This window comes from Segatella cerevisiae (genome assembly GCF_024054555.1).
In the GTDB taxonomy this organism is placed as follows: domain Bacteria; phylum Bacteroidota; class Bacteroidia; order Bacteroidales; family Bacteroidaceae; genus Prevotella; species Prevotella cerevisiae.
Window position 1 is genome coordinate 1 of sequence record NZ_JAMXLY010000009.1, and the last position, 84,132, is coordinate 84,132.

The window sequence follows — 84,132 nt, forward strand, 5'->3', positions numbered from 1 at the left end:
CAAACGGCTTGTTTGCCAGAATAATTGGCAAAATCAGTGCGCTAACCGTTTCTCAATATATGAATTACATTAATGGCAAGCCCATCGGTAGAATTAAATACGCACTAAATTAATTCCGCCAACGGGTATAATTAATCTGTTGTAATTCTTTCTATTGTCATCTTCTGTGGAATATTTCCCGTGTTTATGGGAAATTTCCATAGGGGAGACAATTTTTTCCGTTTGAAGGTTCAAGCGTTATCACGGAACTTCAAACTCATTCCTATTATTCATCACCATTCTATCTTATTATTATAAAGGTCGCTTTGACCTTGACTGAAAAGGCATGGTCTTACGGTTTGAACTGCCATTGTATTAGAGATAGCGGATGAATCAGGTTTCCATCGTCTATCGGCATTCAGGATGAAGTCCGGCAGGAGAATGGGGCTTATTTAGGAAATGATTTGTTTGATAAAAAAGACTTCATTAGGTTATTAATCCAAAAAATATTGCTACATTTGTCTAGTAGTAATAAGAAACAGAATGAAGTCCAGTGAATTTGTAACCATGTTCCGTGCAGCATTTGGAAATGCACCATCTTTACCGATGGCTTTTTATTATAGTGATCAACCTATCGCAGAGACGCTGAAGAAGAGCGGTTGCATGTTTAAGTTTTTTCCTCAGGTTTTTCTGGGGCATGCTGTCAGTTTGAGTGCCGATACCATCGGGTGCGGGAGTGCCAGGTTTTATTTGGGGTTTACTGACCAGCACGAACAGATTCCTGATTTTATGTCATTGAAGCGAAAGTATAAGTCGACCCCGGAGAAGGCCTGTCACTTTATCAATCAGGTCAAAGTGAAGGGTGTTCATGCCAAATACTTGAATTTCCAACGTGTAGACAGAATGGAAGACCTTGACCTGATCGAAGGACTGATCTTTTTCGCTACGCCTGATGAATTATCAGGATTGTGCAGTTGGGCCTTTTTTGACCGGAATGAGCCTGACACTGTTTCTACGCTTTTCGGCTCAGGTTGCAGCAGCATCATCAGTACCATTGTGAACGAGAACCGCGATAAGGGTTACCGGTGTTTCTTGGGTTTGCTGGACCCGTCTGTGCGGCCTTGGGTAGATGAAGATATTCTGAGTTTTTCCATTCCCAAATGCAGATTGGATGTGATGATGAAAACCTTGGCTCACACTTGCCTGAGCGGGACGCCGGCCTGGAATAAAGTCCATAAGAGGATCAACGGAGAGATGTGACTTTCCCGAGATTCTTCAGGAAAGTCCTTCAATCTGGCCGTTGATGATCCTGATACGTTCTGCTTGCGGGCTTTTCGGTAGTCCCGGCATCCGTAATATATCCCCTGCAATGGCAATAATCATTTCTGATCCGGCATCTACAGTCAGATTCCGTATGGTAAGCGTAAAGTCTTGAGGTAATCCGTAGGCCTTTTTGTCTTCAGAAAAAGAATACTGGGTTTTTGCAATGCAAACGGGGAAGTGTCCATAACCTGACTCCTGAATATGATTCAATTGTTTTAATGCAGCCGGTTTGAAAATCACTTTTGCAGCGCCATAGATACCTTTGGCGACTTTCTCTATTTTTGTCTGAACGCTGTCCGAAACTTGATAGGCAAATCTCAGGTCTCCCGACGGTTTCTCTTCTATCATTTTTACTACCAGACGGGCCAACTCTTCAGCTCCTTTTCCACCTTCCGTGAAAGCCCGGTTCTCGGCAAATCCCACGCCCAGTGCTTCACAGTGTTGCCGGACCATTTCTATTTCATCGTCCAAGTCAGCAGCGAAACGGTTCAGGCAAACGACAACCGTTTGACCGAAACTTTGCATGTTCCGGATATGCTTGTCCATATTGGCAAATCCGGCTTGTATACCTTTGGCATTGGGTTTTGTGATAGCAGCCACATCGACGTGACCATGAAGTTTTAAGGCTTGTGTTGTCACGACGATCATCGTCAGTTTGGGGCAGATGCCGGCGAGACGGCATTTGATGTCAAAAAACTTCTCCGCTCCTAAATCTGAACCGAAGCCTGCTTCTGTGATGGCGTAGTCCCCGAAGGTCATTGCCATCTTCGTAGCGATGATGCTGTTGCATCCGTGCGCAATATTGGCAAATGGTCCACCATGGATGAAGGCAGGGGTCTGCTCTGTGGTCTGCACCAAGTTCGGATGAATGGCGTCCAACAAGATGGCGGTGATAGCCTCGGTCACGCCCAGGTCCCGGACGGTAAAAGGTTTCCCTTCTGTCGTGATGCCGAGCAGGATATTAGAGATGCGGCGCTGCAGATCCTTCAAGTCAGTTGCCAGGCACAATATCGCCATGATTTCCGATGCCGGCGTGATGTCGAATCCGCTTTCCGCCACCAGTCCGTTGGAAGGTCCGCCAAGTCCTGTCACGATGTCCCGTAAACTGCGGTCATTCACATCAAGGACTCTTTTCCAAAAAACTTTTCTCAACCGGAATCCTTCATCTTGATGTTGGTAGATATAGTTGTCCAGGAGTGCTGCAATCATATTATTGGCTGCCGTCACCGCATGGAAATCCCCTGTCAGGTGAAGGTTGATCTTTTCTGAAGGTAAGACCTGAGCATAGCCGCCCCCTGTGGCGCCTCCCTTCATGCCGAAGCAGGGGCCGAGGCTGGGTTCACGTAACGCCAGTACGGCGTTTTTCCCAATTCGGTTCATGCCAAGAGCTAATCCGATGCTCATGGTCGTCTTGCCATTACCTGACTTCGTGGGGGTGATGGACGTTACTAAAATGAGATTTGATTTCTTTACTTTTTCCTCGTCAATGAGCGTGTAGGGAACCTTGGTCACATACTTTCCATAAGGTTCCAGACTTTCTTGGGGAATATGGATCTTCTCTGCTATTGTCGTGATCGGAACAAGTTTTATCCCGTGTGCGATCTCGTAATCTGTCTTCATGAGATAACAATCTTTTTACGAATTTTATTCATCTGTAATAGGATTGCAAAAATACTGCAAAAACAAGTAACTCGCAAATGTTTCTATAGGATTATTTTTCACTTTTTACTCAATAGACAAAAAGAATCGAGCATTCCTATTTTTTCACGGATGAGTTCTGAATGGCCATATTTTGGTTGGGAATCTTTGTCATGCCCGGTCTCTATCGTATGGCCTGTTCCTACCCGTTGGCGGACATCTTCGCATCTGGAGATGCACGTCCATACATTTATTGATACTTATCCATACCTTTCGTTGGCGCACGACTATATGTTCTGTTCACCGCTTCATGGGAATAATCAATGAGTTGTATGAGATTCTGTTCACGTGCTTTATGAGGTTCTGTTCACGTACGTTCTTATACTGTAAGGACGTACGTCATGAGACCTTAAGGACGTACGTCATGAGACCTTAAGGACGTACGACATGAGCACCTAAGGACGTACGTCATTACACCTGGTCTCCCAAGTCAACGGATTTTGTTCCCTGAGTGTCGCATAAAATCTCCCTCTCCCTTACTGTAATTGAGGTAGGAGGATCTCTTGAAAGTATGATGTGGGGTACTGCCAAAACTGTAACGGCAGGAGTCTCTTTATTCGTCCTGGACCATAAGAAGTTCAAGTTACGCAAAAAACTTATGGAGGGTGTCATCAGTGATTTGTGTACTGTATTTTAGGATTGAGATACCTAAAATAAGGCAACGATAAATAGGCTTGTTCGTATTGTGACCTCGGTGGGATTCAAACCCACGACCTTCAGAACCGGAATCTGACGCTCTATTCAGCTAAGCTACGAGGCCATGATTTATTGCGAATGCAAAGATACTAAATAAGTTTGATTATACCAAGTTTTTTCTTTTTTTAATCTTTCCACACAAATGATGGATATTTCCAGATCCCTAAACAAATAGTAATTAAAATAAAAATAATTCTTTCGATTTGGTAAATCTTCCTAAAATATGATTGCAAGTTAATAATAATATGTATCTTTGCAAGAAGATTTGATATATAAGATAAATTTAGAATAATGAGTAGATTGATTAAGCCGGTGGCGTATAAAGCGCTTCTGGACATGCAGCAAACTGAGTTGGGAATCAAGTTGATCAAAGATTTTTTCCAGCAGGATTTGTCTGCAGAACTGAGGTTACGTCGGGTCACAGCACCCTTGTTTGTCCTTAAAGGACTTGGTATCAATGATGATTTGAATGGCGTGGAGCGCCCTGTCTCTTTTCCGATCAAGGATTTTGGAGATCAGGTAGCCGAAGTGGTGCACTCTCTGGCAAAGTGGAAGCGCCTTGCGTTGGCTGAATATCATATCCCTGCAGGATACGGTATTTATACTGACATGAATGCCATCCGCCCTGATGAGGAACTTGATAATCTGCATTCTTTGTATGTGGATCAATGGGATTGGGAAGCTGTGATCACACGCCCGGACCGAACCATCGCTTTCTTGGAAAATACGGTCCGTCGGATTTACAGTGCTATCCTGCGTGCCGAATATCTGACCTGTGAAAATTATCCACAGATCAAACCTTTCCTGCCTAAGGAAATACATTTCATTCATAGTCAGGACTTGTTGGATAAGTATCCCGGCAAGTCCCCGAAAGAGCGTGAAGATGCGATCTGCAAGGAATATGGAGCGGTATTTGTAGAAGGAATTGGCGGTAAACTCTCTGATGGCAAGAAGCACGATGGCCGCGCTCCGGATTATGATGACTGGAGTACTGTGGCTGAGAATGGAAAGGTTGGCTTGAACGGTGACATTCTGGTTTGGTACCCTGTCCTGGGACGAAGCTTCGAACTGAGTTCTATGGGAATCCGTGTAGACAAGCAAGCTTTGCTGCGTCAATTGAAGTCAGAAGGAAAAGAGGAGCGCGAAAAACTCTATTTCCATCAGCGCCTGCTGAATGGTGCCCTGCCTTTGAGCATCGGTGGTGGTATCGGCCAAAGCCGGTTGTGCATGCTCTTGCTTCACAAGGGACATATCGGAGAAATCCAGGCTAGTATATGGCCGGAAGAGATGCGCAAGGAGTGCGAAAAATATGGGATGAAGTTAATCTGAAAAATGAAAAGTTCCGCAAGACAATCGCTTTGCGGAACTTTATGTTTTAATGTGAATCTGATCTGATAAATAGGAGTGTTTGCAGATCGAATAGCGAAAGGGTATCGGCAAGCATTGCGAATGTTTTGCCTCAATACTTATCCATGTAGAAAACGTCAAACTTACAACTTGTTGACCTTAAATGTCCTGAACTTTGAACTACTTATTGTCAGTTCAAGTCCAAGTCAAGGAGATCGCGGAGTTTTTCCACACCGGGATTATTCTTCCTCATTTCATCGAAAAGTTCTCTTTTCGTCAGGATTTTTCCCACCTCTTCTTTCTTTGCAAGTCTGATATCTATTGATATCTCCTGATTGTGGAGGTCTTTCCGGAGCGTTGTCTTGATCCTGTTCTGGATCTTCTTGACATCTTCGAGGAATATCTCGTTGTCTACAATGAGTTCAATATTGGGAAACTGGGTGATTCTAGGACTAATGTGTTTCAAGCGTTGGGCTAGACCGACCATCTTCTGAGGCATACGGTTGCACATCTTCAGCCATGCCGTCTGCAACTGCTCCTGATTGAAAACGTCTTTTTCTTCAGTGCCTGAGGAAGCGGGCGTGTCTTCCATTTTCGCCGTATTGTCAGGTTGGTTGGGGTGAAGGAAAGACTGGAATGACATGCCGATATTTCCGGGTTTGAAAGAAGCGTTGTCTGCATGTACTGTCGTTTTCCCCGTATCCTGAGTCGTTTCCTCTTTTGCCGTTTCCATCGGTTCTTTTGGAGGAACGGGTGAGGCTGTCGGTGCTGGTTGTGCTGACGGTGCAGCGGTCTTTTCTTCTGAGACTTTTGCAGCGGTTTCTGCAGGTGGGGTAGGCGGCGTCTGAGGGGTGGGTGGCACTGCTTGTTGCGAATGAACCACCTGACTTTCAGTTTGCCGGGGTTGAGGCCGTGGCGAACCGGTCGGGGCTGCTGCCGAAGCAGGGGAATTGAACATCGGCTTCAGCGTTTGAGGCTTTTGTTCATCAGTTGGCTGACTGCCCCCACCGTTCAATTGGGCTATTTCAATCAGAGTCAATTCCACCAAAAGCCTTTTATTGCTGCTTTGGCGGTACTGCACGTCGCAGTCGTTCATGACTTTCAAAGCCCCATAGAGGAAAGGCAAGGGACAGCGCCCGGCCTGTTCACTGTATTTCTTTTTCTGGTCGTCGCTGGCATCCAACAAGATGATGGTCTGCTGGTCTTTTGCCATCATCACATTACGTACATGTTCGCTGAGGCCGTCGATGAAGTCACCGCCGTCAAAACCTTTTGAAAGCACCTCGTTGAGCAGTAACATCATGTCACATACTTTGTTCTGGAGAGCCAGATCAATGATCTTGAAATAGTAATCCTCATCGAGGACGTTCAGGTCTTCGATGACTTTTCGGTACGTAATATCACCTTGGCAGAAACTCGCAGCCTGATCAAAGATGGACAAGGCGTCACGCATGCCGCCGTCAGCCTTCTCGGCAATGAGCGTGAGGGCCTGGTCTTCGTATTTGATGCCCTCCTTGGAAGCGACCATCTTCAGTTGTCTGACCGTATCCGGCACCGTCATCCTCTCGAAGTCATAGACCTGGCAACGGCTGATGATCGTCGGGAGGATCTTGTGCTTTTCTGTAGTGGCGAGGATGAAGATGACATGCTTTGGCGGTTCCTCAAGTGTCTTGAGAAACGCGTTGAAAGCTTGCGGTGACAGCATGTGGACCTCATCGATGATAAATACTTTGTACTTACCGATCTGGGGCGGCACACGCGTCTGTTCCATGAGTTTCTTGATGTCTTCTACCGAATTGTTGCTCGCGGCATCGAGTTCGAAAATATTATAAGACCGCCTCTCGTTGAAAGCTTTACAACTCTCACATTCATTGCAGGCCTCCCCGTTTTCGTCCAGGTGTTCACAATTGATCGTCTTGGCAAATATCCTGGCACAAGTGGTCTTTCCCACACCACGAGGACCGCAAAAGAGGTATGCATGAGCCAGTTTCCCGCTCTTGATCGCATTCTTCAGCGTAGTGGTAAGGGTGGTCTGTCCGATCACCTGATCGAAAGTCATCGGGCGGTATTTTCGTGCGGAAACAATATAATCTGCCATTGTGTCTCGTCTTTCTGTTATTGTCTTGTTTGCAAAGATACTATAAAAATGTGAGGATAAACAGAAAATCCGGACATATTTGATTCCCTGTCAAGGGCTGGAAAAGTACCGTATCATCTTGTAAAGCACTCTCTTGCACTTGAGAAACGGATTTGCAATGAAACTTAAAATTCTTCTTTTTTCGCATTCTTTCTCGATTTAATTTCTTACTTTTGCAAAAGCAAAAATACGTTATGGCAAATCAGTTGAATGAACTGTTTAGTTTCCTTTCCCATTACAAGTATTTGATTACCATTGTGGCAGGAGTTCTCATCGTCGGAATCGTCGATGACAACAGTTTCCGTATGCGTATCAAATATGAGTTGCAGATCGGGGAGTTGAAGGATCAGATCCAAAAGTACGAGACGCAGAATCGCGTGGATACACGCAAACTCCGCGAGTTGGACCGGAATCCGAGATCCATTGAGAAGATTGCCCGCGAAGAGTATTTTATGAAAGCCAATGACGAGGATATTTTCGTGTTGAGTACCGATGAAGCCTCCAATCAAAATAATGACAATGATCAAGTTCAAAAAGATGGAACATCAGAATAGGTTAAAAGATATAGTTTTCCTCTGTGGGGGAATATTGATGGTGATCGGTGCCGGCTGTTTTGCTTTTGGCTTTTTCCATCCTTCCTTATTGAAAGTGATGTGCTGGATCTTTCTGGTAGGATCACTCATGTTTTCCATCTCTCAAATGATGCAGACGATAGAAAGCATGGATCTCACGCTACGGCGCTTGAAGAAACTGCAGTGCTTCAGTGACATCTGCTTTGTACTGGCCGGTATCTCGATGGTAGATACCGCCTATCAATTCTTGGAACCTCTTTTTGTCAATTATGAAACCTATATTACCTTAGTCTATAACAAATGGGTTGCGATCCTGCTCATAGCCGCATTGATAGAACTCTATACGACACATCGAATCAGTCGCGAACTGGCAAAGGGAAATCCTACACAATAATACCAATCAATGGTTTGTTTGTACGAATAATACGAGTATAGGTACAAAACTGCCCGAAAGTATTGAGGGGTTTGGTATGCGAAAAAAATATAAAAGATATAGAGAATCAATTAAATTGGATAAAAATATTTCCTTGGATTGAATATACATTGTACCTTTGTTAAAAGTAAAAGATTCGCCACTTATGAATAAAATGATTTGCGCATTGGCTACGTTGCTGGCATTCACTTCTTGTGCTAACAGTTATCATATTACAGGCACGAGTAATGTCTCGACTCTTGATGGGCGGATGCTCTATCTGAAAGTCTTGAAGGATAATGATTTTAAGAAGTTGGATTCCTGTGATGTCGTACACGGTCAGTTCCAGTTTGCCGGAACAGTCGATACGACACGTATGGCCAGTATTTTCATGGATAGTGAAAGTGTTCTGCCCCTTGTTCTGGAATGTGGTGACATTACTGTGAAGATTGACAATACGCAACAACTGGTCAGTGGAACGCCGCTTAATGATAAACTCTTCAAATTCTTCACCCGTTATAATCAGTTGAAGAACGAGGAAGCTGAACTTGTGCATCGGCAGGATGAAGGCATCATGAATGGCCGGAATATGGCAGTGGTCAATGCTCATCTGAATGCGGAGGCAGCCCGCCTTTCCGAGGAAGAAGACCGGTTCATTACGAGTTTTGTCTGCAATAATTTCGATAATGTCTTAGGCCCCGGCATCTTTTTCATGGTGACCGCAGGGAATGAATATCCCATGCTCACACCTTGGATAGAAGATGTCATGAGCAGAGCGACGGAAAAATTCAAGAATGATCCTTATGTGAAGGATTATTATGAGAAAGCCCAGGAGAACGAGCAAATCATGAATGGTATGAAGCAGCCTCAATCACCTTCGGCCCATCGCCCTCCGGTGAGCGATCCGAATGATCCTAATGCGGCTCCTGCTCCTACGCCTGCTGCTTTGGCTCAACCGGCTTCTGTTCAGGAGTGAACAATGATTTGAACAGGGTAGTAGCGGAAGACTCGGGTACACTTGAAGCGTTGCGATCTTTTGTCCAGTAGTAGTGTTCTGTCGCTATCTTACGTTGAGCGCAGGTATCCGAGTTGAGATGAGAAGAATTTCTGTGGAGAACAGTGAGATGTCTCCATCCAAATATAACTGATGATCAATGAGAATAGGTATCAAAGGCGGTACGATTGTTAATGAAGGACATTCCTTCAGAGGTGACCTGGTGGTCAAAGATGATCGTATCGATGAGATCATCCCGGAAAACAGAGCATCCCGCAGCAGCTATGATCAGGAAATAGATGCTACGGGGTGCTTCGTTTTACCTGGAATCATCGACGAGCATGTCCATTTCAGAGACCCTGGGATGACTCAGAAAGCTGATGTCGAAAGCGAGAGTCGGGCTGCGGCTTATGGGGGCGTGACCTCCTATTTCGAAATGCCGAATACCACTCCTCCTACAGTCACGCTGGAGAATCTTTCGAACAAGTTTGAGCGGGCGTCTCATGAGAGTCATGTCAATTACAGTTTCTTCTTCGGTGCAACTAACAGTAATGCAGGACTGTTCTCCCAACTCGACCGTACTCGGATACCGGGAATAAAGATATTTATGGGCGCAAGTACAGGCAACCTGCTCGTCGATCGGTTGGGGGCCCTTGAGAACGCCTTCCGTTCTGCTGCTTCTGCAGGATTACCGGTCATGACCCATTGCGAAGATATGGGGATCATCAATGAGAATATGAAGCAGGCTAAACTGACGTATGGCGAAGACCCTCCGGTAGCCATGCATCCGCTTATCCGAAGTGCGGAAGCCTGTCTTAAATGCAGCCAACTGGCTGTCTCTCTGGCAAAGAAAACAGGTGCCAGACTCCATATCGCTCACATCACGACGGCTCGTGAACTGGCATTGGCTTCCCAAAGTCTTTCCGGTCCATTGAATCTGCCGCAGATTACACTGGAGGCGTGTGTGCCTCACCTCTTCTTCTCGGCTGATGACTATGCCGTCAAGGGTGCTCTCATTAAATGCAATCCTGCCGTCAAAGGAAAAACCGAACAGGCAGCTTTGCGCAAGGCACTTGTAGATGGAAGGATCTTCTGTATCGGGACAGACCATGCGCCTCATCTCTTGAAAGACAAACAGGGGGGATGCGTCAAGGCTGCCTCTGGCATGCCCATGGTGCAGTTCTCTCTGGTAACGATGCTGGAATTGGTTGACAAAGGTGTCCTCACAATAGAAAAAATGGTGGAACTGATGTGTCATCATCCGGCGCTCCTCTTTGAAGTGAAAGACCGGGGGTTCTTGCGTGAAGGATACAAGGCTGACATTACAGTGGTCAAACCCCATGAGCCTTGGAAGGTGACTGAGGCTGGCATCCAAAGTAAATGCAAATGGAGTCCTGTGGAGGGACATGAATATCATTGGAAGGTGGTGGATACCATCTGCAATGGGCATGTCCTCTATCATGACGGTCAGTTTGATCCGGATTACAGGGGCGAGGAAATCGCTTTCCGACAGCACTGAGACAGGTCCGGATCACCTGAGAACAAAGAACTTCCGTGATGAATAGGACCTATAAAAAAAAGGTTTGAATGCGAAAGATACTCACTTATCCGGTCAGTGAGATAGAACCTTATATCAACTGGATCTATTTCTACCATGCCTGGAGTCTGGACGGCAAACCGCGGGAGGAGAAGGCTCTCCTTCGGAAAGAAGCGGAGAATGTGCTGCACTCCTGGGAAGGGAAAGTGGTCCTGCGCGCTGTCTTCGGTTTGTATGATGCCAATAGCGACGGAGACGATCTTTTAGTCGGCGGCGTTCGCATTCCGATGCTCCGTCAGCAGAAAGCAGATGCGCAAGGTGCACCGAATCTCTGTCTGGCTGATTTTGTACGTCCGCTCTCCTCCGGCATCAAGGATCGGGCAGGTGCTTTTGCGACGACTGTAGATCTCGTAAAGGTGGAGAGTCTTCAGGATGATCCTTATCGGAAGATGCTCCTGCAGACTTTGTCAGACCGTCTCGCAGAAGGTACGGCTGAGAAGATGCATGAGGACGTCAGGCGCCGATATTGGGGGTATGCGCCTCATGAGCATCTCACGATTCAGGAGACGCATCTCGAGAAGTACCAGGGCATCCGGCCTGCAGTAGGTTATCCTTCGCTTCCCGATGCCAGTGTGAACTTTATACTGGGCGACTTGCTGGGAATCAAGGAGATAGGAATCCGACTCACTGAGAGCGGAATGATGGTTCCCCATGCTTCGGTGAGTGGTCTGATGTTCTCTCACCCCAAGAGCCGTTATTTTGACGTGGGGAAAATAGGTGAGGACCAGTTGCGGGATTATGCCCGCAGACGGGGATTGCCCATAGAACTGATGCGGCATTTCCTACAGTCGAGTTTGCTCCGGAAATGAACCGGTTGCAGGTGCTAATGGAAATAACGGGGAGATCATTGGTGTGGTCAATCCTTATAATATAGATATTGAGGGAGTCTGCAGAAAGAACGTGAAAGAGCAGAAAACTGCAAGACAACCTTAGAATAAGAAGAAAGCGTGTGATAGCAAGAATATTCATATGGGTTATCCTCCTGATAACATTGCCCGATCTGTATCTCTATTTCCGATATGTCCGGCATCGTACTCAACCTATACGGTGGTGGATCATTTGGCCGTGGGGGATCGTTTCAGTCGGGATGATAGTCTATACGGTCTGCCTGGCAAGCGTGAAAAACTTTATCCCGAATAATTTTGCGTGGATAGAGTTGTACCTTTTTCTGATAGGAGTCCTATTTAATCCCAAAGCCATTTTCTCTGTTTGCTCATTTCTGGGCACATTGTGGTGTCGTCTGCGGCATACCCGTATTAATCAGGGCAATCGGGTAGGTGCAGTCCTGGCAGGCCTGTCTATCTTTGTATTTATCTATGGGTTGACGATAGGACCGAGAAAACTGAAGGTCACCCATGTCAACCTTTATTTTGATGACCTGCCTGCAAGTTTTGACGGTTTTAAACTGGTTCAGTTCAGTGATGCTCATGTCGGGACTTTCAATCGCTTTATGGATCACGCCTTGAAGCGGGATATGGACAGTATTATGGCACAGAAAGCGGATATGATCTGCTTCACGGGAGATCTGGTGAACACGCGTGCCGCGGAGATCTATCTTTGTCAGACGGTCTTGGCACAATTGGCTCGGAAGAGCGGGGCACCGGTCTACAGTATATTGGGTAATCACGATTACAGTGTCTACCTGGCTGCCACTCCTGCGGAAAGGAAAAGAAATGAATTGGAAATACAACATCTGGAACGGCAGATGGGGTGGAAACTCCTGAAGAATGATCATGCGGTCATTCGGAGGGGGGATGATTCGATCGTCATCGCCGGTGAGGAAAACGGGGGCTCGAGGAAGTTTCCCCGGAAATCCAATCTTCGCAGAACGCTGAAAGGGGTTGGGAAGAAGGCTTTCATCGTCATGCTCCAGCATGATCCGACAGCCTGGGACGACAGTATCCGGCCCTATTCACATACCCAACTCACCCTGTGCGGGCATACGCATGCCGGGCAAGTGGAAATATTCGGGTTAAGGCCTACACAACTGGTCTATCGGGAAGACTACGGCCTTTATGAGAAAGCCGGCCGGTACCTGTATGTGTCTTCGGGATTGGGAGGACTGATTCCATTCCGTTTCGGGGCTACACCTGAAATCGTGGTGGTGACCTTGCATCGGAAATAATAAGGGAATATAAATATAAAATCATGAAAGAGTGTCGTTACAATTTTGGAATAAAGTATATAGCGAGAATGAGGGGAATGAATAAAGTACCTTCCCAACATGTTGAACTTGTATGAATCTTATCAAGAAATCAAAATAACTAGTCTTAATAAACTATGAAATGGTTAGTGATTTTTTTCTACCGTCTTTATCAATTGGTGATTTTTTTGCCTCTTTTTATCCTGTGTACTATCGTCTGTGCGCTGATGGCCATTATTGGTTGTGTGGTGGGCAATGAGCATTTCTGGAGTTATTACTCAGGTAAACTGTGGTCGATGTGGACGGTCTTTCTGCTTTTCCTTCCTGTGAAGATTGAAGGGAGAGAGAATCTGGATGAAAAGCAAAGTTATGTCTTTGTTGCCAATCATCAGGGCACTTTTGACATCTTCCTCATCTATGGCTTTCTCAACAGGAACTTCAAATGGATGATGAAGCGTGAACTTGAACATATTCCTTTTGTCGGCCCGGCGTGTAAGGCGTGCCATCATATCTTCGTCGATAAACGTTCGCCTTCCGGCATCCGCAGGACAATCGGAGAGGCACAGAATACATTGAAACAGGGAATGTCCCTGGTCGTCTTCCCCGAGGGAGCTCGTACGTGGACAGGACACATGGGCGTCTTCAGACGAGGCCCTTTTCTGCTCGCAGATGAACTCCAGTTGCCTGTCTGTCCGCTTACGATCAACGGCAGTTTTGAGGTAAAGCCCCGGATGAAAGATATCTGGTGGGTCTATTGGCACCCCCTGAAATTGACGATCCATCAACCGATATTCCCTCAAGGTAAAGGCCGTAAAAATGAGAAATATCTGATGGAGAAGAGTTATGAGGCCATCATGTCATCCTTGGAACCCGATTATCAGGGGTTTGTGGAAAATACAGACCAATGAAAGGGATTTACAAAAATTTTTCTTATTTTTGCAGGTGGAAGTTGTTTTGGTGCCGGCAAACCCTGTTTCTTGGTTTGAGGTAACAGGGACTTAAATTTAAAATATATGAGTGATTCGGTTGTCATAATTCCGACTTATAATGAGAAGGAAAATGTGGAGAATATTATCCGGGCTGTCATCGGACAGAAGAAGCCTTTTGATATTCTTGTCATTGATGATGGTAGTCCTGACGGGACGGGAGATATTGTCCGCAGATTGATGGCCGGAGAGTTTGCCGGTCGTCTGTTCCTGGTCGAACGCCAAGGAAAACAGGGACTGGGCACTGCATATATTATGGGTTTCAAGTGGGCCTTGGCACACCATTACGATTATATCTTTGAGATGGATGCCGATTTCAGCCACAATCCGAATGATCTGCCGCGCTTGTATGCTGCTGTCCATGACGAAGGGTATGATGTGGCCATCGGTTCCCGCTATGTCAGTGGGGTGAACGTCGTCAACTGGCCCATAGGGCGGGTGCTGATGAGTTATTTCGCGTCAGACTATGTCCGTCTGATCACGGGGCTCAAGATTCACGACACGACGGCCGGATATGTGTGTTACAGACGGAAAGTGCTGGAGACCATTCCTTTGGACCAGATTCATTTCAAAGGTTATGCCTTTCAGATCGAGATGAAATATACTGCATATAAAATAGGTTTTAAGATTAAGGAAGTGCCGGTGGTATTCATCAACCGTCGTGAAGGGACGAGTAAGATGAGCGGCGGCATTTTCAGCGAAGCTTTCTTCGGGGTGATTCGCCTTCGCCTGAACAGTTGGTTTCGCAAGTACCCGAAGCTTCCTGAATAAGCATGACTATAGAAGAACTTTGCGCTTTGTATGGCAGATTGCCCCAGGCAGCTGCCCTTGTCAAGTCTCTGGAGGAAAAGTCCAAGAAAACGCTCTTCCTCAAGGGACTTGTTGCGTCAGCCACACCCTTGCTCTTTGCATCGGTCTACAACCGCCTTCATCGTACGCTTGTCTTTATTCTTGACGATGACGATGACGCGGGATATTTTTATCATGACCTGACCCAGATCCTTGGTCAGGACCGTGTACTTTTCTTTCCGAGTAGTTTCAAGCGGGCTGTGAAATACGGTCAGCGTGATCCCGCCAATGAGATCCTGCGCACCGAGGTCCTCACCAGATTGACCGGTGTGGACCCTGCGACCGGCTCTCAACTGCCACAGGCAAAGGCTGATCCGGAGATGGAGACGTATATCGTCACCTATCCGATGGCTCTGTCGGAACTGGTGATCTCACGGACCAAACTCAACCGGCAGGTCGTCAGACTGAAGGTGGGGGACAAACTCGAGATCTCGGACTTGGCCAATCAACTCCGCACCTTGGGTTTCAAGGAACAGGATTATGTCTATGAGCCGGGGCAGTTTGCTTTGCGTGGGAGTATTCTGGATGTCTATTCCTTCAGTTGTGAATATCCTTACCGTATAGACTTCTTCGGAGACGAGGTCGATACGATCCGCACTTTCGAAGTGGAGGACCAGTTGAGCAAGGACAAGAAGACCGATATAGAGATTGTCCCCGAGTTGGCGCAGCATGAGAGTGAGAAAATGCCTTTCCTGCAATTCCTGCCTGAGGACAGTGTACTGTTGTCGAAGGATTTCACCTTCGTCCGTGACCGGATAGACCAGATCTATAATGAAGGTTTTTCCACTCAGGCTTTGACGGAACGGTTGGAGGGTGTCCCTGAACAGGACCAGAAGCAGATCATGCTCCAGATGAAAAGAGAGAACATGCTCTGCATGGCATCCCAGTTTGTCGCTGACTCCGCGAAACTCCAGTGCGTGGAATTCGGGTCGGAGGCCAACAGGCAGAATACGGTCCTCTCGTTCAATATAGAGCCGCAGCCGCTCTATCATAAGAATTTCCAACTCCTCTCCCAGAGTCTGGAGGACTACCTCTTGAAGGGCTACCAACTCTATATCCTGGCGGATAGCGAGAAGCAGAACCAGCGCTTGAAGGAGATCTTTGCAGGGGATGAACTGGCATCTTATCATATCCGGTTTACACCTGTCGACCATACGTTGCATGAGGGGTTTGTAGACAATGATCTCAAACTCTGTCTTTTTACTGATCACCAGATATTTGACCGTTTCCATAAGTACAGTCTCCGCTCTGACAGTGCCCGTCTCGGCAAGATGGCTCTGACGATGAAGGAACTGCAGGAGATGGATATCGGCGACTATATCATCCATGTCGATTTCGGAATCGGCAAGTTCGGTGGTTTGGTCAGGGTTCCTCTGCCCCCTGATCCCCGGCATCCTGAAAGGAATGGCAAACAGGGGTATCAGGAGATGATCCGCATCATCTACAGGAACAATGACAAGGTGGATGTATCCATTCATAGCTTGTATAAGATTTCCAAGTACAGGAGCAATGATACAGATCAGCCGCCACAGTTGTCTACCCTCGGTACAGGCGCGTGGAACCGCCTGAAGGAAAAGGCGAAGAAGAAGATCAAGGACATTGCCCGTGACCTCATCAAACTGTATGCCGAGCGGCGGCGGGAAAAGGGTTTCGCCTTCAGCCCCGATACCTATATGCAGCATGAGTTGGAGGCGAGTTTCATGTATGAAGATACCCCTGACCAGTATAAGGCAACTCAGGATGTCAAGCGTGATATGGAGTCGCCTCGCCCGATGGACCGCCTCGTATGCGGGGATGTCGGTTTCGGAAAAACGGAAGTGGCCATCAGGGCTTCCTTCAAGGCCGTCTGCGACTCCAAGCAGGTCGCTGTACTGGTGCCGACAACGATTCTGGCCTATCAGCATTATCAAACGTTCATGCAACGGTTGAAGGAGATGCCGGTGCGTGTGGAATATCTTTCCAGGGCACGGTCAGGGAAAAAGACGAAAGAGATATTGGAGGATCTGGCCTCCGGCAAGATCGATATTCTGATTGGTACGCAGAAATTACTGGGCAAATCTGTGAAATGGCACGACCTCGGGCTTCTCGTCATTGACGAAGAGCAGAAATTCGGGGTTTCTACAAAGGAGAAACTCCGGAAGTTGAAGGTCAATGTCGATACCCTCACGATGTCGGCAACGCCTATCCCCCGGACTCTGCAGTTCTCTCTGATGGGTGCCCGGGATATGAGTATTATCCGTACGCCGCCACCTAACAGGTATCCTATTCATACGGAAGTGGATAACTTCGGTCACGAGGTTATTGCCGATGCCATCAATTTTGAGATGAGCCGCAATGGTCAGGTGTTCTTTGTCAGCAACCGTATCTCCAGCCTTCCTGAACTGGCGAATTTGATCCATAAGTATGTCCCTGACTGTAGGGTGGCCATCGGCCATGGTCAGATGCCTCCGGAACAGTTGGAGAAGATTCTCATGGGGTTCTATCAGTATGATTACGATGTTCTTCTCTCTACGACAATCGTCGAGAACGGTATAGATATCCCGAATGCCAATACGATCATCATCAATGATGCGCACCGGTTCGGACTTGCTGACTTGCATCAGATGAGAGGGCGTGTAGGACGTTCCAACAAAAAGGCGTTTTGTTATCTCTTGGCTCCACCGAAAAGCAGTTTGACAACTGAGGCACGACGCAGACTGGATGCCCTTGAGAACTTTTCCGAACTCGGGAGTGGCATCAACCTGGCCATGCAGGATCTGGATATCCGTGGTGCCGGTAATCTTCTCGGAGCTGAACAAAGCGGCTTTATGGAAGACCTCGGTTATGAGACGTACCAGAAGATCCTCACTCAGGCGGTTACGGAACTGAAGAACGACGAGTTCCAGGATCTCTATTCTGAGGAAATGCAACAGGGTCAGGTGGTGACTGGTGATGATTTCGTGGATGACTGTGCCGTGGAGAGTGATCTCGAAATGTACTTCCCGGACAATTATGTACCCGGAAGCAGCGAGAGAATGTTGCTCTACCGTGAACTTGACCAGATAGAAGATGATCAGGCTCTTGAGGCCTATCGGAAACGACTGGTCGACCGTTTTGGCCCGATTCCTCACGAAGGTGAGGAGTTGATGAGAGTGGTTCGACTACGCTGGTTGGGCAAGCATCTCGGTTGTGAAAAGATCATCCTCAAACAGGGGAATATGCAACTCCAGTTTGTCAGCAATGAGAAGAGTCCTTTCTTCCAGAGCCAGACTTTCGCTGCAGTCATCAAGTATGCGACAACTGATGTGAAACGGGTGAAGATGAAAGAGAAGAACGGACGTCGCCTGATGATCATCAGTAATGTGCCTTCCGTTGAGGCAGCCTGCAGTTTGTTGGAAAAGATAGGAAACTTGAAATGAGATTTTCCACTTTTAGGAAAACCTCATTTCAGGTACTTCAATCAATGTATTGTTTTCAATTTTTCTTGACATGATCGGCGCTGACTTCAGGAACATCTTTCAGGTCTTCCTGAATTTCTTCATCGCTGATATGATAGTTTTGGAGGTCGCCGTTGATATAATTCTCGTAGGCCGTCATGTCTAAAAGTCCATGTCCGCTAAGGCAGAAGAGTATCACTTTTTCCTGACCTGCCTCACGGGCTTTCTTCGCCTCTCGTATCACGGCTGCAATGGCATGGCAACTTTCAGGTGCAGGTATGATGCCTTCTGTCCGGGCAAAAAGCATACCGGCTTTAAAACTCTCTAGTTGTGGAATGTCTACTCCGTGCATGAAATGGTCCTTCACAAGTTGGGAAATGATCATGCCGGCTCCATGGTAGCGCAGGCCGCCTGCATGGATATTTGCGGGTTTGAAATTGTGTCCGAGCGTGAACATAGGAAGTAAAGGCGTATAACCTGCCTCATCCCCGAAATCATATTCGAATTTTCCACGTGTCAGTTTCGGACAACTGTCAGGTTCGGCCGCAATAAATTCCGTATGCTTACCGTCTTTGAAATTATGGCGCATGAACGGGAAAGCGATTCCTCCGAAATTACTTCCTCCACCGAAACAAGCGATGATTTGGTCAGGATATTCACCGGCCATCTCCATCTGTTTTTCAGCTTCGAGACCGATTACGGTCTGATGGAGTGCGACATGGTTGAGGACACTGCCCAGAGTGTATTTACAGTGGGGAGTGGTGGTGGCCAGTTCGATGGCCTCACTGATGGCAGTTCCCAAAGAACCCGGATGATTGGGGTCATGGGTGATGATATTTTTGCCTGCCCTCGTAGACATTGACGGTGAACCTTCTACCGTCGCTCCAAATGTCCTCATGATGGCGGAACGGTAAGGTTTTTGCAACATGGATATCTTTACTTGGTAGACGGCAGCTTCGAGTCCATAGAGGCGTGCTGCATAACTCAAGGCTGCTCCCCATTGACCTGCCCCTGTTTCCGTAGTGACATTGGTATCGCCCTCTTGCTTGCAATAGTAGCATTGAGGCAGGGCGGAATTGATCTTGTGAGATCCCAAAGGATTGGTCGATTCATTCTTAAAGTATATATGTGCCGGTGTGTCCAAGGCTTTTTCGAAGGCGTAGGCACGTACGAGTGGCGTTGACCGGTAGTACGTGTATTTCTCACGTACTTCATCAGGAATATCAATCCATGGATGTTCTGAATCCAGTTCTTGTTTAGAACATTCAGCATTGAAAATATGACTGAGATCCTCTGCCGTCAACGGTTTCAGAGTTGAAGGATTGAGAGGCGGTAAAGGTTTATTGGGCATTTCTGCCTGAATGTTATACCATTGATAGGGGATGTCCTTTTCTTCAAGAATAAATTTTTTCTGTCTCATCTTCTTAGTGTTTTATTGGTCATTATATACTGCAAATATAATGTAAAACTAGGACTAAATGAATTTTTCTGATAGATTTGTTGATATTGAGAGGATAAGAATTTTTTTTGCCACCTTTGTGTATGTACCCATACCATAAGTATAGTATTTTATTTAAAAAACAGAGAGAAATGTTTTCTAAACCATAATTTTATTTAAAAAACAGAGAGAAATGTTTTCTAAACCATAAATAATTTATAACTTTGTTCCCAATGAAACGATTTTTCACATTCCTGTTGATTGCACTTATGATGGTGGGTACCGTCGGTGTAAATCAGACGCTCCATTATTGTGATGGGGAGTTGATTGGTTTTGTGATGAATGGTTTCCAATACCAGAACCAGAAAGGCGACAGTATGGCGAAGGCGATGTGCATGGATATGGATTCCCATTGCAGCCATTGCCATTTTGTCCACTATGTTTATCACGTATCTTCTTTTGTGCAAGGGGCACAAACTGCAGTTCAACCATTAGTGGTCTTGAAGGTTTGGCTCCATGGATTTTCAGGAGTTCTACCTGATCCGCTGTGTATGATTTTAGGGGGCAGAGAGAAAGTTTTCGGACTTTACCAGTCTCCTTTTCATTCTTTGAAGATACCGTTAGGGAGAGGACTACGGGCTCCTCCTGCAACCGTATAATTTATTTTATCAACTTTCTTGAAGGGATTTCTGTCTTTACAGAAATCTGATTTCAATGTGTGTCCAAGTGTCTGTTTATTTGGGAGAATATCACTGTCCGGTGAATTCTTCCAGAGCAACTATGCACACAAGCACAGTCCGAAAGGTACAGAAGGTTGATTTTCCGATTTTATCCATTTTGGAGCACGGCGTGCTATACGATGGTAAAGTCGACAGATTTAAAATATAAATTATAGGTTGTTGAAATGCTTAATCGAATTATAAAGTATTTTTTGCATAACCGGATTATTTCAGCACTGATTTTGATTGCTGTTATTATCGGGGGTGTTGCTACGGCACCGTTTGACTGGCATACCGGAATTATTCCCAGGGATCCGGTATCAGTAGATGCAATTCCGGATATAGGTGATAATCAGCAAATTGTGGCGACAGAATGGATGGGGCGCTCTCCAAAGGATGTGGAACAGCAAATCACCTATCCGCTGACCACTGCATTGTTGGGCATACCAGGTGTCAAGTCGATCCGATCTACATCCATGTTCGGTATGTCTTTCGTGTATATTATCTTCAAGGATAATGTGGATTTCTATTGGAGTCGTTCTAGGATTCTGGAAAAATTGAATGCTTTGCCTTCAGGTTTGCTTCCCGAAGGCGTAAAACCGAGTTTGGGTCCTGATGCAACGGCTTTGGGACAAGTGTTCTGGTATACGCTTGAAGGGCGTAACCCGAAAACTGGGCAGCCTGCAGGAGGTTGGAGTCCTGAAGAACTGCGTACAATCCAGGACTATCAGGTCAAATATGCGCTGAATTCTGTCGATGGCGTCTCTGAAGTCGCTTCTATCGGGGGCTATGTCAAAGAATATCAGGTCGATCTTGATCCTGATGCTATGCGGTCATTTGGCGTCAATATAGATCAGGTCATGCAAGCAGTGAAAAATTCAAATATTGATGTGGGGGCAGGAACTCTTGAACTTAATAAGGTGGAGTATCAGATCCGTGGGCTGGGTTATATCAAGAATTTACAGGATCTGGAAAATGCAGCAATTACTTCTCGTGACGGTCAACCCGTGAGGGTCAAAGATGTCGCACATGTCAGTTTTGGACCTGCAGAACGACGTGGGGGACTGGACAAGGAGGGTCAGGAGGCTGTTGGCGGTGTAGTCGTAGCACGTTACGGTTCTAATCCCATGGATGTTATCACCCAGATTAAGGATAAAATCAAACAGATCGGGAATAGCCTGCCACAAAAGACTTTGAGTGATGGTACGGTCTCCAAGGTATCTGTCGTTCCATTCTATGACCGGACACAATTGATCAAGGAAACGATCGGGACGTTGGACAGCGCCTTGAATCATGAGGTGCTGATTTGTATCATCGTCGTACTTGTTCTGGTTTTCAATCTCCGTACTTCGGTGGTCGTGGCGAGTCTCCTGCCTTTGTCGGTGCTCCTGACATTTATAGTAATGAAGTTGACGGGCATAGAAGCGAATGTCGTCGCTCTTTCGGGGATAGCCATAGCCATTGGCGTGATGGTCGATGTTGGCGTAGTCTTTATGGAAAACACGCTGCGAAGGTTGTATGAGTTGCATGATGAAGACGGTCATGTCAGAGGGGTGGAGTTGGAAGATGTCATCTATCGTTCCGTGACGGAAGTGTCCTCGGCCATTATGACGGCAATGGTTACGACGATCGTAAGTTTTATGCCGGTATTTGCCATGCAGGCACAGGAAGGTAAGATGTTCCACCCATTGGCTTATACGAAAACATTTGCCTTGGCATCAGCTTTGGTTCTTGGAATAGTTTTATTGCCGACACTGGCTTATTGGATCTTTTCTTTACGCGTTCCTATTGTTAAATGGACGTCTCCGGTCATCAACCGGATTGAACCTTTGCGACTGTGGGTTGCTGCAAGAAAAAATTCCGGCTATCGGAAATATCTGAATCAACTGTCTATCGGGATCGTTGTCTTACTGGCAGTGTATGTACTTGCTTCCACATGGCTGCCTTTGGGCCCTGATAATGGAATCATACTGAATACACTGTTTGTGGCAGCGATCGTGGCTGTTATTCTGACCGCTTTGTGGCTATTGGTCATTTACTATGAGACGATCCTCCGCTGGTGTCTGACCCACCGCTGGCAGTTTATGCTTATTCCTGGCGTGACACTCGTCTTGGGACTTATGATTTGGGCGCATACCGGCAAAGAGTTTATGCCAAATCTAGATGAAGGTTCTTATTTGTTGATGCCTTCGAGTATGCCTAACTCTGGCGTAGAAGCAAATATCAATGACGTCAAACTTTTGGATCAGCGTATTAAGACGATTCCTGAGGTGGAATCTGCTGTGGGGAAATGGGGGCGAGCCAATTCCGCACTTGATCCTGCCCCGATCTCCATGTTTGAAGTGACAGTTAGTTATTATCCGGAATACAAGATAGGAGAGGATGGCAAACGCGCTCGTTTCAAGACTGATCATAAGGGGCGTTTTCTACTTGTAGGCGGAGGGGTATATGATCCTTCTGAAAGTTTCAGGGTTGTGCCGGATGACAGTTTGATTCCAAGTGCCCATGGTCAGTATTATCGCCAATGGCGTCCGGAGATTCGGACAAAAGATGATATATGGGCTAAAATATCGGAAGTCGCAGCACTTCCCGGACTTACGGGATACCCCAAACTACAGCCTATAGCGACACGAGAAGTGATGCTTTCCACGGGTCTGCGGTCTCCTATGGGATTGAAGATCTTCGGCCCAGACTTGAACGCTATCGAAATTGCAGGTATGCAGTTGGAAAAGGCCTTAAAGCACGTTCCTCTTGTAGAGAAATCGTCGGTTTACTACGACCGTTCTACAGGGGCTCCATATATAGAAATCCATCCGGACCGTGAGAAAATGGCACGTTATGGCATTCAGGTCAATGATTTGCAGAATGTGATATCTACAGCTATAGGAGGCATGGAAGAAAGTGTAGCTGTTGACGGACGTGCCCGTTTCCCGATTCGTGTACGTTATGCCCGTGAACTTAGAAATGCTCCTGATGCGCTGGGGCATATTCTGATACCTACTTCTGACGGCAGCCAAATTCCTTTGAGTGAAGTAGCCAGCCTGCAGTTTGCTGACGGTGCTACAATGATCAAGAGTGAGAATGCTTTTCCTGTCGGCTATGTGACTTTCGACAAGGTGGGGAATACTGCAGAGGTAACTGTCGTGAATAAGGCAAAGCGTTATCTTGACGGTCAGGTGAAATCTGGTAAAATCGTTCTTCCCAAAGGCGTTTACTACCAGTTTACCGGCAGTTATGAGCAGGAGATTCATGCCACTAAGCGGTTGGCTTTGATTATCCCTGTGGCCCTGTTGTGTATTCTGATGATACTTTATTTCCAGTTTAAGTCGGTTACAGCTTCTCTGATCCATTTTTCAGGGGTGTTCGTGGCTTTTGCAGGCGGATTTATTCTGATTTGGCTTTACGGTCAACCTTGGTTTATGAATTTCAGTATAGCAGGTGAGAACATGAGAACTCTTTTTGGAATGCATACGATCAATTTGAGCGTAGCGGTCTGGGTCGGGTTTATCGCCCTGTTTGGGATAGCTACTGATGACGGTGTCTTGATGGGAACCTATATCCATCAAGTCTTCCTGCATGATCATCCGGATACGAAAGAGGGTATAGTAGAAGCTGTGGTTCATGCGGGGCTGAAGCGTGTCAGACCTGCATCGATGACTACGGCAGCAACACTGATCGCTTTGTTGCCAGTGCTGTCGTCTACAGGGAAGGGTTCGGATATTATGGTTCCTATGGCAATACCCACCTTTGGAGGTATGTTGATTCAAACCATGACGATGTTTGTGGTCCCTGTCCTGCAGTGCTCTTGGCGGGAAAATGTGTTGAAGAATAAAATAAGACGTGAAAAAAGGAAGTTAACGGTATGAAAAAAATATACTTTATAGCACTTATTGTCGTTCTGATAAACACGGCAAAAGGTTTTGCCCAAACAGATAGTTTGAAGAATTACATGGTCATGGCCGTGCAGAACAGTCCGTCAGCGCAGGCGGCTTACCGCAGTTATGAAGCTGCCCTGCAACGTATAATCCCTGCCGGATCTCTAGATGACCCACAGATCTCAGCAGACTTTTATCCTAAGCCTATGGCTCTTGTGGACGGAAAGAACATTGCGAATATCAATGTGATGCAGATGTTCCCTTGGTTTGGGACACTCAAGGCTTCCAAACAGGAAAAGTCCTGGCTCGCAGAGGCCGCTTATCAGCAATACCGAAAGGTGGGGCTGAGTTTGGCTCTGGATGTTCAGAAATCTTGGTACAAGATGTTGTCTCTTCATGAACAGAGTTATACACTAGGGGACAATATCCGTTTGTTGGAGAATATCAAAAAGATGGCTTTGTTCAAATATAAGACTCCGGATGTCATGTATGGTATGGGAAAAGGCAGTGGAGGCAATGCGAAGATGAGTGATCAGTTGAGAATTCAGGTTGAGATAGAGAAACTTCAGGAGCAGAAAGAAGACGTTGAATCCCAGTTGGCAACTTTGATGAGACAATTTAATATTCTGCTGCACCGTAATGAGAATATTCCAGTGGTTCTTCCTGATACTCTTATAGAAACATTGATGCCTGTTGTCAATGTTGAAGACATTGAACAAAGAGATCCTCAACTTTTCCAGTTGAAAGCCCAGGGGAATTCATATTTGGCTCAGAAAGAGAAGGCTGAAAAGATGGGGTTGCCGATGTTGGGTGTCGGAGTAGGCTGGATGTTTAACGAGAAGCGGAATGTGGGTCATTCAACTAGTGACATGGGTGACAATATGAATCACATGAATGGTATGGATATGCCGATGCTGATGCTGAAAGTTTCTTTGCCTATCTATCGCAAGAAAGTGAAGGCCCAGGAACGGGCTGCCGCTTTGATGAAGGCCAGTTCGGATGAGAGTTATGCGGCCCAAGTGGATGTGCTCAGGGGCAGGTATGAAGAAATCATTCGAGAGGGCAAAGAAGAAAGGCGGAGAATTCAACTTTGTGACAAGGAAGGTACAATCCTTGATCATACTATTTCTTTGATGAGTTCTGAATATGCTAATGGGACTTCTTCAATCACAGATATTTTGCAGACACAACGAACGTTGATTGATTTTAAGTTGAAGAGATATGATGCAGTTGCAGCCTACGACATGGCAGTAGCGGAGATGGAGAATATAGATGCCGTAAATGATTTCAGTACGCATAAGGAAAGATGATGAAACATAAAATTTTAACAATATGGAAGTCCAATAGGTGGATCAGATACGTTCTGATATTATTGGCGGGATTGTTCTTCGGATGGTTGTTCTTCCATTCCTCTTCCGGTGAGTCTAGACCGACCGTGGACCGTCAGAGTCATAGAAAACAGATTTGGACATGCTCTATGCATCCCCAAATCAGATTGGACCATCCGGGTAAATGCCCGATATGTGGAATGGATCTGGTCCCGGTGAAGAATACCTCTTCGTCAGGGATGAGTATGGCTTCCGATGCTGTTCAGATGAGCAGCGAGGCGATGGCTCTTGCCAATGTGGAAACAGCTGTTGTGGGGGAAGGTTCGCTTAATCGGCAAATCCGCCTTTTCGGTAAGATAGCACCTGATCAGCGGACGCAGCAGTCTCAGACATCATACGTCGCAGGACGTATCGAACGTCTTTTCGTGAATGCTGTCGGTGATCACATCTCCAGAGGCCAAACGATAGCTGTCATCTATTCTCCGGAGTTGTATACCGCTGAACAGGAATTGGTTGAGGCCCTGCAGTTTGATGACAGTAGACAGAGGAAAGTTCTGGTAGAGGCAGCAGTGGAGAAACTCCGGTTGTTGAATGTGGACAATGGGCAGATCAGGAGAGTGCTGAAAAGTAGAAAACCTTCTCCTTTCGCAGAGTTGAAAGCAAATACGACAGGGACGGTGATAGCCAAGAGTGTCAACCAGGGAGATTATGTGAATCAAGGAGCTGTGCTGATGCAGATTGCCAATCTCTCTACTGTTTGGGCAATGTTCCAGGCTTATGAGAATGATCTGCCGTTCATCCACGTGGGTGAACGGATACAGTTCACGGCTGAGGCTATTCCTGGGAAGGTGTTTATAGGCACAGTCTCATTCGTAGATCCCATTATTGATGACAAGTCTCGGACGGCAGGGGTCAGGATAGTTCTGGCTAATCGTGGAGGACTTTTCAAACCGGAAATGCTTGTTTCCGGATATCTATCAGTGTCGCCGGGGCGTTACCGGAATGATCTCGTTGTCCCTAAGTCAGCGGTGTTGTGGACGGGGAAACGTTCAGTTGTCTATGTTAAGGAGCCAATGAAAGGCATGACTGCTTTTTCTATGCGTCAGGTTACTCTTGGTCCTTCTCTTCAAAATGGCTATGTGGTCCTTAGCGGACTGTCAAGGGGCGAACAGATTGTAGTTAATGGTACTTTTGCAGTAGATGCAAGTGCCCAATTGGAAGGCAAGCCTTCGATGATGGATCATTGATGATCTTCCGAGTGATTTTATAACATAATGAAAAAGAGGGGCTGCCAATAGTGGAAGTCCAAATATAAATAATAACTTTTAAAACAAACAGAAATGAAAAAAATGATGGTATTAATGATGTCTGCACTCTTATTGAGTGGCGTAGCATCGGCAAAGGTCGTAAAGACGACATTCAAAGTAGGCGGCGTATGCAATTCCTGCAAAGCAAGAATAGAGAAAGCCGCACAATCTGTAAAAGGCGTGAAAACGGCTTCTTGGAATGTGGAGAGCAAGCAATTGAATTTGGCTTATGACAACCAACTGACTACTCCTTTGAAAGTGGAGACTGCCATTGCCAAAGTTGGTCATGATGCCGGTTCCGTGAAGGCCAGTACTGCAGCTTACAATAAATTACCGGGATGCTGCAAGTATCGTAAGTAATGGTGTAACAGAAATTTTAAAGTAATGTGAATGGTTCTCCTTGGGGTCGTAGAGATCTCTCGGAGAACCATTTTTTGTTATATAAGAGGGGGAGCATAAATAAAGGGCATGCCAATTTAGTTCATTGACACACCCTTCCTAAAACCATTTATAAAATAATAGATAGAAATCGTTTTATTCCTTCAGGAGTTTTGCAACTTCAGCATCGATGTGTTCGATTTTCTCAGTCGGTTCAAACCGTTCTACTACCTGTCCTTTTTTGTTGATCAGAAACTTGGTGAAGTTCCACTTGATGTCAGGTTTGCTCTCGTAGTCAGGATCCTTTTCAGAGAGCATCTTGTTGAGATTGGGGTAGATGGGGTTGGTTATATCCCATCCTGCAAAACCCTTCTGGGATTTGAGGAATTTATAGAGTGGTTCGGCATCGTCGCCGTTGACCTTTATCTTCTGGAACTGAGGAAATTTGATACCGTAATTGAGTTGGCAGAACTGATGGATGCTTTCGATTGTACCGGGTGCCTGCTGGGCAAACTGGTTGCAGGGGAAGTCGAGGATCTCGAAACCTTGGGAATGATACTTCTCATAGAGGTTCTCCAGATCCGTGTAAGTTGGAGTGAAGCCACACTTTGTGGCGGTATTGACGATCAAGATCACCTTATTCGCATATTTCTTCAGGGAGACAGGTTTGCCATTCATGTCCTTGACCGTGAATTGGTAAACTGTCTTTGCGTTTTTTGAATGTGTTTTGGTGTTCTTGGAAATTGCATTGCCGTTATTCGGATTTGCAGAACTCACGGAAATGGAATAACTGCCTTGTGACCGCATATTATCGTTGAAAGCATAGTCTGCATTTTGAGCGCCTGCGCTTGCTGCCAGCAAAGCGAAAAGGCACATAGAATATATTTTCTTTTTCATCATGATGAATTTAATTAGGTGTCCCTTCTATAAGGGCTATAGATTTTGTTATATCTCAATGCAAATATAAGGAATAATTCTGAGATTATCAGATTTCTTGGAAAAATTACTGATTTAGGCAACTAAATAGGGCATAAATAAAGGGCATGCCGATTATTCATTGGCATACCCTTCCTAAAACCATTTATAAAATATGTATTATTCCTTCAAGAGTTTCTCGATTTCAGCAGCGACGTGTTCGATTTTCTCGGTAGGTTCAAAGCGTTTTACCACTTGACCCTTCTTGTTGATCAAGAACTTAGTGAAGTTCCATTTGATGTCAGGTTTGTTCTTGTAGTCAGGATCTTCCTTGGAGAGGATCTTGTCTAGAACCGGATAGATAGGATGTGTCTCATCCCATCCTGCGAAGCCTTTCTGCTCTTTGAGGAATTTATAGAGAGGCTCGGCATCATCGCCGTTTACCTTGATCTTCTTGAATTGAGGGAATTTGGTACCATAGTTGAGTTTGCAGAACTGATGAATGCTCTCATCCGTACCAGGAGCCTGTTGAGCGAACTGGTTGCAAGGGAAATCAAGGATTTCGAAACCCTGAGCATGATACTTCTCATAAAGTTTCTCCAAGTCTGCATAAGTTGGAGTAAAACCACATTTTGTCGCAGTGTTGACAATCAGGAGCACTTCATTAGCATACTCCTTCAAGGATACAGGATTTCCTTTTCTGTCCTTGACAGTGAATTCGTAAATTGTTTTCATTTTCTTAGTTTATCTAATTGATAAAATTGTTTAAGAACTGATTCTTTTTCATTCTTTACTGTAACGCAAAGATAGTTAATTATATCGTGAAAACAAATTGAATTTTGAAAAATATTTCATTTTTTAGGGATATTTTAATATACACCTATTTGTAAAAGGTACAAATATCGAAGAGGGAGCCTGAAATAAGGTTTCGATTCCCTTTTGTGGTGAATCCTGATGTAATTAGGGATAAGTCGACGTCTTCCAGAGAATTGTGTTTCGTTCTTGACGGCGTTAATTTTGCTTTAAATGCTTGTAATTCTTATGGCGGAAGCAGAGATTTCTCATTGAGATGATGATACAGTTGACTTATTCGAATGGAACCGACCAAAATGCAGGATAATGGTCCACCAAAATGCAGGATAATGGTATACCATTTTGCACCATATTGGTTTTGTGTGATTTTAATACCATACACTTGCTCAACGTGACTGGAAGCAACAACCGGTGCATTTCTTACTCAAGCAGGATACTATAGGGGTAGAATAGAGAGTTTTATAGTGTTCATTTTCGATATTTAGCTTTCTGAATGACGGTCTTTCACTTTCCGAATGTGTTGTTCCTATAGACTTGATACGAATGAAACTTTTATGTTTTATTATAGGTCTAGCTGGTGTTGAGTTTGGTTGGAGTGGAATAGAGGTTGCAAGAAAGTCTGAGGTATCCTGTCATGAAGGCTTTTTCCTCAATAATGGCAAAAAGAATGAGTGATGTCGGTTAAATTGACCAAGAATGGTTTGAAAAAGCATAAAATAAAGGTCGTTTCCTTGGTTCGTAATTATAAAATACCTATTTTTGCAAAGAAAATATTGATATAAACAATAAAACGAAAACCCATGAAACGATTTACAGTATTTTTGGCGTTGGCACTTATATCCTTTTTCTCTATATTTCTGACTTCCTGCGATAAAGACCAACAAACGGCTATAGAACTTTGGGGTACTTGGAAGGGGACGATCAATGTTAAAGCATTCAACTCTCGTCATACTAAATACACTTATACGGTATGGCATTTTGAAGGAAAACCCGGATCCAGGCAGGGAAATGGCTGGGAGAGAGATTTTGGGCAGGACGGAAGTTCTTATAAAAGCGATTTCCGCTGGGCTGTCAGTGACGGTGTCATACAGTTGACCTATAATAATGACAGTTGGAGTACCGTGTACATTTACGACTGGTCAATTTCAGGTGAGGATGATAACTCTAAATATTTTGACGGTCAAATAGATGATGGGAGCGGTAATCGGATACGGTTCCAATTGGACTATGATTATGATAATAGGTATTGATGGTGACTGAGGAGTTGCCTCATCTTTAGATGTCTTGCCGGTCCTCAATTCAGAATTGGAAGTATCAGAAGTCTGTTTTATAGGGAAATCCCCCTGCAAAATAGGAAGATTGTATACTTAATGAATATATTTTCTTCTAACTTTGCCAAAGAAAATAATAAAAATAGGAGATGACTATAATGAAGAAATTAACAATGGCGCTGATGGCACTAACCCTGGGGGCGATGCCATTCTTGTTCGCAGGTTGTGACGATACTGATGATTGGGATTATTATAATCCTTGGGATGATGGCTTTAGCTGGGATAACCCTTGGTGGTACAATTACGGCGATGGTGGTTATAATTGGAATGACGACTATGACAATGACCGGAATGACAACAATGATGACTATATTCTCACTGAGGCACAGGCTCTCAATGGTGAATGGCGAGGGAAGATGCAGTATGCTAGTGGTAAATATCAGCAAACCTATGAATTCAACTGTGATATGACTTTCACGCAATATAACCGAAATGCCGTGAATGGTACAGGATATGAAACGGATACATCAGGCGACCAGACACAGACACTGCAATTCAATTGGTATGTGGATGAGAGTAACGGAAATATCAATATCAAATATAAAAGTACTGACGGTAAATCAAAAGATAAAACGTTCGTCATGGACGCTCAGGCAAACCAGAGAGGTTTCAGTCTGAAAGAGGGTGATTATTTTGATGGTTATATGATCGGTACCAATACGGACGACATGGCTTATATTGAGTTGGATCGTGTTACAGATGGTACTCGAGCTGCCGTTGGTCAAAACCGCCTGTTCGGTTCAAAGAATTTACTTAAACAGAAGATGAATGCACCGCAAAGACTGCTTAAGCGGTAGAATACGATATAGTGGATTAAGTGGCGTAATAAGTAATATAAAGAAGAAGCCGTGCGAAGGAAATCCTTGCACGGCTTCAGTCGTTAATATAGGCAGTACATTTTAATTGAATCCCCAAGCTCTTTTCACATTCGTAACATTCAGGTTTTCTACTTCTTTTTCTATTTCATCAGGAAGGTTGCAGAAGAAGTCAAGTCCGGTCTTTTCCTGCAGTGTCTCAATATTCACGATATAAGGTCTGAGGTCTTTACTGGTTGTCGTGTTGTTGGCATCAAACCAGAACCCGATGGCCTTATAACCTGATTTGTTCTTCATCAGGACAGCACTGAAAAAATACTTTGGTACGACGAGGTTGTTCTTCCCTGTTGTATAGTTTCCTTCGCTGATCGTACCGCCTTTGCAGACAAAGAGCGTATCGGTCGTAGGTGAGGATATTGAAATCCAGTCCCGGAGCTGCTCTTCCATGACTTCCCAAATCCCTGCATTGAAATTATCTTTTTGTGCGGTCATATTTGACAGAAAGAAGGTTTGGTAATTTGCTAAAGTGGAGTACAACCGGTCAGCAGAAGGGCAGAGGTGACCATGGTCATAACCGGAACCCTTATAGGGGTCAATGGAGGAACGGTATTTTGAAGGCAGACTTGGATCTTGTGGATACTGGTCTTCACCGTCTCCCGGTTCATATCTTGTCGCATTACTCGGTCGGTTGTTGGCATACATTTCATAGCAGGTGAAAAGATTTGCCTTTTTTGTCTTATCCCATGCCAGTGAATAGTTGACATCCTGTCTGGTGCTGCCCGGTTCAGGTGCATAGTGGACGATGATCGTATCGTTCCCGGCTGAAGAAACTTTAGGAAATTCGAAACGGGTAACTTCGGAAGGCAGTCCTGTTGTGACAACATTCCTGTTTGTGTTACCTGACATATCGGATCCGCTGCCGTTGTCGTCATTGCTGCTACTGCTGCATCCTGAAAAAGTAAAAGCGGAGAGGATTAGGATAGATAGGTAACTGGACTGAAATAAATTCATGTGATAAAAATTAAATAGAGGGATAGACAAAGAAAAAGTGCAGACTGACGCATATGCAACTACGTCAGACTACACTCTATAAAGTCCTGTGTGGGATTGAATTCGAATAAATAGATTATTTCTTCAACTTACCGTAACGGTTCATGAAGCGGTCTACACGACCTGCACTGTCTACCAGTTTGCTCTTGCCTGTAAAGAATGGGTGAGAGCTGCTTGAAATTTCAACCTTAACCACCGGGTAAGTCTCTCCTTCAAATTCTACTGTCTCTGTTGCCTTGCATGTAGAACGTGTAAGGAACATATCGCCGTTGGACATATCCTTGAATACGACGGGGCGATAGTCTTTTGGATGAATACCTTTTTTCATTTTAATCTAAATATTTAATTATCAATAATTTCTATTCAACTAAACAGGGAGCAAAGTTACTAATAATTTTGCTCCCTGCCAAATAATCAGCTAAGTTTTTTATTTCGCATAAGTAATGGTAATCGATTTGATCCGGAGTTGGACGCCACCACCTTGCCCAGAAAAAGCATTTACGATTGTGATGGTAGAAGCATCCAAATTATCGAATGATACTTGTGTATTATTCTCTTTTGTTATTTTGATTTCTTTATCCCCACTTTGAGCGTATGCCTCATCATTGCCGTTATATAGTGTGGTATTATTAGCATCTGTCGTAGTAAAAGATATTTTCACTATTTTTTTGCCTGTAGTGGTAATCTTGAGTGTGTTATTTGCATACATCCTTAAAGACTCAAATCCTTTACTTGTACTGTAGGCTGGGGAAGTGGCCCCTTTTCCTTTATCGAAAGTAAGTGTTGTACCATCTGCAAGTGTTGCTGGCTTAGTGATAGTACCTGATTCAAAACCTATTTCGGTAGCAGCTATAGTAACACTGTTTTCATCAGGGGCCTTATGACCGGTAATAGAACTGATCTGACTGTTTTTTATTTCCAGAGTTGTTCCATTTGTACCTGTATAAGAGGTAATCTGACCATAGACAACTACCGTATCACCTTCGGCCAGTTGGTCTGCCGATGTGAATTTTGCGCCATCTAGATAAGCCCCGTGATAGATCTCAAGGTCATTTGTAGATGTCCCATCATCAGAAATATAATAGGTCATATCGCCATATTGGGAATCTACGGTTCCTGTTTTGGCTACTATTCCTTTGATATAAACATTGTCTGCCGGGAGGTTTCCTGTCCCAAAACTCCTTACCTTGGCGACATTGTAAGGCGATGCTTTCGTGCCGTCTCCAGAAGGATCATCGTTGTTTCCACCGCCACCATCTGTGTTTCCGTTGAGAGAGTAGATGTAATTCCCTTGGTTGAATTCACTGGTTCCACTATAATCAACGAGCGTACCGCAAACGACAACCTCATCGTCTGTCTTGATCTCGCTACCTGTAGTAAACTTCTTATTGCCAAGTGCATAACCGCGGAAAACGACTAATTTGTTGTTGCCGTCATCAGAAATATTATAGGTGGCATTGCCAAAAGATGTGTCAATACTTGGCGTACCTGTTATCTTGCCTTTGACATAGATAGTCTTGTCCAGATTTTGTCCTGCTGAAATGTAGTTCAGGGCTGCTGCTACATTGAACGGATCATCTTTGGTTCCTGTCCCGGTGGGGGCTACGGGCGTGACGTGGGTGGTATCACTGTCGGAAGGTAGGTCATAAGGCGACGGAACGTCCTCGCAGCCAGTAAAAGTCATGGCCGTCATGGCCAGAGCAAACAATGAATAGATTAACTTTTTCATGTTTATATGAATTAGGATTTTTCTTTTTTATTGATGTTATTTCGCAGGTGTAATGTCATTCGTGGATCTGAGGAGAATTTGCCAGGTATTCTTGAACCGGGTGAAGATACCTGTTATGTCCACTTTCCCGGTAGGCATGGCTGCATTCGCAAAATCTGCATAGGTGCTTGTACGCAGGACGAGATTCTGACTACTATATTCTGAGAAAGGTCTGTTGACTGCGTTGGACGTAAGTGCAACACTCCCGTCATTGGGGGCATAAACGGCTTTACCGTCAGCGTCTGCTATCGTCACGCCGTGAATGGTCATCAGTTTTCCACTGTTGTCAATCAGATAATTGGAATCCTTTATTTTGCTGACATCAAAGTCTTCTGTCAGCGCTGTTGCCTGGGATGCATCCACTTTGCCAAGCAACTTGACATGGTTCTCCCATGTGTACCTGTCCACTCGGCCTATGGATTTTGCTCCTGTAGAAGCATTGGTGTAGACACCGCCCACTTCACACTGTTGACCGTATCCGCCGATATAGAGGTCTTTCAGATTGATGAGGATTTCCTGTCCTACTGCCAGGAACCCGTGAAGACCTCCTGCATTGATACTCACGATCAAGGCTCCCGTAGAGTCCTGAACCGAGATCTCCTGATAGATATTGCCTTGGTCATCATTGCCGGTGACGATGCCTTTGATCTGGACATCATTGTTGATCTGGGTATAGGCACTGTTGTTGATGACCGTCTTGTACTGGTCTTTTAACTGCCGGATAGTCAATACCTGTGTTTCCTTCAGGTCATTATTGCCGTAAGGGGGATTGGCAGGATCGATGTCAGGCGCAGCATAGTCAGATCCCATGCATGACGTGATAAGACCTGTGATGCACAGAATCAGGGAATATTTGATAACTTGAATTAGTTTCATGACGTTTTGCTTTAGAATCTATAGGATACCTGGAACATTCCGTTCGTTCCATACACGTAAAATTTCTTCGGGTTCTTGGAGAATTTATAGACCCGTTCCTTGCTCAGCGTACCTGTACTTTGGTCTACGGTATAGTCGCTCCGGCTCTGCTCGTAACCGCCGCTGACGATATGCTGGTTGTTGAGGATGTTCGTCACGGAGAAGTTGAAGTTCAACTGTCCGCGTTTCAGTCTCACGCTCTTGCCGATGCTGCCGTCGACCATCCAGCCACCGTGACCTTTGGCCTGGTCAGGTACGATCAGGTTGCCCTCGTTGTCTACGCTTCCCATAGTAGTCAGGGTGTTCTGATAGCGGTAGCTGGGGGAATAGCTGAGGTAAATGCGGTCATAATAGTTGGCTGACAGATCGATGTACCAACCGCCTGTATGGAAGTCGAGACCTGCACTGGCTGCAGTCAGCGGTGTGCCGCTTTCCCTCATGTTCTTGTTCATGATGATGTCATGAGTGATGACTGCAGAATTGGAATTCATGTAATTGACACTGGCGTTGTTGACGTTGCGGGCATCACTCCATGTACCCAATGTCTTCAGGTCGAGGAAGGAAGCGAGTTTGAAATCCATGCCTGCTTCCACACCATAGTATTTCTTCTTGATGCCGGTCATGCTCACATAAGTGAAAGCGTTGGCATCATCGAAGTAGAAGTTCTGCCATTCTGTGACATGGTCCAGATAATTGAAATAAGCATTGACGTTGGCGTGCAGCCATGAGTTCTGATACTGATAATTGAACTCGCTGCTGAAGACATGCTCATCGTGGAGGTTCTGAACGAAGTCATTGTTCATCTCAGGAGAGACAAAGGCCGTGCTTGCCGTAGGCGGGCACCACTCATAACCGACACCGATCTTGAAGACGTGGCCTCTGCCGGCATCTAATGTCAAACTGCCTTTTCCGCCTGCTTCTCCAAAAGTAGCTCTGCCACTCTTGCCATAGGAATTTTCAGGGAACATACCATTCTGCATGTAACCCTTGCGGCGCATCTGCGTCTGGCCTATCTTGCCGGCGAGCATGACGTGGAAGCGTCCGATCGTATTGTCATAGTTGCCCCAGAGAAGGCCCTTCTGAACGAGGATGTTATAATCGTAACCGAACTTGTCCCCATCCTTTACCACTTTGCCTTTACCGTCAGATCCTGCAGTCCTGAGATCGTATTGTACCCTCGGGTCCGTTGCAGAATAGGTGCCGATAGCATAGGTGTTGATATTGTGAAACTGGCTTGCGCCGAGCAGGTCATCCATCGTCTGATAGTGCCTGCCGCTGTTCTCTGCCAATGTCAATCCGGTGTGGATCGTTCCGCCTTGATGGATCTTGGCTGTCAGAGTAGGGTTGACACTTAAGGTGAGGGCATTGTTGTGCTTAGCCTGGATGAAATAGATGGCGTCATTGCCGATAGAGGCAGCTTGCTCGTTGGCAAAATAGAGTTGATTCCAGTCGATCTGGCGGTTGGCCTTGCTGGCTTTCCAGAACTGGTAAGAACTCAACCAACTGTCATAGGAATTTTCATTGTTGTCAGAGGAAGGATCCCAGACATCATAATAACTGCTCGGAAGATTCTTCCAATAGTCCGGCTGTGGATTTTCACTGTTGCTGTATTCGAGTTTGGTGCTCTTATAGATACTGTATCTGCCGAAAACAGAGGTTGTCAGTTTCAGGTCATCATTGATGTTCCAGTCCCAGGTGAGAACACCTGAAGGTGCATAGTCATGTACGACGCGGGAATTGCGCTTGTGTCCGTTTTGGTATCCCCAATAGGGGTTATAGTAATAGTCATTTGCGAGCCAGTAAGCTTCATCCGTCGAAGCACCCTGGGTGGAACGTTCCGTAGGATTTCCCCAAGTTGTGAAAGACAGGGTGCTGCCGGAATTCCATTTCTTCTCGATACCCAAGAAATAGGAGAGGGCGTTGTAGAATGTGCCTTCCACATAACCGTGGTTTGCCCATCTGTAGGTCAGTCCTGCTGATACAGCCCATCCTTTGGAATTGAATCCGGAGGAGTAGGTGTAGATGCCGCGCAGCGTATAGTTGCTGTTGGTAGCGCCTAAAGAGAGGTAATTCCCCGCTCCCTGATTGCCTGAGCGGAAGTCGTAGTTGTTGCTTCCTGCCATCCCCGGCATGGAGAAATTATTGCCCTCGAAAGGCAGTGCAAAATCGGCAGACCGTGTAAAACGATTCAATCCCCCGATATTGGAGTACCGGAACTGTCCTGACTCCATATCGTTCAGTGGAGCGCCGTTGACATAGATTAGGTTGTACTTCTGCGGGAGCGCACGATAGCGGAACCGTACCGGTGAAAAGAGATAACCCACTTCTGAGGCATACTCATTCGTGTTGGAATTCATGATGGTGATGTTTTGTGACATGTCATCATCTTCTCCCAATTGTGCTTCAGTGATCGTAAAGGCATTGTCATCTATCGGTGTCGGCTGCTGGTCCGTTTTTGTGTTTTGGGCCAGCAGTAGAGGACTGTAGAAAGAAAGTGCGATTACTGCAATTTTTACCTGATTATGCATGAATGTAGTTTAATAAAAATTATATCTTAAGTGCAAAGTAACGAAATATATTTTAAATAAAAAAGCTTTTTTGATTAATTTTTCATGAAATATGCCGATAATTCAGTAGAAATTACGATATTTGCACTATGAAAAGAGACGCTTTATTATAACGTATTAGCTTTGAAATATGATTGTCATATAAAAGTAACATGTTGATTAGTTTTAGGTTTTAATTTCGTTAATTATGTCGTTTTCTTCCTCGAAATCCGTATATTTGTCATTCAGTAAATAAATCAGAAGATATGAAAAAACAACTGTTATTCCTTTCAGCGTTGCTGTTCTTGAGTCTGACGATTTCTGCTCAGAAAAAGTTTGCGTGTTACGCTGTAGGATTTTACAACCAGGAGAACCTCTTTGATACTTGCCACGATGTCGGGAAGAATGATTATGAGTTTCTGCCTAACGGGAGTTATCACTGGGACAAACTCCGTTATACGCACAAGATACACAACATGGCGAGGGCTTTGGCTGATATCGGGACGGATGTCCTGCCTAAGGTCGGTTGCACGATGATAGGAATGGCAGAGGTGGAGAATGACAATGTCTTGAATGACCTGATCGCCCAGCCGCCTTTGAAAGCGCGGGGCTACCGCTATATCCATGTCGAAGGTCCTGACCGCCGTGGCATCGACTGTGCCCTGCTCTATAATCCGGCCCTCTATAAGATAAGGAATGTCAAACTTGTCCAGTATCATCAGGAGTTGGCTAAGGACAGTGCTTTCAAGACCCGTGGTTTCCTGACGATCAGTGGAGACTTGGCAGGGGAGCATGTCTCAGTCATCGTCTGCCATTGGCCGAGTCGCTTCAGCGGCAGTTTCTATCGTGAGAGTGCCGGTCGTCAGGTGAAGGCTGTCAAGGATTCTCTCTTACGGGACGATCCCCAGTGCAAGGTCCTGGTCATGGGGGATATGAATGATGATCCGACGAATGTCAGTATGTTTAAATATTTGGGTGCCAAAGGTGAGATAGACCAGGTCGGCCCTGATGAGATGTACAACCCATGGTACAATATTCTGGCTAAGGACGGTAAGGGGACATTGAGTTATCAGGGTTCTTGGGATCTTTTCGATCAAATCGTGATGACCCCTAACCTACTTAACAAGAAAGGACAGAAGGACTATTCTACATTGAAGTTCTGGAAGAACGAGATAGCCATCAGGGATTATCTGGTCCAGCAAACCGGTCCTTATAAAGGCACGCCCAAGCGGACGACTGCCGGAGGTGTCTGGCTGGACGGTTTCAGTGACCATTTTCCCGTCGTTGCCTATTTCCTGAAAGTGAAAGAATGAGAGGTAAGTTGTTCGAACGATATAATATGGTGGAAGAATAATGAAGCGTTCTGTGAAAAATAATGATGCTGATGACGGTGAGGACCTGAAAGAGCCTGAAATAGAATCACACCCTTTTAAACCCTGGTTGCCTGAAGGCGCCCGACTGCTCATGCTGGGGACGTTTCCCCCGGCACCCAAGAGATGGTGTATGTCTTGGTACTATCCCAATTTTCAGAATGATATGTGGCGCATCTTCGGCCTTCTCTTTTTCAAGGATAAAGGACATTTTGTCTTGCCTGGCGAGAAGCGTTTTGACCTTCCTGCTATTCAGGACTTCCTGAGACTGCACCATATCGCAATCTTCGATACTGCTTTACGCATCCGCCGGACGAAAGGGACGGCGTCTGATAAAGATCTGGAGATCGTAGAACCGACGGATCTGGATGCTTTGCTCCAACATCTTCCTCAGTGCCGCGGCGTATTGACTGCCGGCCGTCTAGCCACGAAAGTTTTTACGGATCATTTCGGCATCAATGCCAAGGATTTGAAAATGGGAGACTCCATAGCGTTTCCTTTCGAGGACCGGCAGATCCGCCTTTACCGTATGCCGAGCAGCAGTCGTGCCTATCCGATGGCTGTAGAGAAGAAAGCGGTTTTCTATAAGAAAATGTTCGATGAAGTGCTTTAGAATATCTAATGTTTAGATGATGTGGAAGAAGACAACAATTATAGGGATTGCCGGTGGAACCGGAAGTGGAAAAACAACTGTAGTGAAGAAGATTGTCGAAGCGTTGCCGCCTGACTATGTGGCTGTGGTGCCTCAGGATTCTTATTACAACAGTACTACGGGAATGACAGAGGAGGAGAGACATGCCATCAATTTTGACCACCCTGATGCCTTCGACTGGAAACTGCTGATCAAGCAAATCAACGAACTGCGGCATGGCCAGGCTATCGAGCAGCCTACTTATTCTTATCTGAAGTGCAACCGGTTACCTGAGACGATCCACGTAGAACCGAAACGCGTGATCATCATTGAAGGAATCATGGCTCTTTTGAACAAGAAACTCCGGGATATGATGGATCTGAAAATCTATGTGGACTGTGATTCCGATGAACGCTTGATCAGAAATATCCAGCGGGATACGATCGACAGAGGGCGGACGGTCTCAATGGTCGTCGACCGCTATCTGAAAGTGCTGAAACCGATGCATGAGCAATTTATCGAACCTACCAAGCGGTATGCTGACTTGATCATCCCTGAAGGCGGGGAAAATATCAAGGGCATCAGCATCTTGTGCAAGTATATCGAAGGTTTGATTCAGGAAGATGAAACTGAAAAGAAAAATCAGGCTTAGGTTGTCTTCGAGGTCAACTGTACCTGTTTGAAGAGATGCCTAAAGCGTTGGAAAATCTGTCTTATTCAGATTTTCCAGCGCTTTTCTATTCTTACAGGACTATCATAATTTACGGGTAAGGTCATTTTCCATTCTCCCACAAGGGTGAGAGCAGTGAGTCAGACTTTGCCCGTCTTCTCGTCCGTCTGCTCTGAATCCTTCTTTTCCGTCTGGTCAGGGCTGTCGGTCTGAGGATGGTAGCGCTGGGCATTTTGGTCAAACTCTTTCTTGCAACGGGCTGCCTTGATGGAATTGATACATTCTATTACACCGTAAAGGATCATACACCATCCGATGACCAGTAGAGGTGCTGTGGCTATGGCTGAAGGTTTGATCAAAGCGATTAGACCGACGATCAGGATGATGGAAGGGAAGATCCAGAATCCTGCTCCGACCTTCGCATATTTCCTGACTGCTGCAAGATTGACAAACTGGTTGACGGCGCCCATGATCAGGATGATTGCGAAGATGATGGTCAGGGCTGTAATGAAGTTGTCTGGAATGAGGGCCAGTATGATACCGAGGACGATGCTGCCTATTCCCACGATCGGAAAGAAGGGTTTCTGACCCGTGATTTGATTGCCATCAGCATCGTAGATGATGGCTTCTGAGGCGTGTTTTTTCTCACCGAAATAGGTGGCAATGGAGATGACTCCTGAGATCAGGAACAGTACGCCGATGATGATCGTTATCCACGTGAGGGTCTCGTTGCGGAACCTTACCAGTAGAACACCTACGATTACAGCGATGATAGCTCTGAAGAAATGACTTTGTAACAGTTTTTTTGATTTATCCATGATGATTGCAGGTCTGGCTGCCTTTATGATTTTCAATATATTGGTATCTCATATCGTATACCGTTCTTGCAAAGTTACTAAAAATCATGGTTTATTGCCCTCTTCTCTCGCTTTTTTATTATTTTTGCATTCAAAATCAGAAAAATGACTACATTATATTTAGTCCGCCATGGCGAAACGGTAGCTAATGCTGCACAAATCCTGCAAGGACAACGTCAGGGACAGTTGAATGAAAACGGCATCAGACAGGCCGAGGAAACGCGTGATCGGTTGCTGAAGACTCCTATCGATGCGTTTGTATCGAGTGATCTGAAACGCGCGATAGATACGTGTAAGATTATTGCCAAACCCCATGGCGTCGAGACTGTGGTGACGACTCCTCTGTTGAGGGAACGGGACTGGGGGAGTTTTACAGACTGTTTCATCCCGGACCTGAAGGGCAAGGACTGGCCGGAAGATATAGAATCCCTGGAGAGCCTGAAATCACGTGCACGTGATTTTCTGACTTGGGTGAAAGAGACGTATCCTGATCAAACGGTTCTTTGTGTGGGACATGGCATCATCAATAAGGCTATCCAGAGTGTCTTTTACGGAAAGCAGATGAAAGATATCCCTAAAATGGGGAATGCGGAAGTGAGGATCCTCAAACTTTGAGATATTGATAGACCGGCAGAATATTCGGATAGCCGGTTTTCTTATAGGCCTATAAAAACTGACAGCGTGACGACCATCTCGGCCATCACGCTGCTTCTTATAACTCTTTAATTTCCCTGAAAACTACATTAATAAATATAGTGTTATTTTACTTGATTTCTGAATTAACGGTGTCCTCCGAATGAACCTCCACCAAAGGAACCTTTGCTGTGTCCACCACCGAAACCTCCGCCGGAGCTTTTGCTACTGCTATGAGAGCCAAAACTGCCGCTGCCGAAAGAACGGTTGGAAGGAGCACTTGTCCGTGAGCGGGATGACCCGAAAGTGGAACTGTTTCCAGAATTGGAGCGAGGGGTAAAAGTCCGCTTCGGTGTAGAATTGCTGTTCGTGAAAGAACGGCCACTCCCGAATACGCTGTTGCTGTTGCGCTTGACAGTTGTGCGGGTACTGCTCTGTCTGCCGAAGACATTACTGTTGATATGAGTGCGGGTGTTTTGAGCCTCATCCATAGAACCGAAAGTCCCATTGTTTTGATAACTTGCATTTCTGGAGCCCATGTTCCCGAACACTCTTCCGCTGCCATAGTCCCCGCGATTGAAAGCATCTCTCATTCCTGACTGTCTGCCATAATTGCGGTTGATATACGGTCTGTTGCGGTACCAACTCCTGCCGCCATTGTTTCTCCAACTGTGTCCGCCACGATAGTTGACGATGAATGTAGGAGAACCGAAGTAATAGAAGTCACGACGCGGATAACGGGCGTAGACTCTGAAGTGCCAATAACCACCGTTCCAGTAAAGTGGACGATAGAAATAGAGGGAGCTGAGATAATTGTTGTATTGCCAGTCGAGCAGGATATAACTCAGATCCTGATTCCGCTCTCTCCAGTATGTGCCGTAAAGGTCATCATAGTTGTCTATGCTCATCAGATAATCTAAATTGACTTCGTATGCGGCTTGATATTGTTCATCTGTCAAATTCAATTCATAGGCCATCTTATCTGTCAGAAAGAGCGCCTGGTCTCTGGCTTGCTCATAACTCATGGCACTTATTGTACCGGTGAAGGTGAAGAGTGCCACAAGGGCTATAATTATTCTTTTCATAATAGTATGCTTTTAATGTCCCTTTGTTAGTGGCAAAGGTAAATGAAAAAATGTACTTTTAACAAGGTTTTTCCCTAAAGAAAAAGGGGAAAATCCCTATTATGGAATGGTCCGGGGAATATCTGAAGACAACTCCTGTGCCACTGTGAGACATTTATCTTCTGACCTTGTACCACTCGGATAGACCAATTAATCATCTCGCGTGTTCCTGTCAGGTGAGCTTCTGTCTTGTCAGATTGAAGGAAAATGGATGAAAATGTGGAAATAAGCAGAAAATATTTTGTTAATCCATTTTTTGGTTTTATATTTGCACCACTATCTTTGGGGCTGTTCTGGATTTGACGGCAAGACGAGATGGTATGTAAGCATGCGGAGCCTCGTTGGCTAGCTCCTAAATCTGAGTGAACAAAAAATTAATTGGCGAAAACAATTACGCTCTCGCTGCCTAATCGAAGTATAGTAGATTACTGGCTCAATCCCGTCACTAGGTGATGGGACGAGACATCGCTCAAGGGATGTTGTTCCGAATCTTCTTGATCAAGCGGTGCAGGTAAATCGGAAATAGTTTTGGCAGGCCTCGCTGCCGGAATGAAATTTTTAGAGGATAAGGTTGCAGTTGGTGGTCCAGGTCTTGCTGCAACACGAAAATGAAGGCTGGAATAAACATGTAGAAAGCATATGGTTTCCTTGTTCGGACGCGGGTTCAAATCCCGCCAGCTCCACAAGTTGAAAGAAGAGACGGAGAAATGTTCTGATAAGGAATCTTTCTCCGTTTTGCTTTTAGGGCATCAGACCTATTCTTTTTGCTTGCCAATTATTTTTATATATTCAGGTGTAATAGGGGATAACGCATATTTGTATCTTGTCATATCGTTATCACCATATTCGCCCAATCTGGAATACACGATAAATTCCTGGGAGGTCAATTTTATAATATCCCAATAAGAAATTCCTCCGAAGAAAATGACATTAAAGTTCTTGTCATAAAAAGCCCATCTTCCGTTTCGTTTTGAGATATTATATCCTTTTCCATTGGAAGTTAAAGTCGTGCATTTATAGGTGCCATTCCGTGAGAAATCATATAAACATGTGGTCGTATCTCCGTCTTGTGACTTGTAGGATTCTCCAACCCAAGTCGTGTCACAGATTAAAGATACTCTAGTATTGTCAGAATAATCATTGTCGTCCAATTGACTACAACTATAAATAAGGAGCAGTATACATGTGAGTTTCAAGATCGATTTCATCTTCTTTCTTTTATGTACTTGTAAATATACTTATTTTTAAATATATGCGCCAAATATATTATAGTTTTTAACTAAGTTCTAAAAGGATGAAGTGGGATTTATGCTTCTTATTCTTTTGTTTGTCGGCATTTTTATGGCTTCAGTTCCTGTAATTCTCATGGCTTTAGTTCCTGTAATAGTAATGTGACTTGAACCACTGTGCGCGATTTTATATAGCACATCGAAGTTATTTCCCGCTTTGGAAATATTAATGGGAATGCAAAAACCTTTTCTTAGTATTTTAGTGCACGGGGGACTTCTCCGTCAGGACAGACAGCTTAAAGTGCATATAGTTATTAAGTATAAGAGAATGTTTCTGAGTGGATTGCTCTTCATTAGATATTTTTGCGTATATACGCATTTTTGTCCAAAGTAAATGCTGTTTGAGTAATAATCTTGAAAATTTTACCTCAACAAACTATTGATATAGAAATTGCTTTCTTTTGAATTTGTCTTAATCACGTTCTTTAACCGGTAACAACCATCCTTAGTTTTCAGGATAGTTGTGAAGGGTTAAGAATATCTTTCTGACCTATTTATCGAAAATGTGCTTCCTTCTATGACAGGAGGCGCACTTTAGGTATTTTTTGTTTTCACCTTTAAATAAAATTTCGTAAATTCGCAGCACAAATACCTATTTTTAGTATGACTGCACAAGAATTGGCTCAGATGATATGGGGTATCAAGGAATTGATACGGGATGATTACAATGACAAGGATGTAGATCAGGTAATCATGCCTTTTACCCTCCTTCGTCGTCTGGACTGTGTATTGGAAGATAAAAAAAAGGATATAGAGGAGGTCGAAAAACAATTGAAAGCCTCAATCCCTGATGAAGATAAATTGAGCGAATATGTTTCGGATTCGTTGCGTCTGACCAAAGGAATACCGTTTTATAACCGTTCCAAACTATCGCTGAAAAAGATGTTGGGCAACCCGGAAGAACTTACTAGCAATTTCAAGACGTATTTGGATGGGTTCAGTGAGAATATCAAGGATATCCTTTACAACTTTACGGGTGGGAAAGAAAAGGGGCTTAGTCCTATCTATGAAACCTTGGCCCGTAAGCAACTATTGTATAAGGTGACGGAAGCCTTCGTGCAAAAGGCCGATTTGAGTTTGCAGTCCGTTGACAACCACATGATGGGGACGGTTTTCGAGACGATTATCCGTTATTCGAAGGAGTCGACCAACGATAAGGCCGGTCAGTACTATACTCCCCGTGAGATCATCCGACTCCTGGTCAACTTGGTCATGTGCGGTGAAGAACGGAAGATCTACCGGGAAGGTCATTTATATACGGTCTATGATCCTTGCTGCGGTACGGGCGGCATGCTTACTCTGGCAAAGGAATATTTGGAGAGACAGACTGGTAGGAAGAATGTGGCTCACTTGCATGGTCAGGAACTCAACGAACAGACTTACGCTATCTGTAAGTCGGATTTGATCATGAAGGGGGATGATGCCAGTGGTATCCACTTGGGCAATACCTTGACTCACGATTATGAACGGGGGGCTACCTTTGACTATATGTTGGCTAACCCGCCTTTTGGTATGGACTGGAAGAAGAGTGAAGAACAGATTAGGGATGAAGCTGAAACCTCATGCAGTCGTTTCTCTCCAGGCCTACCGAGTACGAGTGACGGCTCTTTGCTGTTCTTGCTCCACATGATCAGTAAGATGCGCCCGAAGGAAGGCAGCCGTATTGGGATTGTTCTCAACGGGTCTCCTCTCTTCAACGGAGATGCCGGTTCAGGATGGAGTAACATTCGTAAGTACTTGCTTGATAAGAATCTTCTGGATCTTATTGTTGCCCTGCCGGGGGATCTCTTCTATGGTACTGGTATCAATACTTATTTGTGGATACTTGACAATAAACGGCCTGAGGAACGTCGGGGAAAGGTGCTTTTCATCAATGCCAATTACCCCAAGTTTGAGACTTTGCTCCAACATTCCTTGGGCAAGAAGCGCTATGAGCTGAGCAAAGAGGGAAGCGAGGAAATGGTGGAACTATACCGCAACTATCGTGATGCCTCGGATGATATTGATGGAAAACAAACAGCTATAGCCAAGGTCATTCCCTACGAAGACTTTGAATATACCAAGGTCACCGTCCTCCGTCCGCTCCGTTTAATATATAAGGATAGTTCTCAAAAAATCGAAAGATTGATACGGCAAGGGAGTTTGAAGAAAGCCGACCAGTCCTTTTTCAATAATATCGCCAATCTTCCTGATGTCGATTCCGAACGGACCGATGCGGCATTCTTTGATAAACTTCGAAAAAGCAAGGTGTTTCGGAAATTAACTGCGCTTCAGATTAAGAAAGTCCGCCAGTATTTGGGAGAAATTCGGGAAGGTGCTCCAATGGTGCATGAAGACCCCTTCGATAACGACAGTCCCTTAGTGCCCGATCCCAACCTTACGGATACAGAGAACATTCCTTTCACGGAAGACATCGATACCTATTTTCAGCGTGAGGTGTTGAAGTTTGTTCCTGATGCCTGGTTGGACCGCACCAAGGACAAACTAGGGTGTGAATTTCCCTTTACCCGTCTTTTTTATACCTATCAACCTTTGCGTTCCACGGAGGAAATTATGGCTGATCTCAAAGCCTTGGATGCAGATAGCGAAAAGGATAGGAAGGCATTAATGGAGGAAGAATCATGAGAAGATATGAACACTATAAGGATTCTGGTATAGAATGGATTGGAGAAATTCCGAAACATTGGGATAAATGTCGATTTAAAAATTTTCTTCAATTAAAGACACATCCTTCAAACAATTCTAATAAAGTAGGTTTGGAGAATATAGAAAGTGGAACAGGTAAATTTCTCGTTAAAGAAAACAATTTCGAAGGTAATGGAATTGGTTTTCAATGTAACGATATTTTATATGGAAAATTACGTCCTTATCTTAAGAAGGTATGGTTGGCTGATACTGAAGGTAATGCCATTGGAGACTTTTTTGTCTTTTCTGTTAAAGAAAATGCTTATCCTAAATTTGTAAAATGGTTATTGCTTTCTGATAAGTTTACCAATGTGGTTAATGGTTCTACTTATGGAGCAAAAATGCCAAGAGTGTCATCAAACTTTATGCTTTCCTTATCTTATTATATTCCCCCTTTTTCCGAACAGAGATTCATTGCTGATTACTTAGACAAAAGGTGTGGTCTGATAGATGGGATGATTGGTAATTTGCAAAAGAAAATAGAGTTATTAAAAGAACTGAAGTCTTCTATTATTAGTCGAGTCGTAACGAAAGGTCTTGATCCTCATGTCAAAATGAGGGATTCAGGGATAGAATGGATCGGAAAAATTCCTGAGCATTGGGAGAAATGTCGGTTGAAAAATCTCATTCAATTAAAGACCCTTCCTTCAAACAATTCTAATAAAATAGGTTTGGAGAATATAGAAAGTGGAACGGGAAAATTTCTCGTTAAAGAAAATAATTTCGAAGGTAATGGAATTGGTTTTCAATGTAACGATATTTTGTATGGAAAATTACGCCCGTATCTTAAAAAGGTATGGTTGGCTGATACCGAAGGTAATGCCATTGGAGACTTTTTCGTTTTTTCAGTCAAAGAAAATGCTTATCCTAAATTTGTAAAATGGTTATTGCTTTCTGATAAATTTACCAATGTAGTCGATGGATCCACTTATGGAGCAAAAATGCCAAGGGTGTCATTTAACTTTATGATTTCCTTATATTGTTATATTCCCCCACTTTCAGAACAGAAATCCATTGCCGATTACCTTGATGATAAATGTGAAAAGATTGATTCTGTTGTCACAAAGTCTCAGCGCAAGATAGACTTATTGAAGGAATACAAGACCGCACTGATTAGTGAAGTGGTGACTGGAAAAAGGAAAGTGAGTGCTTAACCAAGAATTAAAAGTAAAGAGATATGCCGGAAAAACTGAACGAAACTTATTTTGAACAACATATTGCAGACTATCTTGCTTCAAGTCCGTTGTATGTGCAGAGGAGTCCGAAAGACTTCGATATAGAACACCTTGTGGACCGTGAATTGCTGGTACGGTTTTTAAAAGCACAGAAAGATAGTTGGCGGAGGCTTCTTCATATTTATGGATCGGAAGAAGAAGGCGTAAATGCAGTGATTACTGCGGTCAACCATAAGATTGATAGGGGAGAAAGTTACCTCAAGTTGCTTAGGGAAGGAGTGGTCCTCAGTGGCGTGAGCTTCAAACTCCTGCAATTCAAACCGGATATGCATTTGGATGATGAAACTCAAAAACTCTATGAGCAAAACCGTTTTGCGGTCGTGCGCCAGATGAAATATTCGTCTGCTGGCTCGGATAAAGATAACGAACTTGACTTGTGCATTCTCATCAATGGGTGGCCGCTTATGACCTTGGAACTGAAAAACGAGGCTACCGGACAAACGGTACAGAATGCCATGCTTCAGTATGAATATGATCGAGATGCAAAAAACCGGATGCTGAAGACCTGTCTTGTTCATTTTGCGATGGATAATAATACGGTGATGATGACAACCCGACTGGATGGGGAAGCTACCCGGTTTCTGCCTTTCAATAAGGATGCGAAAAATCCTATAGTGAAGGATGACTATGCCACTTGCTATATGTGGAAAGAGATCTTGCAGGCTGATTCGCTTTTGAATATCATCCAGCATTTTATCAAGCAGTTTTCTACTCATAAAGGACAAGTGACCATCTTCCCCCGTTTTCATCAGTTGAGGGTAGTCAGACGTATTATTCGACAGGTGAAGAAAGATGGGGTGGGACGAAACTTCCTAATCCAGCATAGTGCAGGGAGCGGTAAAACCAATTCTATGGCTTGGCTTGCACATCAGTTGGCCAATCTTCAGAACTCTGACAATACTCCAGTGTTTGACAGTGTGATCATGGTCACGGATCGTGTTGTGCTTGACAAGAATGTTGCAGATGTCATTAAAAAGTTTGAAACTGTTCCTGGTACAGTAAATGATATTCGACACGGCAGCAAGAGACTGGCTTCAGCTTTGGAAGATGGAAGCCGTATCATCGTGAGTACAGTGCAGAAATTCGGATATGCCATGGATTATCTGAATCAAATAGCGGGGCAACATTTCGCAGTGATCATCGATGAGGCCCATTCGGCAATGGGTAATGAAGCAGCTAAGGATATTCAGGAGGTATTGACTCGGAAGGACCAGTTGGAAGATGTGGTAGACGACTATGATCCGGTTGAGGAGACTCCTTTGGACCATGTCCTCAGTGAGTTGCAGGCCTCCCGAAAGCAGATGAAACATATTTCTTATTTTGCTTTTACGGCTACTCCAAAAGATCGGACTTTTGCTCTGTTCGGAGAACCGGATGGAAAGGCATTTGATTATTATACGATGAAACAGGCCATTGAGGAGGGCTTTATCCTGGATGTGCTGCAAAATTATACGACCTTACAGACGATGTTTGAACTGGTGAAGGACGAGAAGGTCACTCCGGATGAAGAAAAGGACAGAACGTACGAAAAGAAAAAGGCGCTTCGTCTGACCATGCAATATGTGAATGACCAGCCTTATGTCTTGGATTACAAGGCCAAAATGATTGTGGACTGGTTGATGACCAAGACCATCTATAAAATCAAAGGTAAAGCGAAGGCGATGGTAGTGACCAGTTCACGCAAGCAAGCTGTACGCTATAAGCAAGCGATAGACAAAATTATCAAGGAGAAATACAACGGGGCAGTGAAGACACTTGTCGCTTTCTCCGGAACTGTGGATATAGATGGTGTGAGCTATACGGAAGAATCCTTGAACGGCTGGGGCATCAGAGACAATGCCATCAAGGTGAAGTTTGAAGAACGGGATGAGAGAATTCTTATCGTAGCCGAAAAGTTCCAGACCGGATTTGACCAACCTTTGTTGCATACGATGTTTGTCGACAAGAAAATGGGTGGCATCCAGTGTGTTCAGACGTTGAGTCGCTTGAACCGTTGCCATCCTGACAAGGAAGATACGATGGTGATAGATTTTGTCAACAAACAGAAGGATGTCTATGATGCGTTCAAGGATTACTATCAAGTGACTTATCTCGAGGGTAAGGATGATCCGCAACGTCTGTATGACTATAAAAATGACATTGAAAATTATGGCCTTTTTACTCCTGAAGATGTAGAGAGGGTGGCAACTGTAGTGGCTGCTAATAACTCTAAGGGAATAGAGGCGCTCTCACCGATGATGCGTAAACTCACTGATGAGAAGGTCAAACCGATGGAAAGGGACAAACAGACACGTTATCGGAGGTTGGTCAACCGCTATATCCGGCAATATGGGTATCTGGCACAGATCATGAATTTTATCGATCCAAAACTCGAAGCCTTCTATATTTTCTGCAAACTTTATTATAAGTTTTTGCCTTACAACGAGGATACTTTACCTACAGACTTGCTGAACAAGATCGACTTGGATAAATACCGTGTGCAGCTGGCTGAGGAGGGGACAATTGTTCTGGATGAGAAGGATGGCGTGCTGAAGACACCGAATGGAAGTGATGTTCAGAATCCACAGGAGGAAGAAATCACCTTAGATGACTTGTTGAAAACAGTCAACGAACCCTATTCCGGTTTCTTGGACGAGAATGACCGGCTCATTAAGAACATTGCGGATCAGTTGAAGAACGACCCCGAAGTCATTCAGATGTATCAGGCCGGAAATACCTTGGATACCATCATGGAGGAAATGAAAAAGAAATTCGGACAGAAAACCATGGCCGAAATCGGTAAGTACATCAGTCTTACGGAAGCGATGAAAAAGAGTCCGTCGCTTAGCGAAAGCATCATTACGGCTATCGTAGACTTTATAGGAGAGTATGCGAATAAGGATAGAGTGCCTAAATATGATGAAGCCGTGTTGAAGGAGAAGATGTTGGATGAGTTCAGTGATGAGTTTTCTGAGATTTGCGGACCGGTGTACCGTAGTCTGGAAGAGGTGCTGGATGACTTTTTCGTTATCTTGGGGGCAGCTACAACCCGCCAACTTGATGGGCTGAATCTGTCTACGAAGAATGCTCTGAACGCTGTATATTGTGGCAATCTCGACCAAACTTACAAGGCTTTGTATTTCTCTCAACTCTCTACAAAATTCGAGGCTTTTTTGCGTAAAATGTACTATTTGGAATATAGTGAGGATGTGCCAGTAGAGGAGGGACACAATAGTGGTCTGGCGAATACGGCCTGGCATTTTAAGGAATTGTGGAGACTGAAAAACAATCCGGATAGTCGCTTTCAGGCTCTTGGTAATTATTTTCAGGACTTGAGAAGTTGGCGTAATAATGAGTCACATAGTGCACCTGATTATTCTGAGTCGGAATTGGATAAGAACATTCATGAGACCGTATCTCTCTATATCTTTGTTGTTGCTATCAATATCCCGAAACTTGAGGCTATGGAGAAAATTTGAATAAGAACAAATAAACTATAATTATCCAGATCCGTCATTAGATAAGGCCCATTACCAACGCGTTCTATCACGGTGACTATTCCCAATATGAGCCTGTAACGATTACCGTAGAACCTAATGGTATTATCGTTACAAATATTCCTGCTCATTAGATATTTTTGCGTATATACGCATTTTGTCCAAAGTGAATGCAGTTTAAGCAATAATCTTGAAGATTTTACTTCAACAAACTGTTCTCAATCAGGTACACCTTCACCCCCTAAGACCCCCTAAGCACCCCCCAAGTATCTCCCACGTATCTCCCAAGTATCTCCCACGTATCTCCCAAGTATCTCCCACGTATCTCCCAAGTATCTCCCACGTATCTCCCAAGTATCTCCTAAACATTTCTTAAGTACACTTTTGGAACACTACAAATACAAAAATTGATAGAAAATATGGGAGAAAAATATCTATCGATGACTGAGATGATGTCTATTTCTGATTTTAAAGACAGAAAGAACTTTAGGGAGATCGGTGTCAATCTAGCTCTTTCAGACGGAGCCATAGAACGACTCTATCCTAATGAACCAACGAGCTAAAAGCAAATGTGTAAATTAACAGAGCAAGCACTTAAATGGAAGAAAATATATGGTAACAAATAATATAACTGCCTGGGCATGATATTTTTTGTTTCTATTGTTGCCCATCTTCGCGACTGAGGATGTATATCCATTCATGGTATTGATACTTATCCCTGTATTTTGTTGATGCACAACCATACGTTCCGCCCACCGCTTTCTGAGGTCCTATTGATGAGTTTTTTGAAGTTCTGTTCATGCTTTTCTTGCGTCCTGTCAATAAGTTTTTTGAGGTTCTGATGAAGCGCTTTATGAGGGTCTGTTCATACGTATCCTGACATTGTCCGGATACGCTTTATTAGCACCTAATAAAGCGCTTCTTTACACCCTAATAAAGCGCTTCAACAGATTGCCCCAACCGTTTTGTCCACCAAAAACCCAAATAGGGAACGTACAGGGAACGAGAAGGGAACGAGGAGGGAACGGGAGGGAACGGATTCGTTTTCGGTCTGTTCCTGATCTGTCTTTGTAACAGAACTACAGAAGAGCCAGTAGTGATTATCTTGTACCTTGCTGGCAAGTGGCGGTAGACTGCAATTTTTAGCAGAAAGTTTCATGTTTTGGTTCTATAGCGGTCGTGTGGATAATCAGGGTTCAATTCACCTGTTACAAAATTGATTATCGCCTTTAAAAAGCATCGTGAAACTACTGTTTGATCGGACTTTTACAGTTGATCGTTTAAGATAGTAATTCATATGAGGCATCCTTAAAATCCAAAAAACATTAAAAGTTCATCTGGTCGTGAAGCATGATTTGGTGGACTTGGCGAGAATTTCTAACTTTGTTACAGTTAGTGGTAAGTCGTAGATATCCTAGAAAAATAATATGGTATTTTCCGGATTTATAGGATATTGTGCTGCTGGCTTTTGCCTTAGCAAGGGGGAAAGTAAAAGAAAGTAGATGTCCTCATTTGGAGTCTTAAAAGAATTGAATTGCAGTCTCCAGAATGGGGGCGAGCTTCTGATGGATATGTTCAACAAGCGGAAGACCATGGCTATCAGGTACGATGATGCCTTGGAGACTTTGGACGGTGACGAGAACAAACTCCTTTATCTCATTTCCCAAGGAGTTATCCTTTTCGTAACTTTTTGAGTGGCGTAGAGGTTGGTAAACATGAATGTAGGAGCTAAGTTAAGTACCTGTCATTAATAGGCACCTACTTGTCTTTTCAATATCTGACATTTTTAATACGTAGAATATGAATAAAGAATGGAATGCTGAAGATTATGGGAAGAATTTTAATTTCGTTCCTCAATATGGCCGTGGCGTAATAGACTTGATTGATGCACCAAAGGGCAGTAAAGTGATTGATTTGGGTTGTGGCAACGGTATCTTGACGCATCAGTTAAAAGAGCAGGGTTTTGATGTGACAGGTGTGGATATGTCTGACAGTTTTTTAAAGGTAGCACAGACGAATTATCCTGATATCCATTTTTTAAAAGCGGATATTACCGCCCTAAATATTCCGGTCAAGGCAGATGTCGTTTTTTCCAATGCTGTTTTCCATTGGGTAGACCGCAAAGATCAACCGAAACTGTTGCAAGGTATTCACCGCATCTTGAAACCAGGAGGCCAGTTAGTGGCAGAATTTGGTGGATATGGCAATAATGATTTGATTCATGCAGCACTTGCAAAAGTCTTCGCGCAGCACTCTCTGCATTATGTCATGCCATTTTTCTTTCCTTCGATTGCGGAATATGCGCAGTTATTGGAGCAAGCAGGTTTAAGAATGGTCTATGCCCATCTGTTTGACAGACCAACTTTGTTAATAGGTGAACATGGGATGGAGGATTGGATCAGAATGTTTGTCCAGATTCCTTTTAGAGGGATTGACAAAAGCGAATCCGATGAAATCATTTCTGAAACGTCAGAAGCACTGAGGGATAAACTCTATAAGAATGGCAAATGGTATGCGGACTATGTGCGGTTGCGCTTCAAGGCTTTGAATGTGGCTGATTCCTGATAGGTAATGCAAGGGATAGGCAAAAAAAAGTCCTCGTAACTCTGTATGTTCGCAGTAAGTGACAATCACTTCCTGTCGAACTTAAAAATATTATGTATAACTGCAAGTTATAAGACGAGACTGGTCTTATATAAAATAAAAATACAAGAAGATCTTAAACTCAGAACTTCTTGTATTTCATTGTTATTGATGGGGTGGGAGGAGGGACTCGAACCCACGACATTCAGAACCACAATCTGACGCTCTAACCAACTGAACTACACCCACCATTTATTGATAAATGCTCTCTTCTGAAAGCGATTGCAAAGGTAAGGGATTTTTTTAATTTAACCAAATAAATCCCTTACTTTTTTGCAGATTTGTTAATTCGCAGGTGTCTTGGGTGCTTGAGGTGCAGACGGTGCACCAGCAGGAGCTCCACCTGTTGCAGGTGCTGCACCACCTTTGGCAGCATTACCGGCAGGAACACCTTGAGCGCTCTGACCTGGCATTGCAGGAATTGCCGTATTTGTAGGAGTGGCGGATTGCTCCATCACACTAGAATCTTCTGTTGATTTAGGTGCCACATAAGCACACATGATACTGATGACTACCATGGCAATAGCCAATCCCCATGTTGCCTTTTCTATGAAGTCGGTCGTCTTGCGGACACCCATGATCTGGTTGGAGGAAGAGAAGTTGGATGCCAATCCGCCTCCTTTTGATTCCTGGATCAAAACGATGCCAATCATCAGAATTGATACCAGTACAATAATGACAATTAATACTGTATACATTTCTACTTTTTATTATTATTGATTATTAATTTTTCTAAGAACCGTATTTGGTCTACAAAGTAAGCGCTTTTTTTTGGATAATTCAAATATAATCTCTTAATTATTTCCAAAGCCTTCTCATATCTGCCTTGTTTGATGTAAATTCGGGCTAAAGTTTCTGTAAAATAGCCTTCATCAATGATTTCTTCCTCTTCTTTCTGTTTCTGACCGTCACCTTGCACAATTGGTTGACTTTCTCCTGTCTCGGAAGAAATTCCCGGATTGTCGGTATTCTCTTCCTCTTCTGTCTGAAGATGGAATCCACCGCCGTCATCCAGAAAACTGTCGATCAGTTCCTGTCCTTTCATCTTAGGCGCAGATTTGCTTTCTGCCTGTTTCTCTTCATCACTTTCGTTGGCCATGAGATAACTGACATAGTCGACGGCAGCATCTGCTGGTGTGGGCTGGCGGTGCTTCTTCTTTTTCTGTTCCTCTTCACTTTCAGGGGGAATGGAATCCAGAAAATTGTCGATCAGCGTAGTGGTCCGGTCTTCACCTGATGTAGTCGCCTGATCTGTGGGCTGCTCCTCCTCAGCATCTTTACTGCTGGAAGGATGATTAAACTGATAGTGTGCGGCTTCCACCATCTTGAAGATGACTTTGCGGTCGGTGATATAGATCGCTGCCCGCCGCAATTCTTCATTGAAAGACTGGTCATGGAGGATGTACAGATTCTGCAAGAGGAGCAGGCGCACAGTCTGATAGTAAGGATGAAGCGCTAAAAGGCTGCGAAGGTCGTAGAGCGTTTCCTTATCCATTTCTTCCGGATGTTGTATCAGTTGTGTCAGTTCCATATTTACCAGTTTGCTACAGTTGCATTGAATATCTGGTTGACGAGATCTTTGATGATGTCCTCGACCAATTGTTCCTGGACAGAATTCAAACTCTGTGTCGTGTCATAAGTCTGGGAGGCGGAGAACTGTTTCTCGAAGTCCTGACTGTGATTAGCATTGTTCGTAAAGCGTACGTTGACAGTAATGCTCAGTTCGGTCTGGGCTGAATAGCCTTCGCTGGAAACTGATTTGTTGCGCTGGGAGTAATTCGTGATCTCACCCGAAATGACCATATCTCCATTTCTCTTGACCTGTTGTAAACGCGTATGGTTGGCAAACTCATCCTTCAGTTCATTATTGAACATCGGTCCCATAGGTCCCCATACATAGGTGGAGCGGATAGGAAACTCGTCTATCTGGATGGTCTTGGTCTTGGTATAGTCGATACTTGCGCCATTGAGTTTATAACTGACAGAGCAGGCTGCCATCGCTGAAAGCAAAATGGCAATACAGAGTACTGAGAAGAAAACGGGTCTAGACAGTTTCTTCTTCATTTTATTTATTGTTTTTGCTTTCCAAACCATACTGTTTGATGCGTCTATATAAGGTGCGGTCAGATATACCTAATTCTTCGGCAGCTTTCTTTCTGTTGCCATTATTTCTTTCAAGAGCCTTTTCCACCATTTGTCGGCCGATATCATTTAAGTTCAATGATTCCGGTTCGTTGATCTCTTCTGCTATTGCATCCTCAGGTGTCGGTGTTTCTACGTTGGCATTGATCACTGGGAATGCCCTTCCGGCTGCCGGTCCTTCTGCCGCCTCGTTGATGACAGGCAGTCTGGAAGCACCCTTCTCTGCTCCGAGGTGGGAGGCATCGAATCCTGGGGCACCGATCAGGTCGCGGGTCTCACTGACCTGTTTGCGAAGGGAATTGAGATCTCTCCGCAGGTCACTCACATTCCCCCGCAGTTCGTAGAGGATCTTATAGAGGATTTCCCGTTCGCTCTCATAGGAATGGGCACCCGGTTTGTTGATCGTAGCGAGTTGGGTGCTCTCGATGTCCTGAGGAATATAGTGGCTGAGTATATCAGCATCTATTTCCCGTTTTTCACAGAGCACAGACATCTGTTCCGTAATGTTCTTCAATTGCCGCACATTCCCCGGCCATTTGTACTTGAGCATGAGTTGCTTGGCGTCATCGGTCAGGGTGATTTTAGGCAAATGATATTTCTCAGCCATTTGCATGGCAAAGAGTCTGAAGAGCAGGATGATGTCGTTGCCCCTTTCACGAAGTGGCGGCATTTGTATAGGGATGGTATTTAATCTATAGAAGAGATCTTCCCTGAAACGTCCTTCACTGACCGCTTTCTGCATATTCACATTTGTGGCGGCGACAATTCGGACGTCAGTGTGCAGTATCTCCTGTCCTCCGACGCGGATAAATTCTCCGGTCTCCAGTACCCTGAGAAGTCTGGCTTGTGTTGCCATAGGCAGTTCCCCGACCTCATCGAGAAAGATCGTACCCTTATTGGCGATTCCGAAATAACCCTCGCTCTGTCCGATAGCACCGGTAAAGGAACCCTTTTCATGTCCGAAAAGCTCACTGTCTATCGTCCCTTCAGGGATAGAACCGCAGTTGATCGCAAAATATTTTTCTCGTCTTCGGGGCGAATTGTCATGGATGACGCGTGGGATGATGTCTTTGCCGACTCCTGATTCTCCGACCACGAGAACACTCAGGTCAGTTGGTGCTACCTGGATAGCAACATCAAGTGCATGATTTAAATCCTCGTTGTTTCCAACGATATTGTATCTTTGTTTGAGATTCTGAAGTTCTGTTGTATTCATTGGAATGACAAAATTACATCTTTTATTTGAGAAAACTGCAAATTTGGCAGACTTTTTTAATTTCTTCCTTAGAATCAAGTCATTAAGATACGGGCTGGTTATGTTCCTCTCCTTAATCGAAAGACAGTTCTCGAAACTTTTGCCTGATGGAGTCCCCTTGCAGATACCTCTATTTGGCATTCAAGGCTGTTTCAGGGGATTTTCTTTTTCCTTTTCTGTTCAAATTTGATGAGCAAGAGTCCGATTGCAATCCAAATACATTCCCTGACACGGATAATCAAAGCGACGAAAATACCGTCAGTGGTTGTCATTGCCAGCCCTTTGACCGATAGAAGAAATCCTCCTTCACGTCCGCCGAGTTGCATGGGCATGAAAAACAAGGCATTCGCCAGTAAACTCGTAAAGGCGAGGATCAGGATACAGTCGATATAACTGACATGAGGCGTGACGACCAATAGGGCAAAAAAGATCTCGAAAGCACTCAGGATACGACAGGTTAGTTCCAGAAAAACCGCAGTGACGAAACTGCCGTGACTTTGTGCATGCAGTGCTGCAATCTGGTGGTCGATATTGTCCAGTTGCTGTAGATGCCTCGCAATAAACTTCAGTGTCTTTTTCTTCAGACCGGGAATGTGGCTGACGAGTTCCATCCCTTTCAGTGCAAGTCCTTTCCGATAACCTACCATGAAAAACCAGATAGCCACGCAACAGAACAGTCCGATGACAGTCAGGAATATTCCCATTGCCGTATTGATTGGTTTTGTGAGAACATACAGGAATATAGACACCAGCCAGAACCAAAAATGGCTGAAAATATGCGTCATGACAAACAAAATAACCGATGACGTCGCTCGTTCAGTCCCAATGATAGGTGCCAAGGCCATGATCCGATAGGGTTCTCCTCCCATTAATCCAACAGGAGTGGCATAGTTGAGTGCGAATCCGGAAATCGTGAGTTTGTAGAGATACCCTAAAGGCACTTGTTTCTTCGGCTTCGACCCGTCTTTGTTGCGTTGTGATCTGAGTATGACGTTCCACGATGCCGCATTGATGGCATAGAGGAATATCCAAAGGAACACGCTTGCCAGAAACCAATAGCCGGCCCTGTAAAGGCCATTCCAAACTTCCTTGAAATCGAGTTTGGTTATCATGACGGCAAACATGAGAATACCAATGAAGAAAAAGATATTCTGATATTTCCTTTTCATCGATTACTCAGTTGTCTGGGTTGGGGCAGTGTTCTGATGGTCTTCTTTTGTGTTAGAGGCTGTAGATGGTTTCTTATCTGGGAAGGGGGTATTGGAATGTTTCTTTGGGATGCCGAAACGTGATTTCTCACTTTCATCCCGCTTCTCATGATAGAGCTTTCCCAAAGGATGTACACCGGCTTCATCATATTGTGTCCGGTTACGGAACGCGTCAATGGCAAGATAGATGGCGTGGCGGAAATTATTCGGGTCTTCCAAATCCTTGCCGGCCTTGTCATACCCTGTAGTCTGGTCACTGGCAGTTGCTATCAGAGGCAATCCTGCATTGTAAATCACACCATAGTCAGGAGAAAGTGCCTTGAAAGGTGCAAAACCCTGGTCGTGATACATCGCCATGACACCGTCAAAAGCAGTAAATTCACCATTTCCAAAGAAGTCCTCGGCAGGATATGGGCCGAAAGCTTCGACGCCCTGATCTGCCAATTCCTTGATGGCAGGGATGATGGCATTTTCCTCTTCTTTTCCGAATTTCCCGTTTTCACTGGTCTGAGGGTTCAGCGCCAATATTGCGATACGTGGATTGGATATTCTGAAATCCCTCCGCAGCGTATTGAAGAACAGACGGGTCTTTTCTTCCACATTCTCTTGGGTAATGGCAGCCGGCACATCTTTAATGTTCATGCCTTCCGTGAGACAAGCCAGCCGGATCTGCTCATTGACGAGAATGACAAGCGCTTTCTTGCCCTCTCCGATACAGGTCTCCAGATACTGAGTGTCGCCGGGGAAAGGATAGCCTTCCACCTTGATGTTCGAATCATTGATGGGAGCAGTCACCAGCACGTCGTAGGCTTCTTCACGGAAATCACTCATGGCTTTGTCCAGCGCTTTCAGAGCTGCCGTGCCGGATTCCGGGGTAGCCTGTCCGAGGTCTATTTTCGTCTCTTCCTCGTATGTTGTCAGGAGATTGATACGACCGTCTTTCGCTTCATTGGCAGAATTGATGATGGTAAACTGGGTATTGAGATTCAAGACCTTGCGATGATAGACCGCAGCCTTTGGCGACCCGTAGATAATAGGAGTACAGAGTTCCAGCATTGCCGGATCATCAAAGGTTTTAAAGATAAGTTCATATCCAATACCATTTGTGTCGCCGTGTGTAATGGCCACACGAATCTTTTTATCTTCCATATTGATTGATTTTGTATATTTTATGGTGACTATGAATGTGCCGTTTCAAAAAGGTGAGATTCACAGTTCCGCTTTTCTATAAGTATAAGTCGGACTTAACGTGATAGGGAGAAGAAAAAGTTAGTCCACTCGATCCGATTCAAGTGGGGGGACCTATACTTGCAGGTTCATTCTTTCTTTGCGTGCTGTGGAAAGCAGTCCGCAGGCAGCTTCTATATCTTGTCCTCTTGAGACACGGATGGTCGAGATGATTCCATGGTGATTCAGGTAGTCCCTGAAAACTTCCATCTTGCTTGTGTCTGTCCCTTGCAAAGAGACATTAGGGATCTGGTGGAAGTGCAGCAGATTGACTCGGCAGTCTAATCCGCTCAGGAGTTTGACGAGTTCTTTGGCGTGTGTCATAGAATCGTTTACCCCTTTGAAGAGGATATATTCAAAACTGAGTCTGCGCTGATGAGAGAAATCATATTTCTTCAACAAGTGTACGATTTCCCGAATATCCATACCTTTCTGTGCAGGCATCAGTTGCTCCCGCTGTTCCGGAATAGGGGAGTGCAGGCTGATGGCAACCTGGCAATCGCTCTCGTCCAAAAAACGTTCCAGTTTCTTCTTGATTCCCACGCTGCTCACGGTGATTCGTTTAGGACTCCATTCCCATCCGTAGTCAGCAGTCAGTATCTGTGTGACGCGGAGGACATTATCGAGATTATTCATCGGTTCTCCCTGACCCATAAACACGATATTCGTGAGTTGGTCGACTTCCGGAAGGGAATAGATCTGATTGAGAATGTCAGCGACAGTCAGATTGCCATGGAATCCTTGTTTTCCGGTCTGGCAGAACAGGCAGTTCATCTGACAACCGACCTGACAGGAGACGCAAAGTGTGGCTCTGTTATGCTCTTCAGGGATGAAAACGGTTTCTACGAATTTAGGGGCGGCGTCCAGGTGCTCATCCTGTACTTCAGTTTTAACAGGAAAGAGGTATTTGATCGTCCCGTCTTTGGAAGTGCTGCTTTCTATCGGTTTTTCACATCCTATGCAGTAAGCCGAAGCCAGTTTGGTGCGGTTGGCTTTGGATATATTCGTCATTTCCTCAATGCTCTTGACATGCTTGACATAGAGCCATTGAGCGATCTGAGTGCCGGTAAATGCCGGCATTCCCAATTCTTGTGCAACGGCTTTCAATTCTGAAAGTGTCTTGCCCATGAGTGGTCTCATTTCTTCATTCATATTGCAAAGATAGTCATTTTTGGTGGATTTTATGATAGAACGACGTCGATTTTACAGATTTTTGTTAACTTTGCGAGAGAATAGGTAGAAAGAGGTCGGAATGTGAAGAACACAGGATGTTCGCTATTCCTGATTTTCAGGGAATATGCCGGTCTGATACTCTGGGAGCTATATCATTCACATATTAAAGTACCAGTTTCATGAGAGAACAAATAGATTGTTTTGTACCACATGCAATGCCTCAGTTGTCTGAAGCGACACTGAAAGCCTTATCCGATGACCCAATAGTTCGTCGCGTCATAGTGGAAGACGAAGGTTGTGATGTTTCAGGATTCGTTGCCTCTTCTGAGGCAATCCGTCAGATCGAAAGCAAGACAGAGGCAGACTATGTCCTCCTCTGTACTGAGCCGGCACCTTTGTCCCTCGGGCAGAATGCGCTCCGAAGGCTGGTGGCTGTAGCTTGTGACAGTGGTGCAGCTATGGTTTACAGTGATCGTTATTCTATGGTGGGAGGGCATCGTGTCAATCATCCTTCCATCGACTATCAGTTGGGTAGTGTCAGGGATGATTTTGATTTCGGTTCTCTGCTGTTGATCCGCTCTTCGAAACTTCATGCTTATATTTCAGACCGTTCTTCTGATGCGTCTGCCAAGGATTATCAGTATGCTGCCCTTTATGATCTCCGACTCTTTCTGAGTCGTGAGGGCGGGAACCTTTTCCATCTGAATGAATACCTCTATACTGAGGAAGAGTTGGACGACCGCAAGAGTGGAGAGAAACAGTTTGACTATGTCAATCCCAAAAATCGTGCGGTCCAGTTGGAGATGGAGCAGGCAGTGACCGCCCATCTCGGGAAAATCGGGGCATTGATAGACCCTTATAAGAATAAGCGGCCGGATTTCGACCATGCGGAATTCAAGAATGAGGCTTCTGTCATCATCCCTGTTTTCAACCGTGAGAAGACCATTGCCGATGCTGTCAAAAGTGCATTGAATCAGGAAACGTCCTTCAAATATAATGTGATCGTGGTCAACAACCACTCGACTGACCGTACAGGAGAGATCCTGGATGAACTCTTACGTTCTGAGCAGTCTTCACAGGGAGCATCGAACGGCCGTCTGGTGCTCATCGTTCCTCATCGCACCGATTTGGGTATCGGGGGTTGCTGGAATGAAGCTGTCAACAGTGAGGCGTGTGGCCGTTTTGCCATGCAGTTGGATTCTGATGATCTCTATTCATCACCTCATACCGTCCAACGCATTGTGGACACTTTCCGCAGGGAAGGAACTGCGATGGTTATCGGTTCATACAGAATGTGTGATTTCAATCTTCACACCTTGCCTCCAGGGTTGATCGACCATGGAGAGTGGACGGATCAGAATGGCTGCAACAACGCTTTGCGGGTGAACGGCCTGGGATCTCCACGGGCATTCTTCACCCCTGCTATCCGTGAGATAGGTTTCCCGAATACCAGTTATGGCGAGGATTATGCTGTGGGCTTGATCTTCAGTCGCCATTACAGGATAGGCAGGATCTTTGATGAACTCTATCTCTGTCGCAGATGGGGCGGAAACAGTGACGCCAATCTGAGCGTAGAGAAAACGAATGCGAATAACTTATATAAGGACCGTCTCAGGACACTTGAGATCTCTGCCCGCCAACAGTTGAATGCCCATCCCTCTACATCAGAGGAAAAAAAAAGCCTGGTAGATTTTTTTGAGCGCCAACTCACAGTCTGGCCGACGGTGAGGAAACGCTACCAAGATTTGAGCAACGTACAGACGAAAGTCTTGGATACTGACGTCCGTCTGCAGTTCAATCCTGCAAGGATCGTGTCCACAGGCGCAAAGATAGATCAGAGCACACTCGCCCAACGGCCTTGTTTCCTCTGTGCCGAGAATCGTCCGGAGGAGCAGATGGAACTTCCTCAGGATAATGACTTCGAACTGTTGATCAATCCGTATCCTATCCTGCCGGTTCATTTCACTCTTCCGAAAAGGGAGCATCAGCCTCAGAGAATATCAGTTTGTTATGCTGAGATGCACCGCCTGCTTGAGAAATATGCCGGACTGATGGTCTTCTACAATGGCCCTGAGTGTGGCGCTTCAGCACCTGACCATGCCCACTTACAGGCTGGGACAAGCGGAGTGATCCCTCTGCAAATTAATTGGAAAGAGTTGAGTGCCAAGAGTGAGCCGGTGGTAAAGTTGAATGCAGAAGAAGGAATCAGTATATGCCAGGATTTCATTGTCCCGTTCTTCATCATTCGGAGCAGGAGTGCGGAAAGCGATGATCGTCTCTTTGCCCAACTCTACAAAGCTCTCGCCGGCATCAGATCATGTGGCTCGGGCACATCACATCCGGAGCCGATGATGAATATCGTTTCATGGAAGGACGGAGAGGACTATATCTCCGTTGTCATTCCGAGAAGGAAGCATCGCCCTGAGTGCTATTTCGCTACCGGAGAAAAGCAGTTCTTGGTATCCCCGGGGGCTCTGGATATGTCAGGGCTGATCATTACGCCCCGGAAAGAGGACTTTGAGAAACTTACGCTGGAGAAGGCTTCTGACATTCTCAAAGAATGCGGAGAAACGGATGAAGATATGGCAACAGTAGTCACTCTATTGCGGAAGAATAGCAAATAGGAGATTTCATGGACAAGACTTTTTCTACTCTAATCGTTACCGGACATCATGAGCCGGATGTGACTGTCGGCATTGTTTCTGCCACTCGGATGCATTTTGTCCTGAATGACGAGTACGTGATCGATGGCAATGCAGTGACCGGTGAACAGGACGTGAGTTGTTCTGGAGGAAAGATTCTCTGGCACGGTGAGGCGTATGGCCAACTCGCCTTTATTCCACGGAAACAGACGGCTTCTTTCTCTCTGGATGACGTGATGATCGGCGTAGGTTTCCATTGGGAGAGGACGGAGACGCAGGTGTTTCAAGGCGCACTCAACTTTGTCATGAACGGGGATAAGTTGTGCGCCATCAATCAACTGCCTGTCGAGGATTACCTGAAAAGTGTCATCTCGAGTGAGATGAGCGCGACATCTTCATTGGAATTGCTCAAGGCTCATGCAGTCATCTCCAGGAGTTGGCTGCTGGCGCAAATGGAAAAGCGACAACTGAACCCTCAGAAGTCTTCTTCGGTAGAACACTCGGAAACTCCTGGAGAGTTGATCAGGTGGTATGACCGTGATGACCACACGCTCTTCGATGTGTGTGCCGATGACCATTGCCAGCGCTATGAAGGGATCACGCGTGAGACTTCGCCGAATGTAACTGAAGCCATACGCCTGACTAGAGGAATGATTCTGGTCGATGACGGAAAGATCTGCGATGCCCGTTTTTCAAAATGCTGCGGTGGCGTAACGGAAGAATTTCAATATTGTTGGGAGGATACCCCAAAGTCCTATTTGACAGCCGTCCGGGATACGGCAGATGAACATTCTGACTTCCCTGACCTGACAGTTGAAGTTGAGGCTGACAAGTGGATCCGTTCTCAGCCCCCCGCATTCTGCAACACCCATGACCCGAAAATATTAGGTCAGGTGCTGAATGACTATGATCAGGAGACGAAAGACTTTTACCGTTGGAAGGTCGAATATACCCAGCAACAACTCCAGAAACTGATCTCGGACAAGTTACACATGGACTTTGGAGACATCAAAGACCTGCAACCGGTGCAGAGAGGCAGAAGCGGGCGCCTGTCGAAATTGAAGATCGTCGGTACCAAACGCACGCTGATCATTGGCAAAGAACTCGAGATCAGACGGACTTTAAGTCCCAGCCACTTGTACAGTTCGGCTTTCGTGGTAGACCGATTGGATCCGGACGACAAAGGTATTCCTGCCCGTTTCATCATTCTGGGCGCAGGCTGGGGACATGGCGTCGGACTCTGTCAGATCGGCGCTGCCGTGATGGGCGAGAAAGGTTATCCCTACGATCAGATCCTGCTCCATTATTACCGGGATGCAGAGCTGTTGAAAGTCTATTCCTGAAAGGTCGGATGCCGGAGCGAATGAATGTAAAACCTTCTATGACTGAGATAGCCTGAATACCCCTTCAAACTATCCGAAATCTAAATGATATGGAGATGAAAGACCAAATACGAAATCTTGCGGCTAAGCATAATTCTGCCAGACCTTGGACATGGGTGCCTTCCCTTTATTTTGCCGAAGGATTGCCCTACGTGACCGTCATGACCATTTCCATTATTCTTTACAAGCAATTGGGATTGAGCAATGCTTGGATCACCTTCTATACGTCCTGGCTCTATCTGCCTTGGGTCATCAAACCTTTCTGGCGACCGCTTATTGAACTGGCCAAGACCAAACGCTGGTGGATAGAGGCGATGGAACTTTTGATCGGGGCCTCATTTGGAGGAGTTGCCTTTACGATCCCTACAGCTTTCTGGTTGCAAGGCTCTCTTTTCTTTTTCTGGGTGATGGCTTTCTCGAGTGCAACGCATACTGCTGCAGCCGATGATTTTTATATGCAGGGGTTAGACGAGCATGGGCAGGTTTGTTTCTCAGGTATCCGTTCTACATTCTATCGTATCGCCACGATTTTCGGTCAAGGTGTCCTCGTGATGATTGCAGGCAATCTGCAGGTGATCTTTCGGAATGATATCCAATATTCCTGGAGTCTGCTCTTCTATGGCGTCATGGGACTTTTCCTGATGTTATGGATCTGGCATAATTATGTCCTTCCTCATCCTGAAGAAGAGAGGTCAAGCAAGGTGAGTCTGTCCGGAATAGGGAAGGGTCTCAAGAAGACATTCGTCACTTTTTTCACAAAGTATTCTTTGGGGCAAGTGATTTCGGGACTGTTTTTCATATTGCTTTATTGTGTTCCTCAAGGTTTCATGTTCAAAGTCTCGGCTTTGTTCCTGATAGATGCCCCTCACAATGGAGGTTTGGGACTTTCTCCCCAGGAGTACGGATTGGTGCAGGGAACAGTGGGTGTCATAGGACTGACCTTGGGAGGTCTGCTGGGCGGATACTGTGCAGGTAGGGATGGTTTGAAGAAATGGCTGTGGCCGATGGTCTTCGCTGCGACACTGCCCAATCTGCTGTATGTCTATCTGAGTTATGCCCTGCCTTCGAGTTTTACGGTTATCAATGTCTGTGTGTTCTTTGATCAACTCGGTTACGGGTTTGGCTTTACGGCTTATTTGCTCTATATGATCTATTATAGTCGGGGTCAACTCAAGAGTAGTCATTATACGTTGTGTTCGGCCTTGATGGCCTTGTCCCTGATGATTCCCGGTCTTTTTGCCGGGGCTTGTCAAGAGTTGGTAGGGTATCGTCATTTCTTTATCATTATCGTCTTCTCAAGTTTGCTTCTCTTCATCGTTTCGGCATTCATCAAACTCGACCCTGAGTTTGGTAAGAAAAGGGAAGAAGAGAAAGAGCAGGAAGAAGAGTGAGTGCAAGTAAAGGCTATCTTCGTTTCATAGGCTGATACTGCCATTGTTGAGAAATGAAGATAAGGTTGTCTGTCTTTCTCCTTATATGAATGAGTAGACCATAAAAAAAACAGGTATATCCGGATTGGATACACCTGTTTAAAAGAGAGTTTATGAAATCAGCTCGAATTGTTTATTTGATATAGCCATAGTATTCATCATCCGTAGAACAAGCCCACCATACAGGACAAGACCAGATCGCATCTTTCATAGCTAACTTGTTGGATGCCTCCAGTTGTGACAAGTTATAACTGCTTTCGATAGAACTCTGTTGGAATCTTTGGAACCAGTAAGTCAGGTCTGAAGGAGATTGGCCGGTGATCTTGTTGGTGGCCGTAAACTCAGCAGGTCTCTTATAGTCAGGGTAGACGACACCGAAGTTGCCTACGTTTCCTGCACTGTAATTGAAGCGCCGCATATCATTCCAAACCTCCAAGTTGATTCCCAAGGCGATCGTCTTCTGTCTCATGATGTCCGCCATCGTCAAGTTGGACGCATCCTGGCACACCGCCTTACTGCTCATGTAAGCGGCAATGTCGCCGTCGTTCATCGGCATCTCATCAGGATTCGTGCTGCCTGCAGATTTCCATTCATTCAAACGGGTCTGCATTCTGTCGAAGTTTGCCTGTATGCCCTCTTTATATGCTGCTAAAGCCTTAGCCTTGTCGCCCATACGGAAATAAACCTCGGCCTTGATAAAGCACATTTCAGAGTAAGTCAGTAAGTCCGTATCAGAATTCGGACGAGCATAGAATGTTCCGGTACCTCCTATAAAGTCATAGCCCGATGCAGGATAATAGCACAAATCCGTGGCACTTCTTCCACTTGTCGAAAGACTGTTGCTTCGCATATTCACGTAAAGCGTATCTCCGGCACGCCGGTAGTCTGTCGTATTGCAATAGGCGGATCCCGGAGCATAGGTGACAGTCACCTTACTTCCCGATACCGAGACCGGATGAATCTTCCGCATGGCAGTGACAAAGGTGTTGAGTGCCGTCGCGTCACTGATGTCGTAAGTCAGGTTGACGGCAGCAGAGGTGGCATAACTGGCATTGACCGGGCCGCCATTCTGTCTGATATCGGAATTCATCATGTCAACTCCTGCATCCCTTGACCAACCATAACTCAGGACCTTTCCGGTCTTGTTCAAGGCGATGTCCTTCATCATCGCAGGTACGAGTTTGCTCATACGAGGGTCGATAATCCCTGATCCTCCAGTAAACTGATTGGTCAGTAAATTGATGTACCATCTGGTCTCCCTTTGGGTAGAGCCGTAAGCGGTATAATCCCAAACAGAGGAAGTTTGGTAAGGATCGCCAACTGTGAAATTGGTCTCATCACCGTCTACATTATAGTTCTTTACAGACGTGTTGTCATCATTGGACTGTGGTCCCTTTTCCAATGCATCCAGAATATCCTGAGGTTTGAACAGGTCAGACTTTTTGGATAGACGCAGCATATAGCGGGCCTTTAGCCCATAGCACAATTTCAACCATTTGTCCTTGTCACCTTCGTTCCAGATGTCTCCGTCAGAGAATTTGGTTGCCGAAGCCGGTTGCTCTTTCTGAAAATAAGTAATTGCCGAGTCAAGACAATCCATACATTGATAGTAGATCTTCTTTCCGTCATCATAACCGGGGTTGGTCTTTCCGGTAAAAGCTTCAGACATCGGACTCTCACCGTAGAGGTCGAGCATGGTCATAAAACTCATGGCCTTCAGGCAGAATCCTGCTCCTTCATAGGAATAAGCATTCTCTTCCTTTGCCCGGTTGATCATAGGGTCTATATTTACTCCGGCACCCAGATAAATGTTCTGATAGACAGTGACAGAGACAACTTGGGTCGGATTCCATGCAGCCAGGAGACCGGCGCTGCTGGCGGTGGATGTTTGGGTGAGCAGTCCTGCGATCGTGCACGCCCTCATACTGGCACAGCCCCAGGCATAGGTATAGTAGTTTTCTATCCAAGGCAGGCGCTCTTTGATGGCTGCATTTTCTGATGTCGGGTTGTCAGGGTCAGTATTGACATCCAGATAGTTGTTACATGAAGCGGCTGTGGATAAGATAAAAGCGCCGAATAGTATATACTTTATTATTTTCATAATAGTTTTCTTTAGAATGTAATATTGATGCCGAACGAGAAGCCGGCTGTAGAAGGAACACCGCAATAGTCTATGCCGGAGGAGCCTGAACCGCCTGTGCCTGAACCGGCTGCGCTGACTTCCGGATCAAGTCCTTTGTAGTTGGTGATCAGAAGAAGGTTGGTTCCGGTCAGTGTGGCTACTAATCCCTTGATGATATGCTGGCTCTTCAGGAGGTCCTTGAAATCATAAGACAAGGAAATGGAACGTAGTCTGATCCAATTTGTCTTGGTGATGAAGTTGTCTGCATTCAAACAATAATTCTGCCAGTACTGCTGGATCATATAGTCTCCTGATTTTGTGGCACCATTGACTACATAGTTCTTCCCGGACTCATAAGTGTAGCTTACGTCTTTACCGGTAGTACTGGAAACACCATTTACAGTGACCTGTTTCCGATCCAGGGTCTTCGTGCTGAGGCCGTTGCTGATCAGGTAATATTCAGTTCCGTTATAGATATCTCCCCCTAATCTCAAATCGAGCAGGAAGGAAAGGTTGAAGTTCTTATAAGTCAAACTGTTGTTCAGTCCTCCTATCATCTTCGGTTCACGGTTTCCTACGATGTTCGTCGTCACCTTACTGTCTTCGTAAAGTCCCGTCGTTTCGTCTACAATGTAGTGGTCTTTGCCATCACCGCCTTTTGCCGTAAGAAACTGGTCACCTGTCAAGCCTTGGAAATAACCGTTGGGGATAGAACCGGCTTTGGCTCCACCTACTTGAGCGTCAGTTACGTAAAATACGCCTACACCGTCTATGAACTTCCCCAGTCGGCCTCTGTTGCCGGATAGACTCAAGGTCGTTTCCCATTGAAAATTATTTGTCATGATCGGTTTTCCTGTTATGGCCAATTCCATACCTTTATTGGTGACAGAACCGCCGTTGAGCGTCAGGAAGATATAACCGGTAGACTGTGTCAGACGAGGAGAACAGATCTGATTTCTGGTCTTGGTATAATAGTAGGTATAGTCAACACTTAAACGGTCATTGAAGAAATGCAATTCTGTTCCAAGTTCGTTAGCTGTCTGAATTTCAGGTTTCAGGTCATAACTTCCTCCCGTCCAGTTGTTGCCCAGGGCGAGTTTGCCGCCATTGACAGTCGCTACAGGCCACAAGTAAAAACTCGTGGAATAGGGATCAGCATCCTTTCCGACTTGAGCCCATGAAGCACGAATCTTGCCGAACGAAAGAATATTGTTCTTGGGGAGCAGTTCTGAAAATACAAAACTCCCCGATACAGAAGGATAAAAATAGGAGCGGTTTTTAACTGGCAATGTCGAGGACCAGTCATTGCGCCCTGAAACGGTCAGGTAAGCCAAACTTTTGTAGGAGGCGCGGAACTCACCGTAAACACCGACCAGGCGCTTCCGGATGGTCTGGTCTCTCAGGAACTGATCAGCAGTGGCAATATTACTGAAACTGATTACTCCGGGTGAAACGAAATCGTATCCCCAATCCGTATTGTTCAGTATTTTGGTGCTTTCAGTAGTTGTACCCAGCAGGAGATTGAAATCAAAATCACCAAAGGTTTTGTTCATGTTGGACATGACGTTGGTCGAGATATATTGGTAATCTTCCCGACTCTTGCTGAGGAATCCGTTCTGGTATTTCTCCAGCAAGGCGCCACCGGGGGCCTCATACGTATAGGAGTTGGTCGTATACTTATCAATACCCGTCCTGGCTGTGATGTTCCACCAAGGCGTCAGTTTCAGTTCGGCATACAGTGATCCTGTGAAGCGTGACGTCTCATCGGTCATTTTGTTCTTGTTCAAGATCCAGTACGGGTTTTCTACGTCATCCTGCAAGTCCTGAAGGCCTTCGAACATCCGGTATTTTGAGCCGTCATCATTCAGATAATGCTTCATGTCATCACTGGGAGACCAGCCATAGACAGCTTCCAAAGCACCGTTTCCGCCTTGTCCGGAAATACCTCCTGCCGTGAGGGTCTTTTTCGTGTTGGCCTGGGAATAGGCTACTCCGGCACCGACAGTCAGGAAGTCACCATATTTCTGTTCTCCGTTGAAACGGAATGTGGTCTTCTTGAAATCGGTCGTCGGGATGATACCTGTCTGATCATAATTGGATCCGGAAACATAGAAGTTGTTGTTCTTGCCTCCACCTGATACACTTACGCTGTTATCAAAGATGTTTCCACCCTGAAAGAAATCACCTAGGTTATCATACGATTTTCCATCGATCTCCTTTCCCCATGACTGGGTCGTGTAGTCGCTGAAGGTACCTGCCTCATTGTAATAGCCTCGGCCATAGGTCTTCTGTATATCCGGCAGGCGGTTTGCCCACGAATAGGTATACTTGCTGTCTACATTTACACGTACAGTGCCCTCTTTACCTTTTTTCGTCGTGATGATGATGACGCCGTTTCCGGCACGTGAACCATAAAGGGCAGCAGCGGCGGCACCTTTAAGGACAGATATGTTTTCAATATCCTCAGGGTTGATATCCATCACACGGTTGCTGAAGGTCGTAGCGGTCTTTGTTACACCGTCAGTGGCTGAATTGCCGCTGTTGACGGTAGAGTTGTCATAGATGATCCCATCGACAACGAACAGAGGTTGGTTGTCTCGGGTTTCACTTGCAGAGTTACCGCCACGGATCACAATATTAGAGCCGGCTCCTGCAGAACCGCCCGACTGCGTGATGTTCAATCCCGGTATTTTGCCGTCAAGGGAGTTGATGACGTTAGTGGATTTGTTCTTTAATAGTTCCGCGGAGTTCATATCCGAAACGGAATAGCCCAATGCTTTCCGGTCTTTCTTGATTCCCATTGCCGTCACGACGACTTCATTCAGGGAATGGGAGTTTTCTTCAAGGACGATCTTGTAACTTGAAGCATTTGTTATAGTGACCTTTTTGTCGACAAAACCTAAATAGGAAATGTGCAATACACTTCCGACTGGTACATTTAATGTGAACTGGCCGTCAACATCAGTGACAACCCCCGAGTGTGTACCATCCACTCTAATACTTGCCCCGATGACAGGATCACCTGACGGGCTCACAACTTGTCCTGAAATACGCCTTAAATTTCCATTGTCTTGTTGTAATATCTCATTAGATGTTGTCGAAGGAAGATGAGCTGATATCCCCCCTATAGGCAATCCTAACAACAAACAGGACAAAAGTGACAAAGAGTAACGTTTCTTTATACAACTAAAATTTTAATTTTAAATCCGTAAGCATGATCATGCTATTCATAAACCCAATTATTATTACATCTCTCGACATTCTTTTTCTTTATAGAATTTTGTGATTGATTCAATTCCCCAGATCATTGTTGACTTCATTTGCCAATTCCTCAGTTGGATAACGTAATGGTGTTTGTTGGAAACTAACGAGAAATCCTGTCGATCAAAATCTGTTTACTGTCGTCGTCTTATCCTCATTAAATCTCTTTTAATCCAAACTTTGTTATATGTACAAAGTGATTCCGTTATTGCTTTATATATTCCTATGTGATTATTATAGGCGCAAAGTTATATCTTTTTATCGTATTGTGATATATTTTAATGTCGTTTTGAGTATTATACTAGTTGTGCATTTCGAATTGATAGTAATTACTATACTTTATATTACTTATTGATATAGTATATTGTTAATTACAACCGAATCGTAATAATAAATAGTTTATTTATTTATATTAGGAATTGTCTGTCGAAGTAATTCGTAAAATTTGTACCTTTGCAGCAACGTGTGTGACCTTTGATATAAAAGAGGTTTTCCACTATAAATTTCCGCGATCTGTCTTCCTTTATCATTTCAGGAAGAAAGGTGAATTTGTATTTGAGATTAGAATAGGGAGGAATAAGTAAAAAGATGAAAAAACGGATGAGTGTCTTATCGAATTATAATTTTTTACTATCTTTGTCTCAAATCTAAATCGCATGGAAATGAAAAATCAGTTGCTGGCTTTCCTTTTGTTTTTTATGGGTTGTACTGTGGGAATGGCACACTCTTCTCAGGATAATCAGGTTCTTAACGGTGATGCTCAGACATCGATTTATTTGCCTATGCTTCAAAACAAAAGGGTAGCTCTCTTTTCCAATCATACGGGTATGGTGAACGGACAACATATCCTTGATCACCTATTGGCGTGCCACATGAAAGTGACCTGTATCCTCTCTCCTGAACATGGCTTCCGGGGGAATGCCGATGCTGGGGAACAAGTTGGCAACAGTGTAGACCCTCAGACGGGAATCCCTATCCGTTCTCTTTACGAAAGTGGTGACAGTACGAGTTTGGGAGCTTATCTTAAGAAAAACGCGGATATCTTAGTTATTGATATTCAGGATGTGGGACTTCGGTTTTATACCTATTATATAAGTATGTATCAGTTGATGGATCAATGTGCCCAACTGAATCTGCCGGTCCTAATCCTTGATCGCGCCAATCCCAACGGCTTTTATGTCGACGGTCCCATACTCGACATGAAATATAAGTCGGGAGTGGGCATCCTCCCTATACCTGTCGTCTATGGGATGACTTTGGGAGAATTGGCACGTATGATCAACGGGGAAGGGTGGTTGACAGACAAACGGGTTTGTCCGCTCACTGTTGTTCCGTGCAAGAACTACACGCACCGGACAAAATACCGGATCACGGTGGCTCCCTCTCCGAACCTACCAAATATGAAAGCTGTATACCTTTATCCATCCTTGTGTTATTTTGAAGGGACGGTTGTCAGTTTGGGAAGGGGGACCGATTTTCCTTTTCAGGTCTATGGGCATCCGAATATGAAGGGGTGTACCTTTACGTTTACACCCCGCAGCAAGGTAGGAGCGAAGAATCCGCCTTTGCTCAACCGGAAATGTTATGGCGTGGACTTGAGGAATGTTTCGGATCAGGAGATATGGCGGAAAGGACTCGACCTGAGTTATATCATCGATGCCTATCACAAGTTGGGTGTCGGGGATCAATTCTTCACGTCCTTTTTCGAAAAACTGATTGGTGTGGATTACGTGCGGAAGATGATCGAACAGGGGAAAACTGCCGATGAGATCAAGGCCTGCTGGAAAGCAGACGTCGTGAAATTCAAGCAGCAGCGTGCGCCATACCTGTTGTACCGTGACGAATGAGAGAAAACTGACATCTGTTATATGAAAAAATCATCCGATATTTAATATTCTGAGATATGTCTCCAACAATTATTCTGATTACCGTAGTTGCTTATTTTGTCGTACTCTTTGCCGTCTCGTTCTTTTCCGGGCATCAGGCAGACAATGCTGCCTTTTTCACCGGCAACCGCCAGTCGAAATGGTATATGGTCGCCTTTGCTATGATCGGTGCCAGCATTTCCGGAGTGACGTATGTCTCTGTTCCGGGAATGGTGAATGTCAGTGGATTCGGTTATCTGCAACTTGTCATGGGATTCATCGTGGGACAGTTGATCATTGCCTTTATCCTGACACCTTTATTTTATAGGATGCATCTTACCTCGATCTATCAGTATCTCAGTGACCGTTTTGGCATGGCCTCCTATCATACCGGCGCATGGTTCTTCTTCATTTCCAAGATGCTTGGCGCTGCCGTCCGGTTGTTCCTTGTCTGCATTACCCTGCAACTGCTCGCTTTCGGACCTTTGGACATCCCTTTTTGGGTGAATGTCATCTTTTCCGTTGGCCTAGTGTGGCTTTATACTTTCAAGGGAGGTGTGAAGTCCATTATCTGGACTGACTCCCTGAAAACTTTATGTCTGGTCGTCTCTGTCGTGCTCTGCATCTATTTTATTGCCCACGACATGAATTTCTCTTTCATGACGATGATGAAGAAGGTCGGAGACAGCACTTATAGTAAGGTGTTTTTCTTTGATGACGTCAATGACAAGGAGTATTTCTTCAAGCAGTTCTTTGCAGGGATCTTCACCATGGTGGCCATGAACGGCCTCGATCAGGATATGATGCAGCGCAATCTGAGTTGCCGGAATTACCGTGAGTCACAGAAGAATATGATCATCAGTATTCTGCTGCAGTTTGTCGTTGTCGCCACCTTCCTAGTGCTCGGCGTCCTGTTGTATTTCTTTGCTTCAGCTCATGGCATTAAAGATATTGGTGACAAACTTTTCCCCGTGGTCGCTACCGGAGGGTATCTCCCTGTGATCGTCGGCATACTCTTTATCATCGGGTTCGTCTCATCGGCTTATAATGCCGCAGGTTCGGCCCTGACTGCATTGACGACATCGTTCACGGTCGACATCCTAGGGATAAAAGGCAAGAGCGAAGCGCAGGTTTCCCATATCAGACGTCAAGTACATCTCGGCATGGCACTGCTCATGGTCCTGACAATCATCGTCTTTAATATTCTGAACAATACCAGTGTCATTGACGCCGTCTACATCTTGGCAAGTTATACCTATGGGCCGATCTTGGGGATGTTTGCCTTCGGCATGATCATCAGAAAACCCGTCCGTGACAAATTTGTTCCGGTCGTTGCCTTGGCTGCCCCCTGTCTCTGCCTTATCCTCGACGAAAATTCAGAACGCTGGTTCAATGGTTATCATTTCAGTTATGAGATATTGATCTTCAATGCCCTCTTTACGTTTATCGGGATGTGCCTGTTGATCAAGAAAGAAGAGCATACAACTCAAAAAGCGATTAAGAAATTATAAATATAAATATGGTACACACTCGTTTTATCTTATTGTCTCTGTTTGTCGTTATCGGCATCACCGTTTCCGCCCAATCCCTGCAAAAGGTCTCTCCTGAAGAGGTAGGACTGGATGCCGGACAACTTGCCTATGCTGATCAACTGATAAATAATGCCATAGCGGAAGGCCGTACTCCCGGTGCTGTCCTGGCTGTGGTCCGTCATGGCAAGATGGCTTATCTGAAGGCCTATGGCAATCGTCAGGTTTATCCTTCCAAAAAACCGATGACAACAAACACGATTTTCGATATGGCTTCATGCAGCAAGAGTATGTCTACTGCCATTTGCGTGATGGCGCTCATGGAAAGGGGACAGCTGAGACCTTCAGATCCTGTAAATGAATACATACCCGATTTCAAAAGTTGGCGCGACGGCAAGGACAGCGTGACCATAAAGATCGTCGATCTGCTCACTCATACTTCCGGGTTGCCGCCTTATGCGCCTGTACAGGAACTGAAAGAGAAATACGGAGCCCCGAATCCGGAAAAACTGATGGACTATATTTCCACCTGCAAACGCGACTTCAAACCTGAGACCGATTTCCAATACAGTTGTCTGAACTATATCACCCTCCAGCATATCGTCGAGCGTCTTTCGCATCAGAGTCTGAGGGATTTTGCAGCGAAGAATATTTTCATTCCTCTGGGAATGGATCATACAGACTATTTGCCTTGCAAACAGGACCGTAAAGGCAAGTGGATCAACACGGACCGGCCACGTTGGATAAAGAATGGGGAGGCTGAAGGCGTGACTCCTATTGCCCCTACAGAGAAACAACCTGACGGAAGTGTGCTCTTGGGACAGGTGCATGATCCTTTGGCAAGGGTAATGAATGGAGGAATTTCAGGTAATGCGGGCGTGTTTACAACTGCTGATGACGTCGCCGTGCTCTGTGCCGCGCTCTTGAACGGCGGAACATGGAACGGGCATAGGATACTGCACCCGCTGACCGTGAAAATGATGACGACCGTACCTAAAGGCCTTGAAGCTTTCGGCAGAACGATGGGATGGGACAACTCGTCTCCTTACGCCTCTCTGAAAGGGGATATGCTCGGCAAGGATACCTATTGCCATTCCGGTTATACAGGAACGTCTATCGTCATAGACCCTGACCATGACCTTGCCATCATTCTGCTCACCAACGACGTTCATCCGGTAGACAAGACTAATGTCATCCGATTGCGCACAATGGTCGCGAATGTTGTGGCCGGTAGTCTTATCGGAAAATGAATCCCATCGGAAAGTGAATCCCGAACGCTTTTAGTCTTGATCGATGAAGCGCTTGGTGAGGTCCCCGTATTGGTCGATCCGACGATCTCTGAGGAAAGGCCACCAGCGACGTACTTCTTCGCTGTGGGCGAGGTCAACGTTCAAGACGATACTTTCCTCTTCTTTTTCACTGGCTTGGTAAAAGAGTTCGCCCTGAGGACCGGCTATAAAACTCGACCCCCAGAACTGGATGCCTTTAGTCTGTCCGCTGGGATCCGGTTCCAGTCCAACTCTGTTGACTGCTACTACAGGAATCCCGTTAGCGACAGCATGTCCGCGTTGTACGGTTGTCCATGCCTCCCTTTGCCGTTGCTGCTCGTCTTTGGAATCATGACTGTCGTACCCGATGGCCGTAGGATAGATGAGAATCTCAGCACCCTGAAGGGCCATGAGACGCGCAGCTTCAGGATACCATTGATCCCAGCAGACCATGACCCCAAGTTTGCCTAAAGATGTATTGATGGGGTGAAACCCCAAGTCGCCGGGCGTGAAATAGAATTTCTCATAATAAGCCGGATCGTCGGGGATATGCATCTTGCGGTATTTGCCGGCGATGGAGCCGTCTTTCTCTATGACGACTGCGGTATTGTGGTAAATACCGGCGGCACGCTTCTCGAAAAGAGAGGTGACGATCACCACTTTGAATTGCTTTGCCAATTCTCCGAACAGCCCTGTCGAGGGACCCGGAATGGGTTCTGCAAGATCGAAGTTATCTACGGATTCTGTCTGACAGAAGTAGACACTGTTGTGGAGTTCTTGAAGAACGATGAGTTGTGCGCCGCGTTTGGCGAGGTCATCGATGCCTTCTGCCAGGCGCTTGATATTGTCAGCGCGGTCTGTCGTGTTGTGTTGTTGGAGAATTCCTATTTTGATTTCTTTTGTATTCATCCTGTTTTCCTTTTGTTCTGGTTGCTCAATTCTTGTTTCTGATGATTCCTGTCGGGAATTGCATCGTCAGGCAGTGCAATGAGCCATGCTGCCGGATGACGGTGCGGGCGTCTATGCCGATGATCCTCTTGTCGGGGAAGGCTTTGGAAAGTATCTTGCCGCTCGACCGGTCTTTTTCTGCCTGGTGGTATGTCGGGTAGAGGATGGCGTGATTGGTGATGACGAAATTGGCGTATGTCGCAGGCAGCCGCTCTCCATCCTCGTAGATGGGATCCGGCATAGGCAACTCCAACAGTTGGTAGGGAGTACCGTTCAAAGTCCTCAAGGACTGCAGTTGCTGCTCCAAGAGTTTGAAATCTTCATATTGGGAGTCCTTCTCGTCCTGACATCCCATATATAATAAGGTGTCATTCGGGGCCGTCCTGACAATCGTGTCGATATGCCCGTCAGTATCATCACCCTCCAAAAGTCCATGTTCAAGCCAGATCATGCGTCGGGCACGAAAGACAAATTTGAGTTTCGATTCTATCTCTTCTTTTGTGAGGGGTTGGTTTCTGTGCGGGGCCATCAGACAATGGGTGGTCGTAAACAGAGTGCCTTCCCCGTCACTCTCGATGCTTCCGCCTTCAAGGACAAAATTTTCATGGTCTTCTCTTTCCCCATTGAATGCGCCTTGCTCATAAAGGCTGCGGTTGATCCGGTCATCGAGGTTTGAAGGAAACTTCTCCCCCCAACCGTTGAAATGAAAGTCGAGGAGAAGTCCTGCAGGTTGTCTGCCCTTATTATCTTGTTCCGGTGAATAGGATGTCTCGGTATTGGCAGGCACAGATGCTTTGACCGGTCTGTTGCTCTGGGGGAGTAGGGTGAGAAAGCCATGGTCTCGTGCCCATGTGTCATTCGTATCACAGGAATAGAAGAGAATATTCCCGATCAGTTTTTGCCCAAGTCGTTCTTTCAGGAGTTGTCTGACCGATTCGACATGTGGGGTGACGACCAGAACTTTTTCATCTTCAGCAATATGGCGTGCCAGTTCGACAAAGGTATCCGTGATCTCTTTAAGATACGGCTTCCAGTCTGTCCGGTCATGCGGCCACGTCAACTGAATGCCACTTTGCAATGCCCATTCTGCCGGAAGATAAAAGAGGTCGTTTTCTTTTGTTCTCGTCATAGTTCTTTGGTTTCTGATAAGATGATTTACAAAGGTAATCAAAAGTTTTGTGTCCGCCCTTTCCTGTGATGGAAAAATGACAGACAGGTTTGAAAAACAGTGGAGGGGCAGACCAACATCTGGGACACGTCTCAAGGATAAAGAGAAGAGGACTGTCAAATACGGTGAAAGAGATAGACAAAATTCGTTAAACTGACTATTTATCCTACTTTCTTTCAATGAAAATGACTATCTTTGTAAATTAAAAACATAGAAAGTGGAATAGCGTGAAAATACAGAAGGTGATTGATGCCCTTGAACAATTCGCGCCTTTGCCCCTGCAGGAAGACTATGATAATGCCGGCTTGCAAGTGGGATTAACAGAGGTGGAAGTCTCAGGGGCTTTATTGTGTCTGGACGTTACTGAGGCCATCATTGACGAGGCAGTGGAGAAAAACTGCAATCTTGTCGTCAGCCATCATCCCCTTATCTTTCATAAACTGCATCGTATAAGCGATGAGGATGCCGTGCAGCGGACGGTCAGAAAGGCTCTCGAACATCATGTGACTGTCGTTTCCATGCATACGAATATGGATGCCGTTGAGGGCGGAGTCAACTATAAGATAGCTGAAAAACTCGGCTTGCGGGATCTTCATTTCATCGGTAAGCGGCAGACTGTAGAGGTCAAAAGCCTTTCGGATGACAATATGCCCGTCTGTAAGCGTCATGGTGGTGAGGGTGTCATCGGTGAATTCCCCGAAATGGTGGCTGCGGATGATCTCGTGCTGATGCTGCGCCAGCGCTTTGAAGTGGAATGTGTGCAATGCAATCAATTGCTGAGGCGGGAGATCCGTAAGGTAGCTCTCTGTGGAGGTGCCGGGAGTTTTCTGCTGGATGAAGCTATTCGTGCAGGTGCTGACGCATTCATAACAGGCGAAATGCATTATCACGAATTCTTCGGTCATGACCAGCAGATTCAGATTTGCGTGATCGGGCATTATCAAAGTGAGCAATACACCAAGGAGATATTCCGTCAGATCATCGAAGACAAGTGTCCGGGTGTAAGATGCTGTCTGTCGGAACTCAATACGAACCCGATATTATATTTTTCTTAATCAGTAAATTCAATCAATAAAGTATAAAATTATGGCAAAGAAAGATCCTACGGATTTGACAGTTGAAGAGAAACTGAAGACTTTGTATCAGTTGCAGACGACCTTGTCAGCCGTTGATGAGAAACGAGAGTTAAGGGGTGAACTGCCTTTGGAAGTAAAGGACTTGGAAGATGAAATCGTCGGCTTGACTACGCGTTTGGAAAACATCCAGAAAAGTATAGCTGAGTTTCAGGCTGCCGTTAAGAAGAAAAAAGGTGAAATCACGGATGCACAGGCCAGTGTAGACCGCTATAAAAAGCAACTCGACGATGTTTCCAACAACCGTGAATACGATACGTTGAGCAAGGAAATCGAGTTTCAGACTCTGGAGATCCAACTTTGTGATAAGAAGATCAAAGAAGCTCTCGTCACTATCGATGAAAAGACTCGCGACCTGGAGAATGCCCAACAGATGCTCGATGACAAGAAGAAGGATCTGGAAGACAAGAAGAATGAACTTGACGAGATCATGGAGGAAACGCGTGTCGAGGAGGAGAAACTGAAGACGAAGGCTGCTGAATTGGAGAAGAAGATCGAGCCTCGCCTGTTGACGAGTTTCCTTCGCATCCGTAAAGGCGCACGCAATGGCTTGGGAATTGTAACGGTCCAGCGTGATGCCTGCGGTGGTTGCTTTAACAAAATCCCGCCACAGCATCAACTCGATATCAAGATGCATAAGAAAATCATTGTCTGCGAGTACTGTGGTCGCATTCTGATAGACCCTGAACTTGCCGGCATTAAAACGGAAGCAACTTCTAAAGAAGAGAAATCAAAGCGCAAGCGGACTGTGAGAAAGTCAACACGCAAGTCTGCTGAGACTGAGGATAAGGATTAAAATAAAGGAGAAGTCCTTTAAGGGATATAAAAGAGGAATTCTGTCTATTGAATAGACGGAGTTCCTCTTTTCTTGTCTGTTGATGGAGTCGTTCTTCCTCGTCAACCCTTACTTAAGGTATGACGTTGAAGATGTCAGGCCGTCAGGCCACAAGTATACTGCCGATGCGGAGAGAAGGTGTTGGCGCATTTGCCGGTGCCTATCCCTGATGGAATACATAGGATTAAACGGACATTGTGGACCAAAAAATGAGAACTCGCAGTTTCTCGAAAGGGAGCCGTCTCCTTTCTCGAATGTACCGCCCGCCTTTCTCGAAAGTGCCGTCCCTCTTTCGAGAAAGATAGATATGATACTTTGTGATTATTAATCAGTAATTTAAAACTTCAAATATGATATATTTGATGACTAAATTCATAATACTGATTCTACGGAGTGAGCCTCTTCCTAAATGTTTGGCGCTGATTTGAGAGTTTGCTGTAGTCTGGAGAACCAACCTGAAGACCATTGCATCAAGGCATCGAATACCCCTAATAATGTGAAATGCCAAATTGGCATTATTGCGTGACAATTTGTCTTGTTTCCCCTATAGGCACAGTAATTGCAAACTGCTTAGTGAAGCTCGGAAGTTCGAAAGAACCGAAGGACTTCAGAGAGTTTCAAAATCCTGCAGAATCGAGGAATTCTCAATAGAAGTTGAATAAATAAAGAAATAAAAATAGGAGGTATTTGATATGTTGCTTGCTCGTAGAAATAATAAATCAGATTTGATGTCAAACTTCTTTGACAACTTTTTTGATACAGACTTGGTTCCTATGATGAATACAACAGCACCTGCTGTCAATATCAAGGAAAATGATAAAACTTATACTATGGACATCGCAGTTCCCGGATTGAAAAAGGATTATTGCCTGGTCAATGTGGATAAGGACGGCAACTTGAACGTCAAGATAGAGTTCAAGAAAGAAGATAAGGATGAAAACAAGAAAGAACACTATCTTCGTCGCGAATTCTCTTATGGAGACTATGAACAGAGTTATGCCTTACCGGAAGATGTCGATCCTGAACATATTTCCGCTAAAGTCAACGAAGGCGTACTCGAGATTCAATTGCCGAAATTGGCTAAGACCGTAGAAAAGAATGTCCGTAAGATCGAAATCGCTTAAAAAGGCGTTTAAAAGAATTGATTATATTTCATAAATATATTTAACAAACTATATTTCTGAGGGCTTCCCCGATACCGTTTAGATGAATACGATATCCATCAGGCGGTAGGAGACCTGAAGAAAGATAAATAAGAAAGGAAATACATTATGTTACTTGCACGTAGAGATAATTCAGATTTGATGCCAAATTTCTTTGATCGGTTTTTTGATACTGATTGGGTTCCAATGATAAATACTACAGCTCCGGCTGTGAATGTCAAGGAGTCAGAAAAAGCATATACAATGGATGTCGCCTTCCCTGGACTGAAAAAAGAAAACTGCAATATCAGTGTGGATAAGGACGGCAACTTAGAGGTGAAGGTAGAGGCTAAGAAAGAAAATAAGGAAGAGAATAAGAAAGAGCACTATCTGCGCCGCGAGTTCTCTTACGGGAACTTTGAACAGAGTTATGTTCTGCCGGAAGATGTCAACAAAGAGCAGATCTCCGCTAAAGTCAATGACGGCGTGCTCGAAATTGAATTGCCGAAATTCCAGAAATCTGAAAAACAGCAAAATAGCCGCGTCATCAATGTCGATTAACTGGTGCGCGAACTGATTCATGACGATGAAACGAAAAGGATGTCACTCAAAGAGTGATGTCCTTTTTTTGTTGTGTACAGATGCCTTTTCAAACAATAATACGGTCGGTCTTGGAGCGGTGGAAAGTTGGTTATTCTCCATTTTTCCAGGTAAAAAGGTCTCTATTTCTAGGCATTTTTAATCTTTTTAGCTTTTTGTTTGGAGTTAATAATATTTTTTAGTACTTTTGTCTGGAATATTATGAATCTGAGATTTAGTGAAGAAGATTGGTTTCTATATTGTAATGATCATATTTCTTTGTTCGGCTTGTCAATTTAAGTGGAAGCCGTTCAATGATGACTTGTCTGAACCCAAACTGGAGATTCAGCGCTATGATCGTCTTGAGAGCCGGTATTTTACGACCGGTGACTATTCTGCCCTACAGCAGATGAATACGGATTATCCCATTGAAACCAGAACGCTTATAGAGAAAATGCTGCAGTTAGGGGAGATCTATGATCCTAACATGAGACAGAAGTTCCTGATCTACTTTCAGGATTCCACCCTCCAGTCGATTATCGCTGATGTGGAGACTGAATATGCCAATATGGATGACCTCAACGAAGAGTTGAAGAAAGCTTTCAGTAATCTGGAAGATTGGATTCCTGATATTCCCAAACCTGTTTTTTATGCCCAGATAGGAGCCCTGACGCAGAGCGTTGTCGTAGGGGACAAGTCGGTGGGCGTCTCTCTGGATAAATACCTCGGAGTCAACTATCCTTTGTACAAGAAGAATTACCCGTTCAATCAGCGTCAGTCGATGACGCGCGCCTTCGTCGTTCCGGACTGTATCAATTTCTATCTCCTCAGTTTATATCCCCTGAAAAACTCAGACCGGCGTACCCGCTGGGAGCATGACATGCATATGGGTAAACTGATGTGGATCACGAACAAGGCAATAGGTAATAATATTTACGATACACCTTATGTGCGGATCGTCAATCATTATATGAAGCATCACAAATTGTCTATTCCCGATCTGTTGAAGTTGGATGACTATTCGGTACTGAAATAGGCGCCCTTGTCCGGGATAATGGATCATTCTCAAATCATGTTCCTCATGAAGAAATTATTGACTTTTTTATTGGTTGTTTTTATGGTATCCGGTATAAATGCTGCGAAGGTCTTGGATCTGAAATCAATTGCTGCCGGTGATTTTGCAGGGCAGAAAATCAATGGCATCAACGCCATTCAGGGCACAGACCAGTATGCCAGCATTAGTAAAGACGGTAAACAGATTATAAAATATGCCTTCAAAACGGGTAAGAAACTGGCGGTATTGTTCGACGTCTCCAATACGAAAGGGGAGAAGATCGATAAGTTCTCCAGTTATATCATGAGCCCTGACGGTAAAAAACTGTTGATCTGTACAAATGTACAACCTGTCTACAGACGGTCCTATAGAGCGGATTTCTTCATTTATGACATGAAAAGCAGAGTGTTGAAAAAACTCTCACAGGGTGGATCTCAACAGATTCCGCTTTGGTCTCCTGACAACAAGCATATTGCTTTTGTAAGAAACAATAATATTTTCATTACAGACGGTGATCATGAGAGCCAGATCACTTCCGACGGTAAATTCAACTTTATCATCAATGGGATTCCTGATTGGGTCAATGAGGAGGAATTCAGTTTCAATACTGCGATGACCTGGAATGCCGACGGCTCTTCTTTGACATGGATAAAATATGATGAGAGTAAGGTGAAGACCTATATGATATGAACCCCAAAAGTTGGACGTTAATTGAACATTAATTATTTACTTCTCTATAATGAGCTCGGTATTGTACCGGGCTCATTCCATTTAATCTTAACTTGATTCTCTTTTCATTATACCATTTG

The 84,132-nt window shown here is 45.0% G+C and carries 64 protein-coding genes, 2 tRNA genes, 1 other RNA gene and 2 pseudogenes; 42 read left to right on the forward strand and 27 right to left on the reverse strand.

The annotated features are described in order from the left end of the window. Both NG821_RS03625 and NG821_RS03630 read left to right on the forward strand, forming a co-directional pair. Positions 1-113 (forward strand): annotated as a pseudogene (locus NG821_RS03625) (IS982 family transposase); the annotation flags it as partial. Positions 114-522: 409 nt separating this feature from the next. Continuing rightward, on the forward strand, positions 523-1,239 hold the full coding sequence (locus NG821_RS03630) for a DUF169 domain-containing protein (protein ID WP_252760307.1): 717 nt from the start codon (positions 523-525) through the stop codon (positions 1,237-1,239). 15 nt (positions 1,240-1,254) lie between these two features. Here the strand turns inward: NG821_RS03630 and NG821_RS03635 are convergent, their stop codons facing one another. Together NG821_RS03635 and NG821_RS03640 are read right to left on the reverse strand one after the other, a co-directional pair. Continuing rightward, positions 1,255-2,922, reverse strand: coding sequence for a formate--tetrahydrofolate ligase (locus NG821_RS03635; RefSeq protein ID WP_252760308.1), 1,668 nt, complete (start codon positions 2,920-2,922; stop codon positions 1,255-1,257). Positions 2,923-3,686: 764 nt separating this feature from the next. Next, positions 3,687-3,760 (reverse strand) — tRNA-Arg (locus NG821_RS03640). A gap of 227 nt (positions 3,761-3,987) precedes the next feature. On the opposite strand from NG821_RS03640, the gene asnA reads away from it, so the two are divergent. Next, positions 3,988-5,025 carry an aspartate--ammonia ligase gene (gene asnA, locus NG821_RS03645; protein ID WP_252760309.1) on the forward strand — a complete coding sequence of 346 codons (1,038 nt, stop codon included), beginning with the start codon at positions 3,988-3,990 and terminating at the stop codon, positions 5,023-5,025. A 208-nt stretch (positions 5,026-5,233) separates the two neighbouring features. Here the strand turns inward: asnA and NG821_RS03650 are convergent, their stop codons facing one another. Further along, positions 5,234-7,141: a DNA polymerase III subunit gamma/tau gene (locus NG821_RS03650; RefSeq protein ID WP_252760310.1), complete on the reverse strand. Its 1,908-nt coding sequence runs from the start codon at positions 7,139-7,141 to the stop codon at positions 5,234-5,236. Between the two features lie 233 nt (positions 7,142-7,374). On the opposite strand from NG821_RS03650, the gene NG821_RS03655 reads away from it, so the two are divergent. From NG821_RS03655 to mfd, 9 genes are all read left to right on the forward strand, one after another. Further along, positions 7,375-7,734 carry an FtsB family cell division protein gene (locus NG821_RS03655; RefSeq protein WP_252760311.1) on the forward strand — a complete coding sequence of 120 codons (360 nt, stop codon included), beginning with the start codon at positions 7,375-7,377 and terminating at the stop codon, positions 7,732-7,734. After that, positions 7,700-8,146 carry a hypothetical protein gene (locus NG821_RS03660; RefSeq protein ID WP_317233073.1) on the forward strand — a complete coding sequence of 149 codons (447 nt, stop codon included), beginning with the start codon at positions 7,700-7,702 and terminating at the stop codon, positions 8,144-8,146. The genes NG821_RS03655 and NG821_RS03660 overlap by 35 nt, the downstream gene beginning before the upstream one ends. A gap of 184 nt (positions 8,147-8,330) precedes the next feature. Then, positions 8,331-9,140, forward strand: coding sequence for a DUF4369 domain-containing protein (locus tag NG821_RS03665; protein ID WP_252760312.1), 810 nt, complete (start codon positions 8,331-8,333; stop codon positions 9,138-9,140). A gap of 178 nt (positions 9,141-9,318) precedes the next feature. Beyond that, positions 9,319-10,677: a dihydroorotase gene (locus NG821_RS03670; RefSeq protein WP_252760313.1), complete on the forward strand. Its 1,359-nt coding sequence runs from the start codon at positions 9,319-9,321 to the stop codon at positions 10,675-10,677. A 68-nt stretch (positions 10,678-10,745) separates the two neighbouring features. Continuing rightward, positions 10,746-11,564 (forward strand): vitamin B12 dependent-methionine synthase activation domain-containing protein, encoded by an 819-nt coding sequence (locus tag NG821_RS03675; protein WP_252760314.1) that lies wholly within the window; start codon positions 10,746-10,748, stop codon positions 11,562-11,564. A 140-nt stretch (positions 11,565-11,704) separates the two neighbouring features. Continuing rightward, the gene (locus NG821_RS03680; RefSeq protein ID WP_252760315.1) at positions 11,705-12,880 is read left to right on the forward strand and encodes a metallophosphoesterase; all 1,176 of its coding nucleotides are present in this window, start codon (positions 11,705-11,707) and stop codon (positions 12,878-12,880) included. 167 nt (positions 12,881-13,047) lie between these two features. Beyond that, positions 13,048-13,806 carry a lysophospholipid acyltransferase family protein gene (locus NG821_RS03685; protein ID WP_394802056.1) on the forward strand — a complete coding sequence of 253 codons (759 nt, stop codon included), beginning with the start codon at positions 13,048-13,050 and terminating at the stop codon, positions 13,804-13,806. A 105-nt stretch (positions 13,807-13,911) separates the two neighbouring features. Then, entirely contained in the window at positions 13,912-14,655 is a 744-nt protein-coding gene (locus NG821_RS03690; RefSeq protein ID WP_252760317.1) for a polyprenol monophosphomannose synthase, read from the forward strand. 2 nt (positions 14,656-14,657) lie between these two features. Further along, entirely contained in the window at positions 14,658-18,131 is a 3,474-nt protein-coding gene (mfd, locus tag NG821_RS03695) for a transcription-repair coupling factor (protein WP_252760318.1), read from the forward strand. Positions 18,132-18,186: 55 nt separating this feature from the next. Here the strand turns inward: mfd and NG821_RS03700 are convergent, their stop codons facing one another. Further along, a complete protein-coding gene (locus NG821_RS03700) occupies positions 18,187-19,569 on the reverse strand; it encodes a TrpB-like pyridoxal phosphate-dependent enzyme (protein WP_252760319.1) in 1,383 nt (460 codons plus the stop codon). 251 nt (positions 19,570-19,820) lie between these two features. On the opposite strand from NG821_RS03700, the gene NG821_RS03705 reads away from it, so the two are divergent. The 5 genes from NG821_RS03705 (at position 19,821) to NG821_RS03725 (ending at position 27,176) form a co-directional block, all read left to right on the forward strand. Then, entirely contained in the window at positions 19,821-20,246 is a 426-nt protein-coding gene (locus tag NG821_RS03705) for a hypothetical protein (RefSeq protein ID WP_252760320.1), read from the forward strand. A gap of 245 nt (positions 20,247-20,491) precedes the next feature. Next, the gene (locus NG821_RS03710; protein WP_252760321.1) at positions 20,492-24,172 is read left to right on the forward strand and encodes an efflux RND transporter permease subunit; all 3,681 of its coding nucleotides are present in this window, start codon (positions 20,492-20,494) and stop codon (positions 24,170-24,172) included. Continuing rightward, the gene (locus tag NG821_RS03715) at positions 24,169-25,491 is read left to right on the forward strand and encodes a TolC family protein (RefSeq protein WP_252760322.1); all 1,323 of its coding nucleotides are present in this window, start codon (positions 24,169-24,171) and stop codon (positions 25,489-25,491) included. Before NG821_RS03710 ends, NG821_RS03715 begins: the two co-directional genes overlap by 4 nt. After that, a complete protein-coding gene (locus tag NG821_RS03720) occupies positions 25,488-26,756 on the forward strand; it encodes an efflux RND transporter periplasmic adaptor subunit (RefSeq protein ID WP_252760323.1) in 1,269 nt (422 codons plus the stop codon). The genes NG821_RS03715 and NG821_RS03720 overlap by 4 nt, the downstream gene beginning before the upstream one ends. Before the next feature lie 93 nt (positions 26,757-26,849). Then, the gene (locus NG821_RS03725; RefSeq protein WP_252760324.1) at positions 26,850-27,176 is read left to right on the forward strand and encodes a heavy-metal-associated domain-containing protein; all 327 of its coding nucleotides are present in this window, start codon (positions 26,850-26,852) and stop codon (positions 27,174-27,176) included. A gap of 174 nt (positions 27,177-27,350) precedes the next feature. Here the strand turns inward: NG821_RS03725 and NG821_RS03730 are convergent, their stop codons facing one another. Together NG821_RS03730 and NG821_RS03735 are read right to left on the reverse strand one after the other, a co-directional pair. Beyond that, on the reverse strand, positions 27,351-27,938 hold the full coding sequence (locus NG821_RS03730; RefSeq protein WP_317233074.1) for a glutathione peroxidase: 588 nt from the start codon (positions 27,936-27,938) through the stop codon (positions 27,351-27,353). 351 nt (positions 27,939-28,289) lie between these two features. Continuing rightward, entirely contained in the window at positions 28,290-28,844 is a 555-nt protein-coding gene (locus tag NG821_RS03735; protein WP_252760325.1) for a glutathione peroxidase, read from the reverse strand. 878 nt (positions 28,845-29,722) lie between these two features. Here NG821_RS03735 and NG821_RS03740 point away from each other — a divergent pair. Next, complete coding sequence (locus NG821_RS03740; protein WP_252760326.1) at positions 29,723-30,172, forward strand: hypothetical protein; 450 nt, start codon at positions 29,723-29,725, stop codon at positions 30,170-30,172. A gap of 179 nt (positions 30,173-30,351) precedes the next feature. After that, positions 30,352-31,050 carry a hypothetical protein gene (locus NG821_RS03745; RefSeq protein ID WP_252760327.1) on the forward strand — a complete coding sequence of 233 codons (699 nt, stop codon included), beginning with the start codon at positions 30,352-30,354 and terminating at the stop codon, positions 31,048-31,050. Positions 31,051-31,152: 102 nt separating this feature from the next. Here the strand turns inward: NG821_RS03745 and NG821_RS03750 are convergent, their stop codons facing one another. The 5 genes from NG821_RS03750 to NG821_RS03770 form a co-directional block, all read right to left on the reverse strand. Continuing rightward, entirely contained in the window at positions 31,153-32,079 is a 927-nt protein-coding gene (locus NG821_RS03750; protein ID WP_252760328.1) for a DNA/RNA non-specific endonuclease, read from the reverse strand. A 115-nt stretch (positions 32,080-32,194) separates the two neighbouring features. Next, complete coding sequence (locus NG821_RS03755) at positions 32,195-32,446, reverse strand: type B 50S ribosomal protein L31 (protein ID WP_252760329.1); 252 nt, start codon at positions 32,444-32,446, stop codon at positions 32,195-32,197. A 99-nt stretch (positions 32,447-32,545) separates the two neighbouring features. Next, positions 32,546-33,847 (reverse strand): hypothetical protein, encoded by a 1,302-nt coding sequence (locus NG821_RS03760; protein WP_252760330.1) that lies wholly within the window; start codon positions 33,845-33,847, stop codon positions 32,546-32,548. 36 nt (positions 33,848-33,883) lie between these two features. Next, positions 33,884-34,762 carry a DUF5689 domain-containing protein gene (locus NG821_RS03765; RefSeq protein ID WP_252760331.1) on the reverse strand — a complete coding sequence of 293 codons (879 nt, stop codon included), beginning with the start codon at positions 34,760-34,762 and terminating at the stop codon, positions 33,884-33,886. Positions 34,763-34,773: 11 nt separating this feature from the next. Next, positions 34,774-37,329, reverse strand: a complete 2,556-nt coding sequence (locus tag NG821_RS03770; RefSeq protein ID WP_252760332.1) for a TonB-dependent receptor — start codon at positions 37,327-37,329, stop codon at positions 34,774-34,776. A gap of 284 nt (positions 37,330-37,613) precedes the next feature. Here NG821_RS03770 and NG821_RS03775 point away from each other — a divergent pair, with 284 nt between their 5' ends. The 3 genes from NG821_RS03775 to udk all read left to right on the forward strand — a co-directional run bounded on the left by NG821_RS03775 (position 37,614) and on the right by udk (position 40,000). Beyond that, complete coding sequence (locus NG821_RS03775) at positions 37,614-38,660, forward strand: endonuclease/exonuclease/phosphatase family protein (RefSeq protein WP_252760333.1); 1,047 nt, start codon at positions 37,614-37,616, stop codon at positions 38,658-38,660. A 151-nt stretch (positions 38,661-38,811) separates the two neighbouring features. Continuing rightward, positions 38,812-39,330: a uracil-DNA glycosylase family protein gene (locus NG821_RS03780; protein ID WP_252760365.1), complete on the forward strand. Its 519-nt coding sequence runs from the start codon at positions 38,812-38,814 to the stop codon at positions 39,328-39,330. Between the two features lie 19 nt (positions 39,331-39,349). Next, on the forward strand, positions 39,350-40,000 hold the full coding sequence (gene udk / locus NG821_RS03785; RefSeq protein ID WP_252760366.1) for a uridine kinase: 651 nt from the start codon (positions 39,350-39,352) through the stop codon (positions 39,998-40,000). Positions 40,001-40,158: 158 nt separating this feature from the next. Here udk and NG821_RS03790 read toward each other — a convergent pair whose 3' ends face one another. Continuing rightward, a complete protein-coding gene (locus NG821_RS03790) occupies positions 40,159-40,872 on the reverse strand; it encodes an HdeD family acid-resistance protein (protein WP_252760334.1) in 714 nt (237 codons plus the stop codon). Positions 40,873-40,980: 108 nt separating this feature from the next. Here NG821_RS03790 and NG821_RS03795 point away from each other — a divergent pair, with 108 nt between their 5' ends. Beyond that, positions 40,981-41,490, forward strand: coding sequence for a histidine phosphatase family protein (locus NG821_RS03795; RefSeq protein ID WP_252760335.1), 510 nt, complete (start codon positions 40,981-40,983; stop codon positions 41,488-41,490). Between the two features lie 164 nt (positions 41,491-41,654). Here the strand turns inward: NG821_RS03795 and NG821_RS03800 are convergent, their stop codons facing one another. Next, entirely contained in the window at positions 41,655-42,593 is a 939-nt protein-coding gene (locus NG821_RS03800; protein WP_252760336.1) for a hypothetical protein, read from the reverse strand. A 323-nt stretch (positions 42,594-42,916) separates the two neighbouring features. On the opposite strand from NG821_RS03800, the gene ssrA reads away from it, so the two are divergent. Further along, positions 42,917-43,318: a transfer-messenger RNA gene (ssrA, locus tag NG821_RS03805) on the forward strand. Positions 43,319-43,387: 69 nt separating this feature from the next. On the opposite strand, the gene NG821_RS03810 is transcribed toward ssrA, so the two are convergent. Next, positions 43,388-43,840, reverse strand: coding sequence for a hypothetical protein (locus NG821_RS03810; RefSeq protein ID WP_252760337.1), 453 nt, complete (start codon positions 43,838-43,840; stop codon positions 43,388-43,390). Positions 43,841-44,524: 684 nt separating this feature from the next. Here NG821_RS03810 and NG821_RS03815 point away from each other — a divergent pair. The 6 genes from NG821_RS03815 to NG821_RS03840 all read left to right on the forward strand — a co-directional run bounded on the left by NG821_RS03815 (position 44,525) and on the right by NG821_RS03840 (position 53,882). Beyond that, positions 44,525-46,546 carry a type I restriction-modification system subunit M gene (locus NG821_RS03815; protein ID WP_252760338.1) on the forward strand — a complete coding sequence of 674 codons (2,022 nt, stop codon included), beginning with the start codon at positions 44,525-44,527 and terminating at the stop codon, positions 46,544-46,546. After that, on the forward strand, positions 46,543-47,760 hold the full coding sequence (locus NG821_RS03820; protein WP_252760339.1) for a restriction endonuclease subunit S: 1,218 nt from the start codon (positions 46,543-46,545) through the stop codon (positions 47,758-47,760). The genes NG821_RS03815 and NG821_RS03820 overlap by 4 nt, the downstream gene beginning before the upstream one ends. Before the next feature lie 23 nt (positions 47,761-47,783). Further along, complete coding sequence (locus NG821_RS03825; protein WP_252760340.1) at positions 47,784-51,299, forward strand: type I restriction endonuclease subunit R; 3,516 nt, start codon at positions 47,784-47,786, stop codon at positions 51,297-51,299. 425 nt (positions 51,300-51,724) lie between these two features. Further along, positions 51,725-51,880 carry a Fic family protein gene (locus NG821_RS03830; RefSeq protein ID WP_394802053.1) on the forward strand — a complete coding sequence of 52 codons (156 nt, stop codon included), beginning with the start codon at positions 51,725-51,727 and terminating at the stop codon, positions 51,878-51,880. A 966-nt stretch (positions 51,881-52,846) separates the two neighbouring features. Further along, positions 52,847-53,011: a hypothetical protein gene (locus tag NG821_RS03835; protein WP_252760342.1), complete on the forward strand. Its 165-nt coding sequence runs from the start codon at positions 52,847-52,849 to the stop codon at positions 53,009-53,011. A gap of 106 nt (positions 53,012-53,117) precedes the next feature. After that, positions 53,118-53,882: a class I SAM-dependent methyltransferase gene (locus NG821_RS03840; protein ID WP_252760343.1), complete on the forward strand. Its 765-nt coding sequence runs from the start codon at positions 53,118-53,120 to the stop codon at positions 53,880-53,882. A gap of 190 nt (positions 53,883-54,072) precedes the next feature. On the opposite strand, the gene NG821_RS03845 is transcribed toward NG821_RS03840, so the two are convergent. The 8 genes from NG821_RS03845 to rlmN all read right to left on the reverse strand — a co-directional run bounded on the left by NG821_RS03845 (position 54,073) and on the right by rlmN (position 60,944). Further along, a tRNA-His gene (locus NG821_RS03845) sits at positions 54,073-54,149 on the reverse strand. Positions 54,150-54,244: 95 nt separating this feature from the next. Then, entirely contained in the window at positions 54,245-54,658 is a 414-nt protein-coding gene (gene secG / locus NG821_RS03850) for a preprotein translocase subunit SecG (RefSeq protein ID WP_252760344.1), read from the reverse strand. A gap of 2 nt (positions 54,659-54,660) precedes the next feature. Next, on the reverse strand, positions 54,661-55,491 hold the full coding sequence (locus NG821_RS03855) for a tetratricopeptide repeat protein (RefSeq protein ID WP_252760345.1): 831 nt from the start codon (positions 55,489-55,491) through the stop codon (positions 54,661-54,663). Positions 55,492-55,493: 2 nt separating this feature from the next. Then, entirely contained in the window at positions 55,494-55,958 is a 465-nt protein-coding gene (locus tag NG821_RS03860; RefSeq protein WP_394802057.1) for an LptE family protein, read from the reverse strand. Positions 55,959-56,025: 67 nt separating this feature from the next. Beyond that, the gene (locus tag NG821_RS03865; protein WP_252760347.1) at positions 56,026-57,318 is read right to left on the reverse strand and encodes a sigma-54 interaction domain-containing protein; all 1,293 of its coding nucleotides are present in this window, start codon (positions 57,316-57,318) and stop codon (positions 56,026-56,028) included. Between the two features lie 191 nt (positions 57,319-57,509). Then, on the reverse strand, positions 57,510-58,526 hold the full coding sequence (locus tag NG821_RS03870; protein WP_252760348.1) for a lysylphosphatidylglycerol synthase transmembrane domain-containing protein: 1,017 nt from the start codon (positions 58,524-58,526) through the stop codon (positions 57,510-57,512). Between the two features lie 3 nt (positions 58,527-58,529). Beyond that, positions 58,530-59,714, reverse strand: coding sequence for a PdxA family dehydrogenase (locus tag NG821_RS03875; RefSeq protein ID WP_252760349.1), 1,185 nt, complete (start codon positions 59,712-59,714; stop codon positions 58,530-58,532). Between the two features lie 153 nt (positions 59,715-59,867). Next, a complete protein-coding gene (rlmN, locus tag NG821_RS03880) occupies positions 59,868-60,944 on the reverse strand; it encodes a 23S rRNA (adenine(2503)-C(2))-methyltransferase RlmN (protein ID WP_252760350.1) in 1,077 nt (358 codons plus the stop codon). A gap of 200 nt (positions 60,945-61,144) precedes the next feature. Between rlmN and NG821_RS03885 the strand changes: the two genes are divergently transcribed. The 3 genes from NG821_RS03885 (at position 61,145) to NG821_RS03895 (ending at position 66,380) form a co-directional block, all read left to right on the forward strand. Then, entirely contained in the window at positions 61,145-63,589 is a 2,445-nt protein-coding gene (locus tag NG821_RS03885; protein ID WP_252760351.1) for a DUF4922 domain-containing protein, read from the forward strand. A gap of 8 nt (positions 63,590-63,597) precedes the next feature. Further along, positions 63,598-64,950, forward strand: coding sequence for a SpoIID/LytB domain-containing protein (locus NG821_RS03890; protein WP_252760352.1), 1,353 nt, complete (start codon positions 63,598-63,600; stop codon positions 64,948-64,950). A 95-nt stretch (positions 64,951-65,045) separates the two neighbouring features. Further along, positions 65,046-66,380, forward strand: a complete 1,335-nt coding sequence (locus NG821_RS03895; RefSeq protein WP_252760353.1) for an MFS transporter — start codon at positions 65,046-65,048, stop codon at positions 66,378-66,380. A gap of 172 nt (positions 66,381-66,552) precedes the next feature. Here the strand turns inward: NG821_RS03895 and NG821_RS03900 are convergent, their stop codons facing one another. Both NG821_RS03900 and NG821_RS03905 read right to left on the reverse strand, forming a co-directional pair. Next, on the reverse strand, positions 66,553-68,520 hold the full coding sequence (locus NG821_RS03900; RefSeq protein WP_252760354.1) for a SusD/RagB family nutrient-binding outer membrane lipoprotein: 1,968 nt from the start codon (positions 68,518-68,520) through the stop codon (positions 66,553-66,555). Between the two features lie 11 nt (positions 68,521-68,531). After that, positions 68,532-71,687 carry a SusC/RagA family TonB-linked outer membrane protein gene (locus tag NG821_RS03905; RefSeq protein WP_252760355.1) on the reverse strand — a complete coding sequence of 1,052 codons (3,156 nt, stop codon included), beginning with the start codon at positions 71,685-71,687 and terminating at the stop codon, positions 68,532-68,534. 777 nt (positions 71,688-72,464) lie between these two features. Here NG821_RS03905 and NG821_RS03910 point away from each other — a divergent pair. From NG821_RS03910 to NG821_RS03920, 3 genes and pseudogenes are all read left to right on the forward strand, one after another. Next, positions 72,465-73,649 carry an exo-beta-N-acetylmuramidase NamZ family protein gene (locus NG821_RS03910; RefSeq protein ID WP_394802054.1) on the forward strand — a complete coding sequence of 395 codons (1,185 nt, stop codon included), beginning with the start codon at positions 72,465-72,467 and terminating at the stop codon, positions 73,647-73,649. A gap of 56 nt (positions 73,650-73,705) precedes the next feature. Next, the gene (locus NG821_RS03915) at positions 73,706-75,178 is read left to right on the forward strand and encodes a sodium:solute symporter (RefSeq protein ID WP_252760356.1); all 1,473 of its coding nucleotides are present in this window, start codon (positions 73,706-73,708) and stop codon (positions 75,176-75,178) included. 8 nt (positions 75,179-75,186) lie between these two features. Next, positions 75,187-76,434, forward strand: a pseudogene (locus NG821_RS03920) (serine hydrolase domain-containing protein); the annotation flags it as partial. Between the two features lie 42 nt (positions 76,435-76,476). On the opposite strand, the gene NG821_RS03925 reads toward NG821_RS03920, so the two are convergent. Both NG821_RS03925 and NG821_RS03930 read right to left on the reverse strand, forming a co-directional pair. Beyond that, positions 76,477-77,373: a carbon-nitrogen hydrolase gene (locus NG821_RS03925; RefSeq protein ID WP_262921854.1), complete on the reverse strand. Its 897-nt coding sequence runs from the start codon at positions 77,371-77,373 to the stop codon at positions 76,477-76,479. Between the two features lie 25 nt (positions 77,374-77,398). Continuing rightward, entirely contained in the window at positions 77,399-78,541 is a 1,143-nt protein-coding gene (locus NG821_RS03930; RefSeq protein ID WP_252760357.1) for an agmatine deiminase family protein, read from the reverse strand. Between the two features lie 266 nt (positions 78,542-78,807). Here NG821_RS03930 and NG821_RS03935 point away from each other — a divergent pair, with 266 nt between their 5' ends. The 6 genes from NG821_RS03935 (at position 78,808) to NG821_RS03960 (ending at position 84,013) form a co-directional block, all read left to right on the forward strand. After that, complete coding sequence (locus tag NG821_RS03935; protein WP_252760358.1) at positions 78,808-79,635, forward strand: Nif3-like dinuclear metal center hexameric protein; 828 nt, start codon at positions 78,808-78,810, stop codon at positions 79,633-79,635. Between the two features lie 31 nt (positions 79,636-79,666). Beyond that, positions 79,667-80,509: a zinc ribbon domain-containing protein gene (locus tag NG821_RS03940; RefSeq protein WP_252760359.1), complete on the forward strand. Its 843-nt coding sequence runs from the start codon at positions 79,667-79,669 to the stop codon at positions 80,507-80,509. Positions 80,510-81,321: 812 nt separating this feature from the next. Next, positions 81,322-81,672 carry an Hsp20/alpha crystallin family protein gene (locus NG821_RS03945; protein ID WP_252760360.1) on the forward strand — a complete coding sequence of 117 codons (351 nt, stop codon included), beginning with the start codon at positions 81,322-81,324 and terminating at the stop codon, positions 81,670-81,672. A 147-nt stretch (positions 81,673-81,819) separates the two neighbouring features. Then, positions 81,820-82,251: an Hsp20/alpha crystallin family protein gene (locus NG821_RS03950; protein WP_394802055.1), complete on the forward strand. Its 432-nt coding sequence runs from the start codon at positions 81,820-81,822 to the stop codon at positions 82,249-82,251. Positions 82,252-82,507: 256 nt separating this feature from the next. After that, a complete protein-coding gene (locus NG821_RS03955) occupies positions 82,508-83,305 on the forward strand; it encodes a gliding motility protein GldB-related protein (protein ID WP_308570713.1) in 798 nt (265 codons plus the stop codon). Between the two features lie 45 nt (positions 83,306-83,350). Next, the gene (locus tag NG821_RS03960) at positions 83,351-84,013 is read left to right on the forward strand and encodes a DPP IV N-terminal domain-containing protein (RefSeq protein ID WP_252760362.1); all 663 of its coding nucleotides are present in this window, start codon (positions 83,351-83,353) and stop codon (positions 84,011-84,013) included. 28 nt (positions 84,014-84,041) lie between these two features. On the opposite strand, the gene NG821_RS12680 is transcribed toward NG821_RS03960, so the two are convergent. Then, a partial coding sequence (locus NG821_RS12680; RefSeq protein ID WP_394802058.1) for an IS3 family transposase occupies positions 84,042-84,132 on the reverse strand: 91 nt, incomplete at its 5' end.

Excerpts from the sequence above, each read along its gene's own strand:
- NG821_RS03670 (WP_252760313.1), top strand. The coding sequence starts at position 9,319 with ATGAGAATAGGTATCAAAGGCGGTACGATTGTTAATGAAGGACATTCC.
- NG821_RS03720 (WP_252760323.1), top strand. The coding sequence starts at position 25,488 with ATGATGAAACATAAAATTTTAACAATATGGAAGTCCAATAGGTGGATC.
- NG821_RS03870 (WP_252760348.1), bottom strand. The coding sequence starts at position 58,526 with ATGAAAAGGAAATATCAGAATATCTTTTTCTTCATTGGTATTCTCATG.
- NG821_RS03895 (WP_252760353.1), top strand. The coding sequence starts at position 65,046 with ATGAAAGACCAAATACGAAATCTTGCGGCTAAGCATAATTCTGCCAGA.
- NG821_RS03875 (WP_252760349.1), bottom strand. The coding sequence starts at position 59,714 with ATGGAAGATAAAAAGATTCGTGTGGCCATTACACACGGCGACACAAAT.
- NG821_RS03765 (WP_252760331.1), bottom strand. The coding sequence starts at position 34,762 with ATGAAACTAATTCAAGTTATCAAATATTCCCTGATTCTGTGCATCACA.
- rlmN (WP_252760350.1), bottom strand. The coding sequence starts at position 60,944 with ATGAATGAAGAAATGAGACCACTCATGGGCAAGACACTTTCAGAATTG.
- NG821_RS03945 (WP_252760360.1), top strand. The coding sequence starts at position 81,322 with ATGATGAATACAACAGCACCTGCTGTCAATATCAAGGAAAATGATAAA.
- NG821_RS03795 (WP_252760335.1), top strand. The coding sequence starts at position 40,981 with ATGACTACATTATATTTAGTCCGCCATGGCGAAACGGTAGCTAATGCT.
- NG821_RS03825 (WP_252760340.1), top strand. The coding sequence starts at position 47,784 with ATGCCGGAAAAACTGAACGAAACTTATTTTGAACAACATATTGCAGAC.
- NG821_RS03840 (WP_252760343.1), top strand. The coding sequence starts at position 53,118 with ATGAATAAAGAATGGAATGCTGAAGATTATGGGAAGAATTTTAATTTC.
- NG821_RS03755 (WP_252760329.1), bottom strand. The coding sequence starts at position 32,446 with ATGAAAAAAGGTATTCATCCAAAAGACTATCGCCCCGTCGTATTCAAG.
- NG821_RS03750 (WP_252760328.1), bottom strand. The coding sequence starts at position 32,079 with ATGAATTTATTTCAGTCCAGTTACCTATCTATCCTAATCCTCTCCGCT.
- NG821_RS03890 (WP_252760352.1), top strand. The coding sequence starts at position 63,598 with ATGGACAAGACTTTTTCTACTCTAATCGTTACCGGACATCATGAGCCG.
- NG821_RS03900 (WP_252760354.1), bottom strand. The coding sequence starts at position 68,520 with ATGAAAATAATAAAGTATATACTATTCGGCGCTTTTATCTTATCCACA.
- NG821_RS03910 (WP_394802054.1), top strand. The coding sequence starts at position 72,465 with ATGAAAAATCAGTTGCTGGCTTTCCTTTTGTTTTTTATGGGTTGTACT.
- udk (WP_252760366.1), top strand. The coding sequence starts at position 39,350 with ATGTGGAAGAAGACAACAATTATAGGGATTGCCGGTGGAACCGGAAGT.
- NG821_RS03705 (WP_252760320.1), top strand. The coding sequence starts at position 19,821 with ATGAAACGATTTTTCACATTCCTGTTGATTGCACTTATGATGGTGGGT.
- NG821_RS03690 (WP_252760317.1), top strand. The coding sequence starts at position 13,912 with ATGAGTGATTCGGTTGTCATAATTCCGACTTATAATGAGAAGGAAAAT.
- NG821_RS03800 (WP_252760336.1), bottom strand. The coding sequence starts at position 42,593 with ATGAAAAGAATAATTATAGCCCTTGTGGCACTCTTCACCTTCACCGGT.
- NG821_RS03950 (WP_394802055.1), top strand. The coding sequence starts at position 81,820 with ATGTTACTTGCACGTAGAGATAATTCAGATTTGATGCCAAATTTCTTT.
- NG821_RS03665 (WP_252760312.1), top strand. The coding sequence starts at position 8,331 with ATGAATAAAATGATTTGCGCATTGGCTACGTTGCTGGCATTCACTTCT.
- NG821_RS03915 (WP_252760356.1), top strand. The coding sequence starts at position 73,706 with ATGTCTCCAACAATTATTCTGATTACCGTAGTTGCTTATTTTGTCGTA.
- NG821_RS03815 (WP_252760338.1), top strand. The coding sequence starts at position 44,525 with ATGACTGCACAAGAATTGGCTCAGATGATATGGGGTATCAAGGAATTG.
- NG821_RS03960 (WP_252760362.1), top strand. The coding sequence starts at position 83,351 with ATGAAGAAATTATTGACTTTTTTATTGGTTGTTTTTATGGTATCCGGT.
- mfd (WP_252760318.1), top strand. The coding sequence starts at position 14,658 with ATGACTATAGAAGAACTTTGCGCTTTGTATGGCAGATTGCCCCAGGCA.
- NG821_RS03940 (WP_252760359.1), top strand. The coding sequence starts at position 79,667 with ATGGCAAAGAAAGATCCTACGGATTTGACAGTTGAAGAGAAACTGAAG.
- secG (WP_252760344.1), bottom strand. The coding sequence starts at position 54,658 with ATGTATACAGTATTAATTGTCATTATTGTACTGGTATCAATTCTGATG.
- NG821_RS03810 (WP_252760337.1), bottom strand. The coding sequence starts at position 43,840 with ATGAAATCGATCTTGAAACTCACATGTATACTGCTCCTTATTTATAGT.
- NG821_RS03860 (WP_394802057.1), bottom strand. The coding sequence starts at position 55,958 with ATGGCAGCCTGCTCTGTCAGTTATAAACTCAATGGCGCAAGTATCGAC.
- NG821_RS03655 (WP_252760311.1), top strand. The coding sequence starts at position 7,375 with ATGGCAAATCAGTTGAATGAACTGTTTAGTTTCCTTTCCCATTACAAG.
- NG821_RS03735 (WP_252760325.1), bottom strand. The coding sequence starts at position 28,844 with ATGAAAACAATTTACGAATTCACTGTCAAGGACAGAAAAGGAAATCCT.
- asnA (WP_252760309.1), top strand. The coding sequence starts at position 3,988 with ATGAGTAGATTGATTAAGCCGGTGGCGTATAAAGCGCTTCTGGACATG.
- NG821_RS03770 (WP_252760332.1), bottom strand. The coding sequence starts at position 37,329 with ATGCATAATCAGGTAAAAATTGCAGTAATCGCACTTTCTTTCTACAGT.
- NG821_RS03635 (WP_252760308.1), bottom strand. The coding sequence starts at position 2,922 with ATGAAGACAGATTACGAGATCGCACACGGGATAAAACTTGTTCCGATC.
- NG821_RS03760 (WP_252760330.1), bottom strand. The coding sequence starts at position 33,847 with ATGAAAAAGTTAATCTATTCATTGTTTGCTCTGGCCATGACGGCCATG.
- NG821_RS03780 (WP_252760365.1), top strand. The coding sequence starts at position 38,812 with ATGCTGGGGACGTTTCCCCCGGCACCCAAGAGATGGTGTATGTCTTGG.
- NG821_RS03925 (WP_262921854.1), bottom strand. The coding sequence starts at position 77,373 with ATGAATACAAAAGAAATCAAAATAGGAATTCTCCAACAACACAACACG.
- NG821_RS03660 (WP_317233073.1), top strand. The coding sequence starts at position 7,700 with ATGATCAAGTTCAAAAAGATGGAACATCAGAATAGGTTAAAAGATATA.
- NG821_RS03650 (WP_252760310.1), bottom strand. The coding sequence starts at position 7,141 with ATGGCAGATTATATTGTTTCCGCACGAAAATACCGCCCGATGACTTTC.
- NG821_RS03855 (WP_252760345.1), bottom strand. The coding sequence starts at position 55,491 with ATGGAACTGACACAACTGATACAACATCCGGAAGAAATGGATAAGGAA.
- NG821_RS03885 (WP_252760351.1), top strand. The coding sequence starts at position 61,145 with ATGAGAGAACAAATAGATTGTTTTGTACCACATGCAATGCCTCAGTTG.
- NG821_RS03745 (WP_252760327.1), top strand. The coding sequence starts at position 30,352 with ATGAAGAAATTAACAATGGCGCTGATGGCACTAACCCTGGGGGCGATG.
- NG821_RS03715 (WP_252760322.1), top strand. The coding sequence starts at position 24,169 with ATGAAAAAAATATACTTTATAGCACTTATTGTCGTTCTGATAAACACG.
- NG821_RS03710 (WP_252760321.1), top strand. The coding sequence starts at position 20,492 with ATGCTTAATCGAATTATAAAGTATTTTTTGCATAACCGGATTATTTCA.
- NG821_RS03700 (WP_252760319.1), bottom strand. The coding sequence starts at position 19,569 with ATGAGACAGAAAAAATTTATTCTTGAAGAAAAGGACATCCCCTATCAA.
- NG821_RS03630 (WP_252760307.1), top strand. The coding sequence starts at position 523 with ATGAAGTCCAGTGAATTTGTAACCATGTTCCGTGCAGCATTTGGAAAT.
- NG821_RS03930 (WP_252760357.1), bottom strand. The coding sequence starts at position 78,541 with ATGACGAGAACAAAAGAAAACGACCTCTTTTATCTTCCGGCAGAATGG.
- NG821_RS03725 (WP_252760324.1), top strand. The coding sequence starts at position 26,850 with ATGAAAAAAATGATGGTATTAATGATGTCTGCACTCTTATTGAGTGGC.
- NG821_RS03775 (WP_252760333.1), top strand. The coding sequence starts at position 37,614 with ATGAAAAAACAACTGTTATTCCTTTCAGCGTTGCTGTTCTTGAGTCTG.
- NG821_RS03820 (WP_252760339.1), top strand. The coding sequence starts at position 46,543 with ATGAGAAGATATGAACACTATAAGGATTCTGGTATAGAATGGATTGGA.
- NG821_RS03740 (WP_252760326.1), top strand. The coding sequence starts at position 29,723 with ATGAAACGATTTACAGTATTTTTGGCGTTGGCACTTATATCCTTTTTC.
- NG821_RS03865 (WP_252760347.1), bottom strand. The coding sequence starts at position 57,318 with ATGAATACAACAGAACTTCAGAATCTCAAACAAAGATACAATATCGTT.
- NG821_RS03675 (WP_252760314.1), top strand. The coding sequence starts at position 10,746 with ATGCGAAAGATACTCACTTATCCGGTCAGTGAGATAGAACCTTATATC.